The sequence below is a fragment of the Vibrio sp. RW genome, assembly GCF_027587105.1.
GTDB classification, from domain to species: domain Bacteria; phylum Pseudomonadota; class Gammaproteobacteria; order Enterobacterales; family Vibrionaceae; genus Vibrio; species Vibrio toranzoniae.
Window position 1 is genome coordinate 173,015 of the sequence record NZ_JAPPTM010000002.1, and the last position, 115,343, is coordinate 288,357.

Sequence of the window (115,343 nt, forward strand, 5' to 3'; positions counted from 1 at the left end):
ATCGCAATACGTTTCCAAACATCTTCTTGTGTTTGTGGAGTAACAGCGGGTGCTTCAACTTTTGGTTCTTCTTTGGTCGCTTCTGATGAAACGTTCGTTTGCGAAACTTCTTTAGTCTGTGATGTGTTGGTTTGCTCGGGAGCTTGGTCTGGATTCTCTGACTGAGTTAATTGGCAACCAGAAAGTAGTAATACCAAAGCCCAGCTGTACTTAACTCGCATGTTACAGCCTTTTTAATAAACGGCTGCTGATAATACTTGCCACTCCCTATAAGTGACAAGTCTGTATTTGTTAAAATTCGTTCTTCCATGTACGTAAAGCGGTAAAAACTGATAAAGCATCAGTCTGTTCGGTGCGATTAGACACTGATTTCACGACACTTGGCTCGGTATAGCGCAAGAAAGGGTTAACTAATTTCTCTTGGCGTAAATTTGTGGGGATGGTCGGTTTATTTTGTGCTCTCAGTCGGTTAACTTGATCTCGATATTGCTGAAGGTGTTGGTTATCAGGCTCAACCGCAAGCGCGAATGCGATATTGGCCGCTGTGTACTCATGTGCACAGTAAACCTCTGTTTCTTGAGGAAGAGCGGTTACTTTATTGAGTGCATCAAACATTTGCTGTGGTGTGCCTTCCATGATTCGGCCACAGCCTGCTGAAAACAACACATCGCCACAAAATAGCTTGGCGTCACCTACATACCCTATGTGGCCAGCAGTATGCCCACTGAGTCCAAGCACAAGGAAAATTTCATCAAACAGCTCTAACTGGTCACCGTCATCAACAGGGTGGGTCAATGTCGGAATCGGTTCATTTCTTGGGCCAACGACATCCACACCGGGAAATTGTCTTACCAGTTCTGGAACGCCACCAATGTGATCGTGGTGGTGGTGTGTAATCAAGATTGCATCTAAAGTTAGCTCATGGTGTGCTAAGTACTCTAATACTGGAGTTGCATCACCAGGGTCGACGACAGCACAACGGCGATCGCTATTTTCAATCAGCCAGATGTAATTGTCATTAAATGCAGGTATGCTTTTGATATATAACATTATAGGTTCTCCAGTCACTTTTAGTGAGACAGAATAAGTGAGACAGATTATTGATGAAGCCAGCGCGTAGCAGAAAAAAGTTTGAGCGTCCCTACACTTGGGCACAGTTGCACAATGGAGACTGGTCGAGAGAATCAATTCAAACTCGACTGGATGAGTGGTGTCCTAAGTTATTTGGTTACCACATGCTCAAACTTGGAGGCCTCAGCAGTGAGATTTCTAGCTGCACATGCAACATTCAACATCAAGTAAACCTAGATATCCAGAACCCATTACATAATGTGATAGCGGATGGCTATAATTTGCCCTTTTTAGAGAAAAGCTTCGATGTTGTGGTGTTTAGTCATCAATTAGATTATAGCAATGACCCACATAGATTATTGAGAGAAGTTGACCGAGTGATGATGGATGATGGCTATATCATCATCACAGGTTTTAACCCGTTCAGCCTAATAGGCCTTGCTAGTTTGATGCCTTGGCGTAAGAAAAGCTTGCCTTGGAGTGGCCGTATGTACACACCAAGTAGAGTAAAAGACTGGCTAGGCGTACTTAACTATGAAGTGATTCATTGTGATACTTACGCGCTGTTTCCTATGAGTAAATATCGAGCAATATGGACGTGGCTGGAGAACGGTTTGGGTGGTTGTGCATCATTTGCGGGAAGCCAATATTTTATTGTCGCTCGTAAGCGTACTTATCCACTCAAACCGATTAAGCCACATTGGCACCTCAAGCGACGTTTCTCTCCTGTAGGAGCAAGCTTCAGAACACACAGTCGCCGTACGTTGAGTTCAGCTAAGGCTTCATACCCGATAAAAACAGAAAAAGCCGATTAGCAGTCGGCTTCTCATTTTAAATATGGCTATGAAGCTTGTGTCTAACTCAAGTGTACTAACTAAAGCAGGCTGTTAGCTTGGCTGATACCCCGTATCTTCTTGAGTTGGATTTTCAGCTGCGGTCCGCGCTAAATCATCACACATTTCGTTTTCTCTGTGTCCCGCATGTCCTTTTACCCAGCGCCAATCAACGGTGTGACGAGCCGTTTCTTTGTCAAGCCTTTGCCAAAGATCGGCGTTTTTAACTGGTTTCTTATCGGCAGTTTTCCAATCTCGTTTTTTCCAGTTATGAATCCACTGTGTAATGCCTTGACGCACGTACTGGCTGTCTGTCGTTAAAATCACAGAGCAAGGCTCCTTGAGGGTTTGTAGAGCCACGACAGCGGCGAGCATTTCCATCCGGTTATTGGTTGTTAGGGTAAAACCTTCCGCTAGTGTCTTTTCGACTTTTTTGTAACGAAGTACGATGCCGTAGCCGCCAGGACCGGGGTTGCCTAAACAAGAACCATCAGTGAAAATTTCAACTTGTTTCGTCATGATTTGATACTATTACCTCAAGCACATTATCGGCATAGTCTGACACAGTTATCCTTATGAATACCAGTAGCACCCCAGAACAAAGCGTTGACGCAGAAACGAACGCCATGACAGAAAATGACGCGAACGCACAAAATAAGCGAATTATTGTACTCGATACCGAAACAACCGGTATGAATACAGAAGGTGGCCCTCACTACTTAGGGCATCGTATTGTCGAAATCGGTGCGGTAGAAATCATCAACCGTAAGCCGACAGGACGTCACTTCCACGTCTATATCAAGCCAGATCGTGCGATTCAAGAAGAAGCGATTGGCGTTCATGGTATTACCGATGAATTTTTGGTTGATAAGCCAGAATACCAAGACATACATGAAGAATTTCTCGACTTTATCAAAGGCGCCGAGCTGGTGGCTCATAACGCGCCCTTCGATACAGGCTTTATGGATTATGAGTTTGAGAAGCTCAACCCTGCGATAGGTAAAACGGCTGATTACTGTAAAGTTATCGATACCTTGGCGATGGCGAAAAAGATATTTCCGGGTAAAAGAAACAACCTAGATATCTTATGTGACCGTTACGGTATTGATAACTCGCACCGTACCCTCCATGGCGCATTACTCGATGCGGAGATCCTAGCCGACGTCTACTTATTGATGACGGGTGGCCAAACGTCGCTGCAATTTAACGCAGGCCAACAAGAAGGCGAAGCGGAAAGTATACGAAGAGTAGAAAGTGGTCGAAAATCCCTAAAGGTTTTACGAGCTACGGCCGATGAAGTAGAAGCGCATCAGAATCGTTTAGACCTCGTCGAGAAAAGCGGAAGCTGCCTTTGGCGTCAATAGGGAGAAAGTATGTTAAGGGTATTGGCTACCGGTTACTTATTGCTGTTAAGCTTTAGTTTGCATGCAGCAACAGAATCCGTAATGAGTTTATTGGACAACCGTTTTCGTGTTGATCCCAGTATTGAGCAAGTCACCTTTGTGATTTATCGAGCCGATAACTCTAAACCTGTCGTGTTGGTTCGCCCTGACGGCAAGAAATACTACTCGTGGCGCAATGCTGATAATGTCCGTTGGTACGAAGAGTCGTCCATGGACATTATCTCTATCGACAATCCGATGCCGGGCCCTTGGCAAGCGATTGGTAAAGTATCACCTAAAAATAACATCAAGCTCCTCTCTCATCTTGTTTTGGATGCTAATGAGTTTCCAGACAAATTGTATCAAACCGAACACATCAAATTTACGGCTCGTTTGACTTCAGACGGCAAGCCCCTTGTGCTACGTGATTTTCTCGATCGCGTCAAACTCAAGGTGACCTTTACCAAGTTTGTCGAAAATGAAGAATCGTTAGTCAGAGAAGCACGCCCTGTGCCTGTTGTGATGGGCGAATTTTCCGACGATGGGGCTGAATTTGACGAAAAATCTGGAGATGGCGTGTTCACTGTGTCGTTACCGATTGATATTGAGCCTGGTAAATATCGAGCTCGTATTACCTCGGGCAATGGTGTGTTTTTGAGAGCGCAAGAGCAAGAGGTATTAGTGTATCCAACGCCAATCATCACAACCTTTATACAGTCCCGTAAAGAGGGTTTACCTCACACCATCGTGGTGTCTGGTGAACAGGGCATGATTGCGCCGAGTTCATTAGCGGCTCATGTTGAGCACAAGGCTCCTGATGAGTACGTGATCTACCGACAAGGCCGATCTGAAATAGATGCGATGAAAGTGTCTTTAGAGGTGCCATACAACAGTGACTTGGGGATTTATAATTGGTCGGGCATGGTTTACGCCACCGATGCATCCAGTCAACGTCCACTCGTCTTTCCAATTTCTGAGCAGTCTTATAGTGTTGTCGAAGATATTGATTTAGCGGAGTCTCGGCGCCTTCAAGAAGAAGCTCTCGCCGAACAGAAGCGTATCGCCAATGAGTTAATGATACTGAAGAAGCGCGAAGCTGATAAGCAGCGTAGTATGATCATTATCGCGGTGGGTAATGTGGTCGTGATTTTATTGGGTTTATTGATTTGGTTTGTGGTTCGTAAGGTCAAAGCGAAGAAAAAAGCGTTACCAGAGATGCAGCTTAAAGCGCCAAAGTAACTCGCTTAGATGATTAGGTTGTCTGGAGAGAATAAGCCTCTAGAGACAAATCATTAGAATTTGTGACAACGATGTCATGAACAAAAAAACGGGACGCCTAGGAGTCCCGTTTTCGTTTCTATTGCAGAACCTAGGCTACGTTATCAATCGATTGGCCTGGATATTGTGGCTTTGCTGCTAGCTCCTCTGGAGAGAAGTCATCAACATTAATCGTGTACAGTCTGTGTTCCTCCGCGCTGACAAGTAATGCAGCTTCTTTCTCCGTTAAGATGCCTTTTTCAAGCCCTAGTTGAGCGACAAGGTCTAGTCGTAAGAAAGCACGTTTTTGATGCGTCTCTTTACAAACCTTATCGAACAAAGGTTCAGCTTGAAGAATCACTTCCAGTGCTTTCTCTATTTTACCAACAGGGTTGTATTGCGTGTCCGCCAAGTATTGGCCACGACCGATGCGTGAACGTGTTTCGCTTGGTGTTTGTAGGATGTGCGCGACTTGGCTATCCAGTTTGTCGTTTGGTGCGCGACGGATACGGCCAAATGGCATTAACACAACACGAAGTAGACGACCAATCACAGGGTTAGGGAAGTTCGCCAAGAACTCATCAATCGCCACTTCAGTCTGACGTAAGCTATCTTGCATACCCCAATGTACTAGCGGTAGATCCTCAGCGTGGCTGCCTTCACTTTCAAAACGCTTAAGTGTTGCAGACCCTAAGTACAGTTGACTCAGGATGTCGCCCAGTCTTGCAGATAGACGCTCTCTACGTTTCAAAGAACCCCCTAGCACTGCCATTGAAATATCAGACAGTAGCGCTAGGTTAGCGCTGTAGCGGTTTAATTTTTGGTAATAGCGTAGTGTTTGTTTGTCGGTTTTATTCGCTGGTGTTGGCGTATCAGAACCACGACCATCGGTTAAACCAAACCATAAACTGCGAACGAGGTTACTGAGCGTAAAGCTAACGTGTCCAGCTAACGCAGAATCAAACTTATCCAGTGCATCGCTGCTTTCAGAATAAGCCGCTTCCATTTCGCTTAGAACATAAGGGTGACAACGAATCGCGCCCTGACCGTAGATGATCATTGAACGAGTCAGGATGTTTGCGCCTTCAACCGTTATTGCGATGGGTGAACCTTGGTAACCACGAGCTAAGAAGTTCGACGGACCTAAGCAAATGCCTTTACCACCGACGATATCCATCGCGTCGATGATGCTGCGTTGGCCACGGTGCGTACAGTGGTACTTAACGATGGCTGATACAACAGAAGGCTTTTCGCCAAGGTCGATCCCCGCAACGGTTAGGTTACTCGCTGCATCCATTACGTAAGCATTACCCGCTAGGCGTGCAAGTGGCTCTTCAACCCCTTCCATACGACCTATAGGCTGTTTGAATTGACGACGAATACGAGCGTAAGCGCCGGTTGCGAGTGCTGCAGATTTGATGCCACCTGTTGAGTTTGAAGGCAGTGTGATTCCACGACCCACCGACAAACACTCAACCAGCATACGCCAACCTTGGCCTGCCATTTTCTGGCCACCGATGATGAAATCGATAGGGACGAAGAGATCGTCGCCTTGAGTCGGGCCATTTTGGAAAGGCACGTTGAGTGGGAAGTGGCGGTTGCCAATCTCAACGCCCTTTAAATCGGTTGGGATAAGTGCACACGTGATACCAAGATCTTTTTGGTCACCCAGTAGGCCATCCGGGTCACGAAGTTTAAAAGCTAAACCTAAAACAGTCGCAACAGGTGCGAGAGTGATATAACGCTTGTTCCAAGTTAGGCGCATGCCTAATACTTCTTCGCCTTGCCATTCACCTTTACATACCACGCCGTAATCAGGGATTGAACCTGCATCTGAGCCGGCTTCTGGACTCGTTAGGGCAAAACAAGGGATCTCTTTACCTTCAGCTAAGCGAGGCAGGTAATGGTTTCTTTGTTCTTCTGTTCCGTAGTGTTGTAACAGCTCACCCGGGCCTAACGAGTTAGGTACGCCAACCGTTGATGACAGTACGCTAGAAACACCCGTTAGCTTCTGTAGAACCAGAGATTGAGCGTAAGCTGAGAATTCTAAACCGCCGTATTTTTTCTTGATGATCATGGCGAAGAATTTGTGGTCTTTCAGGTATTGCCATACTTCTGGCGGCAAATCAGCAAGTTCATGTGTCACTTGGTAATCATTGACCATTTCACACACTTCATTGACTGGGCCATCTAAAAACGCTTGTTCCGCTTCAGAGAGCTTCGGATCAGCAATGTTCTGCAGCTTCTTCCACTCAGGCTTGCCTTTGAACAGTTCTGCTTCCCACCATACTGTGCCAGCTTCTAATGCTTCTTTTTCTGTCTGAGACATCGCCGGTAGAACTTTCTTAAATAAAGAGAGTGCTTTTTGACTGATTAGGGTTTGGCGAATTGTTGGGACAGCAAAAATCGCAACCGCTAAGAGATAGCAAAGCCAGCCAATGACAGCGACGCCACCAAACAATGTTAATGCTACCATCGCGCCAGTTAAGACGATTAATGCACGTACCAGACTAACTCTATGGTAAAGGCAGGCACCTAAGATGGCTGTAAAGCCGAGTAGGGAGAGCAATATGTTCATGAACGATTTCCTTTTCAGAGATCACTTATTGTTATTAAGTTTAGGTAAGAGGTCTAACCAGTTAAGTGTAAACAGAATATTAAATATTTGTAAAACTCCAAAGTGGATAAAAAGTGATCTTAATAGAGTTAAAATTCTAATTGTGAGAGGTCGGTGGTGAATGTTTGGACGAATTGACAGAGACAAGTTAATAAAGGTGGCAATCTTTGGGCTTAAGTGTCGACACAATTTCATGTTTGTGGGTAAACTCAGGTAAAAGAGGGAAAACCCCTCAGCTCTCATTTCACGTACCTTAAGCTGCGTAAATAAATATAAGAGATAAGCCTTATGTACCAAGACCTAATCAAAAGTGAATTGAACGAAGCGGCAGACGTTCTGAACAAGTTCTTGAGTGATGACCATAACATCGCTCAAATTGAAGCGGCGGCAAAAATGATTGCTGACTCATTCAAGCAAGAAGGGAAAGTGCTTTCCTGTGGGAACGGTGGTTCACACTGTGATGCGATGCACTTTGCGGAAGAGCTTACTGGTCGATACCGTGAAAATCGCCCAGGTTTCGCTGGCATTGCGATTTCAGATCCTAGCCATTTATCTTGTGTGAGTAACGATTTTGGCTACGATCACGTGTTTTCTCGTTACGTAGAAGCGGTAGGTCGTAAAGGCGATGTGTTGTTTGGTTTGTCGACTTCGGGTAATTCCAGCAATATTTTAAAAGCGATTGAAGCTGCTCAAGCGAAAGGTATGAAAACCATCGCGCTAACCGGTAAAGATGGTGGAAAGATGGCTGGTTGTGCCGATATCGAAATCCGAGTGCCACATTTTGGTTATGCTGACCGAATTCAAGAGGTTCACATTAAGATCATCCACATTGTGATTCAACTTGTTGAAAAAGAAATGGAATAACAGTTTACAGAGATTGGAGCCTAGCATAGGCTTCGCTGGTTTTAATAGGGAGTAGATTAGACCATGTGTGAATTGCTCGGTATGAGCGCGAATGTACCAACAGATATTTGTTTTAGCTTTACTGGTCTAATGCAACGTGGAGGCAATACTGGCCCACACCGTGATGGCTGGGGTATTACTTTCTATGAAGGAAAGGGTTTTCGTACATTTAAAGATCCTACCCCGAGCTGTGAATCTAAAATCGCTGAGTTGGTTCAAAACTACCCAATTAAAAGCCAAGCTGTTGTCAGCCATATCCGTCAAGCCAATCGTGGTGGTGTCAATTTAGAAAACACTCACCCTTTTACCCGTGAGCTTTGGGGGCGATACTGGACCTTTGCTCATAATGGTCAATTAACGGATTACGATGATCTGGTGAGTGGGCGTTTCAGACCCGTCGGTGAAACGGACAGTGAACTCTCTTTCTGTTGGCTACTCAAACAACTTGAAGAGCGTTTCCCTGAGCCGCCTCAAGACATGGAAGGCATGTTCCGCTTCTTTGCTGAGTGCTGTGAGAAGTTACGAGAGAAAGGCGTTTTCAATATGCTGTTAAGTGATGGCGAGTACGTTATGACTTACTGTACCAACCATTTGTATTGGATAACAAGACGTGCGCCTTTTGGTAAAGCGAGTTTAATTGATGAAGACGTTGAAATTAACTTCCAAGAAGAGACCACGCCGAATGATGTGGTGACTGTCGTCGCAACTCAACCTCTTACGGATAACGAAGAGTGGTTTAGGATGAAGCCGGGCGAGTACGCACTGTTTCATTTTGGTGAACTGATTAGCAACAATCATCACGTGTTGGAAGATGTTGCTTATGCGCCGAAAAAGGTCGCGAGCCAAGCGCCAACTGAACCATTGAGCTAATCGTCGCGAATAGCGTTATTTGATCCGCACAAAAGAAAGGCCGTTTACTGTACTCATAAGTCAGTAAGCGGCCTTTTTGTTTCTTTGTCATTGACTTGTGAGAGTCGTCTGATGAATTACTCTTCTGCGTAACCGTGCTTGCCCAACACGTTGCCGTCTAAGACTGCTTGTCCGTTTACCATTGATAAACGATCTTCGATGAACCACTTACAGGCCATAGGGTAAATGTTGTGTTCTTGAGTAAGCACACGGCTAGCTAACATGTCAGCATCATCGTCTTCAAATACTGGAACTTTAGCTTGTAAGATCACCGGACCACCATCAAGTTCCTCAGTAACAAAGTGAACGCTGGTACCGTGTTCTTTGTCTTGGGCGTCAATAGCACGCTGGTGGGTGTGTAAGCCCGGGTATTTAGGTAACAGAGAAGGGTGGATGTTGACCATCTTCCCAGCATAGTGACGAACAAACTCTGAACTTAGGATACGCATGTAGCCAGCGAGTACGATTAAATCTGGCTGGTAAGCATCGATCTTAATCATCAGTTCATGATCAAATTCTTCCCGGGAGTTAAATTCTTTTGGATTCACCGAGTGAGCGTTAACACCCGCTGATTTTGCTCGCTCTAGACCAAAAGCATCCGTTTTATTTGAGAAAACGGCCTTAACGGAGGCGTCAATCGTATGGTTATTACAGGCATCCAAAATGGCTTGCAAGTTACTTCCGCTTCCTGAGACTAAAACGACGATGTTTTTCTGAGAGTGACTGTTATTCATAGAATGGCTGTTCTTCATAGACTGGAAAATGCAATTGATTAACTAAAAGTATTTACAATTTACCTACATAGACTAAGGCTTTCTGCGGGCTAAATAGCAAAATGAGGACCATTAGGTCCTCATTGATTAACTAAGTAAGTGAGCGTATCACTTATTTGATTTCAACTTGCTCTTCACCCGCTTCTGCGTTTGCGATCTCACCGATAACCCAGGCGTTTTCGCCTTCAGCTTTCAGTAGTTCAACAGCAGCGTCTGCTTGAGCTTTAGGTAGAGCAACAACTAGGCCAACACCACAGTTGAAAGTGCGGTACATTTCGAATGTCTCCACGTTACCTTTCTCTTGTAGCCAGCTGAAGATAGCAGGCCATTCCCAGCTATTGCCATCAATGACGGCTTTAGTACCTTCAGGAAGTACGCGTGGGATGTTCTCCCAGAAACCACCACCTGTGATGTGCGAGATAGCATGAATGTCATGCTCAGCAATCATCTTAAGCGCTGATTTGATGTAAATCTTAGTGGGTTCTAGTAGGTGTTCACCGATAGTGCGACCTTCTAGTTCTTCATTCTTATCAGCACCAGAAACTTCTAGAACTTTACGAATCAAAGAGTAGCCGTTTGAGTGTGGACCACTTGATCCAACAGCGATAAGTGCGTCGCCTGCTGCTACTTTAGTGCCATCAATGATGTCTGCTTTTTCTACAACACCAACACAGAAGCCCGCTACGTCGTAGTCGTCGCCCTCATACATGCCTGGCATTTCAGCCGTTTCACCACCGATTAGTGCACAACCAGCTTGAACACAGCCTTCAGCAATACCAGAAACAACGTCGGCTGCTGTATCTACATCGAGCTTACCTGTTGCGTAGTAGTCTAGGAAAAATAGCGGCTCACCACCTTGAACGATTAGATCGTTCACACACATTGCCACTAGGTCGATACCAATGGTGTCGTGTTTTTTCAGATCCAAAGCAAGGCGAAGTTTAGTACCAACACCATCAGTACCTGAAACAAGTACCGGCTCTTTGTATTTCGTTGGAAGTTCACATAGGGCGCCAAAGCCACCAATACCGCCCATTACTTCAGGGCGACGAGTGCGTTTAACGGCACCTTTAATACGGTCTACTAGTGCATTACCTGCGTCGATATCAACGCCTGCGTCTTTGTAGCTTAGAGAAGAAGTATTACCACTCACGGGATAGTCCTCGAACTTAAGTTGGATGTGAAAACGGCGTTATTCTAACAGGGCTTGTTTATGAAGAGCAAACGTTTGCGCGGTTTTTTTTATTAGAATAAAGATTCTGAAATAACCACAAAGTTCGTGTACAATCTACAGGTTTGTTTAAATATTGCCGGAGTTGGAAATGAAAGTTGTTGAAGTGAAACACCCGCTAGTAAAACATAAAATTGGCCTGATGCGTGAAGGTGAGATTAGCACTAAGCGTTTTCGTGAGCTAGCGACAGAAGTGGGTAGCCTTCTAACATACGAAGCGACATCAGACTTTGAGACTGAGCGTGTAACTATTAATGGTTGGAACGGTCCAGTTGAAGTTGACCAAGTTAAAGGTAAAAAAGTAACAGTAGTGCCAATCCTACGTGCTGGTCTAGGCATGATGGACGGCGTTCTAGAGCACATTCCAAGTGCCCGTATCAGCGTTGTTGGTGTTTACCGTGACGAAGAAACACTTGAACCAGTACCATACTTCAACAAGCTTGCATCTAATATCGAGGAGCGCATTGCTCTTGTGGTAGACCCAATGCTTGCAACAGGTGGTTCTATGATCGCAACGATTGACTTAATGAAAGAGAAAGGTTGTAAGCACTTTAAGATTCTTGTACTTGTAGCGGCTCCTGAAGGTATTGCCGCTCTAGAAAAAGCGCACCCAGACGTAGAGCTTTACACTGCTGCAATTGATGAGAAGCTCAACGATAAGGGTTACATCGTTCCAGGTCTTGGCGATGCTGGTGATAAGATCTTCGGTACTAAGTAATTCGGCTTCAGCTTAAGTTACTCTAAACCGTTTCTTAACTCGCTGAATTAGCCGTATTAATAAAAAGGGAGAGCATTCAGTGCTCTCCCTTTTTGATCTCGTTGGCTTGCGATTCTTTTGAATCTAGCCTTACCGGTTGCTTAATCGATTTGAGCTTTGTCTACCACAGTGTTGTCGCCTAGCTCTTCAGGAAGGACTAGGTTCAGTAGAATTGCCACGATACCACACAAGCTTACGCCTTGTAGGCTGAAGTCACCGATACCAAAGGCCATGCCGCCAATACCAAAGACTAAAGTAATACCCACAATCACAAGGTTACGTGATTTATGCAGGTCTACATTGTTCTTGATGAGAGTATTGAGCCCAACTGTTGCGATTGAACCAAACAGCAGAATCATGATGCCGCCCATCACTGGAACTGGAATCGTTTGAAGTAGTGCGCCTAGCTTACCAACCAAGGCTAAAACAATGGCCGTAACGGCAGCCCAAGTCATGATCACTGGGTTAAATGCTTTCGTTAGCATTACCGCACCAGTTACTTCACTGTACGTTGTATTTGGTGGCGCGCCCAGCATAGAAGCCGCAATCGTAGCGACACCGTCGCCAGTGATGGTGCGGTGTAAACCTGGTTTTTTAAGGTAGTCTTTGCCAGTTACGTTAGAGATAGCAAGCATGTCGCCAACGTGTTCAACGGCCGGTGCAATGGCGACAAATACCATAAAGAAGATAGCGTTGATGTTGAACTCAGGTGTTGTGAAGTTTGGTAGTGCTAACCAAGATGCTTGAGCCACGGGGGTGAAGTCTACTGCACCATATATCAGGCTGGTGATATAACCCGCAACAATACCGCCGAAGATAGGCAGCAGTTTAAGGAAGCCTTTTGAAAACACACTGATGACAATCGTCACTAACAATGAAATAGATGAAATCCACAATGCAGCATCTGCATCGATAAGCTGAACTGCACCGTCGCCTGTTTTACCTAGCGCCATGTTTACTGCAACAGGCGCAAGACCTAAACCGATAACCATGATGACAGGGCCAACCACGACGGGTGGAAGCAGTTTATGAATGAAGGCAACGCCTCGTACTTTTATCAATGCGCCCATTAATACATACACAACTCCTGCCGCCATAAGGCCACCCATGGTTGCTCCTACACCCCAAGTCTGAATTCCGAACATGATAGGTGCGATGAAGGCGAAAGAAGACGCTAAGAAGATTGGCACTGAACGGCGTGTAATAAGTTGGAATATAAGGGTACCGATACCCGCGCCAAAGAGTGCAACGTTAGGATCAAGCCCTGTCAGTAGCGGCACTAATACAAGTGCACCAAAAGCTACAAACAGCATTTGCGCACCTTGCAAAGCATTTTTCATGTTAAATCCTTAAAAATGGTCGTTATATGAAAGTCGAAAAATAAAATTCGCAGGATTCTATCACTTGGCAAACGATTGCTACACTAGATAGATCAAATTTATTTATCTTAGTGATGTTTGTTGCTATCAAAATAAGAAGAAATTCAGTTTACAAGTAAACGATTTATCATGGTTAGGTGATATTTTATGGTTATTAAACACAGTGGGGGTTATCGACCTTGCCCCTCAATCCATAGTTGCTTATCATCAAGGCACAAGATTTGAATATTAGGATCAGTATGCGCTACATAGCATTGTTGTTCATGGCATTATTAGCCTCTCCGAGCTATGCCTTAACTCAAGTAGATATCTTTAGTGTTGAGGTTGCGATTGACGCTAGAGGTAAACAGTCAGAGCAAGTGGCAAGAAATACTGGCATGGAGCAGGTATTGATACGTGCGACTGGCCAAACCGATGTCGCTTCGAATGAGACTATTCAAAAGGCGATGCGTAAGAGTGCGCAGTACATGTCTCAAATGAGTTTTGGCGAAAGTAATGGCCAATCAACATTACGCATGCGTTTTAATGCTGCTCAAATCCGCTCATTATTAACTCAAGCGCAATTGCCATATTGGCCTGATACTCGTTCAGACATCCTAGTTTGGTTGATAGAAGAAGATAACTACGATAAGAATATAGTATGGGAGCATACTAATTCGCAGTTAGCCGCGAGCTTACAAATAAACGCCAAAGAACGTGGATTACCCCTGACGCTACCTGTTGGCGATTTTGACGATATCACGGGCATTGAGATCTCTGATCTATGGGGAAATTTTGTTACGCCGATCAGTAAAGCGAGTCAACGTTACTCTGTTGATGCTGTACTTGTTGTGAAGGCTCAATCTTCTGGATTACGTTGGACTTTATATGATCAAAAGCCAAGCCAGTTGTCGAGTGCACCAGTTTCACCTGTGACTGGTTCGATATCGGGTAACAGTGCTACGGTTTCTAAGAAGCTGGTTGATCAAATTAGTAATTACTATGCAGGTAAAAGTGCCGTTACCGTAGCAAGTGAATCTTCAGAGTCTATCCTAACGCAGTTTATTAGCCTGAATAACGCCCAGGATTTTTTCCAATTGGAGAATGCGCTTAAGCGTCTAAACTCAGTGGCAAGCCTAGATATTCTGAAAATTCAAAGCAATGAAGTCACTTTCCAAATACACTTACTATCAACTCAACAAGAGTTTGAGCAAGAAGTGGAAAGCATTCGACAGGTCGCAAAAGTTGAAGAGTCTTACATTGAACCTGAAGTTAGCCCTGAATTTGAAACGCAAGACAACGCTATGTCTGTAGGTGATGATTCAGCAAGCGCTGTTGATACTGAAGGCGAGGGAAGTGAGATTGACTCAAGCGTTCAAGTGATTAAAGGCAGCGAGCTTTCTACGGATGCTGAGCTAACAAGCACGACTGATGCGACGCTAGACGAATCTGGTGAAGAAGCACTCATCATCACGGCTCCAGTGCACGCTAAGCCAAGCTTGGTATACGAATGGACTCGCTCGTAATCGTCTACCGCATGACAGATTGAAGTGAAAACATGAAAAAGCCCCGCCAGAGAAATCTCGCAGGGCTTTTTGTTTATTGGGTTTTCAATTTTATAAAATCCAATCAATATTACTGCTCGAATTTCGCTTTCTCTTTCTTTTCTACTTCAGAAAGGCGCTTCAGCTTGATGCCCAACTCTTTGGCACGAAAACGAGTAAATAAGATATTACCCGCAAAGCCTAATGTCGTCAGAAGCAGCTCTACAGCCGCTAGCAAGCGTTCACCACCGTCTACATACAAGATGGTTAATGCGTGCAGGAAGTAGAGCATCAGGACGAAGTTCGCCCAAGCATGCGTGTAAGGTTTACCTGCTAGAATGCCCGGTAATGGCAGTAATAGCGGTACAGCCCAAGCAATCGCAAGTGTGGTGTGGCTAAGGTGCGGATGCGGGGAAAGTGTCATCTGCCACGCCACAACCCAACCTAATAGTAATAAGTTGCCAGCTAAAGCAAGGTAGCGGAATAACTTTGTCTTGGGAGACATAGCCCTCTCAGGCATATACATCATTGAGAAATTCCCTTCTGGTTGATGGCGATGCGTGCTAAGCGTTTACCTAGATTCTGTGCCAACTCAATCTCTTCTTTACTTAACGATGGCGCTTCTCCTGTACTGCTTGCACCGTAAGGTGTGCCACCAGTTCGAGTGTTATGCAGCGCAGGTTCAGAGTAGGGGATTCCCACCACCAGCATGCCATGGTGAAGCAGTGGCAACATCATACTTTGCTGTGTGGTTTCTTGACCGCCATGCAGTGACGAAGACGAAGTAAACACACAGGCAGGCTTATCGATAAGGTCACCATTGACCCATAATGATGTGGTGCTATCCCAAAAGTGCTTCATAGGTCCGGCCATATTACCAAACCAAACTGGACTACCTAGCGCTAAACCATTACAAGAACGGAGTTCTTGCAACGTTGCGATAGGATCGGTTGGTTGATAACGCGAATCAGCCTGCTCTTCTACCGTGTACACATCGTTCACCGTTCTTAACGTGGCTTCGCAGCTCGGGATAGATTCAACCCCTCGCGCAATCTGCCTGGCTAGAGCTTGTGTGTTGCCGTGGCGACTGTAGTAGAGAACAAGAATATTAATGCTCATATTGGATTACAGGATCTCTAGCACTTGCTCTGGTGGACGACCAATTTTTGCTTTGTTGTTCGCGACAACGACTGGGCGTTCAAACAGCTTTGGATTGGTTGCCATTGCTGAGAAAAGGTTTTCATCAGTAACCGATGCATCACCAAGGTTTGCTTCTTTGTAATCCGCTTCTTTGGTGCGCATCATCTCGCGAACACTGTCAAAACCAAGCTGAGTGAAAAGCACTTTTAGTTGCTCGACAGTTAAAGGTGTGTCTAGGTACTTGATAACCTCTGGCTGTACGCCTTTTGCTTCAAGCAGTTCGAGAGTTTGACGGCTCTTTGAGCAACGTGGGTTATGATAAATCACGACAGACATGGTTCTTCCTCACTATTATTTTTTGATTTAATTCGTCGATAGAAGCCACTCGAGCGGCTTCATTGTATTTGTTGAGCTTGCTTTTTATTTCAGTAGCGAGTCTTTGCTAGCAAATCAAAATTTACTGCAGCGACAAGAAGCGTTCCCGCTGAATCATCAGTTGGTCAATTCGAGCATCGTAACGTGCTTGCTTTAAACTTCCGAGCTCTGCGATTTGGCTTGCTTGCGTATAGTACTGAATCGCTTTGTTCCAGTTGGCTCGTAGTGCCAAAATCTCTGCACGAGCGGCGAGCTCTTCGTCGCTATTACCAAGGCTAGTACTTACTTTTGAAAGCAGATGCCAGCCATTGGCGTCGTTCGGGTTATCGTGTGTGTAACGCTGTAATACACGAACAGCTTCTTGTAGATTTTCATTCTCGAGCAATGCATTGGCGTAGTTAATGGTTAGAACTGGGTTGTTTGGCTGACGAACCAGTGCAGATTTAAGTTCTTTAATCGCAGTCTCAGGTTGCTTCTGTTCAATATGCAGATCCGAGATCGCATCTAAATAAAATAGGTTAGTCGGATCGCTATTCATTAGCTTTGTCAGAATAGGCTCGGCTTTATCTAGCTTTTTCGAATCTAGGTAAACCAGTGCTTGGCCATACTCTAGTGATGGCACTATAGCTTTAGGTGCTTTCTTCAGTTGGCGCTCAAACCAATCTAGAGCCGCATCATTATTGATACCCGCATAACGCGCGACAATGCGAGATCTCGCTAGATGGTAATCTAATGATGGAGCCAGTTTTAGCGGTGGATAACTGCGAGCTCGGGCACGAGAATCTGTAATTCGGTCTTGAGGTAATGGGTGAGTCAGCAACATGGGTGGTGGCGTGCTGGCATAGCGGTATTCGTCAGCCAAACGCCCAAAGAAACGTGGCATAGCATTCACATCGAAACCAGCTTTTGCTAGCGTGTTGATACCAAAACGATCGGCTTCTTTTTCATTGCTACGGGTGTAGTTGATTTGGCTTTGCATGTTGCCCGCAGTCGTTGCGGTTAACGCAGCAATTCCTGCTTCGGGTGCTGCGATAGCCAGTAATACAGAAGCGGCAAGTGCTGCGATGGTCGCTGGAGTACGACGAGCTTGGCCTTCCATGCTGCGTGCTAAGTGGCGCTGGGTTACGTGTGCGATCTCGTGCGCTAATACCGAAGCAAGTTCGCTTTCTGATTGTGCATGCAGGAATAACCCAGAGTGCAATGCAACATAACCACCAAAGAATGCGAAGGCATTGATATTGCGATCACGGATCATAAAGAATTGAAAAGGTGTTTTTACATCATTAGCGTTCGCGACTAGGCGATGGCCCAGTGTATCAATGTATTGGTTTAGAACCGGGTCATTGACGATAGGCTGGCTGTTTCTGATGATGCGCATGTAGGCATCACCATAGATAAGTTCTTGATCGATAGTGAGTGTACCGCCAGCAGCAGTGCCGATATCCGGTAGCTCTAAACTATTGGTATTTGCTAACGTTGGGGTACCTAATGTTGCTGCGATGCATAAGCAAGCAATTGAGCGAGCGCGTTTAAACATATTAGTCAGTAATACTCCGTTTCTTCTGACAGTAAGACAAGTGCAATGCAAATTGGTTCTGTATCCGATTTAACCTTTACCAAGCGCGTGCGCTATCATGAAGGAAGATGAATCAATGATGGCACGTTTTTAAAAACAGATTACAATATGCCTCTTATAATAAGCATCGAGTCCAAGAATGACACCTAATATTCTAGATTTACGCCAAGAGCGCTGTCCAATGGCGTTATTGTTAGCCAAGCGTCACAGTGTAAAGTTAGAAGTAGGACAATCATTGTCAATTTACGTCTCTGATAACAGCTCGATGAAAGATATTGTGAGCTTTTTATCTCAGCACGCCTACGTTGTAATTACTGAGGCTTGCTCTAGCTACCATCACCTCCTCGTTACTAAAAAGGAATTGCAATCAAATGCTTGAAATGGTTAATCGTTGGTATAAACGACGTTTCTCTGATCCCCATGCCGTCAGTTTGGTTGCCATCATTCTATTCGGCTTTATTACTATCTACTTCTTTGGTCATTTAATCGCTCCGTTATTGGTCGCGATTGTGTTGGCTTACTTGTTAGAGTGGCCAGTAACTCAGCTTCAGAGACTAGGGGTTCCCCGAACGCCTTCTGTGATGCTGGTGATCTTGATGTTCTTTAGTTTAATGTTGCTTGCGCTATTTGGCCTAGTGCCAACCATTTGGGGGCAAGTTGGTAACCTTATTAATGATATCCCAAGTATGTATGGCGGCTTACAAAAGTTCATCTCGACGATTCCTGAACGTTACCCTGAGTTAGCAAACTTGCAGATTGTTGAATCCGTCATGTCGAATGCGAAGAATAAAGCACTAGGCTTTGGGGAAAGCGTTGTTAAAGGTTCTGTTGCTTCTCTTGTCAGTCTAGCCACGCTTGCGGTTTACTTGATTCTTGTGCCTTTGCTTATCTTCTTCTTACTAAAAGATAAAGAAGAGATGATTGGTATGGCGAGTGGTGTACTACCTAAAAACCGTCGTTTAGCGACCAAGGTTTGGGTAGAGATGAACCAACAGATTTCGAACTATATTCGTGGCAAAGTAGTTGAAATTTTAATCGTCGGCGGTGTCAGTTACGTCACCTTTGCGATCCTAGATTTACGTTATTCAACACTGCTAGCCGTGGCGGTTGGCTTATCAGTATTGATCCCGTATATCGGTGCGGCAGCGGTAACCGTGCCCGTAGCGATTGTTGGCCTGTTCCAGTGGGGGCTTGAGCCTCAATTCTACTGGTTGTTGCTGGCTTACGGCATTATTCAGGCACTAGATGGCAACGTGTTAGTACCCGTTCTGTTCTCTGAAGCGGTGAACCTACACCCTGTTGCGATTATTGTTGCTGTATTGGTGTTTGGTGGTTTATGGGGATTCTGGGGTGTGTTCTTTGCTATTCCATTGGCAACGTTAGTGAAAGCGGTTTGGAATGCCTTACCGAGCCATGCGTTGGACGATGATCCTGAGCACTCGCACTAATTAAGTACTTAGTGTAAGCACTAACAAATACCCATTACAAAAAAGGCCAAATCTTAATGAGATTTGGCCTTTTTGATCTATTCTTTTGCTACGGTGCATTGGGTTAAGAAGCTCATTTGAACTTAGCGCTTTTAACCGAAACAGCCATTAAGCTTCTGGGTTGAAGTAATCTAAAACCACTTCGTGGTGAGTCTTAGTCTTGAACTTGTTGAAGACGTGTTCAATCTGACCTTCTTCATCAATTAGGAAGCTAATACGGTGCAGACCATCGTATACTTTACCCATGTGAAAGCACCCTTGGGAGCTTTTTAAGACAGCATTTTTGACGTTGTTTGACAAAACCTAATTTTAACAGTGAGTTATGTTAGTTTATTCACTTTAAGAGCTTACATTATAACAATTGTCATGATTTTTTGTAAATGGGGGCTCTTATAACGACTTTTGAGTGAAAATTTGTCATAAAAAATCGACCAAGACTATGGCGTGAGAAGCTAGAATACATCCTGATGATGTGCAACATAGTCTGAAGCAACGAAAGCGAAATGCTTATTGGGTTCCAAACACTTTTAGAGTGGAGTGTCGTGAGTTTGCTAAATTAGCAATCCACTCTGAACATCATTTTGCTATAACCAGAACGCCCCCACATGAAGGCGTTCTGTGTTTAGTGGCTGTCGTGACTTGCGCTTATCGGAGGTTTTAGTTCTTGCATAGACAGGTTAGCTTCCAGTTCATTGCCATTCAGGATACTTGGTTTTTCGTCAAGTTTAATCTGAATGTGGCCTTTATTGTTTGGTATGTAATTGATGTTAACGCAGCCATTCAAGGCTATCGTCAGTAGTGCTGCTAGCAGCGGCTTTTTACTTTGCATATTGGTTTATTTTCTTAAAACATAAGAATTAAAATCCATGAATGCAAATCTTTATTTTTGTTCTATTTTTTCTCGCTGAACTCAATCCGAGAAGTTTGCTATAGTCGTTACATAGCCAACCTCTCACTTAGAACGACTTAAGGGCTAGATTGATACCAGTGCCGTTCGTACACACTCTGAGATAACTTTTAGTATGGAAATCAATTAACAAAATTTGCATGAGCTTGTGTTCTAAACCACTTTGGGGTAATCATGAGTCAGCAGGATCCTACTGACTCGAAGGTAGGACATAAACATGTTACGTATTGATACAACTTTCACCTGAGATCCTAGAATTGTTAAATGACTGCAATTTAGATAGTTTGTCGATAACAACTATTCCTCTCAGCAGATATGTCTGGTTACCATACTTAACGTAAGAGTCTGAAATATATGCCACTTTCTTATCATCAGAAACTTGTGATTGTACAAACTCTTCGAAGTTTCTGAATTTATTTGATGTAACATGATCTCCAAAAAATGCCTCTTTTATGCGGCGAGTTAACTTTTTATCAACGTGATAAGTGTGCTGATCCCTAAAAAAGACGAAAGAAAAAATACCCTGTTCGTTCTTCACAAAGTTAAATGTGGACTCGTTAACTTGCATTATGTTTGCTTTGCTTAAAGCAACATCACGCTTAAAAGAATCCAATCGACAACCTTGTTTCAATTCATGATAGGGCATACATAGTAGCTCAAGGAAACTGTTATCTGAAATGCCTAAATCTTTATATATCATATACATAGTAAGCATCTTGATCTTGTTTAGATACAAATAGACTTGTTGCGTAGAGAGAACCTCCATCTCACCGTGTGCCGCTCGATCTCGTATCTCCTTTATCTGATAGAAATCTTTATCATTGATGAACACATCTGGCACAGTTTTGCCGATATAACGCAAGTAAGTTTTAGCCTTCTTGTTGAGTGTTGTTGCACTGCGATTTGGTATAAATCTTTTGAGCGTAGCTTCATCTGCTATGTTAATTACTGTCCCTTCATCAATAGCTTTTGTAATCAATGGTTCGCTCTCTACAAGAAGCGCTAGTTTTGCTATGAACTTAGCATAGTCATCTTGGGACATTACATCACTCAGCTCATGCAGTTCGACTCTATAACTAAAGTACTTGTCAAGAATAGACGCATATAGCATCAACTCGTATTCAAGCACGTTTTTTATGCTGAATAATGGGATTGTTTTCGACCATATATTCTCGAAAACAAATGTGTTATCTACAAAGTAGTTCTGACAGATTGCTTGAAATGAGGCTCTTAGCTGGTCTGCGGGCATGAATGGGTATGGTTGAGAAACTTTTTCTGTCTCTTTTGTTTTATAGCTTGGGACATAGAGGTACCCTTTGTTTGAGTCTTCGTCGAACAAGTCAATTCTTGTTGCGTAACTAGATGTTCCAAACAGCCACGTAAACAGATTAGTCACTTTGAACATTAGCTTGGAAATCTCGTCCATTGAAACAGGTGTATCGTAGGTAAAGTTGATATCTAGGGTGCTAGTGAATATGAAACCATCTCCATTGTCGTTATCTTTCAAGTGTTTAGATTGAAAGATATCAACATTCTTAATGCTCTTACTATTCACTAACTCTGCATTCAGTGGCTCAATGTTAGTTTGAGCTGACATATCTCCACTTTCCTCAAATCTCCTTTTTACCTCATGATTAAAGTAGGTGGAAAGCTGAGGCATTATAAAAGAGACTTGTGTAATTTTATGTCTATTTGCAGCCCCTGTGTATACGTGGCCAAAAAGCTCATTATCGTATGAAGAATCGTGACGACCTGATAAATAGTACGTTGATTTGCCACCACTCACGTAATCATGAACGACGATTTCATCTATATCCTGAGGTATAAAAGGCGCAAACTTATTTGTACACTCAAGTGTTGGGTACCTGCCTCTTTCTAAAGACAGTATCGCGTAGCAACCGTCATCAAGTTTGACATTTATTGTTTTTTCGCAGTCAAGTGTAAGTTTCATAGTAATGCTTTTTTTAACCAGTTTTATTTCGTTTCGGGCAGAGGTGAGTTAGAGCCCAAGACGAAGTTATTCTCTTCAGATAAACTGAATGTGGGCACTCAGTATTAGACGGTCCTTTCTTCTACTCCAAAGTAAGATCGTGTATTTTCCAACCCGCATGTTCTCTTACGCTAACCAGCGAAGACGGAAAGTCAGATTTATCCATTGCTAAACAAAGTAAATGCTCAGGCCTTGTAAGTGCTACATACAACTGTTTCATAAACTTAATTTTACGAGCTCCTCTAGGTTTGCTTCTATTCTCATTGAGGATGTACTGAATTAATGTTGCAATATCCTTCTGATGAAACTTGGTCTCTAAAACTAGGGTCGCTGCGTGTGTTTCCCCCTTTACTGCATGAATCGTTGTGACTTCATTTTCAATCAATCGTCCCGAGACATTGGTATAAACCGTATTTAGGCGGCGACCCTGTTCGGTAATGTCTTCCTCTAATTTATCAGAATCAAAGGAAATGAATTCCTCAAGACCATCGGGGATGGTTAAAGCTAAAATATCGCACAAACGTTCAATCGCACTTCCCCAGTTTTGAGCATTTAAGTCATTGGCAATTAGCCCCCTGACAACAAGGTTAAAATCGAGAGTATGGTTGAACTCCTTCAAATACCTACGAATAGCATTTACAGAGTAGGCAACATTACCTTCTTGGTGCATTACCTCCGCACCTGCCTTTCGACCGAGCCTAGATATGCCATCTAAAACTAAGCGATATGATACGTGGTAATCCTTGCGTCGACGCCCTTCGTAGAGGTAATGAATAAGTTTGCATGGTTTGAATGCCTTTACCGAGCTCGATTTATCAAAAGAATCAAGATAGTTACAAATCGTCAATCCCCCTTCCTTTCTAGTCCCGACAGCACCCACTGTTTTTATTTTGCGCTTACAGTCTTCAGGTACAGCTTGCACACATAATTCAGCAAATTTTTCGAAAACAGCATCACGTGAGTTCTCATCAACTAAAAAGATGGTGTGATACGTATGTTCTGAAACATCAAGAGGGGCTTGTAAGTTAATGCGGTTGTAACTGAGGTTTTTTGCCAAAACTGCTACAGAATTAGTAAATCGATGACTATTTTCAACTTTACTTAGTTCCATTCGATTGTAAGACTCGTTCTCCTCTTGCTCACCACTGTAGATCGCTTGATCAGGGTCACCAAATCTTTGAAATAAAACGCTTTCAACATTAAATACCTTGTTGAGTAGTTCATCTTGGAATTTTTGCGTATCTTGCATTTCATCTATAAAAACATATGGAAAGCGCGACCTTATAGCTGGATATATCGATGGATTACTTAGTAAATAATGTTCTGCGAATGCATACATCTCATGAAAATAAAAGCAACCTAATTTTAATAGTGTCGCTTTCACCGACTCCAAATTTTGGTAACTAAGTGAGGGAGATTCTGAATTAAAGCCAGGAACTCCTAGGACTAGTTGTTCATCAACGAACCTATATTGCAATTTATCCAAGGAAGATATATGCCGTTGCTCTAGGTAACGTTTCGTACCAATATTCAGTAGACTCCAACCTTTGCTGTTACATATATCATCATCGATATGACTAACTGTAAATCCACTTGAGCGTAGATAAGGTATTGCTAAGAATTTATTCACGAATTCTTGTATTGTTCCGATGAAGTGTGGGAAAGAGAGTAATTTTTGTCCATCTGAACTCGTATTCAGCCGAGCAATTATTTCTTCTTTAGCAACATTTGTATGAGTTAATACACATATCCCCTGATTACCTGGTTTCCACTTTTTAGCAAGTATCATTAACTTGGCTGCCACTATGGTTGTTTTACCACTACCGGGGCACGCTTGAACATCATCATATGTGGTGATGATTTGTCTTCTTGTTTCGTCGAACGTTAAACCGAGAGTGCTTTCAACTGCATTGATGTCTTCATTGCTTATATCAATCATCTTGCGAAAGCTCCTCTTCACTGGAGAATGGTTCTGTTACATATTCAATAGCATCAATAATATAAGGTGGTAGCTTTGTTTTTAGTTCTTCTGCGCGCCCCTCATAACGAGATAGCAGGTTAGCCAGCGAGTAGCTTACTTCACTTTTCCCGCCCTCTATAAAGCTATATATCTGTACCGCTCTTTCCTGGTTATTAGAGCTTAATGTGTCATAACCATCGAGATTACCCTTGATTACTTCATATAGTTCCTCGCTGAGCCCATACTTGGCTAGACAAAACTCAAAAGTCCATTCATTAGAAATAAAGGTTCGAACATTTTCTCCATCAAACTCGGATTTCTTCGCTTTTTTCCCCTCTATCTGTTCATCCGTCAATTCATTAAGCCAGTAGCTAAGATTGCCTAGCTTTCTACCACTAGGCCGCATCTTCTCTTTAAATCCAATGCAACCTTCCTCTCCAGTATCTTCAGCTTCACTCGGCCACAAATCCAAATCTGTAATACACGCAACTTTAATTGGTAATGGCTTTGCCTCTTCTATAGAACCAGAACGATAAACTTTTGCGTAACGTTTTCTCGATAAGCCGTTAACACTAACTAGTGATACACCGTAGTCCTCTAACGGTCTACCTAGCAACTTCGCGATTTGGGGAATTAGTACAACTTCAGCAACACCTTCAACCAAAAGTACACCTGTAGCAAAAAACATATTCGCTTTAGTGGAATCTAAAAATTTTTCTAGAAAAATGTAATCACCTTCCTCAAGAGCTGTGCACCCCTTCCTCAACGGGAATGCTTGTCCTTGTTGCATCAAAATCAAGCTCTCCAGTGGAGCCTTGGACGCAAGTACTGGACTATGGGTGGATAAAATGCACTGTAAATTACTATTTTCGGTTCGAAGGTAGTTAATGAACTTCAGTTGTAGTTGGGGGTGAAGGTGAGCTTCTGGCTCCTCAACTAGTAACAAAGAGTAGTGGCTTTCCTCTTGGTTAATCAGCATCAACTCTGCAGCCATAAAGAGCAAACTACTGTATCCAAGACCATGCTTAACACCAGTAGCATCCAGTTCAAGGGATAATTTTTCTAGGATGGCTTTGAGCGCCAACGCTCTCTCTGAATCATTCATGTCACCGTAGTCTTGGCTTCCTAGAAGGTTCAAAACTGGTGCAAATACATTTGGCCTGAACGTTAACGAGTTTACTAACTCAGTAATATTCGCCTGAGTAGCCTGAATAGCACTATCTGACTGAATAGCTCTACTTGCATCTGTCAGTAACTGAATAATACGCTCCGTTGCAATAGAATCACCAGCTACACTAGAACTACCACCAAGAATTTGGGAAAGTCTTGAAGATCTTCCTGCTGATAGTTCAGTTTCTGCATCTCGAAGAGGTTTCAAATACGTTGCAGCAAGATATTCTCGTATATCTCTATCAATCGTAGGTCCTCCACCATTAAGCCCTGAACGAAATTCAGTCTTAATAAATTGAGTTTTCTTAAAAGGGTTTAGTGCTAGTTTAGCCTTGAGGTTTACAACTAAAATTGCTCGATTATGTCCTGGTTCTGTCTCTTCATTCGTTAAATGCTCCAGAAATATTCCCAGTTCGCGCGAAGACAAGTTTTCAAACTTAAGGGCAATGCTTAACTCATCTGTTCCATGATGAAAATCAGTATCTTTCAAGCTCACCCATTCAGCAGAAGTCGTATCAAGTGTAAACCTAATGGCATCGATTACCGAGCTCTTACCAGCGTTGTTTTCGCCAACAAGCAAGTTTAGTCCCTTGTTAAAGGACATAGAAAAATCATTGAATTGTCTGAAGTTTTTTGTTTTTAATTCTGAAAGATACATATTTTGTTATCCAATTTAATTTAACTAGGAATAACCTGGGCAGGCACACCTAGAGAAATTCTAGGCAATCTTGTGAATATACCATGTAGTTCATAACTTAATACTTGAATCAAGTCACGTGACCACTGGGAATGGTTAACTATTAAATAAACAAGGTTTTAATTGTGTGAAACTCAACACATCGGAGCTTGGTCGCTCACTAACAAAGCTGGGATAATCTCATATGGAATATTGCTTTTTAGCTGTGAAGTCTAGTGCTATTTGAAGCTGAAAATATCAGGTGATAGAGTGTCGTTTAGATAGCGACTGTGACAGAGTTAGAACTTTACTGTAGCTTCACTGTTATAAGTCATTCTAATATAAGGGATTGTGTACAAGGAAGAAAAAGACGGCTACTATCCTTAATAAAGGAAATATATATAGCGCAGTGTGACATGAACAAAGTCGAAATGATCTTAAAAGAAGAGGGACCTTGCCTTAGCTCTGATTTGAACAAAAAGCTTGTTGAAAGGTTTGGTTTATCTTCCGATGCAGCTAGAAAGCAAGTATCCCGTGGTTGCCCTGACATGCATCGATTGAGCGGGATAAAATTCGCGCGGAATGCGAGGTTCATCTATTTAAGAAAAGATTATCGCTCTCCTTTCTACTGGGAGGCTTTGTATCGAGCATTTAAAGACACTAATTCAGCTTACTGGTTTGCTATTTCTGCGTTGATACAGAGGGGCGGCCCTGTACCTTACAGGCATTTTCTAATTTGTTGTGGTTCTCCTTTGAAGCAGAAAAAACATCTATCCCCAGATGAAGTTTTAAAGAGGTTAGAGTCTATCGGTGTACTTACACAAAAGCACTTTGATGGCTTGGGGCGGTGTGTCACCCTGCTTGAACATGAAGGCCAGAGTTGGCTCGTAGCAGAACAACAAGCTCGTTTATTGGCTGAGAATATTCTTATTAAAGCTATTTCTAACTGGGCAAAGAACATAGGAATGGTCAGTTACCACAAGTTAGTTGATAGAGATGGTTATGAATTGCCGCAAGTTAGCACTATCGCGTGGGATATAGCTGGGCCTTCCTATGTCTCAGGGTTAACTGATTTTAAGAGAGGCTCTACTTCTGAGATAAATCCGGGATTTTTTACATGTGATGTGTACCTAGGAAGTAAAGTTGGACTTAGTGGAATAGAGCCGTTTATCAGAAAGTGTAAGGCTTTAAGAGGTTTAAAACGGGTCGGTAGAACACTACATTTTTTCGTAGCTGATGACTTTCAATCTGACGCATTCCAAGCGGCGAAAGAAGCTGGAATTATGCCTTCGACGGTGGAAAACCTGTTTGGAAAAGAAATTGCCAAAGGGTTGAAGAACTTAATTAAAACGTTGGATGAAGCAGCTAAAACAGTTACGTTAGAGCCTGAAAAGTTTAACGCTTTGTTTGACTCTCTAGGTAAGATAGAAGGTGCTGCCGGGAACTTACGGGGAGCGCTGTTTGAGTATTTCACCGCAACACTCATCCCAAAGATTCAACTATCTCATCGAATAAGAATTAATGAAAAGTGTAAAACCGACTCTGGCTCTGCTGAAGCTGATGTCATATCTGAAGGAAATGGTGAGATTCTTTTTATTGAGTGTAAAGGACACCGCGCAGGCGGTGTCGTTGAGCATGAAGAAGTGAAAAAGTGGCTTCAACAGAGGGTGCCAACCCTAAACAAATATGCAAAGCTACATAATGATTGGAAGGGTAAAAAGCTACGCTTTGAGATATGGACGACAGGTCGCTTCAGCGATGAGTCAATAGCTTTGTTGAACAATGCTAAATGCACTCTAAATAAGTATGAGATTGATTTTCTTGATGCTATGCGGGTTAAGGCTGAGGTTGATAAGTGTGATGACAAGGAGCTTCGCAATACATTCCTTAAGTGCTTTTATGATCACCCCTTGCGGAAAGTTGGGTAGCTATGATTCAGTCAATTCACTTTAATCAGGGACTATGAGTGCAGGTTTCGCTATGTGTCATTCATTACTTTTGTATTGTAAACTAGCCGATTATTAGAATTTGTATTATCAGGTGAAGCTCATTTAGGGGATAACAAGTAAATATCACTAGGCTCAAAGAGTATTGTCATAATTTAGTCGTTGCAAATTTTGCAACAACTGCTGAGGATCTCAATAGACATAGAATCGACATTTTGTTGATTCTATGTCGCTGCATTAACCTTGATTTGATAGACATAAGATCGACATTTTGTCGATTCTACGTCGCAGTTCTGTTGAAAGTGAAACCATATATAGGAAATCTACCCTCTCAAATATTAAACCAAAACATACAGCCACCTATGCTTTGTACATCAAGGCTTGGTTAGGTGAAGAAAACTGTCGAAGATGCGTTAATATTTGATATAACGATAATAAATTAGGGGTAAGTATTGATGAGTCAAAGGCTAGCATCTGGGCTTAAAGCCGCCGAAACATTGTTGTTAAAATGGGGAGCTACCCATGAACCGATACAAGTTGTTCTACCAACTGAAGAGGATAGTCTTGAAGTTAGAATTAGCCACATTTTAAATATTCATGCCACTTTAAGGACAATATTTAGCAATGAAGACAATGTATATGGCTTTATGAGTCATGCAAATAACAACATCTTCTTCAATGGGCGAAGCCCAACTAGTATCATCGTTTCAGGACACTTATCTGATTTGCAAGAAGTTAGAGATGAAATTGATAACTTAGTATTACGCTAAGATAAACTTACTTAGCTAAGCTGTGACAAGGGGTGTTCGACACGTACACTCGACAAATTCATTAACCCATATATAGGGTTATCCCATCGATCCCCTCGCCAGATTACAGAAGAAACACACTCTAAATGTTTCAGCTCTTCTAGAATGTTGTTTTGTGCTTCTACAGATAAATTACAGTCAATATTGACGCTTAGGTATGTATGGCGAGCCAATTCTGCAGCATTCATGACATCTTTATAGTCTACTCCAGAGCTCCCCCCTTGAGTTAAAATTACGCTCGTAAATGATGATTTGAATAGAGCTAGTGCCAACTGATGGTTGCAGTGACACTCGCTCCAATCCCACATGACAGACCCCGTCAATTCCTCAGAATTCTCTAATCGAGCCAATGAATCAAAGTATGGTCCATATTCGTCCTTGCGAGTTCCAAAGATTCTTACAACGAGAGGGCGCTCTCCACGCCGCATTAACTCTTTCTGTAGAACTCGCACAGTATGACGCTCACCACTCCCACCTTTCGTTCGTAAAACGGCATATACTTTTAATTCAGCACAGCACTCTTGCCAAAAACTAACATCAATGTCTTGCCGCGAAAAATCGGAAATAGTGTTGAGCCCACCGCCTAAACTGCGCAGTCTAGTTTTCTGGTTCATAACAAACTCCTAAGATTACGTTGAGTCCCGTCTATCATTTAGAACAACTGATAGTCACCTAAATGTTGATGCCTGACTTTGATTCGTGCTACGTAACATAATAGCTTAACGAAAGGAAAGGAGATCTCTATGACAACAAATAAATCAACGTTATACCCAACACTAACCCCTTTTAATTTGCCCAATGTTCCATTCAAAGTCATTGACCCAAATGAATTACCTACCGCCTATAGATTGGCTTTCGAAGAATTTTTAGCTGGCTCATCTGCGCCACATCCTATCTATGCCTATCAGCATGATTTTGAACGGTTCATTTTATTGATTGAGCAGGGACATATTAAAATAAAAGAAGGCTAAGTTGTATGAAATGCAAATAGAGAAAGTGGCTAATGCCCCCTCAAAGGTTTGGAATTGTAAGAGCTTAGCTTTACAGGAAGTTACGGCGAAAAATCGGTCAAATCGTACCAACCTGATATGTTGCACGTTGAGGGACAATTTCTAGTTAGCGTGGGAGCTTGTGTTTGTCCACTTCAGATAAGCTGAATTAGGGCAAAAATAATGCAAAACCGTCTAGCTCAGATCTGTATCTTAAGTTTGATGCTATTCAGTGTGTTCACCATGTAATCACATAGCTCCCGTTAGGGTGAGGCTTAACCTCTGCTTCTCGCCCTTGTTTACGGTGCTGCGTAATCAATGACTTAGCTTTGTCGACATCATCCTTATGTAGGCGCTCTAACCTAACCGGCATAACCTCCCTCAATTTGTCTCTTTGTTTTGTGTTTAGGCGAGCATCGAATTGAACTCTCCCGAACCGGAAATCCTGGATATGGTGATTGAACACCGTCTTTACTAATTTGTAGCCATCTTCAATAGTCGACGCAGAAAATCCCTTTGAACCATGTGCTTTGCTTAGTTTTTCAGAAACATCCCCAAATCTAACCTCCCTCGAAAGGCCGTCACTATTCTTCCCCCAAGAAAATGTTACCGAATCACCTGTGGTGGTAATTCGAACGTAGTGTTCAAAGAGAACAATCAAACCACAGAGGTATGCTTTTGCATGATGGTGAGAGTTCAGCTCTGGCAGTTGGACTTTGTGAAGTCGCATAAACTCAGTACAGTCAATCGGCTCAAGTTTTGGGGTGTTATGAGCCTTTACCAGGTCAGCTTCGTTCTCTGCAAGAAGCATATCGGCAATCCGATTATGGTTCTGCGCAATAGATATTTGTGCTCGTAAATCAGCTAGCGCCTTTTCTAATTCAACATCCGATATAGGCGTTGATAGGTCTATACGGAATCGCATCTCGCTTGTTTTCGAAACTGCCTCAAGTGGTGGTTCCTGGATAAAGTAACTGACACTGTAATAGGCAGGGAGAGCTTCCTTGCAACTGGCATATTGAAGTTTCGACCTAGATAGCGCTGTATCAGGTACCGTGAACTCTCGAGTTATACCTTTGCTTTCATGGATGAGCCTTTCGTCATAAGGACGCATAGACTTATACGGAGCAAGATAGAAAGTGTGTTCTGTTCCATCTTTATTTGATTGTGAAATGAAGAAAAGGCCGTAGTAATAACTTAGGGCGTCATAGTAATCGAACGTATAGCCTATTACGCTCGGTGGGTACTTGTGAGGTATTGAGGTTTTGAAACCACGATTCTTTTTGAAGATACCCTTAGCCAGCTGAAATGCAGCTTGTTTAAGCTCTCGTTCGTGCCGTTCATAGTCAAACGGTTCGTCATTCCCCTCTAGCTTTTCTTCGCCATCGCTATAGGTTTTTGCTTCAAGTCCTAACTGGAGAACATCTGGCTCTTGTAACACACGACTAACTCTTTCTTCGAAGTCGGCCTTTGAAGCACCGTATACAATGAGATCAACTAAATCACAACTCAGGCTTTCTAACATACTGTCAAACCCCTGATCTAACAGGGGCGAAAACTGTTCCCAGATGTGCTTTGATAGGTTGTATATCAACGAGTATTGATCAGGGTATTGTTTTAGCAATGCCAGCTTGTATATTTCTTGGGCGATGAAGTTGGTCATCTCCGACAGAGCATTGCATTCTTGACGTTCTCTTTTTAGCGGGTTTTCTGGTGTTCTATCCATAAAGTGTTCCTGCTCTTAAGCAAACCCTCTCAGTATACACACACAATTTTGCTAAATAACAGCCAATTTAATTACGCCTTTCTTTTGCCCGCAATTTTCGGAGGTTCCACTTTAAACTTCCCAGTAAGCGTGGTGATAGTGATTGCAAAACTACTCAGTCAATCATGCCATTCTTACCCAAACAGCAATGTCGCTGATTGGGTAACTTATTGTTTAAGGGTAATAAAATGTCAGGTATCGTCCAACGAAATTTACATCGCAGCATAGCAGCTTCTATTATGAAGGTGGCAGAGGAAACCGGTATTCCTGAATCCGATCTAGTGGAAATCATGAACGACAAGTATGAGTATGTTCCAAGGAACAACCAAACCGAAGAAAAAAAGCTGAAGAAACAAATGGAACTCGATATTGCCGCCGAAAAACATGCAAGAGAAAATAAGTTGAAAGTTAGCAAAACTGCGGTAGCGAAAACGGCTTTAAGCAGGGAAATGGGTACTCTTGGGAGAGAGTTCAAAGCAGAAGAAGAGGGTGGCTCAACTCCAGCCCCCGGTAAAGGGTGATCACTTGCTGCCCTCATAGGCCAAAGGCGCCGGGAGGCGCCTTTTCTTTGATGAAGCGTGGGCCCCGTATTATCACATAAGGATCTAGTAACAAGTTAACTCCAGTAGAACACTGTTACTTTCTGTTACTCTACATTATAAGGCATTGTTTTAAATGAACTAATGTTTTGTGCTCGCTTTCAGTGAGCGCGAGAATGCGACAAAGTGGGGTATTTCAACAGACACCATTGATTGCCATTAAAAAGTCTATTGAAAACTGATGGGTCGAGACGGTAAGGATGTCTATTCGCTAACGCAGAATGGGGCAAATTAACGTGTCAGCGATGGGCGTGTTACTCGAAGCTAGCTAGCCTTGTACTTGGAACATATCAGTCTGAAATTCGGTTTTCTTATTATGAAGTCCACGGTCTTCTAACCAAGAGTAAAATCGGCTTCGAGAAATCGATATACCACGTTCATTCATTAAGTTTTCTTAGAATTTCAGCTTTGGAGGTCTTGGTGTCGAGAAGGTTCAATATATAGGCGGTGTGTTCATCAAGTTTGGATTTAACTTTCTGTCCCTTCTGACGGCCAGATGGTAGCCCTTTAGCTCTACGTTTTGCATGGCCTGCTTTGGCGCGCTCAGAGCGTTTCTGGGCCTCTACCGCACTTGCAAATGATTGCCCTATAACCGTAAAAAGGATTTCTGCATTATCCGCATTTTTTGAGTTAATGATGGTGTCGTTTTATGCCAAATGTAGCTCACCGTATGAGGCTATCTGGTCTATTGCGCCTACCAACTCCATTATTTTACTGCGGCCAAGCCGAGTAATATCTGATACGACGATGCTTTGTTGTGAAGCGATGATAATTTCCTATCACTAAGTTCTGTCTTGGTGGCAGATACATGCTCTTCAATCCAATCCGATACCTGTATGCCACGCATAGTGGCGTATGCCCTGATAGCTTCTCTTTGTGATTCGCCATCGGCTTTACGTGGATCTGATACTCGAATGTAGCCAATCATATCTGCCCCCAAGTTTAAGAGTTAATAGATCATGGAAGGTTATTTGCTATTTAGGTAGTCCAATACAACCTCGTGATGGTCTTTGGTCTTGAACTTGTTAAATACATGCTCAAGGTTACCAGATTCATCAACCAGGAAGCTTGTTCTTACTACGCCCATGTTTTCACGACCCATGAACTTCTTGAGTTGCCAAACACCGTACTTCTCACAAACTTTGTGCTCTTCATCTGCAAGTAGAGTGAAGTTCAGCTCCTGCTTGTTGATAAAGTTCGTCAGCTTTTTCGGTGTGTCTGGGCTGACACCAAGAACAACAACATTGTGGGCATCTAGCTCAGCTTTAGTGTCACGTAACCCTTGAGCCTGAACGGTGCAGCCAGGTGTTGAAGCGCGTGGGTAGAAGTAGATCAGTACTTTCTTACCTTGAAGTTCAGATAGTGTTACAGGGTTATTGTCTTGGTCATTCAGGGTAAAATTTGGTGCAGTTTGTCCAGCTTCGATTACCATTGGTCTTAATCCTTACTTTCTAAATTAAAGTTATGTGGAGTAGTGTGGGTTAGCTACGTCCTGTTGAGTGCATTTTTATATCGTTAGAGTGCGTATTTTTATCGATAACTAACGGTCCTGTTTAGTGATTACACTAAACAGGATAATCTTTTGAGTTACAGCGCTTAACGCTACTTTGGTTTTCTAAATTGGGGTGCAATAACATTGTCTGAACGAGACGATACGACTTTATCCATAGCCTCTTCTCGCTGACTTTCATGTAACATCTCCATTAGTTCTTGAACCACCTTTACATGAGTGGCAGCTTGAACAGCTAACGCACCCTTATGGCTTTGAGCTTCGTCGTAATACTCTTTTTTCTTTTTATTCGCTTGTGCTCTTTCACCTTTGAGTGATTTTATTTCTTTTTGAAGCACTTCAATGGGGGAATCAGTTGTTGCATCTTTAGCAACTTGTATTTCTAACGACTTGTTTTCTATCATTAAAACTACGTCATTATGCCTTCTGAGTGCGCCAGTAGACAGACCTGCTTCTTTTTCAACATTACTATTGTTGATTTTGAGCTTTCCCTTTCTTGCTTTATTACGCAGCTCTTTCGATGTTAACTTCGATATGTCACCATCCAAAAGTCTTTCCAATGCTTTGATTAGCTTATTTTGGGTTATCTGTGACATTATGATGTAACTCCGTATGGGATAAGTAAATTCTTAACTTCATCAGGAAAGGTGACAGGCTCAAAGTCGACATTTAAATCCTTCATAATACGCTCTGCCGCTTGAATTTTTATATAAGATTCAGAAGCGGTTTGAGGGGTTAGCTCATCATTTTCAATATCATAAAGCATGTGTATTTCTGCCTCTTTACGCTTTGCTTCGGCAAATACGGCATCAACGATGTAATCATTCTTGCAGTCTACACATTCCATCAGGTTAACAAGCGTTCTTAAACCACAGGTGGTCGAAGTGCAGTATACGCCTGGCGCAACCGCATGAATGTGGCGATTTTGAGCTCGAATTTGCTTTTTCCAATAGCTTAGAGAAAGCATGTCATTATCAACTTTATCCTTGAATAAGTTGCGGTCTGTTTTCATCATACTCTTAGCAAACTCTTTGCCTTTGCCTCCTGCAACTCGCTCCTTATTTGCCAGTTTTTGATAGATGCTCAAATAAATTCGGGCTTTCTGATCGATTCTTTCCTCATCAATTTCGTTAGCAAGAGTTTTTTTCGTTTGTCTAATTTTTTGGAGTTTACTGGCGCTCTTAGCATAGTGCCTCGTCATTGCCATAGATACATGGCTGAATTGCTGTTTCAGTTGCGGAAAACTGCAAAGCTCGTATCCAATTAAGTAGTAAGCAAAAGAGCGACGAAGCTGATGCGCTGAAAATTCATAATCATTACCTACTTCAAACGATAAATTTGGGTCAGATGTTTTTAGGTCATTAATATCTTCATTGGTTAATGTAAGCTCTTCGCCCATCACATTTTCAAACCAAGTTTTAGAGTGTCTACCTAAATTATTCTTAGTTATTTCACTACAATCCCCTTTTATTTTATGGAAAAAAAATTGTGAGCCTGGATGCAGCTTTCTTAGTGGCGTATGTAGCGCTTGAAGAACTTCATACGCTTTCATGCCCGTTTCAGTGGTGACAAACTCATCTTGCTTTGATTGAGAGCCTTTTGTTGTCTTTGATAGGTTGGCATGGATAACGTGTATCTTCTGTCTTTTTATTATCTCAGTCGTGCAGCCCTGAGCGGTGTTTAGGTGATACACCTCATCGATTCTCATTCCTGTTCGAGCCATTAAACCCCATAGGCAGCCACCACTGAGTTTTGTAAAAAGCAATCGAGCCTCTTTGAGGTTGGTGATTGTCCATTGCCCAATCGTTAACTTACGTTCATTGTGGAACTTATCAATGTAGTCGCGCTTTATCTCTGGTTTATGAAGGCGAATAAGAGCCTGTGTATCTTCTTTACTTGGAGAGTTAAGTGCTGCAAAGGATTCTTGAAAGGCAAGGGTGCGCTTTTTACTTGATTTTTGTTTACCTAAATACCATTGAATATTACCGTTTTTAAGTATGGCTTCATCACTGACCAGATACTTAGCATAACCTTTATACGCCCTATCAGAGTATGTGGCGATGTATTCTGTAAGCTGTTCCAGTTCATCACGAAGGGCATAAGCTTCATCAATGAGGGCTTCTGACCGTTTAAGGCTAAGGTAGTAGAGTCTCTGTGGAATGACGGTAAATTGCTTCGGCTCTTTGATTACTAAACCAAAGTCAGAGGCGTTAAGTTTTTTGTTTAGATTAACTTCAAACGGTAAACCTCTCGCTTCTTTGTAAAGCCGATTTAATCCGCTGTAAATTGCCTCTCTTTCAAAATCGATATCGGTAAAACCTGTTAGTGCCCAAGTTTCGAGTCGGTCAAAGTCTAAAGCAGACAGTGTGTTAAAGCCTTCATTTAAAAGTGGGACAATAACTTTTTTTAGGTTCGTTAATGCTACTGAAAGAGTGTCGAAGGAATGGTCATGAGGTGATAGCCACATCATTTTAAGCAGGAGGGTTTTAAGTTGATTTTTTAGGTTACGCTCAATGACTTTACCATCGAGTGTGAAATCAATGGAACTCTTTCTCTTTGCTCTTGATTCAAAATAAGGCTGTAGGTTTCTCCAAGCGTCATCATCGCCAATTTTACCTAATGACACCCCCGTAACAGTAAAGCCAATATCAAGGCTTTCGAGTTCCTCCCAATCACCACGCTCAATAGCTGGCTTTAATGCATCCATTAAGTAATTTGCATGAGCGCCAACATTTTGTTGTGCTTTAATAAGCTTATTTTGATGCTCTAGGTCAGTGAATTTTATCATTTTGGCCTCCGTAATTACATGGATAAAAGAGCGTGGTCGATGGAAACTCTTGGGTGACGACCTTGGGTATTAAATCGCGCCATAGCCTCATCGAATACATCATCACTAGCCCCATCTAATGTGCATTCAAACTGTTCAATTTTTTCATGAATATCCCCTTTTGTATTAGGGTACATATCAAGGACTTCTTTAAGAACATCTATGTATGAAATGAGCTTGTAGACAGCTTCAGCGTCATCTACCGCCTTGGCTGATTGGCACTTGTAACACATATCGAATTCGGCACAAGGTAGGCTTATACCTAGCGCATAGTTAGTTTCTCGCTGTGTGTTTTTTCCATCACTAATGACTTGCTTCCCATTACAAATCAAACCGTTGGGATTGGTTTTAGTATTGCCTTCTTCGCGCTTTTTCTTCCACTTGTCATGTGACAACATCGGAATGCCTCGCATTTTCACCACAATGTCTTTTGCTTTCTCTAAGCTCGTATCATCATCGAGATTTTCAATGACCTCTATACTCTGAGATATGATGACTTTATTTAGTAATGGATGCCCGTTAAGGTAACTTTTCTCCAACGTTTCTTTGGTGTTTTGGAGGAGGCTTTGAGCACCTTGAATACCCCCTTCGGCATAGGCTTGGTTACTGGTCATTTCTCTCCAGCGACTTGATTGAAGAGAAATATAGTAATGGTTTGTCTCAACAGACCAAGTATTCATTAACTGTGGTGAAATAGGGTTGATACCTTCCCAATCATAAGGAACGTTATCGCTACTTCTTGTTAAAAGCAGACGTTCATATTTCTTTGGCTGCTTGTCTGCTTTCTCATTGGCGTATTGCTCAATATCTTTGATTAAAGCTAAATCAGATGCAGGTACTTTAAAGAAACCACGGGTACCATTTCTATAGTTAAAAGAAATAGAAACATTACCATCACTATCTCTCTCAGAGTACGAGAGTGGAAGTAAAATCCCCTTAAGTGGTAAGTCGGTGTAGCAAGAAAAAATACAGTAGGCGCTATTGGTCGTCCCTTGTCCTGCTTTGGTTTTAGAGGTTGCCTGTACTTCTTTATTAATAACAGTGCGACCAAGGAGGTTAACTCTTTTCTTTAATGTGATTGTTTGTTGGTCTCGGTAGACGTAAAACAGTTCCTTAAACCAAGGTAGGTTGCCAGCCCGATACGGAGATAACAGGTGTAGTTGGTTAACGAGTTGTTGATTAATCGAGGATAAATTGAATCCATCACTCACGTCCGCATTGTTATTGAGGGTGAAAAGTAACTCAGAGCCATCTTCTGCATTTCCATACAGTTTAGATAGTCGTTCGAGTAACCGAATAAACTTCACACCATCACGCTTATCAACATCAAATTGCTCACCCACCAACAGAGCATCGACCTCTCTGTTCGCTCTTGGCTTATAGCTTGAGACTTTCACAGTCTGTAGGCTCTTATCTCGCTCTTCTGTATGAACCTCGATTGGGTGTGCAATATCTCGAATATTGCTGTCATTCAATGAAGTAAAAAAGCACATCAAATGATAGGCAGCGCCCATAGTAATATTAAAAGCTGCGCTAGCATTAACGCGTGTACCATCTTTAACCGCACTACCCCTTTTCGAGTCCAATGATGTTGGGATTTGAGCCACTTCCTCATGCTCACCAAGGGCAATGGCAATAGGAAGTGCCTCTGGCAAAGGTGTGTTGTTTTCTTTAACTGCAATAAGCTGTGGCGCAAGAGTGAAAAATAGATGACTCAAACGTGTCACAAGAAGATCTTCTTCTTCCTCAGAATACCCCTTGTGTGGTGTCTTTTCCCCTGTAAACCCTCGGTGTAGTAAAGCCCAAGCGGAAGTGGGTAAGCCGCACCAAACAAGTGCATTGCGAAGATGCGCAATTATACTCGTAGCTGTCGATTCTTTAATGCCTAACTCATCACCATGAGTGTACTCCCATAGACGTTTTGAAGGGGTAAACATCTTGACACGATGTCTTAATTCACCATCGTTGCCTACAAACTTTAAATACCCATTTTCCGTAAAGGGGTCAACGTTTACCGCATCACAAAAAGTAAGATAGGTACGCAAGTTTTCGTAACATGTTACGATGGTCTTTAAGGAGTTACCATTACTTGCATATTGGTTGGCTTTCTCGCAAAAGCGCCGAATAAATACGGTTCGGCTATCTATCTTCTCGTTGTCTGCGTTACACCCTAAATGCAATAAATGAGAAACATCGAACTGCTTTGCTTTTTTCGAACGCGCAACCTTGTAAGGAATCATCAGATTCAAAGGCACGACATTGTGACTATTACGCACACGCTTAACGGTTTTGGATTGTCTTGCGATTTTACTTTTCGCCATTACGACCAACCTCTGTTTATTTTGCGATTTTTCGCTTTAGCCATTTTGGTTTGGTCGTCTAACTTATTCATGTACTTAATGTACTTTTCAGTGGTTGACGTGCTTTCATGCCCCATTAATTTAGCCAACTCATCCATTAGGAAGTCATAGGCAACATTACGCTCTTTTGACTCCTTCCAAAGCCAATGGGTTGCAAAGGTAGAGCGTAAATCATGAATACGGTAATACCAAGTTGAGCCTACTTCACGTATCTCTTTCCGAAGTTTGGAAAAGTGTGTTTCCAAAGTGTTGCCTGAGTACGAAGTCCCTTTATTTGAAATAAATAGGTACTCTACGGTATCTAACCCCTCACCTGACTGAATAAGTTCATTGCGTTTGTTTAGGTTCTTAAGTCGTGCGTTACTTTCTTTGTATATCTCTAGCTCTTCGTACAGTTCAATGGGAATTTCTACGGTACGAGGCTTACTGCCTTTTGTGCGAGTAATTTTGATTGGTACTACATCTAAATTAGTGTAGTTAGCCTTCCCTATATCGTGAGCGGGGAAGTGAATGGCTTCATCAATTCTTAGCCCAGCCTCGACACATAGTCGAAAGGTTAACCCTGTTGACTTTGGGAGTGAATTGACATGTTCATTAAATAAAGCCTTGTGCTCAGGATGCATAGGCTTGAGCTTTTTATGGACGGGAGTGTTTTCTTTTTTAGGAAACATCCTCATGATATTGGATGTTTCATAAGTACGGTTAGAGCTTGATTTTGTGTGAACCAACATATCGTGCTGGTTTAAATCTTGATGCACTGCTCCGGTTGTATAGTGGGTGACAACATTCTGATCGTCATTTTTGATGTAACCGTATTTTTGCATCCATTTATAGAATCCAATGACGGCACTCATATAACTTCTAGCTGTAGATAAACTAAAAGCTTCATCGCCATTAGCACCTTCAATATTATTACAGTTAGCAAGTAGAAACTCAGCAAACCGCCAAGGTGCGCCTTCTTCCTCATTTTTGGTTAAAAATTTATAGCTTAAATACTCAGTGGGAATGATAACCCCATCTTCGTCTTCTTGCTCTACACAGGTTGAATCTAAGAATCGAGTAAAGGCGAGTAACCCCTTAGCTATTGAACCAGTGTCTTTTACTTTTCCATCACCACGTAACTTAGATACCAAATAGAGGGATTGAGGATAGACAACCAACCCATTACGACCAATGATGATATTGGTTTCTTTAACGAACTGCTTTAGGGTGGATGGTTCTAATAAGGCAGAAAAAGCAACTTCTCCTGATTCAGTGTCAGCGCTGCTTCTTATCTTGAACTTGGCTAACGTATCAACTTCTATTGGTAATAACCAACAGTCATCATAAATTTCTAAGCATGCATTATTTGTTTCTATCAAAGAACAACCCTTAATATGTTTACTCACATATTAAAGATAGCCTGTCATAAAAAATAACCAAGGTTGTTTGTCATAAAAATTAACTAAGGGTAAATTTCTTCTCTCCCCAAACGCCAAACTGCTCAGCAACGCTGTGGTCTTCGTCAGACAACAGGGTGAAGTTCAGAGATTTTTTCGCAACGAAGTTTGGTAGACGTTTTACTGGATCAACACTCACACCTAAAACAACCACATTCAGGTCATCAAGCTGTGCTTTGATATCACGCAGGCCTTCCGCTTGCACAATACAACCTGGAGTCATTGCTTTTGGGTAAAAGTAGAAAAGTACTTTTTTACCTTTGAAGTCACCAAGAGATACGATATTGCCATCTTGATCTGGAAGAGAAAAAGCAGGTGCTGGAACACCAGCCGTTAGCGTATTCATGATATTTCCTTTTTAAAGACTGTTTTTGATAAAGTTGAGCGAGCCTTGTACGGATAGGCTCTGACACAGCGAATTGAATTCTTCTTGTAGCTGCATCAAATTACATTCTGACTGCACAGAAGCGGTAATTGAGATATGGAACTGGTCGCTATCGAACTGAACCTTGGATTTATTGATGGTTTGTGCGCTAAGCGAGTCGAGGCCGATGTTTCGGTCCGCGAAGAATTGAGTGAACTGCTCGGTAAGTCCAAGCTTGTCGTCTGACTCAACGAATACCTCTAGCGTGTATGAGTTCTCAATAATATCATGAGGAGAAGTGCGCTTCATAATCGTAATTAAGTCGTGCTCTTGACCAAGCAAGGGCAGGGTCGTTTCAACGCGGGTAATGTTGTTTGCCTTTCCAGACAGTAGCATGATAAGCGTAAATTCTTCGCCAAACATAGCGATACGGCTATCAATAATGTTACAGCCTGATTGGGTGACTAAATGAACCACTTGGTTGCATACACCTGGGCGATCAGTGCCCACAGCTGTGATTACTAGATGTTGAGTCATAAAATCACGTCTCTAAATATTCCATTGATGTTTGCATGTTAGCACAGTTAGCCAGAGGAATAAGCGTATGGGCGGGGCTTTTTATGAGGCATCTTGCGTCCTACTGGCAACAAATGATTGGAATATCGAGAGCGTTAAAGTTGAGATGGCAGAGTGAGACCACAGCTTACTTGCTACTGACATCCGGCGATGGGCTTTCCGATAGATTGAGCGCAGGTTGCCCAAATTTCAGGTATAACGCCGTTAGAAGTCGTTTTACCTCAAACATACGACAATATTTACTGCAGATGTTGCCGCTAAGCCACTTTAATGTCTTGTGTTTATTGATTGGCTTACAGTAACATGCAAAAAGAATAAATTAAGGGAGATAGACATGTTTTCAGGAAGTATCGTTGCGCTAGTTACGCCATTTAATACAGATGGTGAAGTGGATTTCGACAGCCTTAAAAAGTTAGTTGAGCACCATGTTGCTGCAGGTAGTGATGGTCTGGTTGCGGTTGGCACAACTGGTGAGTCTTCAACACTCACAATTGAAGAGCATGTCAAAGTCGTCAATAAGATCGTTGAATTTGCTGATGGTCGTATTCCTGTTATTGCTGGTACGGGTGCAAACGCAACTCACGAGTCAGTGCTATTCAGCCGTTTATTAAATGGTTCTGGCATTGCTGGTTGTTTGAGTGTGACGCCTTACTACAACAAACCGACTCAAGAAGGTTTGTACCAGCACTACAAAGCGATTGCTGAAGTCAGTGACGTTCCTCAGATTCTCTACAATGTACCGGGCCGAACTGCCGTTGACTTGTTACCAGAAACGGTTGCTCGCCTTGCTGAGATCGAAAATATCGTTGCACTTAAAGATGCGACGGGTGATCTCGACAGAATTGCAATTCACCGTGAACTTTGTGGCGAAGACTTTATCTTACTAAGTGGTGATGACTTAACAGGTTTAGAATTTGTGAAGCTTGGTGGCGACGGCGTGATCTCTGTAACCAACAATGTTGCAGCCGCTGATATGGCAACCATGTTCAAACTAGCGAAACAAGGTAAGTTTGAAGAGGCTGAAGCGATCAATGAACGTTTGATGCCTCTACATAAGAATTTGTTCGTTGAGTCTAACCCTATTCCCGTAAAATGGGCGGTTCATAAAATGGGTCTGATTGCTGAAGGTGGCTTACGTCTACCGCTGACTGAATTGTCAGAACCAGCTCAACCTGTTGTTGCTCAAGCAATGACTGAAGCGTGTATTTACTAAAACGTATGAAGTGATGCCGAAGCGAACCTTCGGCATTTAGGAGTATAAATGAAGTATTCTCACCAGCTAGTGATTGGGTCACTGGCTGTTTTTGTTCTTACAGCATGTTCTGGCAGTCCGACTCAACGTCGGCAGGCCAAAGATGATTTCGAATACTTAGAAACACCTGAGTTTTCACAATGGCAATTGCCAGAAGATGCTCAGCCTCAGTTCTACCCAAATTTTGACATTCCAAGCGGCGAGTTTAGTGGTGGTACAGGTCGTAAAGTGGATATTCGTCCACCGCAACAAGTACTTGAGCTGATACCTGGTGCTCGTACTGAGCGTCAAAATGGTGAAGTAACACTATGGCTCCTTCGTGCTGAAGAAGCAGACCGAGTGTGGCAAACGGCAGTAGACATGCTAGCTCAGCGTGGGATTGGCATTCGTGAACAGTCAGAGAATGAGATTGAGACCGATTGGGTAACTTGGGTTTCTGAAGATGAAGAAGTAGAGATTGGCAGTCGTTACTCTATCTCTCGTTTCCAAGCAAACAACCGCCATGGCTTCAAGATTAACCTCATTGATTGGCGTGAAGGTACTGAAGAGAAGCCGGTAACAGCAACCAATAAAGAGCGCTATAACGCGTTCCTGACCAACTTGGTCATGGCTAAATACGATGAAAATCTTCGTGCAGAAGCAGCGCTGAAAGCGCAAGAGTTGGTGAAGCGTATTCCAATCTCAATGGGTGCTGACCGCAGTGGCTTCCCTGTGATCATTGCTCGTACACCATATAATGTATTGTGGCAGCGTTTGCCTAGCTTGTTGCCTACGATGGGCTTTGAGCTTGAAGAGCGTAACCAATCTCAAGGTACGGTGAAGGCGAAGTACGCCGCGCCAGATGATGAGTTCTGGGAAGAGATTGGCCTACAACCTATCGATTTAGCGCCAGGTACTTACACCTTCTTATTTGGTGATCTTGGTAACCGTACGTCGATCAACGTAACGGATACATCAGGTAAGCCAGTAGAAGAAGAGCTACTTAAATCAATGGTACCGGTACTAGCACACGTTGCTGACCAAACCAAAGATGACAATGAGACGAATGCTGAATGATTAGCTTTAGCTAATAAAAAAGAGGACACATTGTGTCCTCTTTTTTTATGTTCATTTATAAGTCAGCGGCTTATTCTAAAATCAGGCAAAGCCACCCAAATCACAAAGCTATCGAAATTATCAAGCCATCAGAGCCACAGGTTAACCGTCTTTGTTATCCGATGACTCTTCTTTTTGATCCTTCTCTTGATTCTGCTTGTCTAAGTGATTGAGCTTATCTAAATCTCGCTCTGTTTTACCACGACCTGTCAGGTCCATATTGGCGGTCTGTTTAAGAGCTGCGATGTTACCCACCACGACGCTAACCACGATGATGATGATAACCCAAGGGTTTGTAAGCCATTCCAACATAAGCGCTCCTAATGGCTGATGTTCGCTACGAAGCGCGCGTAGATCTCGTCTAGCTGCTCCATAATAATCCTATACCCTAATATTGGCTTAGATTGGAGTTGCTTGCCAAGTAAAGTGGGAGATAACTGTGATAAACACGACTCCGATACCTCACGGTGGCTAATATGCCAAGGCTCTATCGCCACACCACCCAGCTCTTTACTGTAAGGAAAGAAGAACCCAAATTGCGCAGCATGAACAGATAACCATTGGTAAAACGCTTGCTGGTGGCCTGTAAAGTATTCCCATGGTTCCAGTTGCAGTTGAGTGCCTTCAGGTAAGTGGTTGCGAGCAAAGACATCGAAGTCACAGCCCCAATGATGACGACTCGCACCGGGAAGTGCAGACCACCTCAGGATAGCCGATAGCTTTTGATGTTCAGTCAGTGTTGAAGCATCAAGAGGCTGGCTTTCTGAGTCTAATATCGGAACTTCGCCAGAAAACTTACGGTTCCAAATCAGAGATTGCCTTTCATAGTCACGAAAGCCACTGGCAATCTCCATTTTAAAACCTGCGAGCTGAGCAGCTTCAATCAAATCGTTTAGGTCACCTTTTACCTCACTGTGAACCAAGAAGGTTTTGGTGCCGATCAGGCTAGATTCCAGATGAGAATCTGATTGTCCAGTAAGCTGCTCTGGTGTCATAACGTGCCTCTCAATAATTAGATGCTATGAATCGCTGATGGAAGACTATTTAGCGAACAGGTTCACTAATGTTCTTTCGTACATGTCGGTTAGTTTCTCTAAATCAGCCACTTTCACACATTCGTTAACCTTGTGAATCGTTGCATTCACTGGGCCTAGCTCTACCACTTGTCCGCCCATGCGCGCAATAAAGCGACCATCAGACGTTCCACCAGTCGTTAGAAGAGCTGGTTTCACATCATTGACGTGACCCACAGCATCGACAATAGCATCAAGCAGTGAACCTGCGTCTGTTAAGAACGGGTCGCCATTGAATGTCCATTTTAGGTCGTATTCGAAATCATACTTGTCGAGTGTTGTTGTGATTCGCTCAACGATGATGTCGTTGCTTAACTCAGTACTAAAACGCAGGTTAAACTGAACATTAAACTCACCAGGAATCACGTTTGACGCGCCAGTACCCGCACTTACATTTGGAATTTGGAAACTGGTTGGCGGGAAGTAATCGTTACCTTTGTCCCACTCAGTTGTTGCCAACTCATTGATAGCAAGCAGAGAGCTGTGTACAGGGTTGTTTGCTAAGTGAGGGTAGGCAACATGGCCTTGTGTACCTTTAATCGTTAGATCGCCTGTGATAGAGCCACGACGGCCATTCTTCACAACATCGCCTACGAACTCAGTGCTTGATGGTTCACCCACAATACACATGTCTATGTTCTCACCACGAGCCATCAGAGTTTCAACAACACGTACGGTACCGTTGATGAACGGACCTTCTTCATCTGAAGTGATCAGGAACCCGATTGAACCTGTGTGATTTGGGTGCTTGGCAATGAACTGCTCTACTGCAACAATCATTGAAGCCAGCGAGCCTTTCATGTCCGCTGCGCCGCGACCGTGTAGGAAACCGTCTACGATCGTCGGTTCGAATGGCTTAGTGCTCCACTGTTCAATTGGGCCAGCAGGAACCACATCAGTGTGGCCAGCAAAGGCAAACAGAGGCGCTTCGGTACCACGACGAGCCCAGAAGTTCGTCGTATCTTCAAATACCATCACTTCGATTTCAAAACCGAGCGCTTTTAAGCGATTCATCATCAGCTCTTGGCAGCCTGCATCTTCAGGGGTTACCGATTGACGGCTAATGAGGTCTTTTGCCAGAGCCAAAGTTGGGCTATCTGTCATCCTTGAATTCCTTGTTTAAATAAAACGTCTAGTCATTAATTTCAAGCGTTGAACAGGGGAAGTTCAACGCTTTGTTATCTGTTCTAATAATTGCTTATTACGCTAATTGCTGATTACGCAAAAATAGCAGCGTATTGGTCAGCTTTGAAGCCAATATGAAGCTTGCCATCGACTTTTAAGATCGGGCGCTTAATCATTGCTGGTTGTTCAATAAGCAGAGTGACGGCTTTTTCTTCCGTTAATGTGTCTTTTTGCTCTTGAGAAAGTTGGCGATAAGTCGTACCACGTTTGTTTAGCACAAGCTCCCAACCAAGCTCTGAACAGAAGTTTGTTACTAACTCTTCGGTGATGCCTTGTTTGCGATAATCGTGAAATTCGAACTCGATACCTTCAGCTTCAAGCCATTTCTTTGCTTTTTTGATGGTGTCGCAATTTGGGATACCAAACATAGTGATAGTCATTATTCTTCCTTTGGGTGATTTTATTTCATTGTTATGAATTGAATCCTATCAGGAAGCGACAACTCAGACAAAATAGAGTGATGAATATTTCACAGAGTGAAAAAAAACGGTAAGAAAATGTCACTATTGGAGACTTATTGATCAGCCTCAACATGTTGTCAGCAAAAAAAGAAATAATTGAGTTGCACATATATAGGAGGTGTCAATGGAGTTGAGTCCTGTTTTTGCAAGGCGGCTATATTTAGCATTGTTAGTGGAAAGCCTTGATAGGCCAAATGTGCCTAAACTCATCGAAAAAACGGGGTGGCCTCGTCGTACGATTCAAGATGTACTCAAGGCGTTACCGGGGATCGGTATCGAACTTATGTTTGTTCAAGATGGGCGACGTCATAATGATGGCTATTACCAGTTATCCGACTGGGGACCATTTGATAGTCAGTGGGTTCTAGAGCGTAAAGGCGATATAGAAATAAGCCTTGGATTCAGTGCATAAGCCAGCGAAAGCTGGCTTTTTTATTGGGTGGAACGTCGAGGTAGGATGATACTTTGTAGGTTTACCTTAGCAACAACGATAGGCCCCATAAGTGGTCCGTATTTTTAGCTAGAAATATTGATAAATAATCGAACAGGTGTACCAGTAAGGTACGGTTATTCAACTTCAAATGGAGACCACTTGAGAGGTTATTACCTGTCTATTCTAGTGTATCGCATGCGCGATAGGTGCAAGTCTTGGCGATTCGACGTGCAGAGAGCCATGTATATGGTAGACACGACAAAGGTTTTGAATAGTTGAATATGCATTAGCTTTACAAATTATCTCGAACAAAGTGTAAGAAAAAGATGAATCCTATCTATTATATAACGAGCACTACATTTTTTTTACAAGGTAAATAAGAATGAAAATCGCCATCTTATCGAGAAATTCAAAATTATACTCAACCACTCGCTTAGTGGACGCTGGGGTTGAACGAGGACATGAAGTTGATGTGATTGATACGCTGCATTGTTATATGGATATTACGAGTAGTCGACCTACGGTTCGTTATAAAGGCAATGAGCTCCCTCTTTACGACGCTGTGATACCACGTATTGGTTCCTCTATTACTTTTTACGGTACGGCAGTAGCGAGACAATTCGAAATGATGGGAACTTTTAACGTCAATGAGTCTGTAGCGATCAGCCGATCCCGAGATAAGCTACGTTCTTTGCAGCTTCTTTCTCGCAAAGGTATTGGTCTACCAAGAACAGGTTTCGCAAGTAAACCTGACAACATTAAAGATTTAATCAAGAATGTAGGGGGAGCTCCTCTCGTTATTAAGTTGTTAGAAGGTACGCAAGGTATTGGTGTGGTTTTGGCTGACACTTCGAAAGCAGCAGAGAGCATCATTGAAGCTTTCATGGGGCTTCAAGCGAACATATTGGTTCAAGAATACATAAAAGAATCAGGGGGAGCAGACATTCGTTGTCTTGTTATTGGAGGTCGAGTTGTTGCGGCTATGAAGCGACAAGCGGCAGATGGAGAGTTCCGTTCTAATTTACATCGTGGAGGTTCAGCTGAAATTATTCGTTTAACTAAAGAAGAAAGAGAAACCGCCGTAAGTGCTGCAAAAATCATGGGATTAAACTTCTGTGGAGTAGATTTACTTCGAGCCAACAGTGGGCCAATGGTGATGGAAGTGAACTCCTCCCCAGGCCTTGAAGGTATAGAGATGGCTACGAACTTAGATATTGCTGGTAAGGTTTATGATTTTATTGAGAAAAATGCAAAGTTACACGCAAATAAAACGCGCGGTAAGGGTTAACGACTATGTCAGCTTTGTGTATTGGTACTTACAGTGTACTGCCTGGTCAACGAATGAAAATAGCGCTTCCTGTAGCTAAGCTATATACAGATGGAGAGGTTTCTCTGCCTGTTTACATTATGAGAGCAAAGCTAGATGGGCCTACAATATTTATTAGTGCCGCGGTGCATGGTGATGAACTGAATGGTATCGAAATTGTTCACAGAATCATCAACATGAAACGTTTTAAAGTACTTCGCGGGTCAATTATCTTTGCTCCTATGGTAAACGTTCATGGCGTTATACATCAAAGTCGATATTTGCCAGACCGCCGAGACTTAAATCGCAGTTTTCCTGGATCTCCTAAAGGCTCTCTGGCAGCGAGAGTCGCTAACATTTTTAGAACCGAAATTATCGAAAAGTGCCAGTACGGAATTGATTTGCATACGGGAGCGATTCATCGAACCAACTTGCCTCAAATTCGGGCTAATGTGGAGGATGAGGCAACCGCAGAACTGGCCAAGGCTTTTGGCGCACCTTTGGTACTGCATTCGAAAGAGATTGATGGATCATTGCGTGATTGTGCAGCGAGCTCTAATACGAAAGTACTTGTGTACGAGGGAGGTGAGGCGCTGCGTTTTGATGAGGCATCCATTCGAATGGGCACGAGAGGAGTCATACGTGTCTTGCGTCATCTTAATATGATTAGTAAAGGCCGCCGCCCGAGACGGGACGCGCCTGAACCTGTGATCGCCCGCGGTAGTCAATGGGTGCGAGGAAGCGCCAGCGGTATTGTCAAACATAAGTATCACCTGGGGGATTATGTAAAGAAAGGTGATCAACTGGCCACCATTAGTAGTGCTTATGGAGAAGAGTTGGCTGTGATTATTGCACCTCGCACCGGTGTCATTATCGGGAAGCAAAACATTCCTTTGATTCAGGAGGGCGAAGCTATGTACCACATCGCTTATTTTGATGAAGATGAAGAAATGATAGCCCAGCAGATGGATAAGTTATCTGAGGATGTGGCCTCGAGAGAAATTAAAGATGACTTGTGATGGTGGTTGACGATAAAAGTTAATGGCAGTTGGGTGTTCTGCGGTCCATGTTTGTAGGGAGTTACTGATATTCACTTTGGCGGTGCCATCAAAATAATACGCGAATCAAATAAGCGGGCATTACGAGAGCCAATGATAGATATAAAAATGAGAGTTATTTGATCGACTTCCCAACTCTGATCAAACCAGAAGTTGTTTGAGGTCTTCATAGCTAGCTTCAATACAATTAACGCCGAGAGGTTAACTGTATTGAAGTTTTTGGTGTGTTTACTTACTAACCAGTAGTAGGTCACAAGGTGGGTTTGCTAATAGCACATCTACGGTACTTCCTGACCAGTAACGAGACAGAGCCGTCCGCTTGCAAGCTCCTAGCACTAGAATTGAAGCTCCCATTGATTTAACAATGTCTGGCAGACCTTCTTCTGGGTTCGCTTTTATTAATCGAAGTGGTAGGTGATTAAATTTGTTAGTCTCAAGAAAAGCGGTCATCGATTGTTTTTGGTGTTTCAGAATGTCCTTAGAGTATCGATATAAGTATGGGGCAACGTACTGACAGTAAACGAGTGACATATTGGCTTTTAATCGTTTACTTAGCTCTAAGCTTCGAACAATAATTTCCTTATCTATTTCTGCGTTTTTATCGCTACGGTGAAGCGGATCGATGGCGGAAGCCATTTTCAGTGGTTGTGGCCATTTTATATCTGTGAGTAATAATATATCGCGGCCTTGACGAGATAACTCCCTAAGCAGTTGGAGTGCAACAATTCCTTTAGAATAATCAATAAGAAAGAAACCAGTGTTATTCTGATGTTCTTTAGTCAATTCATGTTCCCAACTATTACCCGCTAGTAAGTTAAAGTTAACTTCTATCATAGGTAGTTCTAGTTCAGAGTGAATCTCTTCTATTGTTTCTAATATTGAACGACACCATTGCATGAAAAAGTCATTGTATCGGGCGCCGCTTTCTTTGGGGGTTATTAAGTATTCTAAGAAAGTGTGCTCTTCACTACGACGATAATCTTCTGCGTATATGTTTAAGGATTGAGTAGAGGCATGTGCAAAATGAATCGCCTTCAGCAAAACTCGTCTAGATGGTTTAGCGCAAACTTTAGTTAGTAGATTGGTTGAACCCATTTTCATTTCCATTTGAAATAAGGAGTTCCAATAACTCCATGTATATCATTGATTCAAGCTGTTAAATTGATTTAGTCAAGGTTTGGGTGCTTTCTTTTAGGCGTCGTAAAATCAATGTATACCGAGATTTCGATTCACTAATCTATTTGCTTACTGACACAGATAGGCTGTACCAAGCATAGTGACGGAAGTACTAAAGTCTTGGGGAAGGGTAAATATGACGGTGTCTGCGCCTAACTCAATAGCATTGGACTTGAGCTCATTCATCGCGCCTTGAATCAGAGTGTCATTTTGGAAGAATAGATAGCTATACCAATGTCCTTCGCTGCCGGTGACTTCCCCTTTGTACTTGCACTGGTTGATATCAATCAGTCCGTGGTAATCCATTTGTACTTTGTCCGCTTTACTATGAGGCTCTGATGTGGGGGTTGTACACCCAAGTAACATGCCACTCATAGCCAAAGCGACTAATTCCTTTTTCATCCGTTTACCCTGCTATTGCATCAAATAAATCGCGAAGCCTACCCAGCTTGCAATCAGTAGTAACCACGGCAGTTTATTGGCGTGATTTGATGATGTTTCAACACTTGTTTCGATCGTGTCTTCTTGGTTTTGGTTCGCTTGTTGAGCCTGTTTCTCTTTCTGTACGCGTTTCTTGGCTTTATCAGCTTGGCGGCTGCGCTCTTTTTGTTGTTTTTTATAGAGTGCGATGCCTTTTTCGATTCCTTGAGCGATCAACTTAGTTTGTTCTTTAGTTTGAGCTGGCTTTTGAGTCGCTTTGGCTATCTTCATGGCCTCTTGTTGAGATTCAACAGACGGCGTATTAGTCTTCTTTTTCATACTGAGTTCGATAATTAAAACGGATTAGCTAATAAGATAACGCAAACCTAGTTAAGTATGAATGATTTGCGTTAAAGTGTTGGTTTGAAACTAAGTGAAAGTGAGATTTGTGCGGTACTCCATAGAACAATACGATAAGAACGGTTTTTTGAAAGCCCCAATCTTATTATGGTTGGGGTGGTTATTTCTGGCGAAAGCTTTGGTCGTTTTCATCGTTGCCGGCGCAAGCCGAGAGTCGGGTACTGATATCCTCGAGATCATCTACCCAGATCACCAAATGTTTTATATTGGGATTGCTTTGAGCATTCCTAGCTTGTTACTCATGTGGTTGTTTGGACTACGAACTCCTGATAGAAGGCGCCTCAATAAAGTGGTGTCGTGGGGGCGCTGGGTCACTATAATGGCCATCTTGGCACAAGGTTCCCACACGATTTATTTAATCTATTTGGACAACGGATGGTTTCGTTGGTCGAATGGTATCACGTTGTTGTTGCTCTTGTGGTTAGCGCTTTATCTAACCAATAGTCATACTGCTAGAGATTGCTTTAAAGCGGTCGAGCACGAAGACTGATTCTCATCAAAACATTTGTCCCGTTCACAATTATACTTAGAAGCTAAAAATGAAAGGATTAATCTATGCTTAACATCTCAAATGAGCAGTCTCAAATTCAAAGTGCTATTTTGCCAGAATCTGGGCCTTTCGCTCTTTACGTTCAATTAAAAGTGAATGCTAACGCTGCGAATGTATTAGCAGAAATTCAAAAGCTTCCAACTTTAATTGACGAGCTAAACCAAACTCAACCCGATGCGTACTTAACAGTATCAATTGCGTTCTCAAAGGCTTTTTGGGAGCAGTTCGAGCAAGCAGCGCCTTCTGACTTAATTGATTTTCCTGCGCTTGGTGAGGGTGATATCACGGCTCCGAGCACATTGTCTGATGTTCTAATTCACTGTCATTCAAACCGACATGATCTGCACTTTTTTATCTTACGTAAATTGTTATCTGAAGTGGCAGCGGACGTTGAAGTGGTTGATGAAACTTACGGTTACCGCTTCCTTGATTCTCGTGATATGACTGATTTCGTGGATGGCACTGAGAACCCGAAAGATGCACAACGTGCTGAAGTCGCGATTGTTCCTGAGGGTGTATTTGCTGGTGGTAGTTATGTGATGGTGCAGCGTTTTGTGCACAACCTGCCAGCTTGGAATCGATTGAATGTATCGGCACAAGAGAAAGTGATTGGTCGTACTAAGCCAGATTCAATAGAGTTAGATGATGTTCCAGCTGCATCTCACGTTGGTCGTGTGGATATCAAAGAAGAAGGCAAAGGCCTTAAAATTGTTCGTCATAGCCTGCCTTACGGTACAGCAACGGGCGACCACGGTTTACTGTTTATTGCTTACTGTAATATCCGTCATAATTTTGATGCGATGTTGGAGAGCATGTACGGCGCGACAGATGGTAAAACAGACCAACTACTTCGCTTTACTAAAGCAGTGACAGGCGCTTACTATTTTGCTCCTTCAGCAGACATGTTGAGTGCATTAACGATTAAGTAAATCGTCTTAAAGATAGTCAGCAAAAGGAGCCTCAGGGCTCCTTTTTTATTAAAGCTTTATATGAACTGGTCGATATAGTACCAATCGTTAGTTTTATTCATCTTTTTGTAAGTGAAGGTCTATGGCTATAACTGTTAATACAAATGTCTCAGCGCTGGTGGCACAGAGAAACCTCTCTAATGCCAACAACATGCTGAACCAATCTTTGGAGCGCTTAGCTTCAGGGAGCCGTATTAATAGTGCAAAAGATGATGCGGCCGGCTTACAAATCTCGAATCGATTGGAAGCGCAGATGAGCGGTATTGATGTCGCGGTTCGAAACGCTAACGACGGAATCTCCATTATGCAGACCGCAGAAGGGGCGATGAATGAAACCACCAATATCATGCAACGCATGCGAGATTTGTCATTACAAGCGAGTAACGGCTCGAATAGCCAATCGGAAAGAACGGCGATTCAAGAAGAAATTACTGCCTTAAACGATGAGCTGAATCGTATCGCAGAGACCACTTCATTTGGTGGTAAAAAACTCCTTAACGGTAGCTTTGGTAGCACGTCATTTCAGATTGGTGGCAGTTCTGGTGAAGCAGTGCAAATTGGCCTGAAAAGCATGCGTACGGATGACATCAACATGGGCGGTTTTAGTTATGTCGCCAATGGCATGGCCAATGACTCGTGGGAAGTGAAATCCAATCAGAATGATATGACGATGTCGTTTACCGATCGTTTTGGTCAGCCTCAAGAGATCACCATTAACGCGAAAACGGGCGATGATATCGAAGAGTTGGCGACTTACATCAATGGTCAAACGGATCTCGTATCAGCTTCGGTTAATGATGATGGGCAGCTTCAGATTTATATGTCTGGTGAAGATACCGCAGGCACGATTTCTTTTTCCGGTTCGCTCGCAAGTGAGCTTTCGATGTCGGCGGGTTATTATGAATCAGTCGATGACATCAATGTAACAGATGTGGGTGGTGCTCAACGCGCTGTTTCTATCTTAGATACAGCAATGAAGTATGTCGACAGTCATCGCTCCGAACTCGGCGCAATGCAAAACCGCTTTGATCATGCCATTAATAACCTTGAAAATGTTCATGAGAATTTGGCGACATCAAACAGTCGAATTAAAGATACCGACTACGCTAAAGAAACCACTCAAATGCTTAAACAACAAATACTGCAGCAAGTCAGTACCACTATTTTGGCACAAGCAAAGCAGGCGCCGAACCTTGCTTTAACGTTATTGGGTTAATAAATTCGTTCTAATCTTATAAAGAGATTTCGGATGAACACCAGTCATTTTAGCTAGTAGCAGCTCAACTTTTTACTCGTCCAACTTTTCCGTAACTTTAGCGTTTTCCTTCTCTTTTTTTGATAATTTTACTACCAGTCACGCTTTCTTTTCTTTTAATGCTATTTCTTTAATTTTATTGTTTTTTTTCTAAAGGTTTCACCATTCGAGCCGTTATTAAAAGTAACTTTGAGAGAACTACTTGGTTTTCCGAGACGTCGGAAACCGCTATACCGGAAAATCAATTGGAGAAATCACCATGGCAGTGAATGTAAATACCAACGTTTCAGCGATGACAGCGCAACGTTACCTAAATAATGCAAACAACGCACAACAAACATCAATGGAGCGCTTATCTTCAGGTTCTAAAATCAACAGCGCAAAAGATGACGCTGCGGGCCTACAAATCTCGAACCGTTTGAACGTTCAGAGTCGTGGTCTTGATGTTGCTGTACGTAATGCGAACGACGGTATCTCGATTGCACAAACGGCTGAAGGTGCAATGAACGAGACAACCAACATCCTGCAACGTATGCGTGATTTGTCTCTACAATCTTCAAACGGCTCAAACTCAAAATCTGAGCGTGTAGCGATTCAAGAAGAAGTAACCGCACTGAACGACGAACTAAACCGTATCGCGGAAACGACGTCTTTTGGTGGCAACAAGCTACTTAACGGTACTCACGGGACTAAGTCATTCCAAATCGGTGCGGATAACGGTGAAGCGGTAATGCTTCAACTGAAAGACATGCGCTCTGATAACGCTCAGATGGGTGGTAAGAGCTACCAAACTGAGAATGCAAAAGACAAAGATTGGAACGTTCAAGCGGGCTCTAACGACCTGAAACTGTCGTTCACTGATAACTTCGGCCAAGCACAAGAAATCGACATCAACGCAAAAGCGGGTGACGACATCGAAGAGCTAGCAACGTACATCAATGGTCAACAAGATTCTGTTAAAGCGTCTGTGACTGAAGACGGCAAGCTACAAATGTTCACTGGTAACAACAAAGTGAGCGGCGATGTGTCTTTCTCTGGCGGTCTTGCTGGTGAGCTAGGCATTCAAGCGGGCAAAGAAGTCACGGTTGATACTATCGACGTCACGTCTGTAGGTGGCGCACAAGAGTCTGTAGCAGTCATCGATGCGGCACTTAAGTATGTAGACAGCCACCGTGCTGAACTGGGTGCTTTCCAAAACCGTTTCGACCACGCGATCAGCAACTTAGACAACATTAACGAAAACGTTAATGCTTCTAAGAGCCGTATTAAAGATACCGACTTCGCGAAAGAAACGACTCAGATGACTAAGTCTCAGATCCTTTCTCAAGCTTCAAGCTCGATTCTTGCTCAAGCGAAGCAAGCACCGAACTCGGCACTTAGCCTACTAGGTTAATCGATTAAAAGGCCACGTTGCCACGTTGGTTATAAGCGCTGTTGATCATAAGCGTAGTTGATCATAAACGTTAACGTAAGGCCTCCACAAATTAGCTCGTGGTGAGAGATGAGCGCTAAACAGACCCAGCTTCGGCTGGGTTTTTTATTGCCTGTTGTTTGTCGAAATCATACCGCGTGCTCTAACATGAGGGGGCTGCGCCTAGGATGGCTTTAAGTCATTTTAACAAGAAAGTAAGGGGGTTGTTGGCAACTAATGATTGGTATTGCTGTAGTTGACTGAGGGCGTATTGACCACGAGGTGAGGTGTGACTCAGTACCGCTATTCAAGGAACTAGCAAAGTGAGCAGGCACAAAAAAACGCTACCCTTAGGTAGCGTTTTAATTAAAGCAGATAAGTAACCGAGATTACTTAGTTACTTTAAGAACTGGAGTTTCGCCAACAGTTACAGAACCAGAAAGCTTGTTCAGCTCCTTGATTTCGTCCATGTTAGAGATAACAACTGGAGTAAGCGTAGATTTCGCTTTCTCTTCTAGAAGCGCTAGGTCGAAAGTGATGATAGTGTCACCAGCTTTAACAGATTGACCTTCTTCAGCTACGCGAGTGAAACCTTCGCCTTTAAGTTCAACAGTATCGATACCGAAGTGAACGAAAAGCTCAACACCGTCGTCAGACTCGATAGAGAATGCGTGGTTAGTTTCGAAGATCTTACCGATAGTACCGTTAACTGGAGCTACCATTTTGTCGCCAGCTGGTTTGATCGCGATGCCGTCACCAACGATTTTTTCAGCGAAAACTACATCTGGCACATCTTCGATGTTTACGATTTCACCAGAAAGAGGTGCGATGATTTCGATTGCACCAGCATCAGCGCTGTCATCAGATACAAGCTTTTTCAGTTTGTCAAACAGACCCATTGTGTCATGCTCCTAACGTTTAGTTTTATTCTATAGAATATACTATACCAATCTAACAAATTAGACGACTATTTTTAGCCGTCTAACTTTATTAAGCATTTGGCGATTACTGAGTTTTCTCAGCGATGAACTTTTCTACGCAAGCTTCAATTTCAGCAGCTGTTGGTAGAGATAGTGCTTCGTCAGCCATAGCTTTAACTTCAGCGAAGTTAGAGTTACGGATTACTTTCTTAACTTTAGGGATAGAGATACCGCTCATAGAGAACTCATCTAGACCCATACCAAGAAGAAGTAGCGTTGCACGTTCATCACCAGCAAGCTCACCACACATACCCGTCCACTTACCTTCAGCGTGTGATGCGTCGATCACTTGCTTGATTACTGTAAGAACAGCAGGAGATAGTGGGTTGTATAGGTGAGAAATCATTTCGTTACCACGGTCTACTGCAAGAGTGTATTGCGTTAGGTCGTTAGTACCGATAGAGAAGAAAGATACTTCTTTCGCTAGGTGGTGTGCGATTGCAGCAGCTGCTGGAGTCTCAACCATTACGCCGATTTCGATGTCTTCATCGAAAGCTAGGCCTTCAGCGCGAAGTTCAACTTTGTACTCTTCGATTGCTTTTTTCAGTTCACGGATCTCTTCAACAGAAATGATCATTGGGAACATGATACGTAGTTTACCGTGTGCAGATGCACGTAGGATACCACGTAGTTGGTCACGTAGGATTTCACGACGATCCAAGCTGATACGTACTGCACGCCAGCCTAGGAAAGGGTTCATCTCTTGTGGAAGGTCCATGTATGGTAGGTCTTTGTCACCACCGATATCCATAGTACGGATAATCACTGACTCGCCTTCCATTGCTTCTGCTACTTCTTTGTAAGCAACGTATTGCTCTTCTTCAGTAGGAAGCGCGTCACGATCCATAAATAGGAATTCAGTACGGTACAGACCAACGCCTTCACCGCCGTTACGCAGGATACCGTCACAGTCTTTTACTGTACCGATGTTGCCACAAACTTCTACACGGTGACCGTCTAGAGTTTCAGCATGCAAATCTTTTAGTTTTGCTAGTTCAGCCGCTTCTGCTTCGAAATCTGCTTTGATTTTCTTAGCTTCTGCTAGTTCAGCTTCAGAAGGGTTGATGATGATCTTGTTGTTCATCGCGTCTAGCACAAGCATGTCGCCGTTCTTAACTTGCTTAGTGATATCGTTAGTACCAACGATCGCAGGAAGCTCAAGAGAACGTGCCATGATTGACGTATGAGATGTACGACCGCCGATGTCACAAGCGAAACCAAGAACGTAGTCTAGGTTGATTTGTGCAGTTTCAGATGGCGTTAGGTCGTAAGCAACTAGGATAACTTCTTCATTGATGTCTGCTAGAGAAACAATGTTGATGCCTAGTGCATTTTTAACGAAACGAGTACCGATATCACGGATATCAGTTGCACGTTCTTTTAGGTACTCATCATCAAGAGACTCTAGTGCAACAGCTTGCTCTTCGATCACAGTGTGGATCGCGTTGTCTGCGTGCATTTTATCTTTCTTGATGAGTGCTAAAATCTCTTCTTCTAGCTCTTCATCTTCAAGCAGCATGATGTGGCCTTCAAAGATTGCTTCTTTTTCTTCGCCAAAAGTTTCAAGTGCTTTTTGCTTAACAACTTCAAGTTGTTGAGAAGATTTGTTGCGAGCGTCAAAGAAACGCTGAACTTCTGCTTCAACTTGAGCGTCTGAGATAGGTTGAGTGTTTAGGACAATTTCATCTTCTTGAAGTAGTAGTGCTTTACCGAAAGCAATACCAGGAGATGCTAGGATGCCTGAAATCATAGCTTTACCTTAGTTGTTCAACTGTAAACGGGAGAGTGTGTAAATTTAAGTCGTCGACTAATGCCGCGCTTATTCCTATCTATTTCGAACAAAGCCACTTTGATATGCAAAATGGCTTTGAAAGAAGGAGACCGTATTAGTGTAGTTGATCCATAAGAGCAACTAGGTGGTCTACAGCTTGTTGAGCTTGAGGGCCTTCAGCTGAAATAGTTACGTTAGTCCCTTTTACTAGGCCTAAAGTTTGTAGTTTGAACAGGCTTTTCGCGCTAGCGCTTTTGCCGTTAGAAGTCACAGTGATGTCAGCGTCGAAAGATTTTGCTTCTTTTACGAACTGTGCAGCTGGACGAGTGTGAAGGCCGTTTTCTGCTGTGATTTCTACTTGCTTCTCGTACATTTTATATACCCCAATTAATTTATTTTTTGTAAGTTTGTAACCAGATTAGCTTAACTGCTTTAGCCCAAATGCGCTAGAGACTAGTACGCCATGTTCGTGTTAGAACTTAGACTGGTTATAAATTTTTATCCAGCCATGGTCATCTTTTGTTGAGTACTCATGACTTTCTGAATTTGTTTATTGCTTCTTTTATTTTGAAGCGAAAAATAAAACAGACCCGATATTACCAAAGGTAGGGCAGGGATCAACAAAAAAGCCCCTAAACGGGGCTTTTTTGGACGAAAAATTGATTTGACCACATATTATTGTTGGTTCTCTTTTTCCGTAAAGAGACCTGCAAATAGGGCTGTACTTAGGTAACGTTCACCAGAGCTTGGTAGCACGGTAACAATGGTTTTTCCTGCAAATTCAGGGAGTTCTGCAATTCTGTTTGCCGCTACTACTGCTGCGCCAGATGATATGCCTGCTAGGATGCCTTCTTCTTTCATTAGTCGTTGAGCCATCTCAATCGCTTCTTCAGAAGTTACCGATTCTACGCGGTCAATAATGTCTAAATCTAGGTTTCCTGGGATGAAACCAGCACCAATACCTTGGATTTTGTGCGGAGCTGGCTTGATTTCTTCGCCCGCAAGCGCTTGTGCAATCACTGGAGACTCTGCTGGTTCAACTGCTACTGAGATGATGGCTTTGCCTTTTTCACCTTTAATATAGCGACTCGTACCTGTGATAGTACCGCCCGTACCAACACCGGCTACAAACACATCGACTTCACCATCAGTTGCTTCCCAAATTTCAGGACCTGTTGTTTGTTCATGAATTTGTGGGTTTGCTGGGTTGTTGAATTGTTGTAGGAGTAGATATTTCTCTGGATCTGAAGCAACAATCTCTTCTGCCTTGGCGATTGCGCCGTTCATGCCTTTTGGTGCTTCAGTCAGCACTAGGTTTGCACCAAGCGCTTTAAGTAGCTTACGACGTTCTAGGCTCATTGACTCAGGCATCGTTAGCGTTAGTTTGTAACCGCGTGCGGCTGCTACGAATGCAAGTGCAACACCTGTGTTACCACTGGTCGGCTCAACAAGCTCGATACCTGGTTTCAGAGTACCTGCTTTTTCCGCTTCCCAGATCATGTTTGACCCGATACGACACTTAACACTGAAGCTTGGGTTACGAGCTTCGATCTTAGCTAGAACGTTACCTTTGCTTACTTTGTTAAGGCGGACTAGAGGCGTGTTACCAATCGTTAGGGTGTTGTCTTCGTAGATCTTGCTCATGCGATATTCCTTCATTTAATGACAGAACTAAACGTAGTATATCAATCACTTTACCGTCTAGTGTCTTTCGATGTTTGTTTAGCTTGAATTTAGGTTAAACAAGTTGAAAAAAAGTAAAAGGATTAAAAAGTTATATCATATAGATATGTAGCGGAGGTCACGCCTACCTCTATTGAAGTCAGAACTTAAAGAAGATAGGCGTTGTTAAAGAGAGAATGAAGGTTATAGACGAGAACGCAGAGCTTGGTCTTTAAACTCAACAACCCACATGGCTGTGGCGCCACAAACCGCGACTGGCATCACGATCAGGTTTAAAATTGGGATTGTCGTAAAAACAGAAACAAGCGCGCCGAAGCTGTAGGTCTTACCTTGTTTTTGTTTCAAATTGTTTCTCATATCATCAAATTTTATTTTATGGTTATCAAATGGGTAATCAGCGTACTGGATCGCTAACATCCATGCGGTGAAGATGAACCATAAAAATGGTGCAACGGTTTGCCCCAGTGCTGGAATTAATAAAAGTAGGAATAAGCCGATCGCTTTTGGCAAAACGTAGACAAGCTTGCGCCATTCTCTGGCTAATATACGTGGCGTATCTTTGAGAACATCGAGTAAACCGTCGTCATTGACTTTATTGCCGCTAAGCAGTTCTTCGACCTTTTCCGAGAGCAAGCCATTGAACGGTGCGGCGATGAAGTTAGCGAGTGTGCTAAAAAAATACGAAAACGTTGCCAATACGGTTAGTACAAGTAGTGGCCATAAAATATATGACAACCATGATAAGAAGTTTGGTAATGCCCCGATCCATCCTTCAATCCAAGTGTTTAGGTTAGAGAAGATATAAAACAAAGCACCACCAACAAGTAACACGTTAGCGATAAGAGGAAGTAGGACAAACTTACGAATACTCGGTGACAAAGCGATCTTTATTCCGAAAATAAAGTAGCCAAAGCCTGAGCGAGGAATAGATTCAATAGTCATATTTAAATTGGGTCACATGTGAATTTGGTTAAATAGCAAACATCTCTAGTGTACTCGACCAAAATTAAGAAAAAAAGCGTGGCGAAAATCACACCAAGTAAGGAACTAATTGTATTAAGTTGTTCTAAAACGGTGGCTACTTTTGATAGAGTAGTGAGATTGGTCAAATTAACCTAACTTAGTGACAGCGTTTTAATAGCTAGTGACTACGAAAGCTGAGAGCGAAAAATGCAGGAATTGCGATTTGTACTCATTATTGTTGGCGCATTAGCTATCGCCGCATTATTGTTCCACGGTCTGTGGACGAGTAAGAAAGAAGGGAAAGCAAAGTTTGGAGATAAACCGCTTGGTAAGCTTGAAAACGATCGCTTAGGTGAGCCTGAAAATATCCCAAACCGCTCATTCGCCCCAGAAGATGATTTCGAGATAATCAGAAAAGAGCGTAAAGAACCGGATTTTGCTGCTTCACCATCCGAGACTGATCCTTTGATTGACTCAGATCCGCTAACAGCACCACCAACGAAAGAAGTTTACGAAGATGATATTGAATTGAATGATCTTCCTTCTTTCAGTGTTGAAGAGCCAATCAAGGTTGAAAGCGAATCTAAAGAGATTGAAGAACAGAAGGTTGTTGAGCCTGAAGTTCCAAGTTTTGAGCTGACCGATGAGCAAAAAGAAAGTCACGCTGGTTTTCAAGAACAATATGGCTCGCTTGATGAAAAAGTAGATGAAATGATTGAAGAACCATTGGTGTCCAGTGAGCCGGTCGTTGCTGAAGAAATTATTGTTCCACAAGGTGCCTCATCAATTGAGTCAGAAGTAAAGCAAGATGAAGACCTTGGTCTTGAAGTGATCGTTCTTAATGTACATTGCGCTGGAGAGGTTCCATTCGTGGGCACTGAACTCTTCCGTAGCATGGAGAACAATGGTCTCACTTATGGTGAAATGTCTATCTATCACTGCTTTGCACAACCTAGTGATGATCCAAAAGTTATTTTCAGCGTAGCAAATATGATGCAACCGGGTACCTTAGAACACGATGATCCTGCTGACTTTACCACGAAAGGCATTTCATTCTTTATGACGCTGCCATGCTACGGTCAAGCAGATCAAAACTTCAATGTGATGTTGAGTGCAGCGCAAAAAATTGCTGACGATATGGGTGGAAATGTCCTAGATGAGTCTCGCAACTTAATGACACCAAGCCGTTTGTCTGACTACCGTAAACAAATCAGAGACTTTATGATGGCATCGAATGCCTAGCCGTATTCTTTAGCCTTGTAAATAATCTATATTTATAGAAAAGGGCTCCTAAGGGAGCCCTTTTTGATATTTCAATCACGATAGAGAATGATATGAAAGAATCGATTCAAGTTACCTTAGAGCAGTTAAGAGAAACTCTGCATTATCATGCCGTTCGTTATTACGTAGAAGATACTCCAGAGATTCCTGATGTCGAGTACGATCGATTAATGCAACAGTTGCTAAAAATCGAACAAGAAAACCCTAAACTCGTGACGGCAGATTCGCCAAGTCAACGTGTCGGCGGTCAGCCTTTAGATGGCTTCACTCAAGTGACCCATGAAATCCCAATGCTTTCTCTGGACAATGCATTCTCTGATGAAGACTTAGATGCGTTCAATAAGCGCATGTCTGATAGAGCGCCAACCGCTAACCTCAAAACTTTCTGTTGTGAGCCTAAGCTTGATGGCCTTGCTGTGAGCCTGCTCTATGTGAATGGCACCTTAGTTCAAGCTGCGACTCGTGGTGATGGCGCTGTTGGTGAAAACATCACAGAAAACGTGCGTACGATCAGTTCGATTCCACTTAAGTTGCAAGGCAAAGGTTGGCCAGAGCGTATTGAAGTTCGTGGTGAAGTATTTATGCCAAAAGCGGGCTTCAATAAACTGAACGAACTGGCGTTGAAAAAAGGTGAGAAAGTCTTTGTTAACCCACGTAATGCCGCTGCTGGTAGCCTACGTCAACTTGATTCACGTATTACCGCTAAACGACCTCTGGCTTTTTATGCCTACAGTGTTGGTGTTGTAGAAGGCGCAGAGCTTTCCAAGAGCCACTATCAACGCTTCTTGCAGCTGAAAGGCTGGGGTTTGCCAATGTGTCCTGAAACTAAACAGTTGAGCTCGTTAGAGGATGTAAAGGCGTACTACCAAGATATTATGGCACGTCGTGATGCTCTGTCTTATGAGATCGATGGCGTGGTTATCAAAGTCGACGATATTGCGGCGCAAGAAGTGCTTGGCTTTGTTGCTAGGGCACCTCGTTGGGCTATTGCTTACAAGTTTCCGGCTCAAGAAGAAATCACTCTGTTAAATGACGTTGAGTTTCAGGTTGGCCGTACAGGGGCTATTACGCCTGTCGCTAAACTAGAGCCTATCTTTGTTGGCGGTGTAACGGTAAGTAATGCCACGCTGCACAACGCTGATGAGATAGCTCGTTTAGGTGTGAAGGTAGGCGACAGCGTTATTATCCGCCGAGCTGGTGATGTGATTCCGCAAATTGTGGCCGTTGTACAAGATCGCCGCCCAGCTACGGCGACAGACATTGTTTTCCCTGATACTTGTCCTGTATGTAACTCTGCAGTTGAGCGCGTAGAAGGTGAGGCGGTAGCGCGTTGTACTGGTGGTTTGGTGTGTCAAGCACAGCGAAAAGAAGCGCTTAAGCACTTTGTTTCGAGAAAGGCGCTAGACGTTGATGGGCTGGGCGTGAAAGTAATAGAACAGCTTGTAGACCGCGAAATGGTCGAAACTCCAGCAGACTTATTTAAGCTCAGTGCGGGCGTGATTACGGTCCTTGACCGAATGGGGCCGAAGTCGGCACAAAACGTGGTGAGCGCGCTTAATAAGGCCAAAGACACGACATTAGCGCGCTTTCTTTATTCACTCGGTATTCGTGAAGTAGGTGAAGCAACGGCAATGAACCTAGCGCAGCACTTCAAGACGCTAGAGCAGGTTCAAGCGGCAACTCACGAGCAGTTAGTAGAAGTGTCAGATATTGGTAACATCGTCGCTAGCCATATTACTGGTTTCTTTTCACAAGAGAAAAACAGAGCAGTAATCGACCAGCTAGTAGAGCTTGGTGTGAACTGGCCACAGCTTGAAGAGGCTGCTGATGACCAAGAACTACCATTAGAAGGTAAGGTTGTTGTGCTAACAGGCTCACTCTCTCAACTGGGTCGAAGTGAAGCTAAAGCTGCGTTACAAGCGCTAGGTGCGAAAGTAACGGGCAGCGTATCTAAGAAAACCGATATCTTATTCGCAGGTGAAGCGGCTGGTTCTAAACTAACTAAAGCACAAGATTTAGGTATCGAAATAAGAACAGAAGAAGATCTAATTGCCCTTATTTCGTAAGTAAATTCAGATAAAAAAAGCTCAAAGGCACTCCTTTCAAGGGAGTGCCTTTTTTGTGTTTGTTATAAATTGATAGTCTTTTTAATTGTTGAGAATTTTGTTCCTATACGAACTATTAAATTAGGACAGTGATGGCGTTCAATATTAATGAAATACCATTTTGGTTGTAAGATAAATGCGAGTCACTTCAATTTTATGGAAATTAAATTGAAGTCAAAGTGTTGATTTAAATGAACTAAATTGGTTTGTTGTATAGGTTTTACAATTTATCGACTGAGATCACTAAGCACCCAGTAAATTTGCACTAACTCATATTTTTTTAGATGAAAATTAAGTTCTCATTGATCTTTTTGAGGGCGAAGTTAGTCTTAATGCCATGGATGCACACGATGTGTATAACCAGAAAGGAAATAGAGAATTCAGATTTTAGAGTTCTCAAACAAGAAAAGGTATTTCTCTCTACGGCGGCCAACTTTAGGCGGGGAATATTCAAACAGCTATATCCATTTTTAGGAGTTTTATTCCATGGAAAACAAAATTTTCAAACGTACTCTACTAGGTGTTTCAGTTGCACTTTTATCAACAGGCGTAATGGCGAAAGAAGTTGGTGTTAACTCTGACTTCAACGTTGATGTTTACGGTGTTGCGGCTATCTCTTTAGTTAACTACAACACAACTGATAATAATGACTCTAGCTCTGGTTACGCAGTAGAGAATGAATCTCGTATCGGCTTCCGTGCTCATAAAGATATGTTTGATGACGTATTAATTACAATGCAGATCGAATCTGGTTACGTAGATAGTACAGACTGGGGACATGGTGGCGTTTCAGGCGGTGTGCTTGGTTTCCGTGATACTTTTGTTGGTGCTTCTGGGTCTTGGGGTAATCTACGTGTGGGTCGTGTTCTTACGCCACTATACGAAATTGTCGACTGGCCATTCTCTAACCCTGGTCTAGGCTCTGTATTCGATTGGGGCGGCATCAATGGTCACTACGATCGTCAATCTAACCAAGTACGTTACGACTCAGCTAAATTTGGTGGTTTCTCTTTTGCAGCTTCTGTTGGTCGTGATGATAACGATAACGGTGGTGGTGCAGCGACTCGTGATGCGAACTTCTTTGGCGCAAGCGCTAAATACAGCTTCGAAAAAGTAACATTCATGGGGGCTGTTGAATCCGGTACTCGTGTCGTTGACGCTACTGGTGGTGATTGGTCATTTGATGAGAATGGTAATCCTGAGCAAGCTCCTGAAGTCGCTGGCTACGATGATGATACATTCGCATACATCGTTGGTTTTGAAGCTAGCCTACCTGCAGGGTTCGGCTTTGCGGCTGCATTTAAAGGTGAAGAGCTAGATAACGGCATCCGTAAGCAAACACAAGATTCTTACTCTATCATTGGTCAATACTGGAATGGTCCAATTGGTTTTAAACTGGGTTACGCAGCGAACCTAGAGTCTGAACTTAACGGTAGTAAAGAAGCTAATACAGATAGCAATACTATCTCTGGTCAGCTAATGGCAGTGCACAACGGATTCGTACCTTACCTACGTGTTGCGGGCCGTACTGTTGGTGACGCTGATACAGATATCGTAACTCGCGTTGGTCTTGAGTACGGTTTCTAAGCTAGAATTATCAGCTTAAACAGTTAGATAAAAATCAAAACGCTGGTAAATTTTTTTGCCAGCGTTTTTCCATAGTGAACATAAGGAATTAGTCATAATGAATAAAGTTAGTGTGGTTGTATTATCATTATTTTTGGGAGCTTGTAGTTCACTCGATTCACAAAGTAATTTCGCAGATTCAGTTGCAGATGTGCAGTCAAAAGGTGGCTACATTCAAGTGACTGGCCAATCTTACGTTGCAGAAAACAGAGCAAATGTAGGCGCAGACATTATCAAGTCATCGCTCTACTTTACGTACAATAAAGAAGTAACACAGAATTCAGCTCCAGAATCGTCAATTACTATGGATGTAAGTTACTTCCAAAGTTACAAAGAGTACCAAACCGTTAGCTTTTTTGGTAAGACGATAGAGTTAGAAGATAGACAAGTTCCAAGAGAGAGCTGCAGCGAACACTGTACAAAAACTCAATATATTAAGTTTCCTCTAAGCGAAGCTGATATCCAGCAAGCAAGAGAAAAGAATTTAGAGTTTACGCTTGATGGACAAAACTCAATAATGAGTACAACTTTCATTGTGCCGAAAGCGTATATCGACACAATCTACAATGGCGCCAATAATCATACTGCGATTGCTATCGCTCCAGTAGCTGCGCCTATTGCAGCTGTGGTTGCTGAAGAGCCAAAGGCGTCACAAGCTCAAGAGATGGTTAACTACTGGTATGGTCAAGCGACAAAAGAAGAGCAATCGGCAGTGACGAGTTGGGCATTCCAAAATCGCAAGAACGCAACACCTGCACTACTAGAAGGCTCCAAAGAAATCGAAATGGTTTCATACTGGTTCAACAAGCTAGACAGTGAAGAAAAATCTCAAACTATGATTTGGCTTTTAGAGCAAGAGTAAGCCTCTAACGTTACGCTCTAGCTATGTTTTTCAACCGCAGTATTGTATAACAACAGTACTGCGGTGATACATTTTAGGCTTACAGGTAAGATTGTGAATATTGGTGAAGTAGCGAAACTTGTTGGTACAACAGCGAAATCCATTCGTTTTTACGAAAGCAAAGGAATGATGAGTCCTCCACTTCGTTCAGAAAACGGCTACAGGCAATACGGCGAGATTCACATCGAACAGTTAGAGTTTGTATTAAGAGCTAAAATGGTTGGGTTTACCCTTGATGAGTGTAAATCACTGGTTGAGTTGGCAATGAATCCCAACAGGCAAAGCTACGAGGTCAAGCAGAAAGCAACGCAGAAGTTAGATGAAATAGAATTAAAGCTTGCTGAATTAAATAAGATGAAAACTCAACTCCAAGCTTGGGTACAAGACTGCCCCGGCGATGCTTCAACGGAATGCCCTATTTTAAACAATCTATCTGGCCGCAGTTAGTTAGGTTATTTCCGTTACCAATAATCGTCAGGCTGTAAATTATATTACTAGCCTGACTTTAATCTCTTATCACAGCACTTTTCCGCCGTAATGTTTACAGATCAGCAATGGAACATGCGTGACCGCGTTACCATCCAAACACTTAACGATAGGCCCCATGTTTCCGTTACCTGGAGACTGACTGCTCGCTAAAGCGCTTCCAAATGATAAACTGAAAACAGCCGTTAGAATTATTAAAAGATGTCTCATATGAACTCCATTAGGTTTATCTCTGATTGAGATAAGTCAAAGTATGGACAAGGAAATAAAAATTTCAAAAACTAGACGGACTTAACATTTTTAATAATTATAATTAAGCGGTAATAAGGATAACTATTCATATATATAATGGAAAAGAAATCTGACTTTCTTATAGCTTTTTAGCTCAATCAAACTTTTTAGCTTTACGAAATAAGAACTTATTTTCTTTTCAATTCAATCTATCGTAATGATAATTCGAATATTATTAAGACACGAAAATCAAAAAAGCCTGCATCTGTTGAAAATGCAGGCTTTATATAGCACTTGATTATAAAGGTTCTATTATTAGAACTATTCCGTCTAAAGCGACAATCTTAATTTCGGTGCCAGATGGAATATCTTGACTGGCTTTTGCAGACCAAGAAGAGTCACCGACCCTAATTCTACAGCTACCTTTGTTAACTGCTTCGGTAAGAAAAACGGTTTGACCTACCAGTTGTTTTTCTCTTTGGTTTAACTCTCGCCCCGCATCCGAGTGCTTGTCATTAGACAGTTGTCTTCTCCACCACAACCAAGTGGTGATCAACGAGAAGCTAGCAAAGGATAACCATTGCATCTGCCAGCCGATAGGTAGAGCACCCAAAAGGACACCGACCAGCATGGCAGATATGCCTATCCATAAAAAGTAACCAGCGGTTCCAATTAACTCAAGTGCTAGCAACGCTAGACCAAACGCCAACCAATGCCAATGGTTTACTTGTTCTAGTAATTCGACCATAAGTTAGTCCTTACTGCCTTTGTCACTCTTATATGCAAACATTTCAGCGATACCAGCTACTGAACCCATTAGGCCTGTTGCTTCGAGTGGTAGCATTATGATCTTGCCGTTTTCAGCTTGGCCAATCGACTTTAGTGCCTCAGTGTAGCCCTGCGCAATAAAGTAGTTTACGGCTTGCATATCACCTTGAGCAATCGCAGTCGAAACCATCTCTGTTGCTTTCGCTTCTGCCTCTGCGGCACGCTCACGAGCTTCGGCTTGCAATATCGCTGCTTGTTTTTCACCTTCTGCTTTCAGGATCTCTGATTGCTTGTGACCTTCCGCTTTCAAGATTTCGGCTTGTCTAACACCTTCGGCCTCTAGTATATCAGCACGCTTATTTCGCTCTGCCTTCATCTGGGCATTCATCGCAGCGGTAAGGTCGGCGGGTGGTTGTACGTCTTTAATTTCAATACGCGTAACCTTTACACCCCAAGGGTTGGTTGCTTGATCGACGATATTCAGTAACTTGGTATTAATCATGTCACGCTGGCTGAGCATTTCATCCAGCTCCATAGACCCAAGTACTGTACGGATATTGGTGAGGGTTAGATTGCGAATCGCATGCTCAAGATCGTTCACTTCGTAGGCCGCTTTAGGGGCATCGATAACCTGAACAAAACAAACCGCATCAATAACGACGTTCGCGTTGTCTTTAGAGATAACTTCTTGTGCTGGGATGTCGAGAACGCGCTCCATCATGCTGATGCGCTGTCCTACTTTATCTATAAATGGAATGATTAAGTTAAGACCTGGCTTGAGCGTTAAGGTATATCGCCCGAAGCGTTCAACTGTCCAGTTATTGCCTTGTGGGACGGTTTTCACACCAGCGAAAATAAATAATAATGCGACGGCAGTAAAGATGCCAATAGTAATTAATGTATCAATAGCCATGCAAAAATCCTTTGTAAGTGTAAGTTTTTGATAGTCCATTATTGATACTGGCTCATATTTAAAATCTGAGCAAATTTATAAATGAGAAACGGGCTATAAAACATTGATTTTATAGCCCGTTTTGCTTTTTTACTACAAGCTAAAGGGTGACTTTGTCACTTATAGTTCATTGCAATAGCATGCTTTATCGATATGTTACTGATTGTTAGTAGAGCAATGAGTACAGTTGGCGACGGTACTTACTCGCAACGGGATTACCTTGTCCAAGTGCACTTAAAATATCCATGAACTCTTTTTTCATGTCGCCATCAAGCGTGTTGAGATCTTTGGCTAAAAAAGACCACAGTAGGTTCATTGATTCTTCGCTACGGTTTACTTGATGGTATTGCAGTGCCAGTTCAGATGCCGTTTTAGCGTCGCTTGGATTTTGCTGAAGAGCGGCTTCTAATGCTTGTATCTCCGGGCTGTCTGCTGCCTGTTTGTGAAGTTCCAGTTTCGCAACTAAACCTTTGTAGTAGTTGTCTTGGTACTCAAGGGGGATTGTTGCTAGTTGGGTTTCAGCAAGGTCAAACTGTTGCGTTTCTAATAAACATTCAGCGATCGCCAGTTTTACTTCACCCTTACTTGTTAACTCTGTTGGTAATTGCTGTATCGCGGCGAGTGCCTGTGCGTGTGCACCGGTTTGCATTTGTTCTAGAGCTTGGCGTAAAGCGAGTTCATCTTGACTAGGTAGGTGTTTACTAAGCATTTCTACAATTGCTTCTACGCTTTGGGGACCACCGAGTCCATCAACAGGTTGGCCATTAACAAAAAGTGCAACGGTCGGCAGTGCTTGAACACCGAACTGGCTAGCAATGGCTTGTTCTTGCTCACAATTCAACAAGGCTAAGGTGAAAGCGCCATTGTATTGCTGAGTTAATGTTTGTAGTTCAGGAATGATTTGGGCGCTCTCTTGGCTCATTGGTGCCCAAAAATGGATGAGTACAGGGGTCTGCATCGAACCTTCTAATACTTGACGAAAGTTCTGCTCATTAAGTTCAACAACATGCGGAGATTGCATTTACGTTCCTTGAGGTTTGTTTTGTGGATACGTTGCAAATATGGGGGGATTAGTCGGTAACTTCAAGATCTAACTCGGTTATCTCAGATAAAAAGCGCCAAAAATAGAAAAACGCCATGCTTCGATGTTGATAGAGTTGTTATCTCAACACGGAAGACACAGCGTTCTCATTGAGGTAGTCAGTGAGGTATTACTTAAGATATTCAAAACAGAATAAACAACGTAATAGCCAAACTCACACCTACCCAATTAAGGCGGTTTAAAGTCATGAAATATCCAGGAGTAGTGTCATCAATAGGGAATAATTGATGATATAGGCTAAATCATGACATCTTATTGTTACGAATAAATTACATCGTTACATTAAAGTTTGCGACTGTGCATTCAAAGTTAGTAATTTATGCTGCTTTTCTCAAAATAGGGTCTAGCAAGCGGCTTGGTAGAAGCCTTTTTAACACAGCGAACACTTTGGTTGGTGTCGTCACTCGGTACCTTAACTTAGGTTTATCGGCAGTCAGCGCGTGAAAAACAGGCTCAATGCAGCTTTCAGCAGGCAGAACAAACGCGTTGTTCGACGACTCTTTTTCAAGTCGCTCTTTTTGCTGCTGGTAAGCTTCTTGGTGGACACTGCCTTCGATGCGTATCCACTTATTGAAGGCCTTTAGGGCGTTGGTTCTAAACTGGGTTTCGATAGGACCGGGTTGAAGTAATGAAATGTGTATACCGCTGCCATGCAGTTCCAAACGCAAAGTGTCAGTCCAACCTTCGATCGCGAATTTTGAAGCGTTGTAAGCACCGCGATATTTCATAGCGGCGAAGCCTAGCACTGAACTGTTTTGTACAATTCGTCCTTCGCCACGTTCACGCATGTGCGGGAGGATCTGACAAACGAGATGGTGCCAGCCGAAGACGTTGGTTTCGAATTGCTCTCTGAGCCCTTGAGTCGGTAGGTCTTCTAGTGCGCCTGCTTGACCGTAAGCGCCGTTGTTGAACAATCCAAACAATCCATTAGGTGCGAGCTCAATCGCAAGCTTGGCGCCATGTTCAATACTTTCTTGGTTGGAAAGATCGAGTTGAATGCAGATGAGACCTTCGTCTTGAAGGCGTTGAACATCTTGTGGGTCACGACAAGATGCAATGACATGAAAACCGCGCTTTTGCAGTGCATGAGCACATGTATAGCCAATACCCGTTGAGCAACCAGTGATAAGAATCGACTTGTTCACGCTTAATCCTTTATTAGAGTCTCGATGACCCTAGGGTAAAGAATTAGTCTTGATGTTGTAACAAGTTTTTTAGTGCAGGCTCGATTCTTGAGTAACTAAAGATGAATCCCATTTCGGTGAGTTTCTTTGGTTTAGATCGAATGCTGTCGAATAGCAAGCATGACGATTCACCCATCAGCAGCGACATTGCCCATTTCGGTGTGAACAAGAAATGCGGCCGGCCCAATTGTTTGGCTAACGTGCTGCTGAACAGCTTGTTAGTCACAGGGTGCGGAGCGCACATATTAAACTCGCCTTGTGCGTGCGGAATCGACAACAAGTGGTTGATGGCCCTCACCATATCTAGCATGTGAATCCATGGCATATACTGTTTGCCTGAACCTAATGGCCCACCGACACCGAGTTTGTAGGGCATCAGCATCTTCTTTAGCGCGCCGCCATTTTCGCCTAACACAATCCCCGTTCTGAGCAGTATTACACGCGTGTTATCTGATTGAGCTCGCTTAGCTATCTCTTCCCAGTGAGCACAAACTTTATGAGGAAAGCTTTCATCCTTTACTTGCAACGATTCATCAAACGGATGTTGCTGTTGATCGCCATAGTAACCCACGGCCGATCCACTAATAAAAGCCTCGGGTGGGTTGTTGCTAGCATCAATCAACTTGACTAGTTTTTCGGTGATCTGCCAGCGACTGTTACAGATTCTCGCTTTTTGATCTTCGCTCCAACGTTTGTCTGCAATCGGTTCGCCTGCAAGGTTAACCACCACATCGAAGTCATTGAGATCGCTCAGTTCATCAAGGGACTGAATGTAATGAAGGTTGTTCTGGTTCAGGTGATTTAGGTTTTTCTTTGCTTTTTCAGGGCTCCGCGTCAGCAATGTCACACCATCAGTGTTCCAACTCTTGACTAATTCAGACCCAATAAACCCCGTACCACCCGTTAACAATATCTTCATACCAATCTCCCTATTAAACATAATTATAGACATGACTTGTTTTTTATCGCCAATCAATACGAAAAAATCACTATAGCGAGCAATTGGTTTCAATCGTGTGATACCTAAATTACGCCTTTTTCAATTTACTAAAGAGTGAAGTTAAATTCATCAGGTCAAGATGTGTATCGTTATCACACTTATGGATTTTACTTGGATATGTTACCAACTGCGTAATATTTATCACATAAGGAATGATAAGGATTTGCCATGATTATTAGTAACCTATAATCAGAATCAATTTCAGCAATAAGGAGTTACGATGACGGCAGTGCTTGCTTTGTTTCGAGCCATGTTAGGTAGCCTGCGAGATCTATTGCCGATTGTCGCGGTGATCGCCTTCTTCCAGCTTGCCGTTTTACAAGAGCCGCTTCCTCATCTTTTATCGATTCTAACCGGATTAGTGCTCGTCGTTTTTGGGCTCACTTTCTTTATCTTTGGCCTTGAAATGGGGTTGTTTCCAATTGGCGAATCGATGGCTCAAGCATTTGCTAGAAAGGGGAGTGTGTTCTGGTTATTGATCTTCGCTTTTTGTTTGGGTTTCGGTACCACCATAGCCGAGCCTGCGTTAACTGCGGTGGCGGCTGAGGCTGCGGAAGTGGCAGCCGAGGGAGGTGTTATCCCCAATACGTTAGATGAAATGGAAGAATATGCAGACGGCCTGCGTTTCACCGTAGCACTGTCGGTGGGTATTGCCATCTTACTTGGGGTGCTGCGCATCTTAAAAGGGTGGCCAATTCAGTACATGATCATCGGTGGTTATATTGGCGTGGTGGTGCTCACCGCTTTCGCCCCTGAAAATATCATTGGGATAGCGTATGACTCTGGTGGAGTGACTACATCCACCATCACCGTTCCGTTGGTGACAGCTTTAGGGGTCGGCTTAGCATCAGCAATCAAGGGCCGTAATCCAATGATCGATGGCTTCGGGTTGATCGCCTTTGCGTCACTGTTGCCGATGATGTTTGTCATGGTCTATGGGATGGTGGTGACATGATCACTGCTCAGCAACTTATTGATACTTTTTTAGGCACCGTGATGGATGTGATTCCAATTACGGTGATCATATTTGGTTTTCAACTTGCTGTGCTGCGTAAGCCCGTGAACAATTTAGCCAAAGTGCTGATTGGTTTCTTTTACGTCATCCTCGGATTGTCCCTCTTCTTGATGGGATTGGAACTCGCACTGTTTCCCTTAGGGGAAACCATGGCAATGCAATTGACCGAGCCAAGCTTTCTGACTGATTTTAAGGTCAGCTCTGGCCTGGCATTGGTTTGGTTCGATTACTACTGGGTTTACTTTTTTGCATTCTGCATTGGTTTTAGTACCACGATCGCCGAGCCTTCGTTAATTGCGGTGGCGATTAAGGCGAATCAAGTCTCAGGTGGCAGTATCAGCGTTAATGGGCTGAGAATTGCCGTGGCATTAGGGGTCGCTATCGGCATCTCACTCGGCAGTTATCGGATTGTTGCGGGCGATCCTATCCATTACTACATCATTTTTGGTTATGTCGTCGTAGTTATCCAAACCTTTTACGCCCCTAAACTTATTATTCCATTGGCCTATGATTCTGGCGGGGTGACGACATCTACCGTGACCGTGCCTTTAGTGACGGCTCTTGGGTTAGGGCTCGCTTCAACTGTTCCTGGACGAAACCCAGTGATTGATGGCTTTGGCTTAATCGCCTTTGCCAGCTTATTCCCAATTATTTCAGTGATGGGTTATGCCCAAATAACACAATGGTTAAACCGTTTACACACCTCTAAGGAGAGCAAAGATGCGCTTTAAACTTATCTTAGCGTTTGTAGAAGAGAGCAAGACAGACAGTGTGCTCGATGCCGCGCGTGATGCGGGCGCCACTGGAGCAACGGTGATTAACAATGCTAGAGGGCAAGGCCTGAACCAAAAACGCACCTTCTTCGGATTAACGTTAGAGGTGCAAAAAGATGTGTTGTTGTTTGTCGTCGAGGAGCATTTGGCGAGACATATTTTAGAAACCATCGGTGAAGTTGGGGAGTTCGACCAAGAGTCAGGGCAAGGCATTGCTGTTCAGATCGATGTCGAGGATGCGGTCGGCGTTGAGCACCAAGTCGAGACATTAACCAAGGTTGTGGAGGATGAGCTATGAATACGGGTGAGACAATTCGAGTCAGCGATGTAATGGCTAACACGTATGTGATTATTGACGGGCTAACGACGGTGTTCGAAGCGATTGAGATGGCAAAAAAGCACAAAGTTAAAGCCATCATCGTCGATAAGCGCCATGAGGATGATGAATACGGCATCGTATTGATGAATGACATCGCTAAGAAAGTGTTAGCCAAGAACCGATCGCCTAAGCGCACTAACGTTTATGAAATCATGACTAAACCAGCTTTGAGCGTGTCTGCTGATATGAATGTGAAGTATTGTGCTCGCTTGTTTGAGCGTTTTGGTATCAGTCGTGCCCCTGTGGTCAGTGACCATAAAATAGTCGGTATGGTTAGTTACAATAATATCGTGATCAACGGTATGGCGAGAGATGACGTGTAGCCGTTAGATACGTACAATAGGCTCATAAATTTTATGGAGAAGTACGTGTGAAATTATTTTTTGCTTCAGACCTACACGGTTCGCTGCCAGCAACAGAAAAAGTATTAGAGCTATACCAAGCATCTGGTGCGCAATATTTGGTTCTATTGGGTGATATTCTGAATCATGGCCCAAGAAACCCGATTCCAGAGGGATACAACCCGCCGGCGGTTGCAGAGAAGTTGAATGCGTTTTCTCAAGAGATCATTGCCGTTCGTGGTAACTGCGACAGTGAAGTGGATCAGATGCTGTTGTCTTTCCCAATGATGATGGATTACTCATGGGTACTGCTTGAGTCAGGTCAGCGTATCTTCTTAACTCATGGTCACTTGTACAACACAACGAAGCGACCAGCACTGAAAGCGGGCGATATTATTGCTCACGGTCATACTCATATCCCAGTTGCTGGATACCAAGATGGTATCTTTATCTTTAATCCTAGTTCGGTGACATTCCCACGAGAAGGGCACGCAGCAAGCTATGGCCTATATGAAGACAACACCTTCAAAGTGATCAGCCTTGAAGGTGACCTCATGGTGAGCGGTCAGCTTTAAATAACAAAATCGGTCGCGAGTAGACTTACTTTGAATCTACGTGGCCGAGGTCTCTATCTGGAGCAATGATGTTTCGTACTCTTTGCTTCAGGACTTTAGCCTCAGGAAAACCGCCGTCCGCTTTTCTTTCCCAAATCTGTATTCCATTACAAAAGATCTCGAATCGTCCGCCCGTATCAGGGTGTAGACTGACTTGTTCTATCTCCTCACTGAAAGTGTGCAGCAATTCTTGGCACAACCAGCTTGAGCGAAGCATCCAATTGCATTGACGGCAATAGTGTATTGCTATCGTCGCTTTCAATACTGTTGTCGCGGTTGGATTCGATTCCGTATTCATAGTTAATCCTTTTGAATTCTATATCAGTAGCTTGATACCGACGGCAAACGTCAATATTTCAAAAGCGGTTTTGACGAGCTGATTGCTTGAACGGTTGGCAAGAAATGCACCTAGGCTTCCACCTATAAATGAGCTAAGTAGAAGTATGGGTAGCCACAACCAGTATATGGGTGCGCCAGCTTGTACGATTGCGATACCGCCGATGCCATTCCAGAACAGGCCAACACATATCATGGTGAGCGCCACGGCCTGTTTATAAGTGAAACCAAACCAGCGAACAAGAAACAAGGTCACCAACAGTCCTGAACCTGCGGTCAGTGAGCCGTTAATAACGCCGATCAGTGCCAGACCAAAGCCACCTATGATCCACCCTTTGGTGTCTCGGTTTCTCAGGTGTTCCTCTTGTCCCAACTGCTTCTTTAGCCGGGAGTAAACGCCAAGTGCTAAGATCATCGCCCCAAGCAGTTTCTGTGCAATGTCGTCGGGAATCAGGATCACGATATTAGCCCCAATGACCACACCTATACTACCCACAGCTATCAGGTAACAACAAACTCTCCAGCTTAGCGTTCCGCCTTTAATATGGGTATAGGCAGCCCCCAAACCTAACGCGACACTCGCGACCTTGTGAGTCGCTAAGGCGACCGAAAAGGGTAGGCCAAGAAAGATAAGCAACGGGAATTGAAGTAGCCCGGCACCGCCACCTGATAAGGAGGCGAGGGTATTGGCGATTAATGAACCAAAGAAGAGGGCAAGTGAGTTAATCCAATCCATAGAGTCTCGTATTTGTTAAAACAGCGAACAAAAAAGGGGCATCATGCCCCTTTTTCTATTGGTCTACCGTTAATGGTATTCAGCTATGCATATACAGCAAATAGCTACCTATTATTAGTTTGAAAACAATACGGTAGAACCGTGATTTAAGCTAGTCAGTAGCAGCGCTTTCTGATTAACGATATCAATTCGACGGCTTTGTTCAGCATCCATCTTGATCACCTGAGTTATGAGGTCTAATTGATCTTTAGAGAAATCCTGACGTTGAGCCGACGTGACATCTTTAAACTCAGTCGGAGAGATGAGTAAGTAATTATCGTTGATGTCCCACTGGCCAGTTTCGGATATGTTGATCACATTCGCTGGCGCAGTTTGTGTGCTGTAAAGCCTGACTATTGACATTCTTAAGTAGGTACCGTTTGGTAAATATTTCGCATTCGATGACAGTTCTACTTTACGAAGTGGGCCGATAGAGTCGGCTTGCGTGTTGTCGCTAATCAGAGTCACCATTTTTGCTTGCCACTCGTGTTGAGTTAACAGGTGTTCTATTTTTGCATCATTACCCCAATACAACCAACCACTTAAAAACGCGGAAATAACCAGTAGAATAATGGATACTTTTAATTTCATGTTACTGATCACCTTTACAAATGTCGTTTAAATCCGACTGGTTGGCGTAAATTTTAAGGGTTATATTCTCGCTCGAATATTTTTGTGGATGGATATAGTTAAGAGCAAGATTATTGGTTTGCCCACCTGTTGCAATCACCTCCGTTGGCTTCAATATGCCTGCGTGATTTTTGTTGTAGTACAAGACACACTTTTTAATTGCGGGTAGCCAACTGGTTAGATCTGGGTGGTTGATTGGTGACTGCACTTTCACGCCATCCACTTCAGCCAATGTTTTGAACTCGGATTCTGCCGGGTTAGTTAATGTTAAAACCACAATAGGCATAATGAAAGCAACAAGTAGCAACCAAAACGTTAACCACTTATTTGTGCTTTTAGCCGGAGTTACATTAGGAGCCCGTGTTGGCTCAGCTTCTACATCGGTTTCTTGAACCTTTGTTACTGGTTCTGGTTCAGCCGTTTCAGCAATGACTTCTTCCGACATTGTCGTGTTAGCGAACGTTAAGATAGGTTCTACGTCATTTTCGGCAATTTCAGCGGCTATTGGCTGATCATTTGATGACAGTGGTGCTGAACGTTCAACGGTCGCAATAAATTGATATCCGCGCTTTGGGACCGTCTTTACAAACTCTGGAGATTTGGTCGAATCTTTGAGCATCTTTCTTAGCGTCGATACTGCTTGAGTTAAGCTTGAGTCATCAACCTCAAAGCCTTGGTCTCGCCAAACATATTCATGCAATTCATTGCGAGTGATAACTTCATTGGGCCTTTCCGACAGCATTAGGAGAATGCGGCTTTCATTACTACCAAGACGTACGACTTCGCCATCGCTTAGTTGATCAACAAGTGAATTGCTGTTTGGATCAAATACAAACCGCTGTGCGAGAATAAGCTTTGTGCCGATATTGCTCATTGAATTCTTCTATTTTGGGTGATTTTGGGTGAGAAATAGACAAACATTAGGTGAAGTTCAGTCAATTCTTCACCAAATCATGGCTTCTTTTATGTTCTTTTATATTTATAACACTCAAGGATAATAAAAACAGATCAAAAAAACAGTGTTTTTATGGTTTTTGACCTTGAATTTACATTTGTCATCCTCATGTTAATGAACACAAGAGTGACATAAAGTGTTACGTCCTTAAAATTATTCAACATAAAGTATAGATGTTTTGGAGTAAAAATGAGCGAAACGGCAACGCAAAATAAAGAGACTCGTGGCTTTCAATCTGAAGTGAAACAACTACTTCATCTAATGATTCACTCACTGTATTCAAATAAAGAAATCTTCCTACGTGAGCTTATCTCTAACGCATCTGACGCGGCTGATAAGCTTCGTTTTCAAGCCTTATCAAACGGTGACCTTTACCAAGGTGATGCAGATTTAGGTGTAAAACTTTCATTCAATGCTGAAGCAAACACCCTAACGATTTCAGATAATGGTATCGGCATGAGCCGCGACAACGTTATTGAACATTTAGGTACGATCGCTAAATCAGGCACTGCGGACTTTTTCTCAAAATTGTCTGAAGACCAAAGTAAAGATTCTCAACTGATTGGTCAATTTGGTGTTGGTTTTTATTCTGCATTCATCGTGGCAGACGCAGTAACCGTTCGCACTCGTGCTGCAGGTTTAGCGAGCAATGAAGCCGTTCAATGGCACTCTGCGGGAGAAGGCGATTACACCATTGAAGACATCACCAAAGAGTCTCGTGGTACTGATATTATTCTTCATATGCGTGAAGACGGGAAAGAGTTCCTAAATGAATGGCGTCTGCGTGAAGTGATTGGTAAATATTCTGATCATATCGGTATCCCAGTTTCTATCTTAACTGCGGTTAAAGATGACGAAGGTAAAGACACCGAAGAGAAACACTGGGAGCAGATCAACAAGGCGCAAGCGCTTTGGACTCGTAACAAATCTGATATCGACAAAGAAGAGTACCAAGAGTTTTACAAGCACGTATCTCATGACTTTGCTGACCCACTAACGTGGAGCCATAACAAAGTTGAAGGTAAGAACGACTACACAAGTCTGCTTTACATCCCAGCTAAAGCACCTTGGGACATGATGAACCGTGACCATAAGAGCGGCCTTAAGCTTTATGTACAGCGCGTATTCATCATGGATGATGCAGAGCAGTTCATGCCATCTTACATGCGTTTCGTTCGCGGCTTGATTGACTCAAATGATCTACCTCTCAACGTGTCTCGTGAAATCCTGCAAGATAACAAGGTAACTCAATCTCTACGTGGTGCATGTACTAAACGTGTTCTAACGATGCTTGAGCGCATGGCGAAGAATGACAACGACAAGTACCTAGAGTTTTGGAAAGAGTTTGGCCTAGTAATGAAAGAAGGCCCAGCTGAGGACATGGCGAACAAAGAGAAGATCGCTGGTCTACTTCGTTTCTCGTCAACGGAAGTGGATTCTGCTGAACAAACTATCAGCCTAGCGTCTTACGTTGAGCGTATGAAAGAAGGCCAAGACAAAATCTATTACCTAACAGCAGATAGCTATGCTGCCGCTAAGAACAGCCCACACTTGGAGCAGTTCAAAGCAAAAGGTATTGAAGTTGTTCTAATGTACGATCGCATTGATGAGTACGTAATGAACTACCTAACGGACTTTGACGGTAAGCAGTTCCAATCGATCACGAAAGCGGGCTTAGATCTAAGCAAGTTTGAAGGCGAAGAAGAGAAAGAGAAGCAAAAAGAGACCGAAGAAGAGTTCAAATCTGTTGTCGAACGCACTCAAGCTTACCTAGGTAATCGTGTTAAAGAGGTTCGTACTACTTTCAAGCTAGCAGCAACGCCAGCAGTGGTTGTGACTGATGATTTCGAAATGGGTACGCAAATGGCTAAGCTTCTCGAAGCTGCGGGCCAAGCTGCACCTGAAGTTAAGTACATCTTTGAGATTAACCCTGAGCACGCTCTAGTTAAACAGATGGCAGACGAAGCGGACGAGCATGCGTTCGGCCGTTGGGTTGAGTTGTTACTTGGCCAGGCTATGCTGGCTGAAAAAGGCTCAATGGAAGATCCGTCACAATTCTTGGGTGCAATCAACGAGCTACTAACAAAACGTTAGTCTTTCGACTTTGGGCTAAGCCAATAATTGTATTAAAAAGCTCGCAAATGCGGGCTTTTTTTATGAACGTCGTTGAAAACTCATTAAACGTGGTCAACGTCACCGTTATCGTGGCAATAAATGCTACCAATGCATTCTTTAGTCGTAAATTCAGCCAAATTGAATATTAATGTGATAGAATGCTCGACCTAATCAGCTGAGAGTGAGAAAGTATCGTCTCCAGCTGTATGATTTTTAAACGTTATACCGAAACTTACCGTTTTGCTTCTGTTTACAGTTTTGCTTAACCTCTACTGTTATCTAACGCTTTCTGTTTATCTTACAAATGAACTAGGAAGGTAGGATAGTGAGCTTCGGTATAAATCATAATTTTATAAGAGGATTAAACATGCGCATCATTCTTCTAGGTGCTCCTGGCGCGGGTAAAGGTACTCAAGCTAACTTCATCATGAACAAATTTGGTATCCCTCAAATTTCAACTGGTGACATGCTACGTGCTGCTATCAAAGCGGGTACTGAGCTTGGTAAGCAAGCAAAATCAGTAATCGACGCTGGTCAGCTAGTTTCTGATGAAATTATCCTTGGTCTTATCAAAGAGCGTATCGCTCAAGATGACTGCGAAAAAGGTTTTCTACTAGACGGCTTTCCACGCACAATTCCACAAGCTGATGGCCTAAAAGAAATGGGTATTGCTGTTGATTACGTTGTTGAATTTGACGTAGCTGACGATGTAATTGTTGAGCGTATGGCTGGTCGTCGTGCTCACCTTTCTTCAGGTCGTACATATCACACTGTGTACAACCCGCCTAAAGAAGAGGGCAAAGATGACGTAACTGGCGAAGAGCTAGTGGTACGTGATGACGACAAAGAAGAAACAGTTCGTGCACGTCTAGGTGTATACCACGATCAAACAGCGCCGCTTATTTCTTACTACGGTAAAGAAGCGGAAGTCGGCAACACTAAGTACCTTAAATTCGACGGTACTAAGCAAGTTGCTGAAGTTAGTGCAGAACTTGAGAAAGCATTAGCATAATTGGCTAACAGCCAGTTTTAGAATTTGATATATTAGAAGCGACCTTATGGGTCGCTTTTTTTGTTCCAAATTTTAGTACGATACCAATCTCGATAAGTTTGATTGCGCTGATTTAAGGTTTTTAGCCCTGATGATGGATAGCAGTTTAGAGTTTGAGATACCTCACGTTCAGAATGATTATTCAAACATTTGGTATGCTCAATGATCTTGAACTTATGTAGATTAGTATATTACTTTCCAGAAAATTACATATGAGTCTCAGGTATCTATGGAAAATAATAAAAAGCAGGGCGTTTTACTGGTGAACTTAGGGACTCCAGATTCGGCGACCCCAGCTGGCGTTCGTCGATTTTTGAGTGAGTTCTTACATGACAAGCGAGTGGTTAACCTAACGCGTTGGCTTTGGTGTCCTATTTTGCACGGGGTGATTTTACCGATTCGCTCGCCTAAAGTGGCTAAGCTGTACCAGTCGGTCTGGATGGATGAAGGCTCACCACTGCTTGTGTACTCCCAAAGACAAGCTAAAAAACTCCAGAAAAAACTAGAGATGCCTGTTGCACTGGGTATGACCTATGGCAACCCAAGCCTAAAGTCGGGTGTTGAGCAGCTGATGGAGCAGGGCGTTGAAGATATCATCGTACTGCCTTTATATCCTCAGTATTCTGGAACAACCACAGCGGCTGTTTCTGATGGTTTAACCAAAGCGTTTAAGCAGATGCCAGTAATTCCAAGCTATCGCTTTATTCGTGATTACTACGCGCATCCTAGTTATGCTAAAGCACTGGCTGAAAGCGTTCGCAGCCATTGGGAGCAAAATGGCAGAGCCGATCACTTGGTTTGTTCGTTCCATGGTATTCCTAAGCGCTTAGCTGATGAAGGTGATATCTATCCTCAACATTGTGAAGCGACGACAAAACTGCTTGCTGAAGAGTTAGGCTTATCTGAGGAAGATATAACCATGACATATCAGTCGCGATTTGGTCGAGAAGAGTGGTTGAAGCCTTATACAGATGAAACGCTTGAGTTACTACCAAGTAAGGGCATTAAGAGTATCGATATTATGGCACCGGCGTTCTCTGTAGACTGCTTGGAAACATTGGAAGAAATTTCTGATCAGTGTAAAGATACCTTCATTGAAGCTGGTGGTGCGGACTTTAGTTATATTATGTGCCTTAACGACAGAGATTCGCACATCGATATGATGGCAGAGCTAGTGGAACTTCACCGTTAATTGATATGTAGGTTTTATACATAACAAAAGGGCTGCCTCATTGATTGAGCAGCCCTTTTTTAATTAGTGTTCTGAAGTCATTTTAGCTATTAGGTGTTATTAGATATTAAGCGACAGATGTTTCTGCTGACTGATCTGCTTTTGATTCTGTGTCAAGCGTCATGTTGGTTTCTACGCCATGCATCCATGACACAAGTTTACCAGCACAAAGCAGCAATAATATGCCACTAGCCGTTGCGGTAATTGCTATACCACTGAAGATTGCCATAGCACCAAACTCGCCTACATGAGAACCAACCAGACCTGCTACGTAGTTTGCCACCGCGTTGAAGCCAAACCAAGCGCCCATCATCAGAGAGGCTAAACGAAGCGGAGCTAGCTTAGTGACCAACGACAGGCCAATAGGCGATAGACAAAGCTCACCGAGTGTATGGAAGAAGAAAGCCCCCACTAGCCATAACATCGATGTTTTCACTGTTAGGTCGCCACCTTGCTCCACTACCGCACCCATCATGCACACAAAGCCAAGTGCTAAGAAGAAAAGAGCCATCGCAAACTTAACAGGTGAGTTTGGTTCACGCTTACCTAATTTCACCCAAAATGCAGCGATGATCGGTGCAAGTGTAATGATGAAGAATGGGTTTAGAGATTGGAACCAAGCCGCTGGAACTTCAAAACCACCAATCATACGGTCAGTATATTGTTGAGTATAAATGTTCATTAGGCCGCCAGCTTGTTCAAAGCCAGCCCAGAAGACGATCACGAACAGACCCATAATCAGAATAACTTTTAGTCTGTCGAACTCTTCTTTGGTGAGTGGTGCTTTCTCTTTTGATTTGTTCAGCTCTTTTGCTCGAGCAGCCGCAGGTACAGAACCGATGTTGCCTAACCAAGATTGAGCCATAGTCATTTGCATGATCAAACTAATAATCATACCAATGCCAGCGGCTAGGAAGCCTGCTTTCCAGCCGAAAGAGTCGACTGCAACACCTGAAATTAATCCACCAAGCAGTGCGCCTAAGTTGATGCCCATATAGAAAATAGTGAAAGCACCATCACGTCTGTTGTCGCCTTCTTGGTACAAGTCACCAACCATGGTCGAGATGTTTGGTTTAAACATACCGTTACCACTGATAAGCAGAGCTAAACCGAGGTAAAGAGCGTTTACTTGGTCTAAGCCAATAAAGCCATTGGGTAGAGCAAGTGTAAATTGGCCTAGCGCCATTAATAAACCGCCAATCAGGATCGATTTACGTTGTCCTAAGTAATTATCTGCAATCCAGCCACCGATTAAGGGTGTAATGTAGACTAAGCCAGTATAAATACCGTAGAGATCAAGTGCGTCTTTCGTTGACCAACTGAGCCCACCGTTAATAGTGGTGTCGGTTAAAAATAAAACCAGAATTGCACGCATTGCGTAATAGGAAAAACGTTCCCATAATTCTGTGCTAAAAAGTAGGAATAGGCCTCTAGGATGGCCAAAGATATTGTGATTGCTTGGCATAAGTTTTACTAACTTCAGGTATTAAAAGATTTTATAGTAACTTATGTATACAGAGTGGAATAAAAAACTGCAATAGATGTTTTTTGTGGTTTTAAAAGTATATTCATGTAAGGTGCTGATATTAATGGTTTTTTATTGAGTTTTGTTCTGAAAGGGTGCGATGAAAACTAATTTTCCAGATTTGAATTGGATGATTAATGCGCCTTCTTTAGTGCCTATCGAATGGTGTTTTACTTATGCATTAGTGCGGTGTATGGGTTGGTCGAAAATGAAAATGCGATCTAATAGGTTTTTATATATCAACACTTTCTATATTCATTATTTGTATGTAAATATTATCGCTGTACAATGGCTAATTGCATTTTTTGAAGGCTATTTTCTTGGTAAATAGCTCTATTCGGAAGATTACTCTGTTGATAACGGTTCATATTATTACGCCTAATTAAACCGTTTTATGCTGTGGTAAGATGTTCCAAAATAAAATAAATGGCTAGTAAAAATGAAACGTTGGTATTTAGTCTACTGTAAGCGTGGTGATCAAAAACGCGCACAGCAGCACTTGGAAAATCAAGGGGTAGAGTGCTTTTATCCCCAAATAGAAGTTGAAAAGTCAGTTCGAGGAAAAGAAAAACGAGTCAAAGAACCGTTATTCCCGTCTTATATCTTTGTTCGCTTTGACTACGAACAAGGCCCTAGTTTTACGACAGTTCGTTCAACCCGTGGTGTTGTTGATTTTATTAAGTTAGGTGCAAGGCCACATGAAGTCCAAGGTGACATAGTGTTTGAACTTAAAAAGTTCGAAAATTGTTGTAGTAACGAAGTTAAAAATTGTTGTGTTGAGTTTGAATCAGGACAAGTAGTGACAATTCAGAGTGGCCAGTTTGCTGGGGTTGAAGCTATTTTCGATCAGAAAGATGGTGAAGCTCGCTCTATTATGTTGGTAAAAATGATCAGCCAAGTGGTTCCGATCAGTATTGAGAACGAAGCACTACAAGCTCACGCATAAATACAGCACTACAAAGAGAAAAGCAGGCTTAAAAAAAAGGCGCATAATGCGCCTTTTTTAGTATTTAGGGGGTGTTCAAAACACGTTAAGCGTTGTAAGCATCGTTGTGAACGGTTTGAACTGCACGGCCTGATGGGTCGACACAGTTTTTGAATGACTCATCCCACTCAATCGCTTTCGCTGATGAACAAGCAACTGAAGGGCCGCCGGGTACACATTCTGCTGCTGAATCTAGAGGGAATAACTCTTCAAAGATTTCGCGGTAAGCGTAACCTTCTTTAGTGGTTGGCGTGTTGTAAGGGAAGCGGAACTTAGCAGCTTCCATTTGTTGATCCGTGACTTTCGCTTCTGCTGTTGCTTTCAACGTATCAATCCAATCGTAGCCAACACCATCAGAGAACTGTTCTTTTTGACGCCAAGCGATTGAGTCTGGAAGGTAATCCTCGAAACACTCACGTAGGATGTGTTTTTCCATCTTACCGTTACCACACATCTTATCTTCAGGGTTCAGACGCATTGCTACATCGATGAAATCTTTATCCAAGAATGGTACGCGGCCTTCAACTCCCCATGCTGCCAATGATTTGTTTGCACGAGCACAATCGAACATGCTTAGAGCAAGCAGTTTACGAACGGTTTCTTCATGGAACTCTTTCGCGTTTGGCGCTTTATGGAAGTACAGATAACCACCAAAGATCTCATCAGCACCTTCACCAGACAGTACCATTTTGATGCCCATTGCTTTGATCTTGCGAGCAAGCAAGTACATTGGCGTTGATGCACGAATTGTCGTTACATCATAAGTTTCGATGTGATAGATAACATCACGGATGGCATCTAAGCCTTCCTGAATGGTGTAAGTCATCTCATGGTGTACAGTCCCGATCTTGTCCGCAACTTCACGAGCAGCGATAAGATCTGGTGCGCCTTCTAGGCCAACGGCGAATGAGTGCAGTTGTGGCCACCAAGCTTCAGATTGTTCATCATCCTCGATACGCATTGCAGCAAAACGTTTAGCGACTGCTGAAGTGATTGATGAATCAAGACCACCAGATAGAAGTACACCGTAGGGAACGTCAGTCATTAGTTGACGCTTAACGGCAGCTTCTAATGCCTCAGTCAGTTCTTCTTTGCTTGTGCTGTTACCTTGAACGGCAGCATATTCGTTCCAATCGCGAATGTAGTAGCGTTGAGGTTCTGCATCTTTTGAAGAGTAGAAGCTACCAGGGGGGAACTCACTGATCGTCTTACATACAGGTACTAGCGCTTTCATTTCAGAAGCGACGTAGTAGTTACCGTGCTCATCATAGCCTTGATAAAGCGGGATGATTCCGATGTGGTCACGACCCACTAGGTACTCGTCTTTGTCTTCGTCATACAATACGAACGCAAAAATACCGTTAAGTTCTTCTAATAGCTCTGCGCCCATTTCTTGGTATAGGGCAAGAATTACTTCACAGTCAGAATCCGTCTGAAATTGGTACTTGTCTTCATAGCGTGCGCGAAGTTCTTTGTGGTTATAGATTTCGCCGTTTACTGCAAGAATGTGCTTTTTGTCTTGGCTGTATAGCGGCTGGGCACCACTGTTAAGGCCAACGATAGCTAAACGCTCGTGAGCGAGGATGGCTTTCTCACCAGCATAGATGCCAGACCAATCAGGGCCGCGGTGACGAAGCTTTTTAGACATTTCTAAAGCAATAGGGCGAAGTGCTGCGGCATCACTTTTAATGTCGAGAATGCCAAATACTGAACACATAGAACTTCCTTTTAAATAATTTCTAAATCAACTGTATTCAATTTGCCATTTTGGCTAAAAAAAGCAACCAGATGTGAGTAAAAAAATAATATAAAGGCTCGTACATTAGAAATAATCTAATAATAGTGTTGTTTTTGTGTTCTCCATCTAATTGCTGTTGGTTTTTTATACGAAAGCCTCTCAAAAGTGCACAAGTTCGCAATTTTGAGAGGTTTGGAGAGAGGTTTTAGACTAGGTTTTATTGATATTTGGGTTTAATTGTTCACATACATGCCGAGCAAAACCACTACCAGCTTCACTGTAAATGTTGAATGCTGCATCGACGCCATTTTCTTTTAATGTTTCTAGCTGATCCGGATATTCGGCAATCGCTGCAATTTGACCTTTAAAATTACGCGACTTCAATTGTTCTATAGCGGTTTGATTACCTTGGTGATGAGGCATCGCTAATATCACCAGTTTTACATTGGCTGTATCTAAAATTCGTTCCCAAAAGTCTGGGTCAGTTGCGTCGCCAGAAATTACGTTTCTTCCGTGGCTTCTGTGGTTGTGCGCAGCATCTTCACGCACCTCCACACCTAAGCTGACTTTGCCGTAGCGTGAACGTAGCTCGTCGTAGGCACCGGTACCAATTCGTCCCATGCCAAGGATAAGCACTTGAGCACGACCAGGGTCGATAAGTTGGTCTCGTTGGTGAAGTTTCTCTGCGGCGTGCTCTTTTAGCCACTTTCTGGATTGTTGATAAAGTTTGTGACCAGCTCTATTTAGAGGAGCGGCGATTAAGAACGAAAGTGATACGGCAATAGCCACTGCCACTAAGATGTCACCAGACATCCAACCCATTTTAAAAGCGAGGCCACCAACTATGAGGCCAAACTCACTGTAGTTAAACAGTGATAGAGAAGCGAGGAGTGATGTTCGAACACGGAACTTAAAGCGGTTGAGTACTAAGAAATAAAGTAAACCTTTGACTGGTAGCAACAATAAGAATAGGACAGCGAGCATAAACCCTTGAATGGTTGGTTGCTCGGATAAGCCAATGTTCAAGAAGAAGCAAATAAGGAAAAGTTCTTTAAGGTTAAACAGTGATTTTGATAGCTCTGAGGCTTTAGGGTGGCCTGCTAGTAACATACCTAGGATAAGGGCACCTAGATCTGGTTTCATGCCAACAAGCTCGAACAGGCCGGCGCCTATCACTAACGCAAAGAAAATGCCGAACAGAACTAACATTTCACCGTGCCCAACCCAATCAAGTACTTTGTAGAAAAGGGGGCGTAAGAATGGAAGAGCGAATAATGCGATGGCATACCACTCTGGAATTTTTCCTGTAGATGCTGTCAAAAAGACCACGGCAAAAATATCCTGCATTACCAGAATACCTATCGCTAATGTTCCGTAGGTCGCATTCATTTCTCCTTTCTCTTGCAGGGACTTAACTGCGAATACGGTACTAGAGAAAGAGAGGGCAAAGCCAAGTAAAACGATTTGTTCCATCGACATGGCAGCTAGCGATGAAATACCTAAGAGCTTAAAACCAAATAGGGCGGCCGCAAAAAACAGAGTCGATAAAAGATTGTGGATTGTTGCCCCTGCCCAGATTTCCTTAGAGAGTAAGGTTTTGATGTCGAGCTTTAAGCCAATAGTAAATAGGAGTAGCGTGACACCGAGGTCCGCTAAGGTAATGATGGTGTCATTGGTTTGAAAGCCTAGAGCATAGAGCCCAAAACCTGCGACCAGAAAGCCAACTAACGGGGGAAGGTGACACTTTAAAGCAATAAATCCTGCGATAAACGCAGTGGATATTAATATAAGTTCCATAACTTGTTGTTTTAGTTCCCTAGCTTAAAAAAAACGGGCCGTGTTCATACAAACACGGCCCGCGGAAAATCAGAATGGTTTTCTTTAGTCTTCGAGTAGCTTTTGAAGTAACACGCCGTTGAGCATAGCGCGCTTAATCATGGCAAAAGCTCCCATCGTAGGATGTTTGTCGATCTGCGATGCTACAATAGGTAAGCCGCTATGGAAAGTCGTTAAAGACTGATTCTCTACATTGCGCTTAATTGCAGGGAAAACAACCTCTTGTGCCTTCGTAATGTCACCGGCAATGATCACTTTTTGAGGGTTAAATAAGTTAATCGTCATTGCGATAGCCTTACCTAATTGGTTCCCTACGCGAACTAAGCTCTGCTTGGCTAGTTCGTCACCGTTGATAGCATGGTCACAAACATCTTGAATAGTAATATGTTCAAGTTCTGTTAAAGAAGACTTATAACCTTGCTTAATCAGTTTCTGTACTCGTTCAATAATCGCAGGGTTCGCAGCTACTGTTTCAAGACAACCGAAATTACCACACTGACACTGTTCACCTAGGGGATCAATTTGGATATGGCCAATTTCCCCAACGTTACGATTGTGGCCAAGGAAGACTTGACCATTAACGATAATGCCAGCTCCAGTACCACGGTGAACGCTCACTAAAATCGAATCTTGGCTGTCTTTACTTGCTCCGAAGTAGTGCTCGGCCAGCGCCATCCCTCTAACGTCATTGCCAACAAAGCAAGCCACATGGAATGTGTCGCGAATAATGTCACTTAATGCTAGGTTATCGATATCCGTGTTTGGCATATACTCAACGACACCTGTCGTAGGGTTCACCAAACCTGGAAGAGTGATACCAATTGCAATCAGTTGGTCGATCTTTGGTTGATGTTCTGCAATGAAAGCCTTCAAGTTGTTGAGCAAACCTTGGGTCAGGTCTGACTGATCTGAATAATCAAGGTCTTGCTGCTGAAAAGCCAATTCACGACCACCTAGATCATGAAGGCTCACTTGAATGTAGTCTCGCCCCAATCGTACAGCAATGGAATGGAAAGGTTCTACTTCTGTAGTTAGCGAAATAGCGCGCCTACCGCCAGTAGACGCTTGTTGCGCTACCTCTTTAATTAGGCCGCGCTCTAAAAGTTGGCGGGTAATTTTTGTAACACTTGCCGGTGCGAGTTGGCTTACATCTGCCACTTGTATGCGACTGATAGGCCCTTGTTGGTCTATTAGTCTATATACTGCCGCACTGTTTAGTTGTTTAACTAAGTCTACGTTACCTATTTGTCCGCCATTCATACTTAATTATGCTCGTATTGTCCGTTAACAACAGTCGCTTTAACGTTAAAGTCTCGGTCAAATACAGCGAGGTTTGCAACCATGCCTTTTTTGATTCGACCTAGCTTACTTTCTACACCAATAGCTGTAGCTGGGTATAGCGTAGCCATGCGGAGAGCTTCGTCTAAAGCGATACCAGCGTGCTCAACTGTATTCTGAACTGCTTCAATCATAGTCAGAGCTGAGCCGCCCAGTGTGCCATTTTCATCAACACACTTACCATCACGGTAATATACTTTCTTACCGACAAAAATAAAGTATTCCATGTTAGCACCTGCAGGAGCTGTGGCATCCGTCACTAATACCAACTTTTCTCCCTTGATTTTATGCGCAATTCGGATGTTTGCGTAATCAACGTGGAAGCCGTCAGCAATAATACCGGCATAAACCTCAGGGGTATCGTAAATCGCACCAACAACGCCTGGCTCACGGCCAACCATAGGTGTCATTGCATTGAATAGGTGAGTCGCGAAAGTAATACCAGACTCGAAACCTTGACGCGCTTCTGCGTAAGTTGCGTTGGTGTGACCGATAGAAACTACTACGCCAGCTTTGTGTAGACGTTCGATATGTTCAGGGTCGTTAAGCTCGGGAGCTAGTGTTACTTTTGCAACAAGGTCGCTGTTCTCACAGATAAGCTCAATCATATCGCTATCGGATTTACGAATGTGATCGACGCTGTGAATGCCTTTCTTAGCAACGTTTAGGTAAGGACCTTCAAGGTGTAGACCTAAAGATTGATTCTGATACTGGTTGTGGTATTCGCGAGCTGCCTTAATAACCGCACGCATATCTTCGTCTGAAGAGGTGATAAGCGTTGGTAGGAAGCTAGTACAGCCAGATTTAAGGTTTGCCTCGTGCATGATCTGCATGGTGTTTGCAGTGATCTCATCGTTAAGCATGACACCGCCACACCCATTTAATTGTAGGTCAATGAAACCTGGGCTTAGATTTGCTCCATCTAGGTCGCGAACCTCGATGTATTCTGGCAGTTCAGAGATAGGGCATACTTTTTTGATCAGTTGGTTTTCGATTACAACAGCATGATCGGTTAGAACATCACTACCTGTGTAAATTTTACAGTTACTTAGCGCGTACATAGTCAGCTAATCCTTATTTCGTGAGATCTTTAAAATTTCTTCGTTACGTAAATGTGGACTTAGTTTGCGGGCATCATTTACGTAACGATTTATCTTCTATGGTCAAACAGATTTAAAATTGTAGTCAACTCAAAGCTTTGAAACTTAAGGTTTAATTAAATATTAGCCATACATTAATATTGAACGTTAACTGCTATTCACATGGCTAGATAAACGAAGAGACCCCTCTTTTCCAACTATGAATTAGATTTAGATTTTATCTATAAATGCCCATTTTTTGAATGATAAAATAAGTTTTATGATCTCGCTAGCAAAAACCTCTGGATTTGGTAAAAACTGGTGATTAGGATCACAAATGGTAAGGTTTTAATTTGCGGGGCAAAATTAATTGAATACACTGAAAAGGACTAAATTGAGCGACTAAAATAAGTTTCTCAAAACGAATTCTAAAAATCCTATAGGGGGAAACAACTGGTGAATATTTTAGGATACGCACAGAAGCTAGGTAAGGCATTAATGCTACCTATCGCAACACTTCCGATTGCGGCATTGCTATTACGTCTGGGGCAACCCGATTTACTAGATATCGCATTCATGGCATCTGCTGGTAACGCAATCTTCAGCCAACTACCATTGTTGTTTGGTTTGGGGATAGCTATCGGTCTGTCTAAAGATGGTAACGGCGCAGCAGGTCTTGCTGGCGCAGTTGCTTACTTTGTATTGACGGCAACAGCAACAAACATCGATGCAAGTGTGAATATGTCATTCTTCGGCGGTATCTTCGCAGGTATCATCGCAGGTCACTCTTACAACGCTTTTCATGCAACACGCCTTCCTGAGTGGCTAGCATTCTTCTCTGGCAAACGTTTAGTTCCTATCATGGCTGGTCTATTTGCTTTGGTTGCTGGTGCTATCTTTGGTGTTGTATGGCCTGCCGTTCAGTCTGGTCTAGACGCACTGGCTCACGCGGTATCAACGTCTGGCGCTATCGGCCAATTCGTTTATGGTACGCTTAACCGTGCACTTATCCCTGTAGGTCTACACCACGTATTGAACTCATACTTCTGGTTCGGTATGGGTACATGTCAAGAAATCGTTGTTGCTGGTCAAGGCGCATTCGCTAACATCACTCAACTCTGTGTTGACCCTGCACTTGCTAAAACTCTAGTTGTTGGCCAAGAGCACACATTCACATTCGCTAACTCTGTAACGCCAGAAATCACTACTGTAGTTAAAGAAGTGACTGAAACTGTTAAATCTGGCGACCTAAACCGTTTCTTCGGTGGCGATAAAGGCGCAGGCGTATTCATGAACGGTTTCTTCCCAGTAATGATGTTCGGTCTGCCAGGTGCTGCGCTTGCAATGTACCTAGCTGCTCCTGCTGAAAAACGTAGCCAAGTGGGTGGCGCACTGTTCTCAGTTGCATTCTGTTCATTCCTAACTGGTATTACAGAGCCGCTAGAATTCATGTTCGTATTCTTAGCTCCAGCTCTATACGCAATGCACGCAGTATTTACTGGTCTGTCTCTAGTCGTTGCTAACATGTTTGGTACTCTGCACGGTTTCGGTTTCTCTGCTGGTCTAATCGACTTCGTATTGAACTGGGGTCTAGCAACTAAACCATTCGTACTACTACTAATCGGTCTAGGCTTCGGTGCTCTATACTTCTTCACTTTCTCTTTCGCAATCCGCGCTTTCAACTTGAAATCGCCAGGTCGTGAAGATGATGACGAAGCGGTAACTGCTCCGGCGGGTGACGCACCAAAAGGCGATCTTGCTCGTCAATACCTGAAAGCTCTAGGCGGTCACGGCAATTTAACGTCAATCGACGCTTGTATTACACGTCTACGTCTAACTCTTAAAGACCGCTCTGTTGCAGATGAAGTTGTTCTTAAGAAACTAGGTGCTAAAGGTGTGGTTAAACTAGGTGAAAACAACCTACAGGTTATCCTTGGCCCGCTAGCTGAAATTGTCGCTGGCGAAATGAAAGCTATCAGCGAAGGTGAAGACCTGTCTGGTGTAAAACTTCCATAGTTTGGGAAGTGCTTAATTAAGATGTCACGCTAATCTTAAGTAAGTTCAAATTGAAGGCCTCCCTGATGGGAGGCTTTTTTGTGCCTGTGATTTAAGTTCGGTGAACAAGGTTCGTTCTATTCTTTACCGAATAGCAGAAATAATCGCAATTAACAGACGGTTCTTATTGTGCAAAGGCTAAGAATTGTGGATGATTAGCAACAATGATCTTTCTATCTTTGACTGGCGCTATAAGCGGCCGTTTTCTTGGAGACGAAAGATAACTTTCTCTGACAATACTAAATACATAGAGGTGCTATAGATGAGTGAAGCTGAGGCTCGTCCATCGAATTTCATTCGCCAAATTATCGATAAAGATTTAGCGGATGGTACACACAGTAGCGTGCATACTCGTTTCCCGCCGGAGCCAAACGGTTACCTGCATATTGGTCACGCTAAATCTATTTGCTTGAATTTTGGTATTGCTCAGGACTACCAGGGACAATGTAATCTTCGTTTCGATGATACAAACCCTGAAAAAGAAGACGTTGAATACGTTGAGTCAATTAAGAATGATGTAAGCTGGTTAGGCTTTGGATGGTCTGGTGATATTTGTTACTCATCAAACTATTTCGATACGCTTTACGCTTATGCTGTGGAATTAATTAATAAAGGCTTAGCGTACGTTGACGAGCTAAGTCCTGAGCAGATCCGTGAATACCGTGGCACGCTAAAAGAGCCAGGTAAAGCGAGCCCGTACCGCGATCGCAGCCCTGAAGAGAACCTAGCGTTGTTTGAAAAAATGCGTGACGGTGGTTTCGAAGAAGGCAAAGCGTGTCTACGTGCTAAGATCGACATGAGCTCTTCATTCATGGTGATGCGCGATCCTGTTATCTACCGTGTTCGTTTTGCTCACCACCATCAGACAGGTGACAAGTGGTGCATTTACCCAATGTACGATTTCACTCACTGTATTTCTGATGCGTTGGAAGGTATTACTCACTCTATCTGCACTCTTGAATTCCAAGACAACCGTCGTTTGTACGACTGGGTGTTAGATAACATTACGATTGACAGCCAACCTCGTCAGTATGAGTTTAGCCGCTTGAATCTTGAATACACAGTGATGTCTAAGCGTAAGCTGAACCAACTTGTGGTAGAGAATCTAGTTCAAGGTTGGGATGATCCTCGTATGCCAACTATCTCTGGTTTACGTCGTCGCGGGTTTACTCCAAGCTCGATTCGTGAATTCTGTAAGCGTATTGGTGTAACGAAGCAAGAGAATATGATTGAGTTCGGTTCACTTGAATCTTGTATTCGTGATGATTTGAACGAAAATGCACCTCGTGCGATGGCTGTTCTGGATCCTGTGAAGGTAGTTATCGAGAACTACGAAGCAGATACAGTAGAAACGCTAACCGTTGCAAACCACCCAAATAAGCCAGAAATGGGTACTCGTGAAGTACCATTTACACGTGAAGTTTGGATTGAGCGTGATGATTTCCGTGAAGAAGCAAACAAGAAGTACAAGCGTTTGGTTCTAGGTAAAGAAGTTCGTCTACGTGGCGCTTACGTGATCAAAGCAGAACGTATCGAAAAAGATGCAGAAGGCAACATTACGACTATCTTCTGTTCTTACGATAACGAAACTCTGGGTAAGAACCCTGCAGATGGCCGTAAAGTGAAAGGCGTTATCCATTGGGTATCAGCTGATAAAGCACTGCCTGCTGAGATTCGTTTATACGATCGTCTATTCACAGTGGCAAACCCCGCCGCTGCTGACGACTTCGCAGCAACGCTGAACCCTGAATCTCTGGTTACGCTAAACGGTTTTGTTGAGCCTAGCTTAGCTGAAGGCGTGGCAGAGCAAGCGTACCAGTTTGAACGTACCGGTTACTTCTGCGTAGATTCGAAAGACTCTAAAGCAGACGCGCTAGTATTCAACCGTACAGTTGGCTTGCGTGACACTTGGGGTAAAGCTGAAGCTTAATGACTCTGTTTCTCAAAGCTTAGTTTCTCAAGGTGCGATTAATAAAAAACCGGCTTAGAGCCGGTTTTTTGTATCTGGATAAAATAACAAATTGTGAGTCAAGCTGATGTGAATCTTAATACCGCATGAGCCTAAATAAAAAACGCCAGCCTAAGCCAGCGTTCTTTGTTACTTCTTCGCTTTATGTGCGTCTGGGTTGCCTTTGCAATCCCCTGTGATGCTTTTACCATACAGATACAAACTGTGGTTAGTTAGCTGTACGTTGTAGCGTTGAGCGATTTCTTTTTGTCTTTCTTCGATAAGATCATCAGAAAATTCGATAACTTCACCGCAGTCTAGACACACTAGGTGGTCATGGTGATGCTGTGTTGAAAGTTCAAATACAGACTTACCGCCTTCGAAGTGGTGGCGAGTTACAATGCCAGCGTCATCGAATTGGTTAAGCACTCGATAAACGGTTGCAAGCCCGATCTCTTCACCTAGGTCGATCAGCTTTTTATATAAATCTTCAGCACTAATATGTTGGCAGTCTGGTTGTTGTAATACTTCTAAAATTTTGAGCCTTGGGAGGGTCACTTTAAGACCAGCATCTTTTAGCGCTTGATTATTGTCTGACATATACTTTCCTGTTGATGATCTGCAGCAATTAACAGTATTCAATATTAATACCATTATAGTTTAGTCAGGCATAACAATAAACCACGAACTTATAAGGGTTTCTATCCAGCATCACAATCTGTTTTGTAAATTGGAAGTATCTCACTTATAGTGGAGGTAAGACCAGTAACGGTCGCGGTATTTCTAATGTGAACACGGAATGTTGTCATGAACAAGCAACTTGCAAGAATATATAAACCAAGCATTGTAAGGTTCGCACTCAATGTTTGGCCTCCGTTTTGGGGCGCTGGTATTAAGATAGCCCATATTAGCTCTGATTTCAGGGTAGTAAAGACGGTGCTCAAGCTGCGTTGGTGGAATAAAAATGCCAATCGTACTCAATATGGAGGCAGTATCTTTTCTTTAACCGATCCCGTTTACTCTTTGATGTTAATGGGAATTTTGGGTGATCGATATTATGTTTGGGACAAGGAAGCGAGCATTAACTTTATCAAACCTGGTCAATCTGACTTGTATGCAGATTTCGAAATAAGCCAAGGGCAACTTGATGATATATATCGTCAAACTCAGTTAGGGGAGAAGTGTTTTCCTGAGTTTATTATCTACGTTAAAGATAAGCAGGGGAATGTGGTATCAGAAATTCAGCGTACGCTTTATGTAAGAAAGAAGCCGCAATTTAGAGATGATGACGAAGCATTAGAAGCTGAGTGTTAATTGGTCACCATTGAATAGCAAAAAACCTCCCAAAAGGAGGTTTTTTCATATCGATATAGTTGTCATTAATTGTAACAATTAACAACCGTTAGAGGATTAGTCTTCTAACTCTGCAAGGCACATCTCTTCGTGGATTTGTTTAACCCAGTTAGATACTCGCTCATCGGTTAGCTCTGGTTGACGGTCTTCATCAATACATAGACCAACGAATTGGCTGTCGTCACCTTCAACTAAACCTTTTGATGCTTCGAATTCGTAGCCTTCAGTCGATGTGTGACCTAAGATCGTACCACCTTTCGCTTCAACGATGTCACGGACAGTACCCATAGCATCACAGAAGTACTCTGCGTAATCTTCTTGGTCGCCACAACCGAAGATAGCAACAAGTTTGGTTGAGAAGTCAATTGCTTCTAGTTCTGGGAAAAAATCATCCCAATCACATTGAGCTTCGCCGTAATACCACGTAGGAATACCAAGCAGCAGTAGATCGAAGTTATCGATATCCTCTTTGCTGCTTTTTGCAATGTCTTGAACGTGAACGAGCTGTTTGCTCAATTGCTTTTGAATCATCTTAGCAACAGCTTCAGTGTTACCTGTATCGCTACCAAAGAAGAGACCTACACTTGCCATAGAATCATTACCTTTCATTTTGTCTGTTGTCGGTGTAATAAAGTTCGGAAGGGAGTCATTAGATCCCTGTTCCTTCCCAGCTTAGTTGGATTATCCCTTTGGCGATAAAACCTGCACAACCAAGGAAAAGTACTAACCATACGATGCGACGACCAAATACAGGGACGTTTCCCTGCTTTAGAACATCTCTAATTGCCATACCGATTAAAAAGAAAATCGCGGCAAATAGGAGATCTAAACCAACAGATTCAATGATGTTCATGTAGTCGTAAAGCATGGGAACCTTATATACCAATTTTGCTTGGGCGCACTATATCACTGTTGTGAGATAAAGTTAATCTACACTGATTACACAGTTCTCATTTATCTGCATGAAAAAGAGTACTTAAGCGATGAACTTTCTGATTGCTCTGAGTACTTCGGCTGGCTTTTCTGCATGCAGCCAGTGCCCCGTGTTTGCGATGACATGAGCTTTCGCATTAGAAAATTGCTGCTGAACAGCGGTTTGATGTTCAGCCGTGAGGTAATCAGAATCCCCACCTTTTATCAGCAAGGTTTTGACCGACGTTTTATCAATAGGTTTCCAACCAATGATCTGCGAGTAATTAGCGAGCAGTGACGCAACATTGAAGCGCCATTCCATAACCCCTTGTTCTGATTTAAACAAAGATTTGGTCAAGAACTGACGAACGCCATCGATCTCGATATGGTTTGCGAGAACCTTTAGCGCCTCTGAGCGAGAGGTCGGTTGTTCTTCGATCACGGCTTGTAGGCCAGCGAAGACGTTGTCATGGCGGTTTTGTGTGTAGGCGACAGGTGCCATGTCTAAGACAACTAATTTACGCAGTGCAAGGTGTTGTGTCAGTGCCATCGCTACTTTGCCTCCCATTGAGTGACCAATGACAGTGACATCTTGTAGCTCAAGATCATTCAACAGTTGAGCTACATCCTGTGCCATCGCTTGATAGTTGTGAGTGTCACTATGGAAAGATTGACCGTGGTTGCGTAGATCGACACTAAGAACCTGATGATCGGCTTTTAGATCCCTAGCGAGTAAGCCAAGGTTGTCCAGATTACCGAATAATCCATGGATCAAAACAATGGTGTGACCCTCACCTTCAATTTTATAGTTGAGCTGTACTGACATTTTTATCTTATTCATGGTGGGTTTGACGTAGAGTATCCGCGCGGATCTCGCTATAATCCCCCAGAGTTTAAACATTGAGATTGTGAAAAGCGAATGAAAACAATTGAGGTTGATGAAGACCTATACCGTTTTATTGCGGGTCAGACAGAACGTATTGGCGAAAGCGCTTCAGATATTCTGCGCCGCTTGTTACAGGTTGATAGCCAAGGTATGGCTCCGGTCGAAGAGATCGTTGAGCCAAAAGGTATCGTTGTTAGCAAAGAAGTCGGCTTTACTCCAGAGAAGGTCGATGGCGTTAAAGAAATGCGCTCACTACTAATATCAGATGAGTTTGCGTCACTAAAGAAAGCCATTGATCGTTTCATGCTTGTGTTATCGACACTGCATAAAATCGACCCTGAAAGCTTTTCAGAAGCAACTCAAGTAAAAGGCCGCAAGCGTGTTTACTTTGCAGATAACGAAGCGACTTTGCTAGAGAATGGCAATACAACTAAGCCTAAGGCCATCCCACAAAGTCCTTTTTGGGTTATTACTAATAACAACACTAGCCGTAAAAGACAGATGGTTGAGCAGCTTATGAGCCGTATGAGTTTTCAAGCAGAATTGATAGAAAAAGTAACAGGTTCAATTTAACGAAACCTGATTTAAACCTCATAATATCCATGGATAAGAAGATATTATGAGGTTTTTTTGTTTTTAAATTTTATATATAAGGATGTCTAAAAATGGCTATGCACCCTCGTGCTGGGCAAAAAGCTCAGCAGGAAGATCTTCATAATATTCCGGCTTTAGTGGCTAACTATTTCTTACAGCAACCGGATGCTAACAACCCAGATCATAAAGTATTGTTTGGTACTTCTGGCCACCGTGGTACCGCAGACAAATCAACATTTAACGAAAATCACATTCTAGCGATTGCACAAGCAGTTGCAGAGGTTCGTGCCGAGCAGGGGACAACAGGCCCACTTTTCTTAGGTAAAGATACTCATGCTCTATCTGAGCCTGCGTTCTCTACGGTTATCGAAGTGCTTGTAGCGAACGGTGTTGAAGTTATTATTCAAGAAAAAAATGGCTTTACTCCAACACCAGGTGTCTCGCACGCGATCCTTACGCACAACCTAGCGAATGATAAAAAAGCCGATGGCATTGTTATCACACCTTCACATAACCCTCCTCAAGACGGCGGTATCAAATACAACCCGACACACGGTGGTCCTGCTGAAGCTGAATTAACGCAAGCGATTGAAGATCGCGCGAACGTTATTATCGCTGAGCAAATGCAGGGTGTTAAGCGTACTCCTATCGCACAGGCTAGACAGTCCGAGTTAGTGAAGGAAGTGGATCTGGTTGCTCCATACGTTGCTGATTTGGTTAACGTGGTTGATATGGAAGCGATCCAGAAAGCAAACATCAAAATTGGTGTTGATCCACTGGGTGGCAGCGGTATTGATTACTGGCGTCAAATTGGTAAAGCGTACAACCTAGATCTTACTTTGGTAAGTGAAGCCGTTGATCCTTCGTTCCAGTTTATGTCTTTAGATAAAGATGGCGTGGTTCGTATGGACTGTTCTTCTCCGTACGCGATGGCAGGTTTACTGGCGCTTAAAGATGACTATCAACTCGCGTTTGGTAACGACCCAGATTACGACCGCCACGGCATTGTTACGCCAAAAGGCCTAATGAACCCAAACCACTTCTTAGCGGTTTGTATCGACTACTTATACCGTAACCGTGAAGGTTGGGGCAAAGATGTTGCTGTTGGTAAGACACTGGTATCAAGCGCTCTGATTGATCGCGTTGTTGCTGATTTAGGTCGTGAGCTTTGTGAAGTGCCAGTTGGATTCAAATGGTTCGTTGATGGCTTATACAACGGTCAGTTTGGTTTCGGTGGTGAGGAGAGTGCGGGTGCCTCTTTCTTACGTAAAGACGGTACGCCTTGGTCAACAGATAAAGATGGCCTGATTCTTTGCTTACTTGCGGCTGAAATCACAGCAGTTACCGGTAAGAACCCACAAGAATACTACGAAGAGCTTGCCGCTAAACACGGTGAGTCTAAGTACAACCGTATTCAAGCGGTAGCCAACGGCGCACAAAAAGACGTGCTTAAGAAGTTATCTCCAGAGATGGTTTCAGCTGAGACGCTTGCTGGCGATGCGATTACTGCACGCTTAACGCATGCTCCAGGTAATGGCGCTGCGATTGGCGGCCTAAAAGTGACGACTGAGAACGGTTGGTTCGCTGCTCGTCCATCAGGCACTGAAGACATCTACAAGATCTACTGTGAAAGCTTTAAAGGTGAAGAGCACCTAAAAGCAATTGAAGCAGAAGCTCAAGAGATTGTTAATCAAGTATTTGCTGCCGCTGGCCTATAATCAAATACAGATTAGTAGAGCCACAAGGTAAATAGTGAAAGGGTTGATGTGAAAGCATCAGCCCTTTTTATTTGTCTGTGAGCAAGTGGATAAGACTAAGTCAACTCAATGGCTGAATGGATTAACCGTGTGGCCAGCTTTGTGGCATCACAAACCAGAATTGACCTGATTTGGTTTGTCCGTGAACGAAGCGATCACCAAACTCAGTAAGAGGTTCACAGGTGAAGTCATCAGTGCCAGCTGCCCATTGCTCTTTGGTGAGAGGGTAGAGTACTTCAGAGATTAAATGGGCTTGGTTTTGATAGCACCAAAAACCGTTTACTTGGCTTGAATTAATGTCATAACCCAAACATTCAGTAGGTACTTTTTGATCTAAGAAGGGATTGGTATAGAGACGACCCTGCATGAGGAGATGTTTTGAGTCGACATCGACCTCTGGATATTGCTCAAGAAAGGCCGTTGAAGACGACATACCCAATTGGTGGCTCAACATCCTATCGAGCTTCTTATCTAATTGGTCATGAGCGTTAGGACCAAACCATGTTTGTTCATGGAGTAGGTAAAACTTAATCGCCACTTCCCAATGTTGCAGTTTTTGGCTGCTCTCTTCTTCGAGAATAAAGTCGATAGCACCTAGTGTTCTACCTTCAACATTAATCTGAATCTCATCGTACTTGATCGAATAATTATCCGAAGCACCGATGACTTGTTCACATAGGTGCTGGTAGAGGAAACCTAACCTAGGGTTACCATTGTATGTATGTGATGAATCGATAGTATGAGGGCCTGAGAAGCCCCTGAGATCAGAAATGGGTGGTTTGATTTCCAGTAACGGTGGCGAGTCGATAACCCATTGGTAAAAACGTTGCAGTGCTGTCATCTCTTCCTCATCAACATAGCTCTTTATAAACATAGATCTTGATAAACATAACCCTGGGGCTTTCGACATTCTACCCGTAAATTGATATAACGACGTTATTATAAAGGTAAGCTGGAAATAAAAATGAATAACTTACAATTAGAAAAGCTACTGAACGAAAAACTTCAGCCACAGCAGATTAAAGATTACTGTCCTAATGGTCTTCAAGTAGAAGGTGCTTCTGAAGTGAAGCGCATTGTAACTGGTGTAACAGCTTCTCAAGCACTGATTGATAAAGCGGTAGAATTGAACGCCGATGCTTTGTTAGTTCATCATGGTTACTTTTGGAAAGGTGAGTCAGAAGTCATCCGCGGTATGAAAGGCAAGCGCATTCGTACTCTGATTAAAAATGACATTAATCTTTTTGGTTATCACTTACCTCTCGACATTCATCCTGAGCTTGGTAACAACGCTAAGCTAGCTGAACTACTCGATATTGAGATAGAAGGAGGCTTAGAAGGGCACCCACAATCGGTTGCTATGTTTGGTAAGTTGAAAGCGCCTATGACAGGTACTGAGTTTGCAGATAAAGTCGACCAAGCTCTGAATCGTAAACCACTGCATATCGCTCCTGAAAACCAAGACAAACTGATTACCACTGTGGGTTGGTGCACTGGTGGCGGTCAAGATTATATTGAACTTGCCGCGTCTCAAGGTATTGATGCTTTTATCTCTGGTGAAATTTCAGAACGTACAACGTACTCAGCTCGTGAGCAAGATATTCATTACTTCGCTGCAGGTCACCACGCAACAGAGCGCTATGGTGTGAAGGCATTAGGTGAGTGGCTAGCAAACGAACATGGTATAGATGTTGAATTTATCGATATTGATAACCCAGTATAGCCACGTTTAGAGGTTGTAACTCTCTGAATATTTGTATCTTCATTGAAGTGATACTAAATACTGGTAGACAAAAAAGGGTTGATGTATAAACATCAACCCTTTTTGATTTCAATCGATTAGAAAAGTCGAAACCTTACTATTCGCGTTCGTGTATCGCTTGGAAATCACGCTGCTCTTGACCAGTATAAAGCTGACGAGGGCGGCCGATACGATTTGTCGGATCGCTGTGCATTTCGTTCCAGTGTGCAATCCAGCCGACAGTACGAGACATCGCAAAGATTACCGTAAACATAGATACTGGAATGCCAATTGCTTTCAGAATGATACCTGAGTAGAAATCTACGTTCGGGTATAGCTTCTTAGAAACAAAGTACTCATCTGAAAGAGCGATACGTTCAAGTTCCATGGCTACGTCAAGTAGTGGATCTTGAATATTTAGCTCTTTAAGTACTTCGTGACATGCTTCGCGCATTACTGTTGCACGTGGATCGTAGTTTTTGTAAACACGGTGACCAAAGCCCATCAAACGGAATGGGTCATCTTTGTCTTTTGCTTTCGCAACGTATTCTTCAATTTGATCTACGCTACCGATCTCTTCAAGCATACGCAGACAAGCTTCGTTTGCACCGCCGTGAGCAGGCCCCCAAAGTGATGCGATACCAGCTGCGATACACGCAAACGGATTAGCACCCGATGAACCGGCCAGACGTACAGTAGACGTTGAAGCATTCTGTTCGTGATCTGCGTGTAGGGTTAAAATCTTATCCATGGCACGAGCAACGATAGGATTCACTTCATACTCTTCACATGGGTTTGCAAACATCATGTGTAAAAAGTTTTCCGCGTAACCTAGGTCGTTACGTGGGTAGATAAACGGTTGGCCGATTGAATATTTATAACACATTGCGGCCAGTGTTGGCATTTTTGAAATCAAGCGGTAAGCCGCAATTTCACGGTGTGTGTCGTTGTGAATATCAAGTGAGTCGTGGTAGAACGCTGCTAGAGCGCCTACAACACCACACATTACAGCCATAGGGTGAGCGTCACGGCGGAAACCGTGGAAGAAACTAGCAATTTGCTCATGCACCATAGTGTGACGTGTTACGGTAGTCTTGAACTTTTCATACTGAGTTCGAGATGGGGCTTCACCGTAAAGAAGTATGTAACACACTTCTAAGTAATCAGCGTTATTGGCAAGTTGGTCAATTGGATAACCACGATGTAAAAGAATACCTTTTCCACCGTCAATAAAAGTGATTTGAGACTCACAGGATGCAGTGGCAAGAAAACCAGGGTCAAAAGTGAAAAAACCGTTAGAACCTAGTGTTCGAACATCGATCACAGGCGTACCGAGTACACCCTCTGTAATCGGTAGCTCGATTGGCGCTTGACCTTCAATGTGAAGGGTCGCTTTCTTATCCGCCATAACAATCTCCTTTGTTTATTATTTAATCCATCCAGGATGTTTATGTGCCGTTTTTTTACTGGTCTTACGTGAGAAAGTCAATTTTTCTGCAGCTTTGTGTGCACTTGTTAGTGTTTTTTAGATTAAATTCGTTAAAAGTCTGGTCTGTGTAGCATTATTTGTTACGTCAATTGTATTAGAATGTTGCCAGCCGTATAGTGGCGCTGAAAAGTTTGGTTAAAACCTTATAAACGCAAGGCTAAGAAGAAATGTGAGGTGGCTTTCTTAGTCTAGCGATTAACAATTATTTTACAATTATCTAAGGCTCAACTTCAGTTATTTGTTAAGTTAATGTTAAATTTTGAAGGTTTGCGATCAAATTTTGTCCATAATAATATCATAAGGTTATTTAATGACCATAATGCTCAATGGAGCTGAGTGAGCAAGCCCGTGAAAGAAAGAAAGACAAGACCTGTTAATTTAGATTTACAGACCATCCACTTTCCGATCACAGCAATAGCTTCCATCCTACACCGTGTGTCTGGGGTGATAACTTTTGTCGCGATTGGAATTTTGCTTTGGTTACTATCCATTTCCCTCTCATCCCCAGTAGGCTTTATGGAAGCTAGCGACATTGTCGATGGTTTCTTCGTGAAGTTTATTCTGTGGGGCATTTTAACCGCTTTGGCTTACCACATTGCTGGTGGTATTCGTCACCTTCTTATGGACTTAGGTCACTTTGAAGAGCTGGAGTCTGGCGCTAAGAGCGCTAAGGTTGCATTCGCAGCAACAGCGGTATTGTCTCTATTAGCGGGGATCTTAGTATGGTAAACAACGTTTCCACTTTTGGTCGTAATGGTGTTCACGATTATCTACTTATTCGTGCAACTGCCATCATTATGACTCTTTACACTATCTACCTAGTGAGCTTCTGTGCTTTCTCTGGTGATATCTCTTACGTATCTTGGACTCAATTCTTTGGTGGAACTTTCACTAAAGTATTCACCATGTTAGCGCTTACTTCTGTTTTGGTTCACGCGTGGATCGGATTATGGCAAGTACTAACTGACTACATCAAATGCGCAAAACTGCGTGTTGGTCTTCAAGTCGGTGTTGTTGCAGTTCTTCTTGGATATTTCTTCTCTGGTCTGTTTATTTTGTGGGGTGCGTAAGTGACTATTCCTGTTCGTGAGTTTGATGCCGTAGTTATCGGCGCTGGTGGTGCAGGTATGCGTGCCGCACTGCAAATTTCTGAGCAAGGCCTATCTTGTGCATTGCTTTCTAAAGTTTTCCCTACTCGTTCTCATACGGTTTCAGCACAAGGCGGCATCACTGTTGCTCTTGGTAACGCGCACGAAGACCATTGGGAACAACACATGTACGACACCGTTAAAGGTTCTGATTACATCGGTGACCAAGACGCTATCGAATACATGTGTAAAAACGGTCCTGAGTCGGTAATCGAACTTGAAAAAATGGGCCTGCCTTTCTCTCGTTTTGAGAATGGTACTATCTACCAACGTCCTTTCGGTGGTCAATCTAAAAACTTTGGTGGTGAGCAAGCGGCTCGTACCGCAGCTGCAGCCGACCGTACTGGTCATGCATTGCTTCATACGCTTTACCAACAAAATATTAAACATAAAACGACGGTTTTCTCTGAGTGGTATGCACTGGATCTTGTTAAGAACGAAGACGGTGCAATCTTAGGTACAACTGCGCTTTGTATGGAAACGGGCGAAGTTTGTTACTTCAAAGCGAAGGCAACAATCCTTGCTACTGGTGGTGCTGGTCGTATCTACGCTTCGACAACTAATGCACACATCAACACTGGTGATGGTGTTGGTATGGCGATTCGTGCTGGCGTTCCAATGCAAGACATCGAAATGTGGCAGTTCCACCCAACGGGTATCGCTGGCGCAGGTGTATTGGTAACGGAAGGTTGTCGTGGTGAAGGTGGTTACCTTCTCAATAAAGACGGCGAACGCTTCATGGAACGTTACGCACCAAACGCTAAAGACTTAGCGGGTCGTGATGTTGTTGCTCGTTCAATGATGGTTGAAATCCGTGAAGGTCGCGGCTGCGATGGTCCTTGGGGTCCACACATCAAGCTGAAACTTGATCACCTAGGTAAAGAGACACTTGAGTCTCGTCTTCCTGGTGTATGTGAACTGTCTCGTACCTTTGCTCACGTTGATCCAGTGAAAGAGCCAATTCCAGTAATCCCAACATGTCACTACATGATGGGTGGTGTTCCAACACAAGTTTCTGGTCAAGCTATTACGCAAACTGAAGACGGTAGCGATGTTGAAATTCAAGGCTTATTTGCTTGTGGCGAAATCGCATCGGTATCAGTACACGGTGCAAACCGTCTGGGTGGTAACTCACTACTTGATTTGGTGGTATTTGGTCGTGCGACAGGTCTACACCTAGGTGAGACACTGAAGAAGCAAGACGAAGCGAAACCAGCAACAGAAGCTGACATTGAGCGTTCACTAGAACGTTACAACCGTTGGGAAAACAGCACTGACGGTGAAGACCCAGCGCAAATCCGCAAAGATCTACAGCAATGTATGCAGAACAACTTCTCTGTATTCCGTGAAGGCAAAGCAATGGCGGAAGGCCTAGAAGAGCTTAAAGCGATTCGCGAGCGTCTGAAGAATGCACACCTATCTGACAAATCGACAGAGTTCAACACGCAACGTATCGAGTGTCTAGAGCTTGAAAATCTGATGGAAACGGCATTCGCAACGGCTGTTGCTGCAAACTTCCGTACAGAGAGTCGTGGTGCACACGCTCGATTCGATTTCCCTGACCGTGATGATGAGCAGTGGCTATGTCACTCTCTTTACAATCCAGAGTCAGAGAGCATGACTAAGCGTGGTGTCAATATGGAACCTATTCATCGTGAAGCGTTCCCACCTAAAGCTCGTACGTACTAAGGAGATATGATCATGAAACTTAATTTCTCTTTATACCGTTACAATCCAGATGTCGACCAGAAGCCTTATATGAAGGAATACACCTTAGAGGTGGATGAAGGTTCAGACATGATGCTTTTGGATGCGCTTATTCTGTTGAAAGAGCAAGATCCAACTATCTCATTCCGTCGCTCATGCCGTGAAGGTGTATGTGGTTCGGATGGTTTGAACATGAATGGTAAAAACGGTCTGGCGTGTATCACTCCATTGTCTGCGCTTTCTGGCCAAGACAAGATTGTGATTCGTCCATTGCCTGGCTTGCCTGTTGTTCGAGACCTGATTGTCGACATGACTCAGTTCTACGATAACTACGAGAAAGTGAAGCCATTCTTAGTGTCTGATGGCAATGTACCACCGGCACGTGAAAACTTACAAAGCCCTGAGGAACGTGCGCACTTAGATGGATTGTACGAATGTATCATGTGTGCATGTTGTACAACATCTTGCCCATCGTTCTGGTGGAACCCTGATAAATTCATCGGGCCAGCAGGCCTGCTAGCGGCGTACCGCTGGCTAATTGATAGCCGAGATACTGCGACAGACGAACGCTTGTCCGATCTTGATGATGCATTTAGCGTTTTTCGTTGCCATGGCATCATGAATTGTGTAAGTGTTTGTCCTAAGGGATTAAATCCGACGAAAGCGATTGGTCATATCAAGACCATGTTAGTGAATCGCTCGGTTTAAATGATATGAAAAATTGCCGCCCTAGAAGCTTTGGGGCGGCCTTTTAATAGCTCGGCATAGACCGCAGCAAACGTGAAAACTACTGGTTAAGGGAAAATATGCACAACGGCGTGATGAAGGCATGGCTCGAGTCTTCACACTTGGCTGGCGCCAATGCAACGTACGTAGAAGAACTCTACGAACTGTATCTAAGTGACCCCGACTCGGTAAGTGACGAATGGAGAAGTGTTTTCGAAGAATTGCCTGTGCAAGCTTCAGAAACGGTGGAACAACCACACTCTCGCATTCGTGAATACTTCCGTCGACTCGCTCAAGAAACAAAGCATTACAATGTCCAAGTTAGTGATCCAGATGTCGATGCGAAACAAGTAAAGGTTCTGCAACTAATTAATGCTTATCGATTCCGAGGGCATCAAGCAGCAAATCTAGACCCCCTAGGTTTATGGAAAAGAGCGACAGTTGATGAACTGGACCCTTCTTTTCACACTCTTACCGAAGATGACCTCAATGAGACGTTTAACGTCGGCTCTTACGCGATTGGCCAAGAGACGATGGTGCTTAAAGATCTCTACAAATCTCTAAAGCAAACTTATTGTGGCTCTATTGGTGCTGAATACATGCACATGACAAATACAGAGCAAAAGCGTTGGATACAACAACGTTTAGAGTCTGTATCTGGTCAACCCTCTTTCAATAAAGAAGAAAAGCAAGCTTTCCTAGAAGAGCTAACTGCTGCTGAAGGTCTTGAGCGCTATCTTGGTGCTAAATTCCCAGGCGCAAAACGCTTCTCATTGGAAGGTGGTGATGCGTTGATCCCAATGACGAAGGAACTTATTCGTCATGCTGGTGGTCAAGGTATGCGTGAAGTTGTTGTTGGTATGGCGCACCGTGGTCGTCTAAATATGCTGGTCAACGTGCTCGGCAAAAAGCCACAAGACCTATTTGACGAATTTGCAGGTAAGCACGACGATACATGGGGAACTGGTGATGTGAAATACCACCAAGGTTTCTCTGCGGACTTCGCAACACCAGGCGGCAACGTTCACTTAGCATTAGCATTTAACCCATCTCACTTAGAAATTGTAAACCCGGTAGTTATCGGTTCAGTACGTGCACGCCAAGATCGCCTAGACGATAAAGATGGCAGTCGTGTACTTCCAATTACTATCCACGGTGATTCTGCTATTGCTGGCCAAGGTGTGGTACAAGAGACGTTTAACATGTCTCAAGCTCGTGGTTTCTGTGTAGGCGGTACGGTTCGTATCGTTGTAAACAACCAAGTTGGTTTTACAACATCTAACCCTCGCGATACTCGTTCTACTATGTACTGTACTGATATTGCAAAGATGGTTCAGGCGCCTATTTTCCACGTGAACTCGGATGATCCAGAAGCGGTGGCATTTGTGTCTCGCCTTGCATTAGATTACCGAAATACGTTCAAACGTGATGTTGTTATTGATTTGGTTTGTTACCGTCGCCACGGTCACAACGAAGCCGATGAGCCGAATGCAACACAGCCCTTGATGTATCAAAAAATCAAGAAGCACCCAACACCACGCAAGCTTTATGCAGATGTGTTGATGGAGCGTGGTGAGTTTGGTATTGATACTTCTACGCAACTCGTTAACGAGTATCGTGATGCGCTTGATCACGGTGAAGTTGTGGTTAAAGAGTGGCGTCCGATGGCACTTCATTCAGTAGACTGGTCTCCTTACCTAGGGCACGACTGGAATATTGAGTGGGATAACAAAGTTGATCTCGAGCGTCTAAAAGAGCTTGGTAACAAACTTTGCCAATACCCAGACAGCCATAAGCTGCAAAGCCGAGTCAATAAACTGTACAACGATCGAATTGCCATGGTGAATGGTGAGAAACAAGTCGATTGGGGTATGGCTGAAACTCTGGCTTACGCAACACTGGTTGACGACGGAAAACGTATTCGTATTTCTGGCCAAGATTCTGGTCGTGGTACTTTCTTCCACCGTCACTCAGTACTGCACAACCAATCTGATGCTAGCACGTATGTTCCTCTTGAGAACATTCATGATAAACAAGGGCCATTCCAAGTGTTTGACTCCGTGTTATCTGAAGAAGCTGTACTGGCGTTTGAGTATGGTTACGCGACAGCAGAGCCTGGTGGTCTAACGCTTTGGGAAGCACAATTTGGTGACTTCGCAAACGGTGCACAAGTGGTTATCGACCAATTTATCTCGTCAGGTGAGCAAAAGTGGGCACGTTTATGTGGTCTAACAATGCTACTTCCTCACGGTTATGAAGGCCAAGGCCCTGAGCACTCTTCCGCTCGTCTTGAGCGTTACCTTCAGTTATGTGCTGAACAAAACATGCAGGTTGTTGTTCCTTCAACACCGGCTCAGGTTTACCACATGATCCGCCGTCAGGTTGTTCGTCCAATGCGTCGTCCTCTGATTGTAATGTCACCAAAATCATTGCTTCGTCATCCTCTGTGTACTTCTTCTATGGAAGACTTAGCAGAAGGCACGTTCCAACCAGCTATCGCAGAAATTGATGATCTGGCTCCTGAAAACGTAAAACGCGTCGTATTCTGTTCAGGTAAGGTTTACTTTGACCTACTTGACCAAAGACGTAAGAACGAGCAAGACGATGTCGCTATTGTGCGTATCGAGCAACTTTACCCGTTCCCTTACGAGGACGTGAGAGCTGCAATCGCACAGTACACGAATGTAGTCGATTACGTTTGGTGTCAAGAAGAGCCTCAAAACCAAGGTGCTTGGTACAGTAGCCAACATAATTTCCGAGCTGCTATCCCAGTGGGTGCTGATATTCAATACGCAGGTCGCCCTGCATCAGCTTCACCAGCTGTTGGCTATATGTCGGTACACTTGAAACAACAAAAAGCGTTAGTTGACGACGCTTTGACCCTACTTAAGAACTAGAAGTAAAAGGAAAATACGCACATGACAATTGAAATTCTGGTTCCAGATTTACCTGAATCTGTGGCTGATGCAACAGTTGCTACTTGGCACAAAAAACCGGGTGAAGCGGTTGCACGTGATGAAGTCATTGTAGATATCGAAACAGATAAAGTAGTTCTAGAAGTTCCGGCTCCTGAAGCGGGTGTTCTGGAGGCTATCATCGAAGAAGAGGGTGCTACGGTACTTTCTAAGCAGCTTTTGGCTAAAATCAAACCTGGCGCTGTCGCTGGTGAGCCAACGAAAGATAAAACGGAAGATACAGAATCTTCTCCTGATAAGCGCCACAAAGCTGCGCTTACAGAAGAAAATAACGACGCGCTAAGTCCAGCTGTTCGTCGCCTGCTTGCTGAACACAACCTACAACCAGCTGACGTTAAAGGCACTGGTGTTGGTGGTCGTATTACTCGTGAAGACATCGACGCACACCTAGCAGCAGCGAAATCGGCGCCGGCAGCTGCATCTGCACCAGCAGTTGAAGCGCCAGCAGCGGCTCGTAGCCAAAAACGCGTACCTATGACTCGCCTACGTAAGACAGTTGCAAACCGTCTTCTAGAAGCGAAGAACAGCACTGCGATGCTGACTACTTTCAACGAAGTGAACATGAAGCCAATCATGGACCTTCGTAAGCAGTACAAAGACCAATTCGAGAAGCGTCACGACACGCGTCTTGGCTTCATGTCTTTCTACGTGAAAGCAGTAACAGAAGCGCTAAAACGTTTCCCAGAAGTGAACGCTTCTATCGATGGTACAGATATCGTTTACCACAACTACTTCGACATCAGCATGGCAGTATCAACGCCACGTGGCCTAGTGACTCCAGTACTGAAAGACTGTGACACACTAGGTTTCGCTGATATCGAAAAAGGCATTAAAGAGCTAGCAATCAAAGGCCGTGACGGCAAGCTAACTGTTGATGAGCTAATGGGCGGTAACTTCACTATCACAAACGGTGGTGTATTTGGTTCTCTAATGTCTACGCCAATCATCAACCCACCTCAAGCGGCAATTTTGGGTATGCACAAAATCCAAGATCGTCCAATGGCAGTTGATGGCAAGGTAGAGATTCTGCCAATGATGTATCTAGCGCTTTCTTACGACCACCGTCTAATCGATGGCCGTGAATCAGTTGGCTTCCTAGTGACCATCAAAGAGCTACTAGAAGATCCTGCACGTCTGCTATTAGACGTTTAGTATCGCTAAAACGTCTAGTTAACCCCGTTAGCTAGACGTAAAAAGTTTCAAAGGCTAGGCTGCTCAACGTCTGGCCTTCACTTGAACTGTAAAGCCATTAGAAAATGGACAGCAGTTGATTTGAGAAGACCCTACAGACGTAACACAGGAAACTGTGTCGTTATGGAAATAATAATCCCTTAAGGGAAAATAAACGGAATATCAAAATGAATTTGCATGAATACCAAGCCAAACAGCTGTTTGCAGAATTCGGTTTGCCTGTACCAGAAGGTTTCGCATGTGATACTGCACAAGAAGCTTTCGAAGCTGCAGGTCGTATCAGTACAGCCAAGAAAGTCGTTAAGTGTCAAGTACACGCTGGTGGCCGCGGTAAAGCGGGCGGCGTAGAGCTACATGACACAAAAGAAGGCGTTAAAGAGTTTGCACAAAAGTGGCTAGGTAAAAACCTAGTGACTTACCAAACAGACGCTAATGGTCAGCCTGTAACAAAGATCCTAGTTGAAGAAGCATCGAACATTGCTAACGAACTTTACCTAGGTGCTGTTGTTGACCGTGCAACGCGCAAAATTGTATTCATGGCGTCAACTGAAGGCGGTGTGGACATTGAGAAAATCGCTGAAGAAACTCCAGAGTTGATTCACCAGTCAGCGATCGATCCTCTAGTGGGTCCTCAAGCTTACCAAGGCCGTGAACTTGCGTTCAAACTTGGTCTAGTTGGCGATCAAATTAAACAGTTCGTTAAGATCTTCATGGGTCTTGGCCAAATGTTCTCTCAGTACGACCTAGCGCTACTAGAAATCAACCCGCTTGTGATTACTGGCGAAGGCAACCTGCTTTGTCTAGACGGCAAGATCAACATCGACTCAAACGCGATGTACCGTCAGCCTAAACTACGTGAAATGCACGATCCATCTCAAGAAGATGAGCGCGAAGCACACGCAGCACAGTGGGAACTGAACTACGTAGCACTAGATGGCAACGTTGGCTGTATGGTTAACGGTGCAGGCCTTGCGATGGGTACGATGGATATCGTAAACCTACACGGCGGCAAGCCAGCAAACTTCCTTGATGTAGGCGGCGGCGCGACAAAAGAACGTGTAGCTGAAGCATTCAAGATCATCCTTTCTGATGATAATGTTAAAGCAGTACTCGTAAACATCTTCGGTGGCATCGTTCGTTGTGACATGATCGCTGAAGGTATTATCGGTGCGGTTAAAGAAGTTGGCGTAACCGTTCCTGTCGTTGTTCGTCTAGAAGGTACCAACGCAGACCTAGGTCGCGAAGTACTTGCTAATTCTGATGTTGATATCATTGCAGCTGAATCTCTAACAGATGCTGCTCAGAAAGTTGTTGCTGCTGCGGAGGCTAAATAATGTCTGTATTAATTAACAAAGACACTAAAGTAATCTGTCAGGGTTTCACTGGCGGTCAAGGTACATTCCACTCAGACCAAGCTATCGCATACGGTACGCAAATGGTTGGTGGTGTTTCACCTGGTAAGGGTGGTCAAACTCACCTAGGCCTTCCAGTATTCAACACAGTACGTGAAGCAGTGGAAGTAACTGGTGCAACAGCAACCGTTATCTACGTACCAGCACCTTTTTGTAAAGATGCAATCCTAGAAGCGATTGATGCAGGTATCGAACTGATCGTAACGATCACTGAAGGTATCCCTACAACAGACATGATCGACGTTAAAGTGAAGCTAGAAGAAACTGGCGTTCGCATGATCGGTCCTAACTGTCCAGGTCTTATCACTCCAGACGAGTGTAAGATTGGTATCATGCCTGGTCATATCCACAAGAAGGGTAAAGTAGGTATCGTATCTCGCAGCGGTACTCTGACGTACGAAGCAGTTAAGCAAACAACAGATGAAGGCTTTGGTCAGTCTACATGTGTTGGTATCGGTGGTGACCCTATCCCGGGTTCAAACTTCATTGATATCCTAAAACTTTTCCAAGAAGACCCAGAGACTGAAGCAATCGTAATGATTGGTGAGATCGGTGGTACTGCGGAAGAAGAAGCGGCTGAGTTCATCAAAGCGAACGTAACTAAACCAGTAGTTTCTTACATCGCTGGTGTTACTGCTCCTCCGGGTAAACGTATGGGCCACGCAGGCGCAATCATCTCTGGCGGTAAAGGTACTGCTGAAGATAAATTCGCAGCACTAGAAGCAGCAGGCGTTAAGACAGTTAAGTCTCTTGCTGAGATCGGTAAAGGCCTACGTGAAATCACAGGTTGGTAATCAGCTAACTTTTATCGAATGAGATAGAAGCTAACTGAACGATATTAAAAAGGCTTGGTCACTGACCAAGCTTTTTTTGTATGTCTTCAATGATACGAGATACGAGATACGAGATACGAGATACGAGATACGAGATACGAGATACGAGATACAAATCGTATGATTACGCTCGGGTTTTGACCATCTGAGATAGCATAAACATTGCAGCTGCACTGATAACCACAGAAGGGCCTGCAGGCGTGTCATAGAACCAAGATAAGCTTAATCCACCGAATACAGCGATAGAGCCAATAATCGATGCGAGGAATGCCATCTGCTCAGGGGTATTGGAGAACTTCCTTGCCGTTGCTGCAGGAATGATCAGTAGCGATGTCATTATTAACGCACCGACAAACTTCATACCCACCGCGATAACAATACCAACTAGTAGCATCAAGATAAGACGCATTAAATCAATGTTGATGCCGTCAACAGCCGCGAGATCTTCGTTAACCGTTGTTGATAATAGTGGTCGCCAAAAGATAGCCAGTACCAGCCCTATCACAGCAGCACCCGCATAGATGAACACTAAATCAGTCGGAGATACTGCCAGCAAGTCACCAAATAGGTAGCTCATCAGATCAACACGAACATTGTCTAAGAAGCTGACAGCAACCAAACCAAGTGATAGTGCACTGTGCGCCAAAATACCGAGTAGGGTATCGGTCGCGACGAGCTTTTGTTTTTGCAGTGTCACGAGCAACACAGCCAGCATCAAACAGCAAATCAACAGCGCAAAGTACAAATTAATATTGAACAGGAAACCAAGCGCTAAGCCCATTAGAGAGGCGTGTGCAAGGGTGTCACCAAAGTAAGCCATCTTGCGCCACACCACGAACGAACCCAGTGGGCCAGCAATAAGAGCAATGCCTAGGCCTGCAAGAATAGAAGGTAGAAGAAACTCAAGCATTAGTGGTGATGTCCGTGTTTATGGTTGGAGCAGTCGTGCACATCCCCAGAAACTGGCTGGCCGGCCAAGTCATGGTGATGGTGGTCATGTTGGTGGTGGTAGAAAGCCAAACTCTCTTGAACCGCAGTACCGAACAGTGCGATATAAGAAGGGTGATGCTTGATATCAGCCGGTGCACCAGAGCAACAGATATGGTGATGCAAACAGATCACATCGTCTGTTTTTGCCATCACTAAATGCAAGTCGTGTGAAACCATAAACACAGCGCAACCAAAGCGGTGACGGATGGAATCGATCAGATCGTAAAGATCGATTTGGCCTTGCACATCAACACCTTGTGCAGGTTCATCAAGAACGAGCAGGTCGGGTCTTTTCAATAGTGAGCGAGCGATCAGCACGCGTTGGTTTTCGCCACCAGACAGCTGATGCATATTGCTTTTCATCAGGTGTTCAGCGCCCACTAGCATCAAAGATTCTAGAATTTCTTGTTTGCTGAATTTTCCGGTGAGCTTAAGAAAACGCTCTACATTGAGAGGCAGAGAGTCGTTCAGCTTTAGCTTTTGAGGAACGTAACCAATTTTTAGTTTTTTTGATTTGGTGATCTTTCCGACATATTTGTGCTGGAGCCCCAGTAGTACCTTAACTAAGGTTGATTTTCCCGCGCCATTTGGCCCAATTAGGGTAGTGATTCTGCCACGCTCTAAATTTAGAGAGATGTTGTCTAAAACTTTTCGACCGTCAAATTCGACGCTCACAGAATCTAGTTGGATTAAGTTATCCATGAATAGAACTCA

At 43.3% G+C, this 115,343-nt stretch carries 108 protein-coding genes and 3 pseudogenes (1 of these 111 cut by a window edge); 50 read left to right on the plus strand and 61 right to left on the minus strand.

Annotated elements, in window-relative coordinates:
* Both OCT63_RS02295 and gloB read right to left on the minus strand, forming a co-directional pair.
* Positions 1 to 221 carry the beginning of a LysM peptidoglycan-binding domain-containing protein gene (locus OCT63_RS02295; protein WP_269983102.1) on the minus strand. The gene continues 1,351 nt to the left of window position 1, outside the view, so the window shows 221 of its 1,572 coding nt (coding positions 1–221); its start codon is at positions 219 to 221; its stop codon lies off the left edge, out of view.
* 70 nt (positions 222 to 291) lie between these two features.
* Positions 292 to 1,050: a hydroxyacylglutathione hydrolase gene (gene gloB / locus OCT63_RS02300; RefSeq protein WP_060468316.1), complete on the minus strand. Its 759-nt coding sequence runs from the start codon at positions 1,048 to 1,050 to the stop codon at positions 292 to 294.
* Positions 1,051 to 1,103: 53 nt separating this feature from the next.
* Between gloB and OCT63_RS02305 the strand changes: the two genes are divergently transcribed.
* A complete protein-coding gene (locus tag OCT63_RS02305; RefSeq protein WP_161687275.1) occupies positions 1,104 to 1,886 on the plus strand; it encodes a class I SAM-dependent methyltransferase in 783 nt (260 codons plus the stop codon).
* A 72-nt stretch (positions 1,887 to 1,958) separates the two neighbouring features.
* Here the strand turns inward: OCT63_RS02305 and rnhA are convergent, their stop codons facing one another.
* Entirely contained in the window at positions 1,959 to 2,423 is a 465-nt protein-coding gene (gene rnhA / locus OCT63_RS02310) for a ribonuclease HI (RefSeq protein ID WP_010436543.1), read from the minus strand.
* Between the two features lie 56 nt (positions 2,424 to 2,479).
* Here rnhA and dnaQ point away from each other — a divergent pair, with 56 nt between their 5' ends.
* Both dnaQ and OCT63_RS02320 read left to right on the plus strand, forming a co-directional pair.
* On the plus strand, positions 2,480 to 3,268 hold the full coding sequence (gene dnaQ, locus OCT63_RS02315) for a DNA polymerase III subunit epsilon (protein WP_269983103.1): 789 nt from the start codon (positions 2,480 to 2,482) through the stop codon (positions 3,266 to 3,268).
* A 9-nt stretch (positions 3,269 to 3,277) separates the two neighbouring features.
* Positions 3,278 to 4,525, plus strand: a complete 1,248-nt coding sequence (locus tag OCT63_RS02320) for a TIGR03503 family protein (protein WP_269983104.1) — start codon at positions 3,278 to 3,280, stop codon at positions 4,523 to 4,525.
* A gap of 130 nt (positions 4,526 to 4,655) precedes the next feature.
* Here the strand turns inward: OCT63_RS02320 and fadE are convergent, their stop codons facing one another.
* Complete coding sequence (gene fadE / locus OCT63_RS02325; RefSeq protein WP_269983105.1) at positions 4,656 to 7,121, minus strand: acyl-CoA dehydrogenase FadE; 2,466 nt, start codon at positions 7,119 to 7,121, stop codon at positions 4,656 to 4,658.
* Between the two features lie 327 nt (positions 7,122 to 7,448).
* Here fadE and lpcA point away from each other — a divergent pair, with 327 nt between their 5' ends.
* Positions 7,449 to 8,024 (plus strand): D-sedoheptulose 7-phosphate isomerase, encoded by a 576-nt coding sequence (lpcA, locus tag OCT63_RS02330; protein ID WP_017056331.1) that lies wholly within the window; start codon positions 7,449 to 7,451, stop codon positions 8,022 to 8,024.
* A 63-nt stretch (positions 8,025 to 8,087) separates the two neighbouring features.
* Positions 8,088 to 8,933, plus strand: a complete 846-nt coding sequence (locus tag OCT63_RS02335; RefSeq protein WP_060468311.1) for a class II glutamine amidotransferase — start codon at positions 8,088 to 8,090, stop codon at positions 8,931 to 8,933.
* Between the two features lie 116 nt (positions 8,934 to 9,049).
* On the opposite strand, the gene purN is transcribed toward OCT63_RS02335, so the two are convergent.
* Positions 9,050 to 9,706, minus strand: a complete 657-nt coding sequence (purN, locus tag OCT63_RS02340; protein WP_161673802.1) for a phosphoribosylglycinamide formyltransferase — start codon at positions 9,704 to 9,706, stop codon at positions 9,050 to 9,052.
* Between the two features lie 151 nt (positions 9,707 to 9,857).
* Complete coding sequence (purM, locus tag OCT63_RS02345; RefSeq protein WP_269983106.1) at positions 9,858 to 10,898, minus strand: phosphoribosylformylglycinamidine cyclo-ligase; 1,041 nt, start codon at positions 10,896 to 10,898, stop codon at positions 9,858 to 9,860.
* A 169-nt stretch (positions 10,899 to 11,067) separates the two neighbouring features.
* Here purM and upp point away from each other — a divergent pair, with 169 nt between their 5' ends.
* On the plus strand, positions 11,068 to 11,694 hold the full coding sequence (upp, locus tag OCT63_RS02350; RefSeq protein WP_017056335.1) for a uracil phosphoribosyltransferase: 627 nt from the start codon (positions 11,068 to 11,070) through the stop codon (positions 11,692 to 11,694).
* A 140-nt stretch (positions 11,695 to 11,834) separates the two neighbouring features.
* Here the strand turns inward: upp and OCT63_RS02355 are convergent, their stop codons facing one another.
* Entirely contained in the window at positions 11,835 to 13,073 is a 1,239-nt protein-coding gene (locus OCT63_RS02355; RefSeq protein WP_060468308.1) for a uracil-xanthine permease family protein, read from the minus strand.
* Positions 13,074 to 13,351: 278 nt separating this feature from the next.
* Here OCT63_RS02355 and OCT63_RS02360 point away from each other — a divergent pair, with 278 nt between their 5' ends.
* On the plus strand, positions 13,352 to 14,617 hold the full coding sequence (locus OCT63_RS02360) for a DUF2066 domain-containing protein (RefSeq protein WP_269983107.1): 1,266 nt from the start codon (positions 13,352 to 13,354) through the stop codon (positions 14,615 to 14,617).
* A gap of 109 nt (positions 14,618 to 14,726) precedes the next feature.
* Here the strand turns inward: OCT63_RS02360 and OCT63_RS02365 are convergent, their stop codons facing one another.
* The 4 genes from OCT63_RS02365 to OCT63_RS02380 form a co-directional block, all read right to left on the minus strand.
* Positions 14,727 to 15,164, minus strand: a complete 438-nt coding sequence (locus OCT63_RS02365; protein WP_269983108.1) for a DUF2069 domain-containing protein — start codon at positions 15,162 to 15,164, stop codon at positions 14,727 to 14,729.
* Positions 15,161 to 15,754 (minus strand): NAD(P)H:quinone oxidoreductase, encoded by a 594-nt coding sequence (wrbA, locus tag OCT63_RS02370; RefSeq protein ID WP_269983109.1) that lies wholly within the window; start codon positions 15,752 to 15,754, stop codon positions 15,161 to 15,163. The genes OCT63_RS02365 and wrbA overlap by 4 nt, the downstream gene beginning before the upstream one ends.
* A 6-nt stretch (positions 15,755 to 15,760) precedes the next feature.
* Positions 15,761 to 16,111, minus strand: a complete 351-nt coding sequence (arsC, locus tag OCT63_RS02375; protein ID WP_046223728.1) for an arsenate reductase (glutaredoxin) — start codon at positions 16,109 to 16,111, stop codon at positions 15,761 to 15,763.
* A gap of 121 nt (positions 16,112 to 16,232) precedes the next feature.
* Positions 16,233 to 17,687: a beta-barrel assembly-enhancing protease gene (locus tag OCT63_RS02380; protein WP_146449558.1), complete on the minus strand. Its 1,455-nt coding sequence runs from the start codon at positions 17,685 to 17,687 to the stop codon at positions 16,233 to 16,235.
* Between the two features lie 178 nt (positions 17,688 to 17,865).
* Between OCT63_RS02380 and OCT63_RS02385 the strand changes: the two genes are divergently transcribed.
* Positions 17,866 to 18,105: a sulfurtransferase TusA family protein gene (locus OCT63_RS02385; protein WP_060468303.1), complete on the plus strand. Its 240-nt coding sequence runs from the start codon at positions 17,866 to 17,868 to the stop codon at positions 18,103 to 18,105.
* Positions 18,098 to 19,174, plus strand: a complete 1,077-nt coding sequence (locus OCT63_RS02390; protein ID WP_060468302.1) for an AI-2E family transporter — start codon at positions 18,098 to 18,100, stop codon at positions 19,172 to 19,174. Before OCT63_RS02385 ends, OCT63_RS02390 begins: the two co-directional genes overlap by 8 nt.
* A gap of 147 nt (positions 19,175 to 19,321) precedes the next feature.
* Here OCT63_RS02390 and OCT63_RS02395 read toward each other — a convergent pair.
* The 5 genes and pseudogenes from OCT63_RS02395 to OCT63_RS02415 form a co-directional block, all read right to left on the minus strand.
* Positions 19,322 to 19,459, minus strand: a pseudogene (locus tag OCT63_RS02395) (thioredoxin-dependent thiol peroxidase); the annotation flags it as partial.
* Positions 19,460 to 19,835: 376 nt separating this feature from the next.
* Positions 19,836 to 20,042 carry a hypothetical protein gene (locus tag OCT63_RS02400; RefSeq protein ID WP_054541653.1) on the minus strand — a complete coding sequence of 69 codons (207 nt, stop codon included), beginning with the start codon at positions 20,040 to 20,042 and terminating at the stop codon, positions 19,836 to 19,838.
* Positions 20,043 to 20,340: 298 nt separating this feature from the next.
* Positions 20,341 to 22,071: a hypothetical protein gene (locus OCT63_RS02405; protein ID WP_269983110.1), complete on the minus strand. Its 1,731-nt coding sequence runs from the start codon at positions 22,069 to 22,071 to the stop codon at positions 20,341 to 20,343.
* A gap of 121 nt (positions 22,072 to 22,192) precedes the next feature.
* The gene (locus OCT63_RS02410; RefSeq protein WP_269983111.1) at positions 22,193 to 24,049 is read right to left on the minus strand and encodes a UvrD-helicase domain-containing protein; all 1,857 of its coding nucleotides are present in this window, start codon (positions 24,047 to 24,049) and stop codon (positions 22,193 to 22,195) included.
* Positions 24,042 to 25,898: an ATP-dependent nuclease gene (locus OCT63_RS02415; protein WP_269983112.1), complete on the minus strand. Its 1,857-nt coding sequence runs from the start codon at positions 25,896 to 25,898 to the stop codon at positions 24,042 to 24,044. Before OCT63_RS02415 ends, OCT63_RS02410 begins: the two co-directional genes overlap by 8 nt.
* Positions 25,899 to 26,332: 434 nt before the next feature.
* Between OCT63_RS02415 and OCT63_RS02420 the strand changes: the two genes are divergently transcribed.
* Together OCT63_RS02420 and OCT63_RS02425 are read left to right on the plus strand one after the other, a co-directional pair.
* Complete coding sequence (locus OCT63_RS02420; protein ID WP_054541657.1) at positions 26,333 to 27,844, plus strand: hypothetical protein; 1,512 nt, start codon at positions 26,333 to 26,335, stop codon at positions 27,842 to 27,844.
* A 473-nt stretch (positions 27,845 to 28,317) separates the two neighbouring features.
* Positions 28,318 to 28,632 (plus strand): hypothetical protein, encoded by a 315-nt coding sequence (locus tag OCT63_RS02425; protein ID WP_269983113.1) that lies wholly within the window; start codon positions 28,318 to 28,320, stop codon positions 28,630 to 28,632.
* 11 nt (positions 28,633 to 28,643) lie between these two features.
* Here OCT63_RS02425 and OCT63_RS02430 read toward each other — a convergent pair whose 3' ends face one another.
* The gene (locus OCT63_RS02430; RefSeq protein ID WP_269983114.1) at positions 28,644 to 29,285 is read right to left on the minus strand and encodes a hypothetical protein; all 642 of its coding nucleotides are present in this window, start codon (positions 29,283 to 29,285) and stop codon (positions 28,644 to 28,646) included.
* A 129-nt stretch (positions 29,286 to 29,414) separates the two neighbouring features.
* Here OCT63_RS02430 and OCT63_RS02435 point away from each other — a divergent pair, with 129 nt between their 5' ends.
* Complete coding sequence (locus tag OCT63_RS02435) at positions 29,415 to 29,642, plus strand: hypothetical protein (RefSeq protein WP_054541660.1); 228 nt, start codon at positions 29,415 to 29,417, stop codon at positions 29,640 to 29,642.
* Positions 29,643 to 29,898: 256 nt separating this feature from the next.
* Here the strand turns inward: OCT63_RS02435 and OCT63_RS02440 are convergent, their stop codons facing one another.
* Entirely contained in the window at positions 29,899 to 31,386 is a 1,488-nt protein-coding gene (locus tag OCT63_RS02440) for a hypothetical protein (RefSeq protein ID WP_269983115.1), read from the minus strand.
* 227 nt (positions 31,387 to 31,613) lie between these two features.
* On the opposite strand from OCT63_RS02440, the gene OCT63_RS02445 reads away from it, so the two are divergent.
* Entirely contained in the window at positions 31,614 to 31,946 is a 333-nt protein-coding gene (locus OCT63_RS02445; RefSeq protein ID WP_269983116.1) for a hypothetical protein, read from the plus strand.
* Between the two features lie 346 nt (positions 31,947 to 32,292).
* Here the strand turns inward: OCT63_RS02445 and OCT63_RS21495 are convergent.
* From OCT63_RS21495 to OCT63_RS02485, 8 genes and pseudogenes are all read right to left on the minus strand, one after another.
* Positions 32,293 to 32,952 (minus strand): annotated as a pseudogene (locus OCT63_RS21495) (recombinase family protein).
* 39 nt (positions 32,953 to 32,991) lie between these two features.
* Entirely contained in the window at positions 32,992 to 33,456 is a 465-nt protein-coding gene (gene bcp, locus OCT63_RS02455) for a thioredoxin-dependent thiol peroxidase (protein WP_269983118.1), read from the minus strand.
* A 170-nt stretch (positions 33,457 to 33,626) separates the two neighbouring features.
* A complete protein-coding gene (locus tag OCT63_RS02460) occupies positions 33,627 to 34,130 on the minus strand; it encodes a bacterioferritin comigratory protein (RefSeq protein WP_269983119.1) in 504 nt (167 codons plus the stop codon).
* A complete protein-coding gene (locus tag OCT63_RS02465; RefSeq protein WP_269983120.1) occupies positions 34,130 to 36,322 on the minus strand; it encodes a tyrosine-type recombinase/integrase in 2,193 nt (730 codons plus the stop codon). The genes OCT63_RS02460 and OCT63_RS02465 overlap by 1 nt, the downstream gene beginning before the upstream one ends.
* 14 nt (positions 36,323 to 36,336) lie before the next feature.
* Positions 36,337 to 38,682 carry a hypothetical protein gene (locus OCT63_RS02470; protein ID WP_269983121.1) on the minus strand — a complete coding sequence of 782 codons (2,346 nt, stop codon included), beginning with the start codon at positions 38,680 to 38,682 and terminating at the stop codon, positions 36,337 to 36,339.
* On the minus strand, positions 38,682 to 40,082 hold the full coding sequence (locus OCT63_RS02475) for a tyrosine-type recombinase/integrase (RefSeq protein ID WP_269983122.1): 1,401 nt from the start codon (positions 40,080 to 40,082) through the stop codon (positions 38,682 to 38,684). The genes OCT63_RS02470 and OCT63_RS02475 overlap by 1 nt, the downstream gene beginning before the upstream one ends.
* Positions 40,083 to 40,173: 91 nt before the next feature.
* Positions 40,174 to 40,506, minus strand: a pseudogene (bcp, locus tag OCT63_RS02480) (thioredoxin-dependent thiol peroxidase); the annotation flags it as partial.
* Between the two features lie 12 nt (positions 40,507 to 40,518).
* Positions 40,519 to 41,061: a glycine cleavage system protein R gene (locus OCT63_RS02485; protein WP_017056344.1), complete on the minus strand. Its 543-nt coding sequence runs from the start codon at positions 41,059 to 41,061 to the stop codon at positions 40,519 to 40,521.
* A gap of 373 nt (positions 41,062 to 41,434) precedes the next feature.
* Here OCT63_RS02485 and dapA point away from each other — a divergent pair, with 373 nt between their 5' ends.
* Both dapA and bamC read left to right on the plus strand, forming a co-directional pair.
* A complete protein-coding gene (gene dapA, locus OCT63_RS02490) occupies positions 41,435 to 42,313 on the plus strand; it encodes a 4-hydroxy-tetrahydrodipicolinate synthase (RefSeq protein WP_060468300.1) in 879 nt (292 codons plus the stop codon).
* A 48-nt stretch (positions 42,314 to 42,361) separates the two neighbouring features.
* The gene (bamC, locus tag OCT63_RS02495; RefSeq protein WP_161687287.1) at positions 42,362 to 43,408 is read left to right on the plus strand and encodes an outer membrane protein assembly factor BamC; all 1,047 of its coding nucleotides are present in this window, start codon (positions 42,362 to 42,364) and stop codon (positions 43,406 to 43,408) included.
* A 141-nt stretch (positions 43,409 to 43,549) separates the two neighbouring features.
* Here the strand turns inward: bamC and OCT63_RS02500 are convergent, their stop codons facing one another.
* From OCT63_RS02500 to OCT63_RS02515, 4 genes are all read right to left on the minus strand, one after another.
* Positions 43,550 to 43,759, minus strand: a complete 210-nt coding sequence (locus tag OCT63_RS02500; RefSeq protein WP_136981207.1) for a DUF2897 family protein — start codon at positions 43,757 to 43,759, stop codon at positions 43,550 to 43,552.
* Positions 43,760 to 43,767: 8 nt separating this feature from the next.
* Positions 43,768 to 44,442 carry a M15 family metallopeptidase gene (locus tag OCT63_RS02505; protein ID WP_269983123.1) on the minus strand — a complete coding sequence of 225 codons (675 nt, stop codon included), beginning with the start codon at positions 44,440 to 44,442 and terminating at the stop codon, positions 43,768 to 43,770.
* A 45-nt stretch (positions 44,443 to 44,487) separates the two neighbouring features.
* Entirely contained in the window at positions 44,488 to 45,624 is a 1,137-nt protein-coding gene (gene dapE, locus OCT63_RS02510) for a succinyl-diaminopimelate desuccinylase (RefSeq protein WP_269983124.1), read from the minus strand.
* Positions 45,625 to 45,737: 113 nt separating this feature from the next.
* Positions 45,738 to 46,085, minus strand: coding sequence for an ArsC family reductase (locus OCT63_RS02515; protein ID WP_269983125.1), 348 nt, complete (start codon positions 46,083 to 46,085; stop codon positions 45,738 to 45,740).
* A 205-nt stretch (positions 46,086 to 46,290) separates the two neighbouring features.
* Between OCT63_RS02515 and OCT63_RS02520 the strand changes: the two genes are divergently transcribed.
* The 3 genes from OCT63_RS02520 to OCT63_RS02530 all read left to right on the plus strand — a co-directional run bounded on the left by OCT63_RS02520 (position 46,291) and on the right by OCT63_RS02530 (position 48,924).
* Entirely contained in the window at positions 46,291 to 46,578 is a 288-nt protein-coding gene (locus tag OCT63_RS02520; RefSeq protein WP_017056352.1) for a winged helix-turn-helix domain-containing protein, read from the plus strand.
* 403 nt (positions 46,579 to 46,981) lie between these two features.
* Complete coding sequence (gene rimK / locus OCT63_RS02525) at positions 46,982 to 47,887, plus strand: 30S ribosomal protein S6--L-glutamate ligase (protein ID WP_269983126.1); 906 nt, start codon at positions 46,982 to 46,984, stop codon at positions 47,885 to 47,887.
* 53 nt (positions 47,888 to 47,940) lie between these two features.
* Positions 47,941 to 48,924: a succinylglutamate desuccinylase/aspartoacylase family protein gene (locus OCT63_RS02530; protein ID WP_235588151.1), complete on the plus strand. Its 984-nt coding sequence runs from the start codon at positions 47,941 to 47,943 to the stop codon at positions 48,922 to 48,924.
* A 267-nt stretch (positions 48,925 to 49,191) separates the two neighbouring features.
* On the opposite strand, the gene OCT63_RS02535 is transcribed toward OCT63_RS02530, so the two are convergent.
* From OCT63_RS02535 to OCT63_RS02545, 3 genes are all read right to left on the minus strand, one after another.
* Positions 49,192 to 50,058, minus strand: a complete 867-nt coding sequence (locus OCT63_RS02535; RefSeq protein WP_060468294.1) for a universal stress protein — start codon at positions 50,056 to 50,058, stop codon at positions 49,192 to 49,194.
* A 150-nt stretch (positions 50,059 to 50,208) separates the two neighbouring features.
* Positions 50,209 to 50,541, minus strand: a complete 333-nt coding sequence (locus OCT63_RS02540; protein ID WP_269983127.1) for a DUF4156 domain-containing protein — start codon at positions 50,539 to 50,541, stop codon at positions 50,209 to 50,211.
* Positions 50,542 to 50,553: 12 nt separating this feature from the next.
* Positions 50,554 to 50,898 (minus strand): DUF2956 domain-containing protein, encoded by a 345-nt coding sequence (locus tag OCT63_RS02545; protein WP_269983128.1) that lies wholly within the window; start codon positions 50,896 to 50,898, stop codon positions 50,554 to 50,556.
* Positions 50,899 to 51,007: 109 nt separating this feature from the next.
* On the opposite strand from OCT63_RS02545, the gene OCT63_RS02550 reads away from it, so the two are divergent.
* The 4 genes from OCT63_RS02550 (at position 51,008) to OCT63_RS02565 (ending at position 55,145) form a co-directional block, all read left to right on the plus strand.
* Entirely contained in the window at positions 51,008 to 51,469 is a 462-nt protein-coding gene (locus tag OCT63_RS02550) for a DUF2919 domain-containing protein (RefSeq protein WP_060468291.1), read from the plus strand.
* 65 nt (positions 51,470 to 51,534) lie between these two features.
* Entirely contained in the window at positions 51,535 to 52,458 is a 924-nt protein-coding gene (locus tag OCT63_RS02555; protein ID WP_060468290.1) for a Dyp-type peroxidase, read from the plus strand.
* 121 nt (positions 52,459 to 52,579) lie between these two features.
* On the plus strand, positions 52,580 to 53,713 hold the full coding sequence (locus tag OCT63_RS02560; protein ID WP_060468289.1) for a flagellin: 1,134 nt from the start codon (positions 52,580 to 52,582) through the stop codon (positions 53,711 to 53,713).
* A 298-nt stretch (positions 53,714 to 54,011) separates the two neighbouring features.
* Positions 54,012 to 55,145, plus strand: a complete 1,134-nt coding sequence (locus tag OCT63_RS02565) for a flagellin (protein ID WP_065311174.1) — start codon at positions 54,012 to 54,014, stop codon at positions 55,143 to 55,145.
* A 407-nt stretch (positions 55,146 to 55,552) separates the two neighbouring features.
* Here OCT63_RS02565 and crr read toward each other — a convergent pair whose 3' ends face one another.
* The 5 genes from crr to cysZ all read right to left on the minus strand — a co-directional run bounded on the left by crr (position 55,553) and on the right by cysZ (position 60,539).
* On the minus strand, positions 55,553 to 56,062 hold the full coding sequence (gene crr, locus OCT63_RS02570) for a PTS glucose transporter subunit IIA (RefSeq protein ID WP_004737851.1): 510 nt from the start codon (positions 56,060 to 56,062) through the stop codon (positions 55,553 to 55,555).
* Between the two features lie 106 nt (positions 56,063 to 56,168).
* The gene (ptsI, locus tag OCT63_RS02575; RefSeq protein ID WP_269983129.1) at positions 56,169 to 57,893 is read right to left on the minus strand and encodes a phosphoenolpyruvate-protein phosphotransferase PtsI; all 1,725 of its coding nucleotides are present in this window, start codon (positions 57,891 to 57,893) and stop codon (positions 56,169 to 56,171) included.
* A 136-nt stretch (positions 57,894 to 58,029) separates the two neighbouring features.
* Positions 58,030 to 58,287, minus strand: a complete 258-nt coding sequence (locus tag OCT63_RS02580; RefSeq protein ID WP_004734263.1) for an HPr family phosphocarrier protein — start codon at positions 58,285 to 58,287, stop codon at positions 58,030 to 58,032.
* Positions 58,288 to 58,589: 302 nt separating this feature from the next.
* Entirely contained in the window at positions 58,590 to 59,558 is a 969-nt protein-coding gene (cysK, locus tag OCT63_RS02585) for a cysteine synthase A (protein ID WP_060468286.1), read from the minus strand.
* Between the two features lie 222 nt (positions 59,559 to 59,780).
* Positions 59,781 to 60,539, minus strand: coding sequence for a sulfate transporter CysZ (gene cysZ, locus OCT63_RS02590; protein ID WP_269983130.1), 759 nt, complete (start codon positions 60,537 to 60,539; stop codon positions 59,781 to 59,783).
* Positions 60,540 to 60,767: 228 nt separating this feature from the next.
* Between cysZ and zipA the strand changes: the two genes are divergently transcribed.
* From zipA to cueR, 5 genes are all read left to right on the plus strand, one after another.
* A complete protein-coding gene (zipA, locus tag OCT63_RS02595) occupies positions 60,768 to 61,802 on the plus strand; it encodes a cell division protein ZipA (RefSeq protein WP_161675260.1) in 1,035 nt (344 codons plus the stop codon).
* Positions 61,803 to 61,894: 92 nt separating this feature from the next.
* Entirely contained in the window at positions 61,895 to 63,907 is a 2,013-nt protein-coding gene (gene ligA, locus OCT63_RS02600) for an NAD-dependent DNA ligase LigA (RefSeq protein WP_269983131.1), read from the plus strand.
* A gap of 525 nt (positions 63,908 to 64,432) precedes the next feature.
* Entirely contained in the window at positions 64,433 to 65,533 is a 1,101-nt protein-coding gene (locus OCT63_RS02605; RefSeq protein WP_269983132.1) for a porin, read from the plus strand.
* Positions 65,534 to 65,630: 97 nt separating this feature from the next.
* A complete protein-coding gene (locus tag OCT63_RS02610; protein WP_269983133.1) occupies positions 65,631 to 66,434 on the plus strand; it encodes a DUF2057 domain-containing protein in 804 nt (267 codons plus the stop codon).
* Positions 66,435 to 66,527: 93 nt separating this feature from the next.
* The gene (gene cueR / locus OCT63_RS02615) at positions 66,528 to 66,920 is read left to right on the plus strand and encodes a Cu(I)-responsive transcriptional regulator (RefSeq protein ID WP_269983134.1); all 393 of its coding nucleotides are present in this window, start codon (positions 66,528 to 66,530) and stop codon (positions 66,918 to 66,920) included.
* Between the two features lie 69 nt (positions 66,921 to 66,989).
* Here cueR and OCT63_RS02620 read toward each other — a convergent pair whose 3' ends face one another.
* The 6 genes from OCT63_RS02620 to OCT63_RS02645 all read right to left on the minus strand — a co-directional run bounded on the left by OCT63_RS02620 (position 66,990) and on the right by OCT63_RS02645 (position 72,115).
* Positions 66,990 to 67,169, minus strand: coding sequence for a hypothetical protein (locus OCT63_RS02620; RefSeq protein WP_017056370.1), 180 nt, complete (start codon positions 67,167 to 67,169; stop codon positions 66,990 to 66,992).
* Between the two features lie 319 nt (positions 67,170 to 67,488).
* Entirely contained in the window at positions 67,489 to 67,938 is a 450-nt protein-coding gene (locus OCT63_RS02625) for an NfeD family protein (protein WP_136981151.1), read from the minus strand.
* Between the two features lie 3 nt (positions 67,939 to 67,941).
* Entirely contained in the window at positions 67,942 to 68,871 is a 930-nt protein-coding gene (locus tag OCT63_RS02630; protein WP_269983135.1) for an SPFH domain-containing protein, read from the minus strand.
* A 205-nt stretch (positions 68,872 to 69,076) separates the two neighbouring features.
* Positions 69,077 to 69,931, minus strand: coding sequence for a co-chaperone YbbN (locus OCT63_RS02635; RefSeq protein WP_161752335.1), 855 nt, complete (start codon positions 69,929 to 69,931; stop codon positions 69,077 to 69,079).
* A gap of 398 nt (positions 69,932 to 70,329) precedes the next feature.
* Entirely contained in the window at positions 70,330 to 71,157 is an 828-nt protein-coding gene (locus OCT63_RS02640) for an SDR family oxidoreductase (RefSeq protein ID WP_161750699.1), read from the minus strand.
* A 43-nt stretch (positions 71,158 to 71,200) separates the two neighbouring features.
* Entirely contained in the window at positions 71,201 to 72,115 is a 915-nt protein-coding gene (locus tag OCT63_RS02645) for a TIGR01777 family oxidoreductase (protein WP_269983136.1), read from the minus strand.
* Between the two features lie 301 nt (positions 72,116 to 72,416).
* Between OCT63_RS02645 and OCT63_RS02650 the strand changes: the two genes are divergently transcribed.
* Genes OCT63_RS02650 through yfcE form a run of 5 tightly spaced genes read left to right on the plus strand, consistent with a single transcriptional unit; the run spans position 72,417 to position 75,279 of the window.
* Positions 72,417 to 73,151 (plus strand): DUF1538 domain-containing protein, encoded by a 735-nt coding sequence (locus OCT63_RS02650; protein ID WP_060468277.1) that lies wholly within the window; start codon positions 72,417 to 72,419, stop codon positions 73,149 to 73,151.
* Entirely contained in the window at positions 73,148 to 73,942 is a 795-nt protein-coding gene (locus OCT63_RS02655; protein WP_161679018.1) for a DUF1538 domain-containing protein, read from the plus strand. Before OCT63_RS02650 ends, OCT63_RS02655 begins: the two co-directional genes overlap by 4 nt.
* A complete protein-coding gene (locus OCT63_RS02660; RefSeq protein ID WP_269983137.1) occupies positions 73,932 to 74,282 on the plus strand; it encodes a P-II family nitrogen regulator in 351 nt (116 codons plus the stop codon). The genes OCT63_RS02655 and OCT63_RS02660 overlap by 11 nt, the downstream gene beginning before the upstream one ends.
* Complete coding sequence (locus tag OCT63_RS02665) at positions 74,279 to 74,686, plus strand: CBS domain-containing protein (RefSeq protein WP_060468275.1); 408 nt, start codon at positions 74,279 to 74,281, stop codon at positions 74,684 to 74,686. The genes OCT63_RS02660 and OCT63_RS02665 overlap by 4 nt, the downstream gene beginning before the upstream one ends.
* A 47-nt stretch (positions 74,687 to 74,733) precedes the next feature.
* Complete coding sequence (gene yfcE, locus OCT63_RS02670) at positions 74,734 to 75,279, plus strand: phosphodiesterase (protein ID WP_269983138.1); 546 nt, start codon at positions 74,734 to 74,736, stop codon at positions 75,277 to 75,279.
* 25 nt (positions 75,280 to 75,304) lie between these two features.
* Here yfcE and OCT63_RS02675 read toward each other — a convergent pair whose 3' ends face one another.
* The 4 genes from OCT63_RS02675 to OCT63_RS02690 form a co-directional block, all read right to left on the minus strand.
* Entirely contained in the window at positions 75,305 to 75,616 is a 312-nt protein-coding gene (locus OCT63_RS02675; RefSeq protein ID WP_269983139.1) for a SelT/SelW/SelH family protein, read from the minus strand.
* A gap of 18 nt (positions 75,617 to 75,634) precedes the next feature.
* Positions 75,635 to 76,390 carry a sulfite exporter TauE/SafE family protein gene (locus OCT63_RS02680; RefSeq protein WP_269983140.1) on the minus strand — a complete coding sequence of 252 codons (756 nt, stop codon included), beginning with the start codon at positions 76,388 to 76,390 and terminating at the stop codon, positions 75,635 to 75,637.
* Between the two features lie 114 nt (positions 76,391 to 76,504).
* Complete coding sequence (locus OCT63_RS02685; protein ID WP_060468271.1) at positions 76,505 to 77,020, minus strand: regulatory protein ToxS; 516 nt, start codon at positions 77,018 to 77,020, stop codon at positions 76,505 to 76,507.
* 1 nt (position 77,021) lies between these two features.
* Positions 77,022 to 77,933, minus strand: a complete 912-nt coding sequence (locus OCT63_RS02690) for a transcriptional regulator (RefSeq protein WP_269983141.1) — start codon at positions 77,931 to 77,933, stop codon at positions 77,022 to 77,024.
* A 270-nt stretch (positions 77,934 to 78,203) separates the two neighbouring features.
* On the opposite strand from OCT63_RS02690, the gene htpG reads away from it, so the two are divergent.
* From htpG to hemH, 3 genes are all read left to right on the plus strand, one after another.
* A complete protein-coding gene (gene htpG, locus OCT63_RS02695) occupies positions 78,204 to 80,108 on the plus strand; it encodes a molecular chaperone HtpG (RefSeq protein WP_269983142.1) in 1,905 nt (634 codons plus the stop codon).
* A gap of 388 nt (positions 80,109 to 80,496) precedes the next feature.
* A complete protein-coding gene (adk, locus tag OCT63_RS02700; RefSeq protein WP_046224691.1) occupies positions 80,497 to 81,141 on the plus strand; it encodes an adenylate kinase in 645 nt (214 codons plus the stop codon).
* 268 nt (positions 81,142 to 81,409) lie between these two features.
* On the plus strand, positions 81,410 to 82,372 hold the full coding sequence (hemH, locus tag OCT63_RS02705; RefSeq protein ID WP_060468268.1) for a ferrochelatase: 963 nt from the start codon (positions 81,410 to 81,412) through the stop codon (positions 82,370 to 82,372).
* 106 nt (positions 82,373 to 82,478) lie between these two features.
* On the opposite strand, the gene OCT63_RS02710 is transcribed toward hemH, so the two are convergent.
* On the minus strand, positions 82,479 to 83,876 hold the full coding sequence (locus OCT63_RS02710) for a peptide MFS transporter (RefSeq protein WP_269983143.1): 1,398 nt from the start codon (positions 83,874 to 83,876) through the stop codon (positions 82,479 to 82,481).
* Between the two features lie 499 nt (positions 83,877 to 84,375).
* Here OCT63_RS02710 and rfaH point away from each other — a divergent pair, with 499 nt between their 5' ends.
* On the plus strand, positions 84,376 to 84,882 hold the full coding sequence (rfaH, locus tag OCT63_RS02715) for a transcription/translation regulatory transformer protein RfaH (protein ID WP_060468266.1): 507 nt from the start codon (positions 84,376 to 84,378) through the stop codon (positions 84,880 to 84,882).
* An 85-nt stretch (positions 84,883 to 84,967) separates the two neighbouring features.
* Here rfaH and asnB read toward each other — a convergent pair whose 3' ends face one another.
* The 4 genes from asnB to nagA all read right to left on the minus strand — a co-directional run bounded on the left by asnB (position 84,968) and on the right by nagA (position 90,894).
* Positions 84,968 to 86,638, minus strand: a complete 1,671-nt coding sequence (asnB, locus tag OCT63_RS02720) for an asparagine synthase B (protein WP_060468265.1) — start codon at positions 86,636 to 86,638, stop codon at positions 84,968 to 84,970.
* A gap of 231 nt (positions 86,639 to 86,869) precedes the next feature.
* Positions 86,870 to 88,456: a cation:proton antiporter family protein gene (locus tag OCT63_RS02725; RefSeq protein WP_269983144.1), complete on the minus strand. Its 1,587-nt coding sequence runs from the start codon at positions 88,454 to 88,456 to the stop codon at positions 86,870 to 86,872.
* A gap of 84 nt (positions 88,457 to 88,540) precedes the next feature.
* The gene (nagC, locus tag OCT63_RS02730; protein ID WP_060468264.1) at positions 88,541 to 89,755 is read right to left on the minus strand and encodes a DNA-binding transcriptional regulator NagC; all 1,215 of its coding nucleotides are present in this window, start codon (positions 89,753 to 89,755) and stop codon (positions 88,541 to 88,543) included.
* Positions 89,756 to 89,757: 2 nt separating this feature from the next.
* Positions 89,758 to 90,894 (minus strand): N-acetylglucosamine-6-phosphate deacetylase, encoded by a 1,137-nt coding sequence (nagA, locus tag OCT63_RS02735; protein ID WP_060468263.1) that lies wholly within the window; start codon positions 90,892 to 90,894, stop codon positions 89,758 to 89,760.
* 474 nt (positions 90,895 to 91,368) lie between these two features.
* On the opposite strand from nagA, the gene nagE reads away from it, so the two are divergent.
* Complete coding sequence (gene nagE / locus OCT63_RS02740; RefSeq protein ID WP_269983145.1) at positions 91,369 to 92,928, plus strand: N-acetylglucosamine-specific PTS transporter subunit IIBC; 1,560 nt, start codon at positions 91,369 to 91,371, stop codon at positions 92,926 to 92,928.
* A 301-nt stretch (positions 92,929 to 93,229) separates the two neighbouring features.
* Positions 93,230 to 94,897, plus strand: coding sequence for a glutamine--tRNA ligase (glnS, locus tag OCT63_RS02745; protein ID WP_060468261.1), 1,668 nt, complete (start codon positions 93,230 to 93,232; stop codon positions 94,895 to 94,897).
* 168 nt (positions 94,898 to 95,065) lie between these two features.
* Here glnS and fcrX read toward each other — a convergent pair whose 3' ends face one another.
* Positions 95,066 to 95,515 carry a ferric iron uptake transcriptional regulator FcrX gene (fcrX, locus tag OCT63_RS02750; RefSeq protein WP_004734226.1) on the minus strand — a complete coding sequence of 150 codons (450 nt, stop codon included), beginning with the start codon at positions 95,513 to 95,515 and terminating at the stop codon, positions 95,066 to 95,068.
* A 207-nt stretch (positions 95,516 to 95,722) separates the two neighbouring features.
* Here fcrX and OCT63_RS02755 point away from each other — a divergent pair, with 207 nt between their 5' ends.
* On the plus strand, positions 95,723 to 96,229 hold the full coding sequence (locus OCT63_RS02755) for a DUF4442 domain-containing protein (RefSeq protein WP_269983146.1): 507 nt from the start codon (positions 95,723 to 95,725) through the stop codon (positions 96,227 to 96,229).
* Between the two features lie 96 nt (positions 96,230 to 96,325).
* On the opposite strand, the gene fldA is transcribed toward OCT63_RS02755, so the two are convergent.
* The 3 genes from fldA to OCT63_RS02770 all read right to left on the minus strand — a co-directional run bounded on the left by fldA (position 96,326) and on the right by OCT63_RS02770 (position 98,006).
* The gene (gene fldA / locus OCT63_RS02760) at positions 96,326 to 96,859 is read right to left on the minus strand and encodes a flavodoxin FldA (protein ID WP_017056397.1); all 534 of its coding nucleotides are present in this window, start codon (positions 96,857 to 96,859) and stop codon (positions 96,326 to 96,328) included.
* A gap of 58 nt (positions 96,860 to 96,917) precedes the next feature.
* Positions 96,918 to 97,136, minus strand: coding sequence for a DUF2788 domain-containing protein (locus OCT63_RS02765; protein ID WP_017056398.1), 219 nt, complete (start codon positions 97,134 to 97,136; stop codon positions 96,918 to 96,920).
* A gap of 108 nt (positions 97,137 to 97,244) precedes the next feature.
* Positions 97,245 to 98,006: an alpha/beta fold hydrolase gene (locus OCT63_RS02770; protein ID WP_269983160.1), complete on the minus strand. Its 762-nt coding sequence runs from the start codon at positions 98,004 to 98,006 to the stop codon at positions 97,245 to 97,247.
* A 93-nt stretch (positions 98,007 to 98,099) separates the two neighbouring features.
* Between OCT63_RS02770 and seqA the strand changes: the two genes are divergently transcribed.
* Both seqA and pgm read left to right on the plus strand, forming a co-directional pair.
* On the plus strand, positions 98,100 to 98,639 hold the full coding sequence (gene seqA / locus OCT63_RS02775; protein ID WP_136981139.1) for a replication initiation negative regulator SeqA: 540 nt from the start codon (positions 98,100 to 98,102) through the stop codon (positions 98,637 to 98,639).
* Between the two features lie 92 nt (positions 98,640 to 98,731).
* Positions 98,732 to 100,378, plus strand: a complete 1,647-nt coding sequence (gene pgm, locus OCT63_RS02780; RefSeq protein ID WP_269983147.1) for a phosphoglucomutase (alpha-D-glucose-1,6-bisphosphate-dependent) — start codon at positions 98,732 to 98,734, stop codon at positions 100,376 to 100,378.
* 121 nt (positions 100,379 to 100,499) lie between these two features.
* On the opposite strand, the gene OCT63_RS02785 is transcribed toward pgm, so the two are convergent.
* Positions 100,500 to 101,258, minus strand: coding sequence for a DUF1853 family protein (locus OCT63_RS02785; protein WP_269983161.1), 759 nt, complete (start codon positions 101,256 to 101,258; stop codon positions 100,500 to 100,502).
* 123 nt (positions 101,259 to 101,381) lie between these two features.
* On the opposite strand from OCT63_RS02785, the gene OCT63_RS02790 reads away from it, so the two are divergent.
* Positions 101,382 to 102,140 carry a Nif3-like dinuclear metal center hexameric protein gene (locus tag OCT63_RS02790; RefSeq protein ID WP_161752312.1) on the plus strand — a complete coding sequence of 253 codons (759 nt, stop codon included), beginning with the start codon at positions 101,382 to 101,384 and terminating at the stop codon, positions 102,138 to 102,140.
* 136 nt (positions 102,141 to 102,276) lie between these two features.
* Here OCT63_RS02790 and OCT63_RS02795 read toward each other — a convergent pair whose 3' ends face one another.
* On the minus strand, positions 102,277 to 103,566 hold the full coding sequence (locus tag OCT63_RS02795) for a citrate synthase (protein WP_017056404.1): 1,290 nt from the start codon (positions 103,564 to 103,566) through the stop codon (positions 102,277 to 102,279).
* Between the two features lie 417 nt (positions 103,567 to 103,983).
* Between OCT63_RS02795 and sdhC the strand changes: the two genes are divergently transcribed.
* From sdhC to sucD, 8 genes are all read left to right on the plus strand, one after another.
* Positions 103,984 to 104,376 (plus strand): succinate dehydrogenase cytochrome b556 subunit, encoded by a 393-nt coding sequence (gene sdhC, locus OCT63_RS02800; RefSeq protein WP_019820486.1) that lies wholly within the window; start codon positions 103,984 to 103,986, stop codon positions 104,374 to 104,376.
* A complete protein-coding gene (gene sdhD, locus OCT63_RS02805; protein ID WP_017056406.1) occupies positions 104,370 to 104,717 on the plus strand; it encodes a succinate dehydrogenase, hydrophobic membrane anchor protein in 348 nt (115 codons plus the stop codon). The genes sdhC and sdhD overlap by 7 nt, the downstream gene beginning before the upstream one ends.
* Positions 104,718 to 106,484 carry a succinate dehydrogenase flavoprotein subunit gene (gene sdhA / locus OCT63_RS02810; protein ID WP_060468257.1) on the plus strand — a complete coding sequence of 589 codons (1,767 nt, stop codon included), beginning with the start codon at positions 104,718 to 104,720 and terminating at the stop codon, positions 106,482 to 106,484.
* 12 nt (positions 106,485 to 106,496) lie between these two features.
* Positions 106,497 to 107,210, plus strand: a complete 714-nt coding sequence (locus OCT63_RS02815; protein WP_017056408.1) for a succinate dehydrogenase iron-sulfur subunit — start codon at positions 106,497 to 106,499, stop codon at positions 107,208 to 107,210.
* 98 nt (positions 107,211 to 107,308) lie between these two features.
* A complete protein-coding gene (gene sucA / locus OCT63_RS02820; protein ID WP_060468256.1) occupies positions 107,309 to 110,125 on the plus strand; it encodes a 2-oxoglutarate dehydrogenase E1 component in 2,817 nt (938 codons plus the stop codon).
* A 21-nt stretch (positions 110,126 to 110,146) separates the two neighbouring features.
* The gene (odhB, locus tag OCT63_RS02825; protein ID WP_161687096.1) at positions 110,147 to 111,355 is read left to right on the plus strand and encodes a 2-oxoglutarate dehydrogenase complex dihydrolipoyllysine-residue succinyltransferase; all 1,209 of its coding nucleotides are present in this window, start codon (positions 110,147 to 110,149) and stop codon (positions 111,353 to 111,355) included.
* A gap of 206 nt (positions 111,356 to 111,561) precedes the next feature.
* Positions 111,562 to 112,728 (plus strand): ADP-forming succinate--CoA ligase subunit beta, encoded by a 1,167-nt coding sequence (sucC, locus tag OCT63_RS02830; protein ID WP_010436793.1) that lies wholly within the window; start codon positions 111,562 to 111,564, stop codon positions 112,726 to 112,728.
* A complete protein-coding gene (gene sucD / locus OCT63_RS02835; RefSeq protein ID WP_060468254.1) occupies positions 112,728 to 113,600 on the plus strand; it encodes a succinate--CoA ligase subunit alpha in 873 nt (290 codons plus the stop codon). The genes sucC and sucD overlap by 1 nt, the downstream gene beginning before the upstream one ends.
* Before the next feature lie 163 nt (positions 113,601 to 113,763).
* On the opposite strand, the gene znuB is transcribed toward sucD, so the two are convergent.
* Together znuB and znuC are read right to left on the minus strand one after the other, a co-directional pair.
* Positions 113,764 to 114,549: a zinc ABC transporter permease subunit ZnuB gene (gene znuB / locus OCT63_RS02840; RefSeq protein ID WP_060468253.1), complete on the minus strand. Its 786-nt coding sequence runs from the start codon at positions 114,547 to 114,549 to the stop codon at positions 113,764 to 113,766.
* A complete protein-coding gene (znuC, locus tag OCT63_RS02845) occupies positions 114,549 to 115,331 on the minus strand; it encodes a zinc ABC transporter ATP-binding protein ZnuC (RefSeq protein WP_161687094.1) in 783 nt (260 codons plus the stop codon). The genes znuB and znuC overlap by 1 nt, the downstream gene beginning before the upstream one ends.
* Positions 115,332 to 115,343 lie beyond the last annotated feature (12 nt).

What these genes read in the sequence shown, in the direction of transcription:
- OCT63_RS02555 (WP_060468290.1), top strand. Translation starts at nt 51,535, where the DNA reads ATGCTTAACATCTCAAATGAGCAGTCTCAAATTCAAAGTGCTATTTTG.
- OCT63_RS02465 (WP_269983120.1), bottom strand. Translation starts at nt 36,322, where the DNA reads ATGATAAAATTCACTGACCTAGAGCATCAAAATAAGCTTATTAAAGCA.
- OCT63_RS02610 (WP_269983133.1), top strand. Translation starts at nt 65,631, where the DNA reads ATGAATAAAGTTAGTGTGGTTGTATTATCATTATTTTTGGGAGCTTGT.
- znuC (WP_161687094.1), bottom strand. Translation starts at nt 115,331, where the DNA reads ATGGATAACTTAATCCAACTAGATTCTGTGAGCGTCGAATTTGACGGT.
- lpcA (WP_017056331.1), top strand. Translation starts at nt 7,449, where the DNA reads ATGTACCAAGACCTAATCAAAAGTGAATTGAACGAAGCGGCAGACGTT.
- OCT63_RS02660 (WP_269983137.1), top strand. Translation starts at nt 73,932, where the DNA reads ATGCGCTTTAAACTTATCTTAGCGTTTGTAGAAGAGAGCAAGACAGAC.
- OCT63_RS02355 (WP_060468308.1), bottom strand. Translation starts at nt 13,073, where the DNA reads ATGAAAAATGCTTTGCAAGGTGCGCAAATGCTGTTTGTAGCTTTTGGT.
- OCT63_RS02530 (WP_235588151.1), top strand. Translation starts at nt 47,941, where the DNA reads ATGAAAATAGCGCTTCCTGTAGCTAAGCTATATACAGATGGAGAGGTT.
- OCT63_RS02400 (WP_054541653.1), bottom strand. Translation starts at nt 20,042, where the DNA reads ATGCAAAGTAAAAAGCCGCTGCTAGCAGCACTACTGACGATAGCCTTG.
- OCT63_RS02795 (WP_017056404.1), bottom strand. Translation starts at nt 103,566, where the DNA reads ATGGCGGATAAGAAAGCGACCCTTCACATTGAAGGTCAAGCGCCAATC.
- OCT63_RS02535 (WP_060468294.1), bottom strand. Translation starts at nt 50,058, where the DNA reads ATGGGTTCAACCAATCTACTAACTAAAGTTTGCGCTAAACCATCTAGA.
- OCT63_RS02505 (WP_269983123.1), bottom strand. Translation starts at nt 44,442, where the DNA reads ATGACACCAGAGCAGCTTACTGGACAATCAGATTCTCATCTGGAATCT.
- OCT63_RS02540 (WP_269983127.1), bottom strand. Translation starts at nt 50,541, where the DNA reads ATGAAAAAGGAATTAGTCGCTTTGGCTATGAGTGGCATGTTACTTGGG.
- OCT63_RS02680 (WP_269983140.1), bottom strand. Translation starts at nt 76,390, where the DNA reads ATGGATTGGATTAACTCACTTGCCCTCTTCTTTGGTTCATTAATCGCC.
- rnhA (WP_010436543.1), bottom strand. Translation starts at nt 2,423, where the DNA reads ATGACGAAACAAGTTGAAATTTTCACTGATGGTTCTTGTTTAGGCAAC.
- OCT63_RS02545 (WP_269983128.1), bottom strand. Translation starts at nt 50,898, where the DNA reads ATGAAAAAGAAGACTAATACGCCGTCTGTTGAATCTCAACAAGAGGCC.
- OCT63_RS02500 (WP_136981207.1), bottom strand. Translation starts at nt 43,759, where the DNA reads ATGTTGGAATGGCTTACAAACCCTTGGGTTATCATCATCATCGTGGTT.
- glnS (WP_060468261.1), top strand. Translation starts at nt 93,230, where the DNA reads ATGAGTGAAGCTGAGGCTCGTCCATCGAATTTCATTCGCCAAATTATC.
- OCT63_RS02765 (WP_017056398.1), bottom strand. Translation starts at nt 97,136, where the DNA reads ATGCTTTACGACTACATGAACATCATTGAATCTGTTGGTTTAGATCTC.
- OCT63_RS02515 (WP_269983125.1), bottom strand. Translation starts at nt 46,085, where the DNA reads ATGACTATCACTATGTTTGGTATCCCAAATTGCGACACCATCAAAAAA.
- OCT63_RS02430 (WP_269983114.1), bottom strand. Translation starts at nt 29,285, where the DNA reads ATGAACCAGAAAACTAGACTGCGCAGTTTAGGCGGTGGGCTCAACACT.
- adk (WP_046224691.1), top strand. Translation starts at nt 80,497, where the DNA reads ATGCGCATCATTCTTCTAGGTGCTCCTGGCGCGGGTAAAGGTACTCAA.
- nagA (WP_060468263.1), bottom strand. Translation starts at nt 90,894, where the DNA reads ATGTACGCGCTAAGTAACTGTAAAATTTACACAGGTAGTGATGTTCTA.
- OCT63_RS02645 (WP_269983136.1), bottom strand. Translation starts at nt 72,115, where the DNA reads ATGAAGATATTGTTAACGGGTGGTACGGGGTTTATTGGGTCTGAATTA.
- asnB (WP_060468265.1), bottom strand. Translation starts at nt 86,638, where the DNA reads ATGTGTTCAGTATTTGGCATTCTCGACATTAAAAGTGATGCCGCAGCA.
- OCT63_RS02790 (WP_161752312.1), top strand. Translation starts at nt 101,382, where the DNA reads ATGAATAACTTACAATTAGAAAAGCTACTGAACGAAAAACTTCAGCCA.
- crr (WP_004737851.1), bottom strand. Translation starts at nt 56,062, where the DNA reads ATGGGTCTGTTTGACAAACTGAAAAAGCTTGTATCTGATGACAGCGCT.
- OCT63_RS02685 (WP_060468271.1), bottom strand. Translation starts at nt 77,020, where the DNA reads ATGAAATTAAAAGTATCCATTATTCTACTGGTTATTTCCGCGTTTTTA.
- OCT63_RS02635 (WP_161752335.1), bottom strand. Translation starts at nt 69,931, where the DNA reads ATGCAATCTCCGCATGTTGTTGAACTTAATGAGCAGAACTTTCGTCAA.
- rfaH (WP_060468266.1), top strand. Translation starts at nt 84,376, where the DNA reads ATGAAACGTTGGTATTTAGTCTACTGTAAGCGTGGTGATCAAAAACGC.
- OCT63_RS02785 (WP_269983161.1), bottom strand. Translation starts at nt 101,258, where the DNA reads ATGACAGCACTGCAACGTTTTTACCAATGGGTTATCGACTCGCCACCG.
- upp (WP_017056335.1), top strand. Translation starts at nt 11,068, where the DNA reads ATGAAAGTTGTTGAAGTGAAACACCCGCTAGTAAAACATAAAATTGGC.
- sucD (WP_060468254.1), top strand. Translation starts at nt 112,728, where the DNA reads ATGTCTGTATTAATTAACAAAGACACTAAAGTAATCTGTCAGGGTTTC.
- OCT63_RS02335 (WP_060468311.1), top strand. Translation starts at nt 8,088, where the DNA reads ATGTGTGAATTGCTCGGTATGAGCGCGAATGTACCAACAGATATTTGT.
- ligA (WP_269983131.1), top strand. Translation starts at nt 61,895, where the DNA reads ATGAAAGAATCGATTCAAGTTACCTTAGAGCAGTTAAGAGAAACTCTG.
- OCT63_RS02435 (WP_054541660.1), top strand. Translation starts at nt 29,415, where the DNA reads ATGACAACAAATAAATCAACGTTATACCCAACACTAACCCCTTTTAAT.
- OCT63_RS02390 (WP_060468302.1), top strand. Translation starts at nt 18,098, where the DNA reads ATGCTTGAAATGGTTAATCGTTGGTATAAACGACGTTTCTCTGATCCC.
- seqA (WP_136981139.1), top strand. Translation starts at nt 98,100, where the DNA reads ATGAAAACAATTGAGGTTGATGAAGACCTATACCGTTTTATTGCGGGT.
- OCT63_RS02520 (WP_017056352.1), top strand. Translation starts at nt 46,291, where the DNA reads ATGGAGTTGAGTCCTGTTTTTGCAAGGCGGCTATATTTAGCATTGTTA.
- OCT63_RS02630 (WP_269983135.1), bottom strand. Translation starts at nt 68,871, where the DNA reads ATGGCTATTGATACATTAATTACTATTGGCATCTTTACTGCCGTCGCA.
- dapA (WP_060468300.1), top strand. Translation starts at nt 41,435, where the DNA reads ATGTTTTCAGGAAGTATCGTTGCGCTAGTTACGCCATTTAATACAGAT.
- OCT63_RS02665 (WP_060468275.1), top strand. Translation starts at nt 74,279, where the DNA reads ATGAATACGGGTGAGACAATTCGAGTCAGCGATGTAATGGCTAACACG.
- OCT63_RS02420 (WP_054541657.1), top strand. Translation starts at nt 26,333, where the DNA reads ATGAACAAAGTCGAAATGATCTTAAAAGAAGAGGGACCTTGCCTTAGC.
- htpG (WP_269983142.1), top strand. Translation starts at nt 78,204, where the DNA reads ATGAGCGAAACGGCAACGCAAAATAAAGAGACTCGTGGCTTTCAATCT.
- OCT63_RS02440 (WP_269983115.1), bottom strand. Translation starts at nt 31,386, where the DNA reads ATGGATAGAACACCAGAAAACCCGCTAAAAAGAGAACGTCAAGAATGC.
- rimK (WP_269983126.1), top strand. Translation starts at nt 46,982, where the DNA reads ATGAAAATCGCCATCTTATCGAGAAATTCAAAATTATACTCAACCACT.
- bamC (WP_161687287.1), top strand. Translation starts at nt 42,362, where the DNA reads ATGAAGTATTCTCACCAGCTAGTGATTGGGTCACTGGCTGTTTTTGTT.
- OCT63_RS02445 (WP_269983116.1), top strand. Translation starts at nt 31,614, where the DNA reads ATGTCAGGTATCGTCCAACGAAATTTACATCGCAGCATAGCAGCTTCT.
- OCT63_RS02690 (WP_269983141.1), bottom strand. Translation starts at nt 77,933, where the DNA reads ATGAGCAATATCGGCACAAAGCTTATTCTCGCACAGCGGTTTGTATTT.
- fcrX (WP_004734226.1), bottom strand. Translation starts at nt 95,515, where the DNA reads ATGTCAGACAATAATCAAGCGCTAAAAGATGCTGGTCTTAAAGTGACC.
- OCT63_RS02650 (WP_060468277.1), top strand. Translation starts at nt 72,417, where the DNA reads ATGACGGCAGTGCTTGCTTTGTTTCGAGCCATGTTAGGTAGCCTGCGA.
- OCT63_RS02605 (WP_269983132.1), top strand. Translation starts at nt 64,433, where the DNA reads ATGGAAAACAAAATTTTCAAACGTACTCTACTAGGTGTTTCAGTTGCA.
- hemH (WP_060468268.1), top strand. Translation starts at nt 81,410, where the DNA reads ATGGAAAATAATAAAAAGCAGGGCGTTTTACTGGTGAACTTAGGGACT.
- odhB (WP_161687096.1), top strand. Translation starts at nt 110,147, where the DNA reads ATGACAATTGAAATTCTGGTTCCAGATTTACCTGAATCTGTGGCTGAT.
- sucC (WP_010436793.1), top strand. Translation starts at nt 111,562, where the DNA reads ATGAATTTGCATGAATACCAAGCCAAACAGCTGTTTGCAGAATTCGGT.
- OCT63_RS02365 (WP_269983108.1), bottom strand. Translation starts at nt 15,164, where the DNA reads ATGATGTATATGCCTGAGAGGGCTATGTCTCCCAAGACAAAGTTATTC.
- bcp (WP_269983118.1), bottom strand. Translation starts at nt 33,456, where the DNA reads ATGGTAATCGAAGCTGGACAAACTGCACCAAATTTTACCCTGAATGAC.
- OCT63_RS02620 (WP_017056370.1), bottom strand. Translation starts at nt 67,169, where the DNA reads ATGAGACATCTTTTAATAATTCTAACGGCTGTTTTCAGTTTATCATTT.
- OCT63_RS02415 (WP_269983112.1), bottom strand. Translation starts at nt 25,898, where the DNA reads ATGTATCTTTCAGAATTAAAAACAAAAAACTTCAGACAATTCAATGAT.
- fadE (WP_269983105.1), bottom strand. Translation starts at nt 7,121, where the DNA reads ATGAACATATTGCTCTCCCTACTCGGCTTTACAGCCATCTTAGGTGCC.
- OCT63_RS02460 (WP_269983119.1), bottom strand. Translation starts at nt 34,130, where the DNA reads ATGTCACAGATAACCCAAAATAAGCTAATCAAAGCATTGGAAAGACTT.
- OCT63_RS02380 (WP_146449558.1), bottom strand. Translation starts at nt 17,687, where the DNA reads ATGTTTAAACGCGCTCGCTCAATTGCTTGCTTATGCATCGCAGCAACA.
- purN (WP_161673802.1), bottom strand. Translation starts at nt 9,706, where the DNA reads ATGAATAACAGTCACTCTCAGAAAAACATCGTCGTTTTAGTCTCAGGA.
- sdhD (WP_017056406.1), top strand. Translation starts at nt 104,370, where the DNA reads ATGGTAAACAACGTTTCCACTTTTGGTCGTAATGGTGTTCACGATTAT.
- cysZ (WP_269983130.1), bottom strand. Translation starts at nt 60,539, where the DNA reads ATGACTATTGAATCTATTCCTCGCTCAGGCTTTGGCTACTTTATTTTC.
- arsC (WP_046223728.1), bottom strand. Translation starts at nt 16,111, where the DNA reads ATGTCTGTCGTGATTTATCATAACCCACGTTGCTCAAAGAGCCGTCAA.
- OCT63_RS02360 (WP_269983107.1), top strand. Translation starts at nt 13,352, where the DNA reads ATGCGCTACATAGCATTGTTGTTCATGGCATTATTAGCCTCTCCGAGC.
- OCT63_RS02405 (WP_269983110.1), bottom strand. Translation starts at nt 22,071, where the DNA reads ATGAAACTTACACTTGACTGCGAAAAAACAATAAATGTCAAACTTGAT.
- OCT63_RS02580 (WP_004734263.1), bottom strand. Translation starts at nt 58,287, where the DNA reads ATGTACGAGAAGCAAGTAGAAATCACAGCAGAAAACGGCCTTCACACT.
- dnaQ (WP_269983103.1), top strand. Translation starts at nt 2,480, where the DNA reads ATGAATACCAGTAGCACCCCAGAACAAAGCGTTGACGCAGAAACGAAC.
- zipA (WP_161675260.1), top strand. Translation starts at nt 60,768, where the DNA reads ATGCAGGAATTGCGATTTGTACTCATTATTGTTGGCGCATTAGCTATC.
- OCT63_RS02625 (WP_136981151.1), bottom strand. Translation starts at nt 67,938, where the DNA reads ATGGTCGAATTACTAGAACAAGTAAACCATTGGCATTGGTTGGCGTTT.
- gloB (WP_060468316.1), bottom strand. Translation starts at nt 1,050, where the DNA reads ATGTTATATATCAAAAGCATACCTGCATTTAATGACAATTACATCTGG.
- OCT63_RS02425 (WP_269983113.1), top strand. Translation starts at nt 28,318, where the DNA reads ATGAGTCAAAGGCTAGCATCTGGGCTTAAAGCCGCCGAAACATTGTTG.
- sucA (WP_060468256.1), top strand. Translation starts at nt 107,309, where the DNA reads ATGCACAACGGCGTGATGAAGGCATGGCTCGAGTCTTCACACTTGGCT.
- fldA (WP_017056397.1), bottom strand. Translation starts at nt 96,859, where the DNA reads ATGGCAAGTGTAGGTCTCTTCTTTGGTAGCGATACAGGTAACACTGAA.
- OCT63_RS02770 (WP_269983160.1), bottom strand. Translation starts at nt 98,006, where the DNA reads ATGTCAGTACAGCTCAACTATAAAATTGAAGGTGAGGGTCACACCATT.
- OCT63_RS02655 (WP_161679018.1), top strand. Translation starts at nt 73,148, where the DNA reads ATGATCACTGCTCAGCAACTTATTGATACTTTTTTAGGCACCGTGATG.
- OCT63_RS02410 (WP_269983111.1), bottom strand. Translation starts at nt 24,049, where the DNA reads ATGATTGATATAAGCAATGAAGACATCAATGCAGTTGAAAGCACTCTC.
- OCT63_RS02320 (WP_269983104.1), top strand. Translation starts at nt 3,278, where the DNA reads ATGTTAAGGGTATTGGCTACCGGTTACTTATTGCTGTTAAGCTTTAGT.
- ptsI (WP_269983129.1), bottom strand. Translation starts at nt 57,893, where the DNA reads ATGATTTCAGGCATCCTAGCATCTCCTGGTATTGCTTTCGGTAAAGCA.
- OCT63_RS02470 (WP_269983121.1), bottom strand. Translation starts at nt 38,682, where the DNA reads ATGGCGAAAAGTAAAATCGCAAGACAATCCAAAACCGTTAAGCGTGTG.
- OCT63_RS02725 (WP_269983144.1), bottom strand. Translation starts at nt 88,456, where the DNA reads ATGGAACTTATATTAATATCCACTGCGTTTATCGCAGGATTTATTGCT.
- wrbA (WP_269983109.1), bottom strand. Translation starts at nt 15,754, where the DNA reads ATGAGCATTAATATTCTTGTTCTCTACTACAGTCGCCACGGCAACACA.
- OCT63_RS02305 (WP_161687275.1), top strand. Translation starts at nt 1,104, where the DNA reads ATGAAGCCAGCGCGTAGCAGAAAAAAGTTTGAGCGTCCCTACACTTGG.
- nagC (WP_060468264.1), bottom strand. Translation starts at nt 89,755, where the DNA reads ATGAATGGCGGACAAATAGGTAACGTAGACTTAGTTAAACAACTAAAC.
- OCT63_RS02385 (WP_060468303.1), top strand. Translation starts at nt 17,866, where the DNA reads ATGACACCTAATATTCTAGATTTACGCCAAGAGCGCTGTCCAATGGCG.
- cysK (WP_060468286.1), bottom strand. Translation starts at nt 59,558, where the DNA reads ATGAGCAAGATCTACGAAGACAACACCCTAACGATTGGTAACACGCCT.
- OCT63_RS02485 (WP_017056344.1), bottom strand. Translation starts at nt 41,061, where the DNA reads ATGACTCAACATCTAGTAATCACAGCTGTGGGCACTGATCGCCCAGGT.
- OCT63_RS02710 (WP_269983143.1), bottom strand. Translation starts at nt 83,876, where the DNA reads ATGCCAAGCAATCACAATATCTTTGGCCATCCTAGAGGCCTATTCCTA.
- pgm (WP_269983147.1), top strand. Translation starts at nt 98,732, where the DNA reads ATGGCTATGCACCCTCGTGCTGGGCAAAAAGCTCAGCAGGAAGATCTT.
- znuB (WP_060468253.1), bottom strand. Translation starts at nt 114,549, where the DNA reads ATGCTTGAGTTTCTTCTACCTTCTATTCTTGCAGGCCTAGGCATTGCT.
- OCT63_RS02675 (WP_269983139.1), bottom strand. Translation starts at nt 75,616, where the DNA reads ATGAATACGGAATCGAATCCAACCGCGACAACAGTATTGAAAGCGACG.
- OCT63_RS02755 (WP_269983146.1), top strand. Translation starts at nt 95,723, where the DNA reads ATGAACAAGCAACTTGCAAGAATATATAAACCAAGCATTGTAAGGTTC.
- dapE (WP_269983124.1), bottom strand. Translation starts at nt 45,624, where the DNA reads ATGACAGATAGCCCAACTTTGGCTCTGGCAAAAGACCTCATTAGCCGT.
- OCT63_RS02565 (WP_065311174.1), top strand. Translation starts at nt 54,012, where the DNA reads ATGGCAGTGAATGTAAATACCAACGTTTCAGCGATGACAGCGCAACGT.
- OCT63_RS02815 (WP_017056408.1), top strand. Translation starts at nt 106,497, where the DNA reads ATGAAACTTAATTTCTCTTTATACCGTTACAATCCAGATGTCGACCAG.
- OCT63_RS02560 (WP_060468289.1), top strand. Translation starts at nt 52,580, where the DNA reads ATGGCTATAACTGTTAATACAAATGTCTCAGCGCTGGTGGCACAGAGA.